Origin of the sequence: Adhaeribacter arboris (assembly GCF_003023845.1) — a bacterium.
In the GTDB taxonomy this organism is placed as follows: Bacteria; Bacteroidota; Bacteroidia; order Cytophagales; family Hymenobacteraceae; genus Adhaeribacter; species Adhaeribacter arboris.
Window position 1 is genome coordinate 3162630 of record NZ_PYFT01000001.1, and the last position, 115343, is coordinate 3277972.

The 115343-nt window shown below is 40.1% G+C and carries 108 protein-coding genes and 4 tRNA genes (2 of these 112 cut by a window edge); 22 read left to right on the top strand and 90 right to left on the bottom strand.

The window, feature by feature from the left end:
* The 3 genes in view from porU to AHMF7605_RS13165 are tightly spaced (at most 47 nt apart) and all read left to right on the top strand, a layout consistent with a single transcriptional unit that may run on beyond the window.
* Positions 1–3063: the 3' portion of a type IX secretion system sortase PorU gene (porU, locus tag AHMF7605_RS13155; RefSeq protein ID WP_106930023.1), read on the top strand. Its footprint begins 402 nt before the window's first position; the window shows 3063 of its 3465 coding nt (coding positions 403–3465); the start codon falls outside the window, past its left edge; the stop codon is at positions 3061–3063.
* A gap of 47 nt (positions 3064–3110) precedes the next feature.
* Positions 3111–4247: a type IX secretion system outer membrane channel protein PorV gene (gene porV / locus AHMF7605_RS13160; protein ID WP_106930026.1), complete on the top strand. Its 1137-nt coding sequence runs from the start codon at positions 3111–3113 to the stop codon at positions 4245–4247.
* Positions 4248–4255: 8 nt separating this feature from the next.
* A complete protein-coding gene (locus tag AHMF7605_RS13165; RefSeq protein ID WP_106930028.1) occupies positions 4256–5536 on the top strand; it encodes a M16 family metallopeptidase in 1281 nt (426 codons plus the stop codon).
* Between the two features lie 101 nt (positions 5537–5637).
* Here the strand turns inward: AHMF7605_RS13165 and AHMF7605_RS13170 are convergent, their stop codons facing one another.
* The 10 genes from AHMF7605_RS13170 to AHMF7605_RS13215 all read right to left on the bottom strand — a co-directional run bounded on the left by AHMF7605_RS13170 (position 5638) and on the right by AHMF7605_RS13215 (position 20364).
* Positions 5638–7917 (bottom strand): TonB-dependent receptor, encoded by a 2280-nt coding sequence (locus tag AHMF7605_RS13170; protein WP_106930030.1) that lies wholly within the window; start codon positions 7915–7917, stop codon positions 5638–5640.
* Positions 7918–8348: 431 nt separating this feature from the next.
* On the bottom strand, positions 8349–10358 hold the full coding sequence (locus tag AHMF7605_RS13175) for an OmpA family protein (protein ID WP_106930032.1): 2010 nt from the start codon (positions 10356–10358) through the stop codon (positions 8349–8351).
* Positions 10359–10377: 19 nt separating this feature from the next.
* Positions 10378–11319, bottom strand: coding sequence for a PorP/SprF family type IX secretion system membrane protein (locus AHMF7605_RS13180; RefSeq protein WP_106930034.1), 942 nt, complete (start codon positions 11317–11319; stop codon positions 10378–10380).
* Positions 11320–11347: 28 nt separating this feature from the next.
* Positions 11348–14311, bottom strand: coding sequence for an ice-binding family protein (locus AHMF7605_RS13185; protein WP_106930036.1), 2964 nt, complete (start codon positions 14309–14311; stop codon positions 11348–11350).
* 248 nt (positions 14312–14559) lie between these two features.
* Positions 14560–15444: a lipoyl synthase gene (lipA, locus tag AHMF7605_RS13190; protein ID WP_106933465.1), complete on the bottom strand. Its 885-nt coding sequence runs from the start codon at positions 15442–15444 to the stop codon at positions 14560–14562.
* Positions 15445–15891: 447 nt separating this feature from the next.
* Positions 15892–16638 (bottom strand): hypothetical protein, encoded by a 747-nt coding sequence (locus tag AHMF7605_RS13195; protein ID WP_233219041.1) that lies wholly within the window; start codon positions 16636–16638, stop codon positions 15892–15894.
* Positions 16639–17194: 556 nt separating this feature from the next.
* Positions 17195–17533 carry a bacillithiol system redox-active protein YtxJ gene (ytxJ, locus tag AHMF7605_RS13200; protein WP_106933466.1) on the bottom strand — a complete coding sequence of 113 codons (339 nt, stop codon included), beginning with the start codon at positions 17531–17533 and terminating at the stop codon, positions 17195–17197.
* 31 nt (positions 17534–17564) lie between these two features.
* The gene (locus AHMF7605_RS13205) at positions 17565–17918 is read right to left on the bottom strand and encodes a hypothetical protein (protein WP_106930040.1); all 354 of its coding nucleotides are present in this window, start codon (positions 17916–17918) and stop codon (positions 17565–17567) included.
* A gap of 33 nt (positions 17919–17951) precedes the next feature.
* Positions 17952–18227, bottom strand: a complete 276-nt coding sequence (locus tag AHMF7605_RS13210) for a hypothetical protein (RefSeq protein ID WP_146153584.1) — start codon at positions 18225–18227, stop codon at positions 17952–17954.
* A gap of 157 nt (positions 18228–18384) precedes the next feature.
* Positions 18385–20364: an alpha-ketoacid dehydrogenase subunit alpha/beta gene (locus AHMF7605_RS13215; RefSeq protein ID WP_106930044.1), complete on the bottom strand. Its 1980-nt coding sequence runs from the start codon at positions 20362–20364 to the stop codon at positions 18385–18387.
* A gap of 169 nt (positions 20365–20533) precedes the next feature.
* On the opposite strand from AHMF7605_RS13215, the gene AHMF7605_RS13220 reads away from it, so the two are divergent.
* Positions 20534–23218: a SusC/RagA family TonB-linked outer membrane protein gene (locus tag AHMF7605_RS13220; RefSeq protein WP_106930046.1), complete on the top strand. Its 2685-nt coding sequence runs from the start codon at positions 20534–20536 to the stop codon at positions 23216–23218.
* A 68-nt stretch (positions 23219–23286) separates the two neighbouring features.
* Positions 23287–24561: a M16 family metallopeptidase gene (locus AHMF7605_RS13225; RefSeq protein ID WP_106930048.1), complete on the top strand. Its 1275-nt coding sequence runs from the start codon at positions 23287–23289 to the stop codon at positions 24559–24561.
* 109 nt (positions 24562–24670) lie between these two features.
* Here AHMF7605_RS13225 and AHMF7605_RS13230 read toward each other — a convergent pair whose 3' ends face one another.
* The 6 genes from AHMF7605_RS13230 to AHMF7605_RS13255 all read right to left on the bottom strand — a co-directional run bounded on the left by AHMF7605_RS13230 (position 24671) and on the right by AHMF7605_RS13255 (position 31835).
* The gene (locus AHMF7605_RS13230; protein WP_106930050.1) at positions 24671–24871 is read right to left on the bottom strand and encodes a hypothetical protein; all 201 of its coding nucleotides are present in this window, start codon (positions 24869–24871) and stop codon (positions 24671–24673) included.
* Between the two features lie 278 nt (positions 24872–25149).
* A complete protein-coding gene (locus AHMF7605_RS13235) occupies positions 25150–26142 on the bottom strand; it encodes an aldo/keto reductase (protein ID WP_106930052.1) in 993 nt (330 codons plus the stop codon).
* A gap of 270 nt (positions 26143–26412) precedes the next feature.
* Entirely contained in the window at positions 26413–27396 is a 984-nt protein-coding gene (locus AHMF7605_RS13240; protein WP_106930054.1) for a sugar phosphate isomerase/epimerase family protein, read from the bottom strand.
* A 192-nt stretch (positions 27397–27588) separates the two neighbouring features.
* Entirely contained in the window at positions 27589–28944 is a 1356-nt protein-coding gene (locus AHMF7605_RS13245; RefSeq protein ID WP_106930056.1) for an alpha-L-fucosidase, read from the bottom strand.
* 340 nt (positions 28945–29284) lie between these two features.
* Complete coding sequence (locus AHMF7605_RS13250; RefSeq protein ID WP_106930058.1) at positions 29285–30571, bottom strand: SGNH/GDSL hydrolase family protein; 1287 nt, start codon at positions 30569–30571, stop codon at positions 29285–29287.
* Positions 30572–30593: 22 nt separating this feature from the next.
* On the bottom strand, positions 30594–31835 hold the full coding sequence (locus tag AHMF7605_RS13255; RefSeq protein WP_106930060.1) for an OmpP1/FadL family transporter: 1242 nt from the start codon (positions 31833–31835) through the stop codon (positions 30594–30596).
* A 383-nt stretch (positions 31836–32218) separates the two neighbouring features.
* Between AHMF7605_RS13255 and AHMF7605_RS13260 the strand changes: the two genes are divergently transcribed.
* Together AHMF7605_RS13260 and AHMF7605_RS13265 are read left to right on the top strand one after the other, a co-directional pair.
* Positions 32219–33133 carry an NAD(P)/FAD-dependent oxidoreductase gene (locus AHMF7605_RS13260; RefSeq protein WP_106930062.1) on the top strand — a complete coding sequence of 305 codons (915 nt, stop codon included), beginning with the start codon at positions 32219–32221 and terminating at the stop codon, positions 33131–33133.
* Positions 33134–33394: 261 nt separating this feature from the next.
* Positions 33395–34360, top strand: a complete 966-nt coding sequence (locus tag AHMF7605_RS13265; protein WP_106930064.1) for a zinc dependent phospholipase C family protein — start codon at positions 33395–33397, stop codon at positions 34358–34360.
* 122 nt (positions 34361–34482) lie between these two features.
* Here the strand turns inward: AHMF7605_RS13265 and AHMF7605_RS13270 are convergent, their stop codons facing one another.
* Entirely contained in the window at positions 34483–35418 is a 936-nt protein-coding gene (locus AHMF7605_RS13270; RefSeq protein WP_106930066.1) for an ion channel, read from the bottom strand.
* 201 nt (positions 35419–35619) lie between these two features.
* Here AHMF7605_RS13270 and AHMF7605_RS13275 point away from each other — a divergent pair, with 201 nt between their 5' ends.
* Positions 35620–37185: a serine hydrolase domain-containing protein gene (locus AHMF7605_RS13275; RefSeq protein WP_106930068.1), complete on the top strand. Its 1566-nt coding sequence runs from the start codon at positions 35620–35622 to the stop codon at positions 37183–37185.
* Positions 37186–37245: 60 nt separating this feature from the next.
* Here AHMF7605_RS13275 and tcmP read toward each other — a convergent pair whose 3' ends face one another.
* Positions 37246–38391 (bottom strand): three-Cys-motif partner protein TcmP, encoded by a 1146-nt coding sequence (gene tcmP / locus AHMF7605_RS13280; protein WP_158267508.1) that lies wholly within the window; start codon positions 38389–38391, stop codon positions 37246–37248.
* 230 nt (positions 38392–38621) lie between these two features.
* Positions 38622–40286, bottom strand: coding sequence for an energy-dependent translational throttle protein EttA (ettA, locus tag AHMF7605_RS13285; RefSeq protein ID WP_106930072.1), 1665 nt, complete (start codon positions 40284–40286; stop codon positions 38622–38624).
* A gap of 243 nt (positions 40287–40529) precedes the next feature.
* Here ettA and AHMF7605_RS13290 point away from each other — a divergent pair, with 243 nt between their 5' ends.
* The 3 genes from AHMF7605_RS13290 to AHMF7605_RS13300 all read left to right on the top strand — a co-directional run bounded on the left by AHMF7605_RS13290 (position 40530) and on the right by AHMF7605_RS13300 (position 43175).
* On the top strand, positions 40530–41840 hold the full coding sequence (locus AHMF7605_RS13290; protein WP_106930074.1) for a DUF349 domain-containing protein: 1311 nt from the start codon (positions 40530–40532) through the stop codon (positions 41838–41840).
* A gap of 314 nt (positions 41841–42154) precedes the next feature.
* Entirely contained in the window at positions 42155–42376 is a 222-nt protein-coding gene (locus tag AHMF7605_RS13295) for a DUF2795 domain-containing protein (protein ID WP_019948259.1), read from the top strand.
* An 85-nt stretch (positions 42377–42461) separates the two neighbouring features.
* On the top strand, positions 42462–43175 hold the full coding sequence (locus AHMF7605_RS13300; protein WP_106930076.1) for an ABC transporter ATP-binding protein: 714 nt from the start codon (positions 42462–42464) through the stop codon (positions 43173–43175).
* A gap of 9 nt (positions 43176–43184) precedes the next feature.
* On the opposite strand, the gene AHMF7605_RS13305 is transcribed toward AHMF7605_RS13300, so the two are convergent.
* The gene (locus tag AHMF7605_RS13305) at positions 43185–44096 is read right to left on the bottom strand and encodes a glycerophosphodiester phosphodiesterase (protein WP_106930078.1); all 912 of its coding nucleotides are present in this window, start codon (positions 44094–44096) and stop codon (positions 43185–43187) included.
* A gap of 119 nt (positions 44097–44215) precedes the next feature.
* Here AHMF7605_RS13305 and AHMF7605_RS13310 point away from each other — a divergent pair, with 119 nt between their 5' ends.
* Complete coding sequence (locus AHMF7605_RS13310) at positions 44216–45796, top strand: glycosyltransferase family 39 protein (protein WP_233219042.1); 1581 nt, start codon at positions 44216–44218, stop codon at positions 45794–45796.
* Positions 45797–45804: 8 nt separating this feature from the next.
* Here the strand turns inward: AHMF7605_RS13310 and AHMF7605_RS13315 are convergent, their stop codons facing one another.
* The 17 genes from AHMF7605_RS13315 to AHMF7605_RS13395 all read right to left on the bottom strand — a co-directional run bounded on the left by AHMF7605_RS13315 (position 45805) and on the right by AHMF7605_RS13395 (position 65635).
* A complete protein-coding gene (locus tag AHMF7605_RS13315) occupies positions 45805–46200 on the bottom strand; it encodes a GtrA family protein (protein ID WP_106930082.1) in 396 nt (131 codons plus the stop codon).
* Positions 46201–46440: 240 nt separating this feature from the next.
* The gene (locus tag AHMF7605_RS13320) at positions 46441–47046 is read right to left on the bottom strand and encodes a hypothetical protein (protein ID WP_106933467.1); all 606 of its coding nucleotides are present in this window, start codon (positions 47044–47046) and stop codon (positions 46441–46443) included.
* Positions 47047–47233: 187 nt separating this feature from the next.
* Complete coding sequence (locus AHMF7605_RS13325; protein WP_106930084.1) at positions 47234–48478, bottom strand: family 1 glycosylhydrolase; 1245 nt, start codon at positions 48476–48478, stop codon at positions 47234–47236.
* A gap of 231 nt (positions 48479–48709) precedes the next feature.
* On the bottom strand, positions 48710–49039 hold the full coding sequence (locus AHMF7605_RS13330; RefSeq protein ID WP_106930086.1) for a DHCW motif cupin fold protein: 330 nt from the start codon (positions 49037–49039) through the stop codon (positions 48710–48712).
* 61 nt (positions 49040–49100) lie between these two features.
* Entirely contained in the window at positions 49101–50300 is a 1200-nt protein-coding gene (locus AHMF7605_RS13335) for an MFS transporter (RefSeq protein WP_106930088.1), read from the bottom strand.
* Positions 50301–50514: 214 nt separating this feature from the next.
* Positions 50515–51060: a DinB family protein gene (locus AHMF7605_RS13340; RefSeq protein WP_106930090.1), complete on the bottom strand. Its 546-nt coding sequence runs from the start codon at positions 51058–51060 to the stop codon at positions 50515–50517.
* Positions 51061–51241: 181 nt separating this feature from the next.
* The gene (locus tag AHMF7605_RS13345; RefSeq protein ID WP_106930092.1) at positions 51242–51925 is read right to left on the bottom strand and encodes a hypothetical protein; all 684 of its coding nucleotides are present in this window, start codon (positions 51923–51925) and stop codon (positions 51242–51244) included.
* Between the two features lie 227 nt (positions 51926–52152).
* Positions 52153–52935, bottom strand: coding sequence for an SDR family NAD(P)-dependent oxidoreductase (locus tag AHMF7605_RS13350; RefSeq protein WP_106930094.1), 783 nt, complete (start codon positions 52933–52935; stop codon positions 52153–52155).
* Positions 52936–53017: 82 nt separating this feature from the next.
* Complete coding sequence (gene amaB, locus AHMF7605_RS13355) at positions 53018–54589, bottom strand: L-piperidine-6-carboxylate dehydrogenase (protein WP_106930096.1); 1572 nt, start codon at positions 54587–54589, stop codon at positions 53018–53020.
* Between the two features lie 174 nt (positions 54590–54763).
* A complete protein-coding gene (locus AHMF7605_RS13360; protein ID WP_106930098.1) occupies positions 54764–56278 on the bottom strand; it encodes a Do family serine endopeptidase in 1515 nt (504 codons plus the stop codon).
* A gap of 196 nt (positions 56279–56474) precedes the next feature.
* Positions 56475–56918: an Hsp20/alpha crystallin family protein gene (locus AHMF7605_RS13365; protein ID WP_106930100.1), complete on the bottom strand. Its 444-nt coding sequence runs from the start codon at positions 56916–56918 to the stop codon at positions 56475–56477.
* A 554-nt stretch (positions 56919–57472) separates the two neighbouring features.
* Positions 57473–58666 carry a M20 metallopeptidase family protein gene (locus AHMF7605_RS13370; protein ID WP_106930102.1) on the bottom strand — a complete coding sequence of 398 codons (1194 nt, stop codon included), beginning with the start codon at positions 58664–58666 and terminating at the stop codon, positions 57473–57475.
* A 94-nt stretch (positions 58667–58760) separates the two neighbouring features.
* Positions 58761–59279: a sporulation protein gene (locus tag AHMF7605_RS13375; protein WP_106930104.1), complete on the bottom strand. Its 519-nt coding sequence runs from the start codon at positions 59277–59279 to the stop codon at positions 58761–58763.
* On the bottom strand, positions 59260–59949 hold the full coding sequence (gene deoC, locus AHMF7605_RS13380) for a deoxyribose-phosphate aldolase (protein WP_233219043.1): 690 nt from the start codon (positions 59947–59949) through the stop codon (positions 59260–59262). Before deoC ends, AHMF7605_RS13375 begins: the two co-directional genes overlap by 20 nt.
* On the bottom strand, positions 59939–63307 hold the full coding sequence (gene secA / locus AHMF7605_RS13385) for a preprotein translocase subunit SecA (protein WP_106930106.1): 3369 nt from the start codon (positions 63305–63307) through the stop codon (positions 59939–59941). Before secA ends, deoC begins: the two co-directional genes overlap by 11 nt.
* Before the next feature lie 472 nt (positions 63308–63779).
* Positions 63780–64724, bottom strand: a complete 945-nt coding sequence (locus tag AHMF7605_RS13390) for a Ppx/GppA phosphatase family protein (RefSeq protein ID WP_106930108.1) — start codon at positions 64722–64724, stop codon at positions 63780–63782.
* Positions 64721–65635 carry a class I SAM-dependent methyltransferase gene (locus AHMF7605_RS13395; RefSeq protein WP_106930110.1) on the bottom strand — a complete coding sequence of 305 codons (915 nt, stop codon included), beginning with the start codon at positions 65633–65635 and terminating at the stop codon, positions 64721–64723. Before AHMF7605_RS13395 ends, AHMF7605_RS13390 begins: the two co-directional genes overlap by 4 nt.
* 325 nt (positions 65636–65960) lie before the next feature.
* Here AHMF7605_RS13395 and dapF point away from each other — a divergent pair, with 325 nt between their 5' ends.
* The 6 genes from dapF (at position 65961) to AHMF7605_RS13425 (ending at position 73712) form a co-directional block, all read left to right on the top strand.
* On the top strand, positions 65961–66737 hold the full coding sequence (gene dapF, locus AHMF7605_RS13400; protein ID WP_106930112.1) for a diaminopimelate epimerase: 777 nt from the start codon (positions 65961–65963) through the stop codon (positions 66735–66737).
* Positions 66738–66754: 17 nt separating this feature from the next.
* Entirely contained in the window at positions 66755–67276 is a 522-nt protein-coding gene (locus AHMF7605_RS13405; protein ID WP_106930114.1) for a GNAT family N-acetyltransferase, read from the top strand.
* Between the two features lie 472 nt (positions 67277–67748).
* Entirely contained in the window at positions 67749–68999 is a 1251-nt protein-coding gene (locus AHMF7605_RS13410) for a glycosyltransferase family 1 protein (protein ID WP_106930115.1), read from the top strand.
* 53 nt (positions 69000–69052) lie between these two features.
* Complete coding sequence (gene glf, locus AHMF7605_RS13415) at positions 69053–70246, top strand: UDP-galactopyranose mutase (RefSeq protein WP_106930117.1); 1194 nt, start codon at positions 69053–69055, stop codon at positions 70244–70246.
* A complete protein-coding gene (locus AHMF7605_RS13420) occupies positions 70233–72470 on the top strand; it encodes a family 1 glycosylhydrolase (RefSeq protein ID WP_106930118.1) in 2238 nt (745 codons plus the stop codon). The genes glf and AHMF7605_RS13420 overlap by 14 nt, the downstream gene beginning before the upstream one ends.
* 180 nt (positions 72471–72650) lie before the next feature.
* Complete coding sequence (locus AHMF7605_RS13425) at positions 72651–73712, top strand: Ldh family oxidoreductase (RefSeq protein WP_106930120.1); 1062 nt, start codon at positions 72651–72653, stop codon at positions 73710–73712.
* A 63-nt stretch (positions 73713–73775) separates the two neighbouring features.
* Here AHMF7605_RS13425 and AHMF7605_RS13430 read toward each other — a convergent pair whose 3' ends face one another.
* The 53 genes from AHMF7605_RS13430 to AHMF7605_RS13690 form a co-directional block, all read right to left on the bottom strand.
* Entirely contained in the window at positions 73776–74603 is an 828-nt protein-coding gene (locus AHMF7605_RS13430) for a murein L,D-transpeptidase catalytic domain family protein (protein WP_106930121.1), read from the bottom strand.
* A gap of 529 nt (positions 74604–75132) precedes the next feature.
* Entirely contained in the window at positions 75133–75432 is a 300-nt protein-coding gene (locus tag AHMF7605_RS13435; RefSeq protein WP_106930123.1) for an FtsB family cell division protein, read from the bottom strand.
* Positions 75433–75507: 75 nt separating this feature from the next.
* Positions 75508–76785: a phosphopyruvate hydratase gene (gene eno, locus AHMF7605_RS13440; RefSeq protein ID WP_106930124.1), complete on the bottom strand. Its 1278-nt coding sequence runs from the start codon at positions 76783–76785 to the stop codon at positions 75508–75510.
* Positions 76786–76870: 85 nt separating this feature from the next.
* Positions 76871–77974, bottom strand: coding sequence for a glutamine-hydrolyzing carbamoyl-phosphate synthase small subunit (gene carA, locus AHMF7605_RS13445; protein WP_106930126.1), 1104 nt, complete (start codon positions 77972–77974; stop codon positions 76871–76873).
* An 83-nt stretch (positions 77975–78057) separates the two neighbouring features.
* A complete protein-coding gene (gene rplQ, locus AHMF7605_RS13450; protein WP_106930128.1) occupies positions 78058–78585 on the bottom strand; it encodes a 50S ribosomal protein L17 in 528 nt (175 codons plus the stop codon).
* 5 nt (positions 78586–78590) lie between these two features.
* Positions 78591–79580, bottom strand: coding sequence for a DNA-directed RNA polymerase subunit alpha (locus AHMF7605_RS13455; protein ID WP_106930130.1), 990 nt, complete (start codon positions 79578–79580; stop codon positions 78591–78593).
* A 43-nt stretch (positions 79581–79623) separates the two neighbouring features.
* The gene (gene rpsD / locus AHMF7605_RS13460) at positions 79624–80229 is read right to left on the bottom strand and encodes a 30S ribosomal protein S4 (RefSeq protein ID WP_106930131.1); all 606 of its coding nucleotides are present in this window, start codon (positions 80227–80229) and stop codon (positions 79624–79626) included.
* A 41-nt stretch (positions 80230–80270) separates the two neighbouring features.
* Entirely contained in the window at positions 80271–80663 is a 393-nt protein-coding gene (rpsK, locus tag AHMF7605_RS13465; RefSeq protein ID WP_106930133.1) for a 30S ribosomal protein S11, read from the bottom strand.
* A 10-nt stretch (positions 80664–80673) separates the two neighbouring features.
* On the bottom strand, positions 80674–81051 hold the full coding sequence (gene rpsM, locus AHMF7605_RS13470) for a 30S ribosomal protein S13 (RefSeq protein ID WP_106930135.1): 378 nt from the start codon (positions 81049–81051) through the stop codon (positions 80674–80676).
* A 14-nt stretch (positions 81052–81065) separates the two neighbouring features.
* Positions 81066–81182 carry a 50S ribosomal protein L36 gene (gene rpmJ, locus AHMF7605_RS13475; protein ID WP_091512700.1) on the bottom strand — a complete coding sequence of 39 codons (117 nt, stop codon included), beginning with the start codon at positions 81180–81182 and terminating at the stop codon, positions 81066–81068.
* 2 nt (positions 81183–81184) lie between these two features.
* Entirely contained in the window at positions 81185–81403 is a 219-nt protein-coding gene (gene infA / locus AHMF7605_RS13480) for a translation initiation factor IF-1 (RefSeq protein ID WP_026461690.1), read from the bottom strand.
* Positions 81404–81406: 3 nt separating this feature from the next.
* Entirely contained in the window at positions 81407–82177 is a 771-nt protein-coding gene (gene map, locus AHMF7605_RS13485) for a type I methionyl aminopeptidase (protein WP_106930137.1), read from the bottom strand.
* Position 82178: 1 nt separating this feature from the next.
* Positions 82179–83495 carry a preprotein translocase subunit SecY gene (secY, locus tag AHMF7605_RS13490; protein ID WP_106930138.1) on the bottom strand — a complete coding sequence of 439 codons (1317 nt, stop codon included), beginning with the start codon at positions 83493–83495 and terminating at the stop codon, positions 82179–82181.
* 10 nt (positions 83496–83505) lie between these two features.
* The gene (gene rplO / locus AHMF7605_RS13495) at positions 83506–83955 is read right to left on the bottom strand and encodes a 50S ribosomal protein L15 (protein ID WP_106930139.1); all 450 of its coding nucleotides are present in this window, start codon (positions 83953–83955) and stop codon (positions 83506–83508) included.
* A 1-nt stretch (position 83956) separates the two neighbouring features.
* Positions 83957–84136: a 50S ribosomal protein L30 gene (gene rpmD / locus AHMF7605_RS13500; RefSeq protein WP_106930141.1), complete on the bottom strand. Its 180-nt coding sequence runs from the start codon at positions 84134–84136 to the stop codon at positions 83957–83959.
* A gap of 4 nt (positions 84137–84140) precedes the next feature.
* A complete protein-coding gene (gene rpsE / locus AHMF7605_RS13505) occupies positions 84141–84659 on the bottom strand; it encodes a 30S ribosomal protein S5 (RefSeq protein ID WP_106930143.1) in 519 nt (172 codons plus the stop codon).
* Between the two features lie 3 nt (positions 84660–84662).
* Positions 84663–85013, bottom strand: coding sequence for a 50S ribosomal protein L18 (gene rplR / locus AHMF7605_RS13510; protein WP_106930145.1), 351 nt, complete (start codon positions 85011–85013; stop codon positions 84663–84665).
* 9 nt (positions 85014–85022) lie between these two features.
* A complete protein-coding gene (rplF, locus tag AHMF7605_RS13515) occupies positions 85023–85577 on the bottom strand; it encodes a 50S ribosomal protein L6 (RefSeq protein ID WP_106930146.1) in 555 nt (184 codons plus the stop codon).
* Between the two features lie 11 nt (positions 85578–85588).
* Positions 85589–85987, bottom strand: a complete 399-nt coding sequence (gene rpsH / locus AHMF7605_RS13520) for a 30S ribosomal protein S8 (protein ID WP_106930148.1) — start codon at positions 85985–85987, stop codon at positions 85589–85591.
* 83 nt (positions 85988–86070) lie between these two features.
* Entirely contained in the window at positions 86071–86340 is a 270-nt protein-coding gene (rpsN, locus tag AHMF7605_RS13525; RefSeq protein WP_106930149.1) for a 30S ribosomal protein S14, read from the bottom strand.
* 3 nt (positions 86341–86343) lie between these two features.
* Complete coding sequence (rplE, locus tag AHMF7605_RS13530) at positions 86344–86898, bottom strand: 50S ribosomal protein L5 (protein WP_106930151.1); 555 nt, start codon at positions 86896–86898, stop codon at positions 86344–86346.
* A gap of 1 nt (position 86899) precedes the next feature.
* On the bottom strand, positions 86900–87232 hold the full coding sequence (gene rplX / locus AHMF7605_RS13535; protein ID WP_106933469.1) for a 50S ribosomal protein L24: 333 nt from the start codon (positions 87230–87232) through the stop codon (positions 86900–86902).
* A 3-nt stretch (positions 87233–87235) separates the two neighbouring features.
* Positions 87236–87604: a 50S ribosomal protein L14 gene (gene rplN / locus AHMF7605_RS13540; protein ID WP_106930152.1), complete on the bottom strand. Its 369-nt coding sequence runs from the start codon at positions 87602–87604 to the stop codon at positions 87236–87238.
* Between the two features lie 4 nt (positions 87605–87608).
* On the bottom strand, positions 87609–87866 hold the full coding sequence (rpsQ, locus tag AHMF7605_RS13545) for a 30S ribosomal protein S17 (protein ID WP_106930154.1): 258 nt from the start codon (positions 87864–87866) through the stop codon (positions 87609–87611).
* A gap of 5 nt (positions 87867–87871) precedes the next feature.
* Complete coding sequence (gene rpmC, locus AHMF7605_RS13550; RefSeq protein WP_106930156.1) at positions 87872–88075, bottom strand: 50S ribosomal protein L29; 204 nt, start codon at positions 88073–88075, stop codon at positions 87872–87874.
* Between the two features lie 2 nt (positions 88076–88077).
* Positions 88078–88500 (bottom strand): 50S ribosomal protein L16, encoded by a 423-nt coding sequence (gene rplP / locus AHMF7605_RS13555; RefSeq protein ID WP_106930157.1) that lies wholly within the window; start codon positions 88498–88500, stop codon positions 88078–88080.
* Positions 88501–88533: 33 nt separating this feature from the next.
* A complete protein-coding gene (gene rpsC / locus AHMF7605_RS13560; protein ID WP_106930159.1) occupies positions 88534–89373 on the bottom strand; it encodes a 30S ribosomal protein S3 in 840 nt (279 codons plus the stop codon).
* Positions 89374–89380: 7 nt separating this feature from the next.
* A complete protein-coding gene (gene rplV, locus AHMF7605_RS13565) occupies positions 89381–89770 on the bottom strand; it encodes a 50S ribosomal protein L22 (protein WP_106930160.1) in 390 nt (129 codons plus the stop codon).
* Between the two features lie 2 nt (positions 89771–89772).
* Positions 89773–90051: a 30S ribosomal protein S19 gene (gene rpsS, locus AHMF7605_RS13570; protein WP_106930162.1), complete on the bottom strand. Its 279-nt coding sequence runs from the start codon at positions 90049–90051 to the stop codon at positions 89773–89775.
* Positions 90051–90878 (bottom strand): 50S ribosomal protein L2, encoded by an 828-nt coding sequence (gene rplB / locus AHMF7605_RS13575; RefSeq protein ID WP_106930164.1) that lies wholly within the window; start codon positions 90876–90878, stop codon positions 90051–90053. The genes rpsS and rplB overlap by 1 nt, the downstream gene beginning before the upstream one ends.
* 5 nt (positions 90879–90883) lie before the next feature.
* A complete protein-coding gene (gene rplW / locus AHMF7605_RS13580; protein ID WP_106930166.1) occupies positions 90884–91171 on the bottom strand; it encodes a 50S ribosomal protein L23 in 288 nt (95 codons plus the stop codon).
* A gap of 2 nt (positions 91172–91173) precedes the next feature.
* The gene (gene rplD, locus AHMF7605_RS13585; protein WP_106930168.1) at positions 91174–91803 is read right to left on the bottom strand and encodes a 50S ribosomal protein L4; all 630 of its coding nucleotides are present in this window, start codon (positions 91801–91803) and stop codon (positions 91174–91176) included.
* 1 nt (position 91804) lies between these two features.
* On the bottom strand, positions 91805–92422 hold the full coding sequence (rplC, locus tag AHMF7605_RS13590; RefSeq protein WP_106930170.1) for a 50S ribosomal protein L3: 618 nt from the start codon (positions 92420–92422) through the stop codon (positions 91805–91807).
* Between the two features lie 168 nt (positions 92423–92590).
* Entirely contained in the window at positions 92591–92896 is a 306-nt protein-coding gene (gene rpsJ / locus AHMF7605_RS13595; protein ID WP_106930172.1) for a 30S ribosomal protein S10, read from the bottom strand.
* 11 nt (positions 92897–92907) lie between these two features.
* On the bottom strand, positions 92908–95007 hold the full coding sequence (gene fusA / locus AHMF7605_RS13600; RefSeq protein WP_106930174.1) for an elongation factor G: 2100 nt from the start codon (positions 95005–95007) through the stop codon (positions 92908–92910).
* 2 nt (positions 95008–95009) lie between these two features.
* Positions 95010–95477, bottom strand: a complete 468-nt coding sequence (gene rpsG, locus AHMF7605_RS13605; protein WP_106930176.1) for a 30S ribosomal protein S7 — start codon at positions 95475–95477, stop codon at positions 95010–95012.
* Between the two features lie 17 nt (positions 95478–95494).
* A complete protein-coding gene (rpsL, locus tag AHMF7605_RS13610) occupies positions 95495–95920 on the bottom strand; it encodes a 30S ribosomal protein S12 (RefSeq protein WP_106930178.1) in 426 nt (141 codons plus the stop codon).
* 219 nt (positions 95921–96139) lie between these two features.
* A complete protein-coding gene (locus AHMF7605_RS13615; RefSeq protein WP_106930180.1) occupies positions 96140–96328 on the bottom strand; it encodes a hypothetical protein in 189 nt (62 codons plus the stop codon).
* A gap of 147 nt (positions 96329–96475) precedes the next feature.
* Positions 96476–96799, bottom strand: coding sequence for a DUF3467 domain-containing protein (locus AHMF7605_RS13620; protein WP_106930182.1), 324 nt, complete (start codon positions 96797–96799; stop codon positions 96476–96478).
* A gap of 3 nt (positions 96800–96802) precedes the next feature.
* Positions 96803–101116 carry a DNA-directed RNA polymerase subunit beta' gene (gene rpoC, locus AHMF7605_RS13625; RefSeq protein WP_106930184.1) on the bottom strand — a complete coding sequence of 1438 codons (4314 nt, stop codon included), beginning with the start codon at positions 101114–101116 and terminating at the stop codon, positions 96803–96805.
* Positions 101117–101218: 102 nt separating this feature from the next.
* A complete protein-coding gene (gene rpoB, locus AHMF7605_RS13630) occupies positions 101219–105091 on the bottom strand; it encodes a DNA-directed RNA polymerase subunit beta (RefSeq protein ID WP_106930185.1) in 3873 nt (1290 codons plus the stop codon).
* Positions 105092–105245: 154 nt separating this feature from the next.
* Positions 105246–105629, bottom strand: coding sequence for a 50S ribosomal protein L7/L12 (gene rplL, locus AHMF7605_RS13635; protein WP_106930187.1), 384 nt, complete (start codon positions 105627–105629; stop codon positions 105246–105248).
* 40 nt (positions 105630–105669) lie between these two features.
* Positions 105670–106212 (bottom strand): 50S ribosomal protein L10, encoded by a 543-nt coding sequence (rplJ, locus tag AHMF7605_RS13640; protein ID WP_106930188.1) that lies wholly within the window; start codon positions 106210–106212, stop codon positions 105670–105672.
* 4 nt (positions 106213–106216) lie between these two features.
* Positions 106217–106915, bottom strand: coding sequence for a 50S ribosomal protein L1 (rplA, locus tag AHMF7605_RS13645; RefSeq protein WP_106930190.1), 699 nt, complete (start codon positions 106913–106915; stop codon positions 106217–106219).
* 9 nt (positions 106916–106924) lie between these two features.
* The gene (rplK, locus tag AHMF7605_RS13650) at positions 106925–107368 is read right to left on the bottom strand and encodes a 50S ribosomal protein L11 (RefSeq protein WP_106930191.1); all 444 of its coding nucleotides are present in this window, start codon (positions 107366–107368) and stop codon (positions 106925–106927) included.
* A 95-nt stretch (positions 107369–107463) separates the two neighbouring features.
* Positions 107464–108021: a transcription termination/antitermination protein NusG gene (gene nusG, locus AHMF7605_RS13655; RefSeq protein ID WP_106930193.1), complete on the bottom strand. Its 558-nt coding sequence runs from the start codon at positions 108019–108021 to the stop codon at positions 107464–107466.
* A gap of 10 nt (positions 108022–108031) precedes the next feature.
* On the bottom strand, positions 108032–108223 hold the full coding sequence (gene secE / locus AHMF7605_RS13660; protein WP_106930194.1) for a preprotein translocase subunit SecE: 192 nt from the start codon (positions 108221–108223) through the stop codon (positions 108032–108034).
* A gap of 27 nt (positions 108224–108250) precedes the next feature.
* Positions 108251–108323: transfer RNA gene (locus AHMF7605_RS13665), tRNA-Trp, on the bottom strand.
* 110 nt (positions 108324–108433) lie between these two features.
* The gene (tuf, locus tag AHMF7605_RS13670) at positions 108434–109621 is read right to left on the bottom strand and encodes an elongation factor Tu (RefSeq protein ID WP_106930196.1); all 1188 of its coding nucleotides are present in this window, start codon (positions 109619–109621) and stop codon (positions 108434–108436) included.
* Between the two features lie 97 nt (positions 109622–109718).
* Positions 109719–109790: transfer RNA gene (locus AHMF7605_RS13675), tRNA-Thr, on the bottom strand.
* Between the two features lie 59 nt (positions 109791–109849).
* Positions 109850–109922 (bottom strand) — tRNA-Gly (locus AHMF7605_RS13680).
* 66 nt (positions 109923–109988) lie between these two features.
* A tRNA-Tyr gene (locus tag AHMF7605_RS13685) sits at positions 109989–110071 on the bottom strand.
* A gap of 139 nt (positions 110072–110210) precedes the next feature.
* On the bottom strand, positions 110211–112781 hold the full coding sequence (locus AHMF7605_RS13690) for a M1 family metallopeptidase (protein ID WP_158267509.1): 2571 nt from the start codon (positions 112779–112781) through the stop codon (positions 110211–110213).
* An 88-nt stretch (positions 112782–112869) separates the two neighbouring features.
* On the opposite strand from AHMF7605_RS13690, the gene AHMF7605_RS13695 reads away from it, so the two are divergent.
* The 4 genes from AHMF7605_RS13695 to AHMF7605_RS13710 all read left to right on the top strand — a co-directional run.
* Positions 112870–113367: an acetyl-CoA carboxylase biotin carboxyl carrier protein subunit gene (locus tag AHMF7605_RS13695; protein ID WP_106930199.1), complete on the top strand. Its 498-nt coding sequence runs from the start codon at positions 112870–112872 to the stop codon at positions 113365–113367.
* Between the two features lie 193 nt (positions 113368–113560).
* Positions 113561–114271, top strand: coding sequence for a UMP kinase (gene pyrH / locus AHMF7605_RS13700; protein WP_106930200.1), 711 nt, complete (start codon positions 113561–113563; stop codon positions 114269–114271).
* Positions 114272–114411: 140 nt separating this feature from the next.
* Positions 114412–114975, top strand: a complete 564-nt coding sequence (gene frr, locus AHMF7605_RS13705) for a ribosome recycling factor (protein ID WP_106930202.1) — start codon at positions 114412–114414, stop codon at positions 114973–114975.
* A gap of 310 nt (positions 114976–115285) precedes the next feature.
* Positions 115286–115343: the beginning of an alpha amylase C-terminal domain-containing protein gene (locus tag AHMF7605_RS13710; RefSeq protein ID WP_106930204.1), read on the top strand. 1973 nt of this gene lie beyond the right edge of the window; 58 of the gene's 2031 nt are visible here — the first part of the coding sequence; it begins with the start codon at positions 115286–115288; the stop codon falls past the right edge of the window.

Here is a 115343-nt window from a genome sequence, read left to right on the forward strand (position 1 = left end):
ATTTATTCGGATACAGCTTATTACTTTCTGCAAGTTGGGCAAACAACTGGTTTACGGGTAAATAAACAAACACCCGTTACAGGTGCTACCGCTACCATCAACACGTTTGAGGAACGGCTATTTCATGAAGTTGATTTAAAAAACAAACTGTTATCGGGTCGGCAGTGGATGGGGGAAGAATTTAGTTCTTTTACTTCCACCAAAGATTTTACTTTTGCTATTACGGATATTTTACCGAATTCGGTAGTGCAGATAAAAGCCGCCGTGATAGGTGATTCACCTTCCAATAATTCGTTTGAATTTAAATTAAATAATGCCGACTTAGGAAAACTTAATATTGCCGGCAGAGGCAACTTTGATTACCATCCCGTAGGGGTTTTACAAGTTGCTACTTTTGAGAAGAACAGCAACACCCTTTCTAATACTAACGAACTTAAAGTAAATCTTACTTTTAATAATGCTGGTAACGCAGCAGCCCTGGGCTACCTGGATTATTTAGAAATAGTAGCCGAAAGGCAATTAAAGTTGTACGGCAATCAAACTATTTTCCGCTCTTTGCAGAATATATTTCCGGGAGCTGTTTCTACCTTTAATGTAGGCAATATGCCTGCTGGAGCCATTGTTTGGGATGTTACGCATCCCAACCATCCGGAAGCACTAGATTTAACTATTAAAACCAATAGCGCTAGTTTTACCACTGCCACTGATACTCTAAAAGAATTTATTGCTTTTACTGGCCAAGATTTCCCAGCCCCCACAATTGCCGGAATAGTGCCGAGTCAAAACCTGCACGATTTAAACAAAGACGGTAAAACAGATTTGGTAATTGTTACGCATCCTAACTTTATATCGCAGGCAGAACGATTAGCAGCGCACCGGCAGACGCATGATGGCTTGCAGGTAAATGTGGTAACAACCCGGCAGGTTTACAATGAATTTTCGTCGGGAGCGCAGGATGTTACCGCTATCCGCGATTTCATGCAAATGATGTACGAGCGCCGAGGTAATAATTCTGAAAAAACACTGCATTTATTGTTATTTGGCGATGCTTCTTACGATTATAAGTCAACGAACGCAAACAGTTCCAAAGACCGTACGGTAAATAATACCAACTATGTTCCTACCTACCAATCGCGGGAATCATTGGATCCTTTAGAAAGTTATTCTTCCGAAGATTATTATGGTTTTCTAGATAATTCCGAAGGATTCTGGGATGAGACGGATTTTTCTCATCCGGACTTGATGGATATTGGGGTGGGACGTTTACCGGTACATACTGTTCAGGAAGCAGAAATTCTCGTAACCAAACTGATTCATTACGACGATCCGAAAACCTTTGGTAACTGGCGTAACCGACTTGTATTGGCCGCCGACGATGGTGATGGCACCGAACACCTGCGCGATGCCGAATTTTTGGCCGACTACATGAAAACTAATCATTCCACTTTCAATATCCATAAAGTATATCTGGATATGTTTAAGCAGGAAAACGGGGCCAGTGGACAGCTTTCTCCGGATGCTAATCGGAGCATTGATGAAGCCTTGGAACGCGGAGCCTTGCTCATTAATTACACGGGTCATGGTGGCGAAACTACTCTGGCTCAAGAAAAAATTGTAACCATACCTCAAATTACTAATTGGAAAAATAAAGATAGACTAGCTTTTCTGGTGACTGCTACCTGCGAATTTGGCCGTTACGACGATCCGGCACGTTCTTCAGGAGCCGAAGAAGCTTTAGTAAACCAAAATGGTGGAGCGATTGGCTTGATTTCGACCACGCGGCCAGTATATGCCGGAGGTAACCGGATATTGAACAAAAATTTCTTTGAAATAGCGTTTACCCCTATAAACGAACAAATGCCTCGTTTGGGCGATGTGCTACGCTTAACTAAGAATCGAAGTTTATCGCAGGTAAATAACCGCAATTTTGCTTTATTAGGCGATCCTTCTATGCGACTGGCTTATCCACAACTGAAGGTAAGTTTGGATAAAGTAAACAACACAGATGTAAGTTCTGGAATTGATACGTTAAAAGCCTTATCTAAAATTACTTTTACTGGCAGCATCCGGGAGAGTAACCTAGCAGTTGCAACTAACTTTAATGGCTTGGTGCAAATTATTGTATATGAAAAAGAAACCCAGATAAACACCCTCGGCGACGAAAGTGCAAATGGAGTAAGTAATATACGCGCGGTACCTATTCGGGAAAACATTATTTATGATGGCACTGCTTCAGTACAAGCTGGCTTGTTTAGTACTACCTTCATCGTTCCTAAAGATATTGCCTACAATCTTGGAAATGGTAAAATCAGTTTTTATGCTTTTTCAGGCACTACCGATGCTCAAGGCGCTTTCTCCAATATTATCGTGGGTGCAGCCAATCCAAATAGTACTTCTGATAACCAGCCTCCGGCTATTCGCTTATTTATGGATGATGAAACATTTAAATCAGGTGGTTTAACAACTCCTAATACCACTTTGCTGGCACATATTACCGATGAAAATGGAATTAATACTACCGGTATAGGCATTGGACACGAATTAACGGCTGTTATAGATGGAAATAAAAACCAGTCTATAAACTTGAATAACTATTTTACCGCTGAAGTAGATAACTATCAGGCAGGTCAGGTGCGGTATCCTTTATCAAATTTATCCGTTGGTAAGCATGAAATTAGTGTTAAGGCTTGGGATACGTATAATAACTCTGCCGAAAGTAAAATTGATCTGATGGTAGCCAATTCCGAAAAGCTAGCCTTAGCCCAGGTTTTCAACTATCCTAATCCTGTGCAGAACCAAACTACCTTTCAGTTTGACCATAATCGGCAGGGTGATGACTTAAATATAGAAATTAAGATATTTTCCACTACCGGAAGCTTAGTAAAAACACTTACTGGCACCAGTTTTGCCAGTAAACCGCATTTAGATGCTATTATATGGGATGGCCGGAACGAAAATAAACAAGCTTTGGCGAAAGGATTATATATTTATGTCCTGACTGTTCGTTCCAATCTTGATGGTGCGAAAGCAACTAAAACTGAAAAACTAATTTTATTAAATTAATATTGCAAGAACACCATATATTTCGTGTTAAAACTGTTAACCCTAATATGACTAAAATCTCCAAAAAACTGGTAACTGCCTTAACGGTTGGTTCACTTTTTATTTCTCATTTGTCGCGTGCTCAGTTTACTGGCTCTAACGTGGTTACTACCGCTGTACCAGTTTTAACAATAGCTCCTGATGCACGGGCAGCCGGAATGGGCGACGCTGGGGTAGCCACTTCACCCGATAATAATGCCTCTTTTTGGAATCCGGCAAAACTGGGATTTGTTACTACCGATTTTAGTGCGAGTGCCTCTTATTCTCCCTGGTTGCGCAATATCATTAATGATATGTCCATCTCTTATTTATCGGGAGTTAAGAAAGTAAGTGAGCGTTCTGCGTTCTCTGCCTCTCTCATGTATTTTGATCTGGGAGATATTCAGTTTACCGATGAACAGGGTAATCCAGTCCAGCAATTTAATCCGAAAGAATATTTTGTAAGTTTTGGCTATGGTCAGCAGTTAAGCGAGAACTTAAGTTTAGGTATTGGAGCGCGTTTTATTCATTCTAATCTTTCAGCGGGTATTAATGACTCCAAACCAGGCAATTCTGTTGCAGCAGATATTGGCATTTACTACAATAAAGACCTAACCATTGGCGCTCGTAATTATAACTTAGCTTTAGGTGGAAACATATCTAATATCGGAGCTAAAATCAACTATGTAAATGCCGATCGTAAAGACTTTCTACCAACTAACTTAAAATTGGGAACAGCTTTTACCATGGAACTGGACCCCTATAACACCTTAACGCTTGCCGTAGATGCGAATAAATTATTAGTTCCTTCGTTAGGAGCTAATACCGGGCAAAGCGTACCTAGTGCTATATTTTCATCATTTAGCGATGCCCCCGGTGGAGCTAGCGAAGAATTACAGGAAGTAATTTTAAATACTGGTTTAGAGTACTGGTATAATCAATTATTCGCGGCTCGTCTGGGCTACTTTTACGAAAGCCCTAACAAAGGCGATCGGCATTACTTAAGCTTAGGAGCCGGAATCCGGTATCAGAAATTCGGGATTGACTTTGCTTATTTGGTTCCTAACGGCGATAGAAGCAATCCATTAGCAAGTACTCTCCGGTTTACTTTGCACTTTAACTTAAGTAACGAAGAAGGTACTGGTACTACTGTTCCAACTGAGTAATTAACTGCATGCTTAACCGTACTGAAGCTCCTGCTTTAAAAGAAATTTCTGCTGTACAATTACCATCTGCCGAAGTAACGACTTTTCCGAATAAAAGCCGGTTACACCGTATTTTTAATTCCACTCAACCCATTCTCAAATTTGAGATTGTTTTAAAAGCGGGTAAGTGGTATGAACCTTATAATGGAATTGCCTATTTAGCAGCCAAAATGCTGTTAGAAGGAACCCAGCAATACTCCGCCCGGCAAATTGCGGATATAATTGCTTTTTATGGAGCCTCGCTAGAAAGTAATCAAAGTTTTGACCGGACTTCGATTACGCTGTATACACTTACTAAGCATTTTGATCCTTTAATTGAATTACTAGGCGAAATACTTTTCGCTCCTACGTTTCCGGAGAAGGAGTTTGAGTTACTTAAAATACGAACTATCCAAAATATCAGCGTTGAGAAAAAGAAAAACGCTTATTTAGCCAATCAACTTTTTACTCGAAATTTTTACGGTCCTAATCATCCGTATGCAACGGGTATGGATGAGGTTATTTTAAATCAAATTACCTTACCCGAAATAAAAGACTTTTATCATACTCATTATAATCTTTCCGAAGCTGAAATTTTTATTTGCGGAGACTTTAGTTCAGAAGATATTTTAAAAGTTGAAAGCTTATTTGGAAAGGCTGGTGTTCATCAAGAGTCAATGGCATCTAAGGAATACAAACCCTTAGGCATCATTAAAAAAGATTTCCTAGTAAAAGAAGATAGTTTACAATCATCCATCAGGGTAGGTAGTGCCTGGCCGGCTATGAACCACCCGGATTATCATAAACTTGCTTTACTTAATAAAATACTAGGCGGTTACTTTGGCTCCCGGTTGATGAAAAATATCCGGGAAGATAAAGGATTTACTTACGGTATATACTCGACAATTTCGGTAAAAGAACATCATAATTTATTCTTTATCGCTACGGATGTTAATTACCAGAACACGCAGCAAACTTTAGACGAGATATACCGCGAAGTGAACTTATTGAAGAGCGAGTTGGTGGAAACTTCAGAACTCCAGACGGTACAAAATTATATTGTAGGCAAGTTAGCGAATGACTTAAGCACTATTTTTGATCAATCTGAAAAGTACAAAAATATTATTTTGCATCAACTACCTTTAACTTTCTATTCAAATTATATCAATGCTATTAAATCAGTAACGCCGGAAGAACTTAACCTTCTTGCTAATCGATACTATATTCTAGATTCCTTTTATGAAGCAGTAGTTGGCAAACCAGTTGACTAGCTTTGTGTTAAACAAGGAACATATGAGTAAACCAAAATCCGACCTAAATCCGGTTCTTACAACTGGATTTAAGTCGGATTTTAGTTTAAATTGGCAGGCTGTTATTTACTAATCAGGTACTTTATTTGCAAACCTACATAATAATTCCGGCCAGGAGCGGCCTGGAAATAGCGGCCTCCAAAGCCATTTAGGTCGTTACCCAAGCTGTACCTTTTGTTCAAAGCATTATCTATTCCGCCGTAGATTTCTGTTTGCCATTTAAGCCCGAGTCTCCGCCGGATACCACCGCGCGCGCCTACTAAAAAGTAAGAGTCAGCATAAACAGTGTTCGCATCGTTAAGCGGTATCTCACTGGTGTAATTAGTTGTAATATTCGCGTAAAACCCAGGCTTACTCTCAATATCCAAACCAGCTAACCATACGTGAGGAGGAGTGCCGGTTAACTTGTTACCGGAAAAATCAGAATCATTTTGACGGTATTCCCGAAAACGGAAATGGCTGTAGGCGTAGGTACTCCAGACTTTTAATAAAGTAATTGGTTTTCTGGAATCCTGTATAAAAGCATACGAAACAGCTGCTTCTATTCCTTGTTGCCGGGTTGCTCCTGCATTATCAAAAACTACAATTCCGGCAGCATTCGTACGGCTAACAATAGTTTCATTTAGTTGGAACCAAAAACCTACTATGTCAAAAGCAAGTTTTTGCTTTAACGCATTTCCTCTTAATCCAACTTCGTAATTTAAACCTCGTTCGGCCTGCAAGCGAGTGTTAAAACTTCCATCCGAAGGACGAGTTTCAGCATCAGTTGGTGGTGAAAAACCGGCACTAATACTACCATGCGCTGAAAGTTGCGGAGAAATAACTTTTAGCAAACCTAAACGGGGCGAAAATTGCGGATTAAATGGCCGACGGTTAAGGTAATTACTTGATGTATCCGCATCGGATACCCGCGTTAAATCATATTGAAGAAAATTGAGACTACCTCCTAATGTAAGAATAAAATTAGCCGGTAGGTCAGCCTCTGCCTGAGCAAAAACAAAACCTTGGTCAGCGGCTACTTCGTCATCAAAATTTAACTTTCCTGGCTCCCCCACTTTATTTTGATAATGACGAGAGTTAACGAAACTATGCTGAAATTCGCCCCCTAAGGTAAATCTTATCAGCCTTTCCGCTAATAAAGTAGAATAGGTTGTTTGCGTGCGTCCACCAAAAGCTTGGTTAGCATTACGTTCATAATCCATTGTAAAGGGATTATTTAAGAAAGAAAACACCCCAAACAGGGAAGTATTATTTCGCCAATGTTCGTTGAACTGGTACTGATGAGCTAAACCTATGTTTACTCCCTGCAGTTTAAGAGATGCTTTCTGATCAATATTCAACTGCCTGGCTGCCCTTGGATTACTTTCGTATTGCTCCCGGGTAAGAGCGCCCGGTAATTGATAATACAAATCCGAAAAATAGGTATGAAACGTAAATATCTGCTTATCGGAGGGATAAAATTGACCAGTAAGTAAAACGGCATCACGATCCATGGCACTTTGCTGGCGGTAACCATCCAGTTCTTGTTTAGCGTACCGTACCAGGAAACCAGATGTTTCAGAAGCAGTACTGGCAGTTACGGTAAAACGCTTTAAACCATAAGAGCCTACCATAGAACCAATTTCTAATGCACTTTCTCCCGCGGTTGGACGAACAGTCTCTAATCGAACGGTTCCGCCGGTACCAGCTCCATAAACACTGCCGGCCGGCCCTTTTAAAACTTCTATCCGACCGATGGTACCAGCATCAAGTAGATTAAGAGGTAAGGTTCCATTCGCTTCTACCAATGGAATATCATTCAGGTACATTTTTACATTTCGCACCCCAAATGGAGCCCGTAAACTGCTACCTCTGATGGATAAGCGGTAACTAGCGGTTGCCCTTTCTTCCATGCGTACTCCCGGAATTGTGTTTAAAGCCGGAACTATAGAAGTTGTATTATATCGCTCCAACTCCTTGGGAGTTAATAAACCCACCGATGCCGCTGTTTGCTGAATTGGCCGGTTAGTAGCATATCCGGTGATTACTACTTCTTGTAATGCTCTCGCGTCTACATCTAACAATATTAATGCATTGTTTAATAAAGTATCAGGCTGAATATATTTAACCTGATAACCCAGCATGGAAACAGTAATTGTATCAGTTGCAAACGGTAAAGTTAAAGTAAACTCTCCTCTGCTATTAGTTGTTGTTCCAGTTGGTGTTCCGGGTACACTTACAGTTGCCCCTATTAATGGTTGTTGGGTTTTAGCCGCTGCTATTTTTCCGGAGAGCGTTTGCTGAGCCTTGGTTGTAAACGTTACTAAACCTGTAAGTAGAAGTGTAAATAAATAAATTCTCATGAATCAATATGTACCTGGTAGCTACTCTTACTAGACGTTAGTAAGCTATCCTATGTTATTAGATAGAAACAAATATAGCTTTAAAATTAAGGTACTTTGCAGAATGTTTTATCCCAACATGGTGGTTTTTCATTCATACAGCTTTTTAAGTATTCATAACCGAAAAATTGAGGATATTATACTACTATTAAGGTAATGTGTTTCATTATTTTAGGTATGATAAGGTTTAAAGAAGTAGGTAATTCAGGAAACTCGCTTTTACAAACAAATCCAACATAAAAGACTTCTCTTAGTAAAGAGAAGTCTTTTATGTTGGATTTGTTATTTAAATGAAGTATGTGCTACTATTTTGCTACAGTTCTTTTAACATGATTAGTTAAATTTAATACCTGTCGCAGTTACCCGTTATTAGATGACTACTTGCCTTACAGTTACCTTGAAGCTATTTCTTTCTGAATTTTAAAGGTAGTCCGACGATTTAATTGATGCTCTACTTCGGAACACGGCACATTATCCACGCAACGGTTTACTGGTTGCGTTTCACCATAACCCCGAGCGGTTAATCTGTTACGAGATACACCTTTTGAAACAAGGTAATTAACAGTAGCTTCTGCTCTTAAATCCGACAGTAATTGATTATAGCCATTTCCTTCCCGACTATCGCAGTGAGATCCCATTTCAACTTTTACTTTCGGATTGGCTAATAAAGTAATGGCTAACTTATCTAATTCTAAAGCTGCATCTGGGCGGATATCCCATTTGTTTAAGTCAAAGTAAATATTGGATAAAGCAATGGCTATATTTGTTTGTATGCGATCAAAAACCAAGGTAGTGTTTACAGTATCTAGTGCATTGTTCGATACTTCAATAGTAGCAGGTTGGGTTAAATAGGAAGGTTTACTTCCCTCTAAAGAATAAGTGTTCCCTTTAGATACTTTAAAATAATATTTTCCCTTTTTATCAGTAAAAGCTACTAAAGAATCTTTTCCGTTAGGCTGAATGAATCGTAAGCGCACGTTGCTTAATGGAGCTAAACTTTTTTTACCAATTTGCCCGGCTATGCGCTCTAATGTAGTAACTACCAAAACTGCAGGCTGTTGGATCAAAGAAAAACTGTAAATGTCAGCGGTGGCTTCCTCGCTAAAGCGGTCCGATGAAAATAATCCTGATTGGCCATTTTCCTCTACCAACATAGCGTAATCGTTACGAGAAGAATTAATAGGAGCCATTAGATTTGTTACAGCCGACCAGGTAGAACGTTCACCCGTTGTTGAAAATAAATCCAAGCCACCAAAACCGTTATGACCATCGGAGGAAAAGTATAAAGTGCCTTTTTGGTCAAAGGAAGGAAACATCTCGCGACCGCTGGTATTAATTGTGTTTCCGGCATTTATAGGTTTGCTCCAGGTACCATTTCCTAAGCGCTCACTATAATAAATATCAGTAAGTCCAAAACCACCCGGCATATCTGAAATAAAGTAAAGGAGATTCCCATCAGGAGATAATACCGGATGTCCAACTGAATATTCTTCCACCTTATTGTAGGCAAAAGGCTTAGGATCGGACCACTTGCCTCCAATATTTTGCGCCGTGTATATTTCCAGACGATTAACAAAACCTGAGGCAAAAGGATTTTCTATCCAACTGGTTGGATCTGGATTAGCTTTCTTGTTTTCTAATTTAACCAGGTTGGTTCGGGTAAAGTAAATGGTAGTATTAGCAGAATCTACTGCCGCCGGACCATTATGAAATTCTGCATTTAAATTTGTAGAAAGGGGCACTGGTTTAGACCAGTTAGCCCCATTTTTAACACTTCCAAACATTTTTAAATATGGTCTACCTGTCCAACCATATATTTTATCTTTTTCTTTACCTTTTGCTTCTGGCTTGGCTGTGCCCCGGTCAGAGGTGAAAAGTATACCATTTTTGTACTGAATAGGACTAAAATCAGCGTATAAAGAATTTAACTCAGTAACTGCTTTTACTTCTACCATCGGTGGGCGCTTTAACCATTGCGAAGCAAGATCACAGGCTTCGGCTAGTTTACGGGCTTGCGCAGCCTCCACAGGCACTTTTTCAGCATATTGCAAGTATTGTACTTTTGCTTCCTCGTATTTGCCATTGGTATGCAACATCTGAGCATAATAAAAAATGTTTATTGGCTCTGCTTCCGGAAACTTTAAAACCTCGGCGTACCAAGCCTCAGCAGCTACCGAGTGGTTGCTGAGTCGGTTGGCATCGGCAAGCCGTTGCGTAACAGTGAGGGTAGGTGATTTTCTTTCGATAGTTTTTTTATATTCTTCAATTGCTAATGAATATTTATAACTATCAAAATATTGGTTGGCTTTTCGGAGCGCAGATTGAGCCCGCAATTTTCCGGATAAACCACAAAATACTACAACCAATATTAAAAAGATGATTTTTGTAAAGGTATGTTTCATAATGAACAATAGCAGTATTTTAAAAATATTGAGGAGTCAGCATTTTAGTTTCCGCTTTCTTGAATAATAATACACCTAGCGAAAACTCGTGCGTACTATAATTATTTAATTGCGTCAGGGTAAAATCGTAAGAATAACCTAAGCGCAATTTTGGAGATAAAAACACTTCAGCAATGGCAGATACAGCATCCTTATTTGCCAGGTCAGATGCTTCAAAATTATTTTTGAAAATATTTGCTGCGGTGCGATAAGTACCACCTAACCAAATGCGGTTTTCGATAAGCAGAAAAGCATTCAAGTCAAGGTTAGTTGGACCATGAAAGTTTTCTTTCATCAGAATAGATGGCTTAAATTTAAGATGTTCTCCTAAATCAAAAACGTAACCTGTTGTAAGAAAGTAGCTGCGCTCAGGATTAAAAGCATTTTCCTGCTTCATGTCAAGTAAATCCGTCGCGGATATTCCCAGGTAAAATTTATCGGTATGAAAATAAACCCCTAATTTTAAATCCGGTTGAATCAGGTTAGTTTCGGCATTATCAATGGTATGATCGTTCGGATCAGTAGTAATAAGTTTATTCCGATCCACTCTGAACTGCGATGCACCCGCTGCAATCCCTACACTTAAAACTCCACTTTCTGAAACATTCAATTTAACTGCCCCATTTATCGATGCAGAAGTTCGACGCTGAGCTCCAATTTGGTCGTTTATTGCTTGTACCCCAACTCCAATGCGGTTGGACTTGTTAACACCATCTATACTGAAGGATTGAGTAGTAGGGGCGCCTTCTAAACCGGTCCATTGAGTACGGTAGAAAGCATTTAGGTGAACTACATTTTTACTACCGGCGTAAGCAGGATTAATAACCAACCCATTGAAAATATATTGGGTATACTGTGGTTTATACTGCGCCATCGAACTGAAAGACAACAGCATAGCCGCAAAAAATAAACGTAATTTCATTTTTTATTATTTCTGATTATTAGTTTGCCTAACGTACAACTGTAATGTAACCCCTATAAACTTTATAATTCCCTTCGCATGGTTTTACCCGCAGCACATAAAAGTAGGTTCCTTCGCCAAGCCCGGTTGCCCGCCAGTTATTCTGATAATTTTTGGCTCTAAATACTTCATTTCCCCAACGGTTTAGTATTTGGATGTCGTTGTCCGGAAACTTAAGTAAATTATCTACTATCCAGGCTTCATTTTTATCATCTCCGTTTGGAGTAAAAGCGGTCGGGAAGGTAAGATTGGCATCTGCTGCTTTCGCATTTGCTTCTAAAGTAGCGGCTATACTATTGCAACCAGCTGCATTAAAAGCAGTAACCGAAATTGTACCACGACGATCTAATTGATCCGCAATAACTTTTATGGTGGAAGTACCCTGACCAGATGTAATAGTAAAGCCTTCCGGAACACTCCAGGTATAGTTTGTGGTACCTGGCACTTCCGTTACCGAATACATTAAACCTGTACACGGTCCGCTTTTATCAGAAATAACAGCAGTAGCCGGAACGACACTGGGAGTAATGGTATTTGTTTCGGTGCTGCCACCAATTCCGCAAGAATTAGAAACTAATACAGATACTTTGCCCGGATTAGTGCCGACTAGAACTGTAATTGTATTTGTATTTTGACCAGCACGAATTTGCCAATTGGCTGGTACACTCCAGGTATAATTTTCAGCACCAGCTACGGGAGCAATACTGAAGCTTTGCTCGGATCCAACACATGCCGTTACCGGACCTGTAATGCTTCCTGGCAAAGCAGGTGGTCTGTTTACCCTTACCTGAACTTTCAACGGCTCACCATTACTACATAAAGAGTTGATATTAATCGGAAGGATAGATATTTCAGAATTGTCTTTAGCGGTATCTTCTACTTTAACAACAATGGTACTATTCGATCCGGTTATCTTGGTAAATCCAGTGGGTAATATATACTGAAAGCCAGTAACTCCATTTATATTATCAACGGAATAAGTAACAATATCACCCACACAAACTTCATTTTTGCCAGCTGCCAGCACCGGCAAAGAAGGAGATACGCAAATAACTACCTCAGAATAATCATTACCAGAAATTAAGTCTAACTGGTTTCCTGTAATTATAGCTGAATTGGCTATCTGACCGGCTATGAGGGGAATAGCAGTTAACGTTACGGACTTCTCTTCGCCTGCTGCTAAGCTACCTATTATCCAGTTATAGGTTCCGGTGCTTGCATCAAATTGTCCTTCGGAAGAAGCCCGAACAAATTTCAGATCAGTGGATAATACATCCGTAACTACTACACCTGTGGCGTTAGTTGGGCCATTATTACGGGCGGTAAGAGTATATGTAACTTCATTACCTAAAGTAACCGTAGAACCGTTGGCTTTTTTAATAATTTGTAGATCTACTAATGGTACCGCACCGGCATCTGTAACTACTGTTGCTTTATTGTTAAGTCCTGCGGGATCAAGAACCGCATTATTTGTTATTAGCGCCGTATTAGTTATTCTACCATTTTTAATAATCCGTGCATCAATGGTTAAAATGGCTTTTTCATTTACACCTAAATCACCGATTGTAAATATGTTCTGGCTGTAAGTAGAAGTTGGGTCAACAGATACATTTTGGGTGTAAATACCTGTATTAACAGATGTTTTTATAATAGATAGAAAACCAATTGGAAAGGTTTCGGTTAAGGCCACATTTGTAGCTTTGTCAGGGCCTAGATTTTCTACGGTAACTACATAGTGGAGATTATCACCCACCTTTGCCGTAGTTTTATTAACTGTTTTTGTAACGTATAAATTAGCCGAAGCAGTAGGTATTCTAATGGATACTTCCGCATTATTTTTAATGGGATTTGAATCCTGCGTATCAGCTTTTACAGCTACTTTATTTGTAACTACGTTAGCCGCGGCTATTGCTTTAGCAGTAACCGTAACCACTACTTTATCCTTCACTTTCATATTTCCCAACTTAAAGAGGAATACTTTTTTGTCAGGGTCAAAAGTTACCCGCACAGAACCTGGAGCACTATAATCTACAACCTCCAGATTAGCATAAGGAAAATCTTCTACTACTTCCACATTCGCTGCTTCTTGAGGGCCGTAATTAGTTACAGTTACTGTAAAAGTTACCAACTCACCCAAAGGAACAGTATTACGATTTGATTTTTTTTCGATACTTAGATCTGCTTCAATAATATTAGCCAAATAAATGTTATTATCTTGTAAGGTAACACTACCATTTAAAGCTAGTACACGCCCCTCTACACTGGTACCTTCACTTAATCGAATTGCTTCACCAGTTTCAGAACCATTATTGTTTACTAAATAATTACCTTGTAAAACCGCATTGGCATCTGGTACACCTCCAGCGGCCGGAATTAGTACCCCATTAATTTGAAAAAACACGTTTTTAGCCTGTGCCCCCCTTTCCATTGCTATAACAGAGCCTGGCTCAAAACTGAAATTACCTTCTATTTTAAAAATAAAAACGGCGTCTGTGCGGTTTTGGCCGTCTAAACGCAAAAGACCGGAAAGAAGTACATTCGGGTCATTAAAGCTATAAACTCCCGGACTAAGAATCATTCCATTGGTAACTTCGGGATCGCCTAAAGGAGTAAAACCGTTACCCAGCTTTGGATCGTGCGTGTATTCGGTCGGCTGATTTTTAACGAAATCGTAAGCCTCTCTGGCACTTTGTAAGACAGCTTCAGCATTAGGAGTATTTACCTCGGTTGTACCAATAACTACTCCAGGACCAACTTCAGGGTCAAAGCCGGTTAAAGTGCCCGTAGTAACAGCTAAATCTGCAAAAACCACACTCGCATCGGTGTTGGAAACTCCTGCCGGACCAAGAACAGCAAAGTCCTGAGCTTCTTTTAAATCCGGAACCTTTTGTTGTTGAGCGTAGAGCCGGTACGTGAGTAGTAGAAAAGAAAAAATCAGTAAAACGTTTCTCATATATTAATTACATTGCAGACGTTACTAAGGAATATTCTTATATTTTAATTCTTAGTTTCCTTTGTTATGCAAATACTATTCCTATATTTTATAGAACTTATATTTTTAATTAATATATTAAGACGTTTTAATACTAATTAGTTCATGCCATTATTTAACTATATTGAGAATGTTATTTCATTCTGCCCTTAAAAACAAAAAGCCTCACCAGTTTCCCGATGAGGCTTATTGCTTAACTAAATAAAAAATTATATAAATACGTGCCGTTCGGCGTGGTAAGAAGACCGGACTAATGGCCCTGCTTCCACATATTTGAGTCCTCGGTTAAGTCCTTCTTCGCGGTAGTGCGCAAATAAATCCGGATGAATAAATTCTGCCACTTCTAAATGGCGCTTAGTAGGTTGCAGGTATTGTCCTAAAGTTAAAATATCTAGGCCATGAGCAACTAAATCGTCTATTGCTTGATAAACTTGATCCTTTGTTTCTCCAACACCTAACATAATACCCGACTTGGTACGTTTTCCGTATTCTTTAATCCGCTTTATTTGCTCCAGACTGCGTTCATACTTAGCCTGCGGCCGAACCATCCGATACAGTTCTTTTACGGTTTCCATATTATGACTAACCACTTCCTGCCCCGCTGAAATCATGGTGATCAAAGCGTTCCAGTTAGCCTTTACGTCTGGTATAAGTGTTTCAATCGTTGTTTCCGGCGATAGCTCTTTTACCTGAACCACTGTTTCGTGCCAAATACTCGCTCCCCGATCTTTTAACTCGTCGCGGTTTACGGAGGTAATTACAGCATGCTTTACTCCCATTAATTTTATAGCTTCGGCTACTCGGCGCGGCTCGTCTTGATCGTACTCATTTGGCCGACCGGTAGCAACGGCACAGAAGGAGCAACTACGCGTACACACGTTACCTAAAATCATAAAAGTAGCAGTGCCAGTTCCCCAACATTCGCCCATGTTAGGACAATTACCACTTTCGCAAATAGTATGTAACTTATATTGATCCACCAAGTTCCGAACCTTGGCGTATTCTTTCCCTACTGGTAATTTTACCCGTAACCAATCTGGTTTACGAGGTTTAGCTATTGGCTCCGCCGGCTGTATAACCGGCAGCATTACAATCTCTTCCATAACACAAAGATAAACATTTATCCGGTAGTAGTAAATCTGCTCTATCTTTCTAAAGCTTACCAATCCGAAAATTTAAAAATAAGCCTAACAGCACTTGATCAGGTTTAAGATTATACCTGCTAAAATTTTTGTGTTGATTTAAAAACTAATTCAACCGCTACTAGCTTAAATGCTGTACAAATAACAACTAGAAAAGTTTATTGTTCCGAATGATTAAGGTTAGACAGATTAGTGGATCAAGAAAACAAAGTAGCTAGTAAAGTTTCGCTATTACAAAAAGCCAGAACCTCCAGTTAAGTTCAATAAACTCAGTTTACCTTCAGGCCTTTAAAGTAGATAGCCAAGGAATAGAAGCGGCTTAGTTTGAAAATACTCCTAATCTTATTTTATGTAATAGCTTTAAGTACAACAAAATTGCTGATTACCGGTAAAAGTCAATTATTTGCGACGACCGTAATATAAAGTCAGGTAAAAGGATGGGAAAAACTGAGCGTTATCTGCTTGAGGAATTATAACCATTTTTTTGGTAAAAGCTTCTAATACAAATCCTACTTCTACCCCAGTAACATCTTCGCGGTAGCGACCATATTCAAAATTTACTCCACCTCGCACATGGAGCCCGGGCCGGAATTTACTTTCACCTAAACCCGTAAAGAAAGCAGCGCTTCCCCGAATACGGTTTTCAAAGTCGGTATGGATTTCCGGATTGTATGCTTCTACCCGATAATCTGCTACGGCATTTGGCCCACGGGAGTAATCGGTATAATCATAAACAATATAGTAGGGAGCCAAAAGACCAATGGAGGGGCCAGCCGCCACCACACCATTTACTTGCACCCCAGATTCAGGAGCTTTCCGGAAAAAAACATATTCACGTCCAATCTCGGGCCGCAAAACAAATAAATAATTAGACTTACCATAAATAAAAGAATTACCAGTACTAGAAGAATAGCGGCGGTTTTCCTTAGGATGTTTTACTTCTACTACTTCTAAAGCCCAGAATTTAAACCAGCTATCGCGTAGGTAATGCGATGATTTGATCATACCGCCACCAATAAGCCCGCCGTTGGTATTAAAATTAACCCCATACACAAATTCTTTTTGAGGCAATTGATCATCTTGCTGGGCGTACGTTGGCAACGCGGCCAAGCCCAGCATAAAACAAATGAGAATATATTTAAGCACTCTGATAACCTTTAAGTTGGTTAAATTAAATAAAATTTTGACTCACCTCAAATAAAAGTTAATTTACGGTGATCCTAATAATAACTACTAAATACCTGGGGCGTTACGTACCTAAGAAAGACATTTAGCCTCAGGGAACAATTATTTAGATGCTTGCGATAATGGGTAGTGTCGCAAACTACTATAACCGAAATTATAGAAAGTGCTCAGCTACAAATTTTTACAATAGCAGCAAACCAACCAATTATTGCTGAAATTATCTTAACTTTTACTATGCCTAATAATGATTTTACCGAATGGATGCATCTTACTCGAAAATGCTGCCCGCACTTGTCATTTAATCCTTGGCCTAAATCCGGGATTAATACAAGCCTTTATTTTTAATTGTTAAACGTTTTTTATTAAATTTCATTGTTTGTTAACGTAACCGAGCCAAAGAAACTTAACAGATTAACGAACAAAATTTATCTAATTTCATTACCCTATATTATTTGGTTTACTGCGAATTGAAAAGACTTTAGTTATATAATCCGATTTAAAAAATCTAAATACGAAGTTAAGCCAAAGCTTTTTTCACTTCATCTACCCTAATACCTAAATGCGACCAATCCGAAGTGCATTCGCCATTACGAATTAATAATAGTTGCGGCGATTCGTGACGCACATCAAAAGCAGTTGCAATTTGATTAGAAACAGACCGGTACGACAATAAATCGAGAAAATAAGGTTTCACATTTTCTAAACCCGCATCGTCCCATTGTCGTTCGAGTCGGTTTTTAGCCGTAGCACTTATGGAACATGATGTACTATGCTTAAAAATAACAACGGGCTGCTTTAAAGATTCTGCTTTAATATTTTCTAACTGCTCCCCGGAGGTAAGCGCATTCCATTTAATCATGTAAATTACTCTTAATTGCTAAATACCTTTAATCCTTCTTCTTCCGGTTTGCTTTACGCTTTAACTTTAGTTTTTTCGGCTCTAGATAGTTAAAATCATTCGTAGCATTAAACTGATAGCTTTCCCATCCTTCCTCAATATCCACTTGTTTGCGCCCGGCTTTGCCTTTCTTATACGTGAAATTACTTGTATTTAGATGCGATTCTTTGTAATCAGCTTCTATTCGAGCCGCTTCCCGACGACTTTTTCTGGTTTCGGCTTTTAATTGCGCATCGTTCGTAAAGGCAATCTGGGCAGAAACCTGTAAACTCGAAATCAGAGTAAAGAAGATAAAAACAAAAGCTGCTTTTAAATGAAAAAAAGGAGTAAAAAAGGAAACCATAATTGCTATCTTAAAAACACCAACACACCCCTACTATACTGATTTAAAGCGTTTTGGTTTCTGCTTTAAACTTTTATAACTTTTCTTCTTCATCAATCCATTTTTATCGTAGCCTACAAGTTTACTTTGACCAAAACCTTCCTGACCTGGATTGTCGGCATCAGCTTTCTTACGAAAAATAGAAAATTTATGACCACCTCCAATTTCAGGACATGGAATTTTGCTGCTGTGGCATCCAGAAAAGATCACTAAGCTTAATGCGAAGAAAAGAGTAAGATTACGAGAATAACTAGCAGATGAAATTACCAAAACAAGTAAATTATAGTAAACAGACCTAAATATATTATTTTATTAATATAAAACCAAAGCAAGAGGCAATTAATTCTAAACCAGGTACTTTTACGCCGATAAATAAAAGGTAAAATGTTGGAATCACCTTGATTACTTTAGCCTAATGCATCATTAATTAATACTGTAATAATTGTTCAACTTTTTGTCTTAAACGCTGAATAGGCAAAAATAACTGCTCTAAAGGTGGCGAAAACGGCACCGGAGTATCTAAACTACCCACTCGTACTACCGGACTATCCAAATATTGAAAGCAATTTTCCGAAATCCAGGCACTAATTTCGGCCCCAACACCACCCGTTAAGGTATCTTCGTGCACAATTAGTACACGGCCGGTTTTCTGTACGGTAGCCTGAACAGCCTCCTGGTCCCAGGGCAACAGAGTTCTCAAATCCAAAATATCGGCTTTCACTTCGGGTATGGTTTGCATTAATTGCGTTGCCCAATGCACGCCCATACCGTAAGTAATAATAGAAAAATCAGAACCTTCCGTCACTAACTTGGCCTTCCCGATTTCCTCCGCGTAGTAATCATCCGGAATAATGGCTGATATAGAACGATACAATAATTTATGTTCAAAATAAAGAACCGGATTAGGATCAGCAATGGCCGCGTTTAATAAACCTTTTGCGTCGTAGGGATTAGACGGATACACAATTTTAAGCCCCGGGGTATGAAAGAACCAGGCTTCGTTCGATTGCGAATGAAAAGGACCAGCCGCCGTTCCGGCCCCAGTTGGCATGCGGATCACCACATCGGCATTTTGCCCCCAGCGGTAATGCGATTTGGCTAAATTATTAACAATCTGGTTAAAGGCACAAGTAACGAAATCGGCAAACTGCATTTCAATCACCGCCTTTTTTCCTTTAATAGACAAACCTAAACCTATTCCTACAATGGCCGATTCGCAAAGCGGGGTATTCCGAATGCGATCTTTGCCAAACTGGTCTACTAGACCTTCGGTTACCTTAAAAACGCCGCCGTATTCAGCAATATCCTGCCCCATTATCACTAATTCCGGATATTTTTCGAGGCTCTGGCGAAGGCCAGCGGTTATGGCATCCACGTACCTTTTTTCAGATTGCTGTTCGGATTTAGGTTCTTCTACAATTTGCTGGTAGGGCGCATACACATCGGCTAATTCTTCGGCTATATCTGCCATAGGCATAGGAGTAGCAAAAGCAGCTTCTAATCCTTGTTCAATACTAACTTTAAATTCATCGCGGGTAGCAGCCAACAACCGAGCCGTTAAAACTTTTTCGTCGAGCAGGTATCTTTCGTAATTTTCTACCGGGTCTTTCTTCGACCATTTTTCGAATAATTCCTGCGGTACGTATTTAGTACCCGATGCTTCTTCGTGCCCGCGCATCCGGAAGGTCATGGCTTCAATTAAGATCGGGCGTGGATTTTTGCGCATACTAGCGGCCGTCTGGCGAATCGTGTCGTACACTTCCAATACGTTATTCCCGTCAATCTGTAAGGTGTCTATGCCGTAGGCGGGGCCTTTATCGATAAAATAATTAAATTTAAACTGCTCGGAGTTAGGAGTAGACAAACCATAACCATTGTTTTCAATCATAAAAATAACCGGCAAATTCCAGACGGCGGCTACATTTAAAGCTTCGTGAAAATCGCCCTCGCTGGCTCCTCCGTCCCCGCTGAACACCAAGGTTACCTTTCTTTTTTTCTCGAGTAAATCGGCTAAGGCAATTCCGTCGGCTACGGCTAGTTGTGGGCCCAAGTGCGAGATCATACCTACAACGTGGTGTTCCTGTGAGCCAAAATGAAAAGACCGATCCCGCCCCTTGGTAAAGCCGGTGGTTTTACCCTGAAATTGCGCAAATAACTTATTTAAAGGTACGTTGCGGCAAGTAAAAATACCTAAGTTCCGGTGTAAGGGTAGTATGTATTCGTCCGGATCCAGTGCCAAAGTCGCTCCTACTGAAATAGCTTCCTGGCCAATGCCCGAAAACCATTTGCTTATCCGGCCTTGACGTAGTAAAATCAGCATGCGCTCTTCAATCATGCGGGGTAATAAAATACCCCGGTACAAATGCAGCAGGTCGTCGTCGGAGTAATCTTTACGGTTATAATTCATTCGGAAAATCTAAGTAGTAATCATCAAAATTAACGAAAATATTCATGGCATTACGGCTTTTTACGGCTGCCATTTTTAAGTAAAATACAAGCAAGATTAATAAATCGGACAGAACAACAGCACCTTTATATTCAGCATTTTATATATTTGCAGAAATTTTAAATACTGCATGAAATATTTTTTACTTGTATTTACTTTATTAACTACTTTTCTCAGAGTAGCTGTTTATGGTAAAAACCGTTTTCCCAATTTAATTAGTACAACTGCTATTTATCAGGATACCACTGCTACTGATTCGGTAAATACTGGTTACAGACACATCCTACGCAGTCAGGTAACGGGAGCCATATCCACCATAACTGGCAAGCAGATTCAACAAACACCGATGTTCTCTCTGGATCAGGCTTTAAAAGGCCGGGTTGCGGGTGTGCAGGTAACGCAGAATTCCGGCCAGCCGGGCGCAGCTGCCTCCGTCCGGGTTCGGGGTATATCTACGTTATTTAACAGCGTTGAGCCATTATATGTGCTGGATGGCGTACCACTTTTCCACACGGTTCCCGAAAGCACGAACCAATTTCTGCCGATCCTGAATTTTATTAACCCGGCCGATATTGCTTCGGTGGAGATATTAAAAGACGCGGGAGCAGCGGCTATATACGGTAGCCGGGCCAGCAACGGCGTGGTGCTGATTACCACTAAACGAGGACAGGCTAAAACAAATCGGGTGGCCCTTCATTCATTTTTTGGCTTGCAGCAGGTACCTAAACAAATACCCTTACTAAATGCCAGCGAGTACGCCGGACTGGTAAACAAAGCTCTTCAGGAACAAGGCCTGCCCCCAAGGTATATCACCGAGCAAATGAAGGCTTTAGGAGAAGGCACCAATTGGCAGTCAGAAATTTATCGATTAGCACCTGTGCAAAACCACCAGGTCAGTTATAGCGGTGGTTCGGAAACGCACCGTTTTTTTGCCGGTGCTGGTTTCACCAACCAACAGGGTGTAATTATTCAATCGGGTTTGCGGCGTTACAATTTCCGGCTGAACTACGACGGGCAAATTGGCAAAAGATTAAAGGTCGGTATCACATCGTTGGTAAGTACGATGAAAAACCACCCAACCAATCCTAATCTCATACATTATACCTTGTTGGCCCCGCCCATTTTTGACCCAAACGATACGGCCCGTAATTTTTTAAATCCAATAAAAATGCTGCAAGAAAACACCCGTTCGGAAGAAGGCAAATCGCTTTGGGGTAATTTCTTTGCGGAGTATCAAATTATACCTGGATTGTTCGTAAAGGCGCATTACGGTGTAAACGAGATAAAGCAGGAAAACCGACACCTTTTCTATTCCAAATTATCGAACAATATACGTCGTACAGATATAAATTTTAATAACAAAACAACTAGTAAAGAAGCTACTTTCCGTTACCATAGAACCTGGAAAAAACACTCTTTATTCTTATTAAGTGGCATTGCTGAGCAGCAACTGGAGAATGATTATACTACTACCACCTACATAGGCCAAAAAGGGACTGGTTTTAAAGATTTTAGTTACGAAAGTAAGTGGAATAAAAATACTTTACTTTCTTACTTCGGACAATTACATTATAGCTTTGTTAATCGATACTTTTTATCTGCTTCCGTGCGAAAAGATGGCTTATCACAGTTTAGTCTACAGGAAAAATACACGGTTTTATCTGCTATATCTGCCGCCTGGCAAGCTATAAACCAGCAACAATCTAAACAGGTAATCCAAAGCTTAAAATTCCGCACCAGTTACGGAACTACGGCTCACGCCTCTTTGTCCGGAATAAACATAGATAATACTAACCTTGTAATTTTCGATCCTTTTTTACGTCCGGAATTAACCAAACAAGTTAACTTCGGAGCTGATTTACTAGTATTATCCAATCGAATTCAAATATCAACTGATCTGTATCAAAGGAATACGTCGGATGCAATAGTTCTCCTACTAAGACCCTCCAATTCTTATATTGCCAAAAATATAGCGGGTCTGCGGAACAGAGGTTTAGAAATAAGTATTACCAGCCATAATATAAAAGGCGCCCTTACCTGGAACAGTTCTTTTACTTTTGCCGCCAATAAAAACAAAATAACAGACTTGAGTGATTTTAACATCGTCTTGCTGAATACCAAATACCGAAGATTCATATTTTCAGAAGGGCAATCTATTGGGGCTATTAACGGCCTGAAAACAGATGGTCTTTATCAAAACCAGAGCGAAGTACCTGACTCATTTATGGCTTCGCCAGGCGATATAAAATATCAAGATCTAAATAACAATAAAAACTTAACGGATGATCAAACCTTATTAGGCAGTACCCATCCAGCATTTACTTACAGTTTAGATAATGACTTTACTTTTAAAGATTTTGAAGTAAATATATTTTTACAGGGTGTACAGGGCAACAAAATCTACAATGAAAATCTGGTGAATTTAAATAACCTTTATTTATTGGACGCAGATAACACCAATAATGGCTCTAGAGATTTACTACAGCATTGGTCGCCCGAACATACTAATACTAACCTACCCCGTTTAAATGGGAATCCTTATAACAATGAATTTTCTGATAGGTACGTAGAAAATGGATCATTTTTACGCATACGCAATCTAACTTTCGCCTATAATTTACCAAATAAGTTTACCTTAAGTAATAAAATGCTTCAAGCTAAAGTTTATCTAAGTGGGCAAAACCTGGTTACCTTTACCAAGTATTCCGGTTACGACCCCGAGGTGGGTGGCTTACGAATTGCCGAGCAAGGTTTGGATTCGTACAATTACCCGATTCCGCTCACTTACCTGGCGGGCGTGAAAATTACCTGGTAATAGTAGTCAATTTTATAAATTTGCGGAAGAGCCAAGTTCCGGCTGTATGTTTTAAATAAGATAAACCTGTGATAGATTTCAAAGAATTCACCTTAGATAATGGCTTGCGCGTAATTGTGCACGAAGATTTTACTACTCCTATGGCGGTGTTAAACGTGCTGTACGATGTAGGCTCCAAAGACGAATCGGAAAACCAGACGGGTTTTGCGCATTTATTTGAACACTTAATGTTCAGCGGTTCGGTAAACATTCCGAGCTATGATGAGCCTTTGCAAAAAGTAGGCGGAGAGAACAATGCCTTTACCAGTCCCGACATTACCAATTATTATTTAACCGTACCGGCCGTTAACATTGAAACCGGTTTTTGGCTCGAATCGGATCGCATGCTGGACTTAGCTTTTTCGGAGCAAGGCCTGGAAGTGCAGCGTAAAGTAGTGGTAGAAGAATTTAAGCAGAATTACCTGAATCAGCCTTACGGTGATGTTTGGCTAAAATTACGCCCGCTGGCTTACCAGCAACACCCTTATAAATGGGCTACTATCGGCAAAGAAATTTCGCATATTGCCGATGCGCAAATAACGGACGTAAAAAATTTCTTCCGGAAGCACTACTCTCCCATTAACGCCATTCTGGTGATAGCCGGAAATGTACCATTTGAGAAGGCCAAAGCTTTAACCGAAAAATGGTTTGGGCCAATTCCCTCCGGTGAAAAATACCACCGGCAATTACCCGTTGAACCCGTGCAAAAGGAAGCCCAGCGGTTAGAAGTAGAGGCCGATGTACCTTTAAGTGCGCTTTATAAAACGTACCACATGCCCGCCCGCTTAGACAAAAATTACTACGCGGTTGATTTACTAGGTGATATTCTGGGCCGGGGAAAATCATCGCGTTTTTACCAAACTTTGGTTAAAGAACAAAAACTTTTTAATTCTATTGGAGCTTCTATAACCGGTTCCATCGAACCAGGTTTGTTGGTAATTCAAGGTAAGTTAAACGAAGGCGTATCTCTGACTGAAGCGGATGCAGCAATTGAATCTATTACGGAAGAAGTTCGACAGCAGTTAATCGACGAGCAGGAATTAACGAAAGTTAAAAACCAAGCAGAATCGTCGATTGTATTCTCGGAAATTGAATTGTTAAACCGGGCCATGAACCTGGCCTACAGCAAATTATTAGGCAACGCTAATTTTGTAAACGAAGAAGGTGCGCATATCCAGGCCATAACCCCAGACGATATTCTGGCAGCGGCCAACGAAGTACTGGTTCCAACTAACTGTTCTACCTTGTATTACCACGCCAAGCCACAAGGAGCAACAATTGCTACTGATGCTGATGATTTATAAAAATAGTTAATAAGTGTACGGTATTCTATAAGGCAGGTAATTTTCAAAATGGATTTCTGACTTTGGCTAATGAAGCCTGATTCCCCAAATAGCTAGAGACAAAAATAAATTAAGGTAAAATAGGTTTAGCTTTAATTCCCTGAATGGGTTCTATATAATTTACTTTGGCAGAATCGGCTACTGGTGTAAAAGTAACCTCTGGGGATGTTTTCCTAGCTGGCACTAATAAACGTACTAACCACGGGAAAATAACGGCTGGCAATAATAAACCCAAAACACAACTCAACAACAACCGGATAATCCGTTTCATTGGGATATTTATAAATTATTAAAAGAAAACGCTTTTTGATTTCAAAGAAGGCAGGAGCAAATTATTCTTTTAATTTCAGGTTTAAAAGCAAAGTTTAAAATTTAAATTTTTACTCGCTAAAGGGATTAAAATAGCGGATAAAACAAAAAAAGTCTGCGAGTTTCGTATAAACGCTCACAAACTTTTTTATTTTAACTCTGGTGATACTTCAGAAATTTAGAAACAGTGAATATAGGTTATGAAGAAACAAGATTTAATAATCGAATCTTCGTCATTCCTTATGCTACCATTTTTACCTCGGTCAGCAAAGTATTTATTTGTTTAATTTCGTCTCCGGTAAGCATAAAATCGGCGGCTTTGGCATTTTCGGCTACTTGCTCCGGGTTACGGGCGCCAACTAAGGCGGCCACAATAGCTGGTTGCTGAATAGTCCAGTTAATTACCAATTGGGCTAAGGTAACTCCGTAACCATCGGCAATAGGTTTTATTTGCTGCAGAAAATTATTGATTGTTTTCCGGTTTTGCGGTTTAAAATGCAAGGTATTGGGCCGATGATCTCCTTCTTCAAATTGGTAATTTTCGGTTATTTTACCAGTTAAAATACCGCGCTGTAGGGGGCTATAAGCCAGAATGCCTCGCCCATGTTCCAGGCAATAAGGAACTACTTCGGCTTCTACTTTACGCTCTACCATGCTGTAGGGTACCTGGTTAGTTACTTGTTTTACGGTTTGGTCGGCAATGCGCATTTGTTCGGCGCTGTAATTACAAACGCCCGAAGCCCGGATTTTACCTTGTTGCAACAAACGGTCTACTGCTTCCATGGTTTCGTCAATGGGAGTGGAAACGTCCGGCCAATGAATCTGATACAAGTCAATGTAATCGGTTTGGAGGCGTTTCAAGCTGCGTTCACATTCTTCAATTACACTTTCTTTGCCGGCATATCTATAAATTTTTAAATCGTTTCCGTTATTGTCTTTTGAAGCCATGAAATCACCGGGCCGATTGATATCCCAACGCATCCCGTATTTCGTTAGAATCTGCGCTTCGTGGCGGCGACCTTTTAAGGCTTCTCCCACAATTTCTTCGCTTACTCCTTGTCCGTATACCGGGGCGGTATCAATACTGGTAATACCTAACTCCAGAGCTTTGTTTATAGCAGCAAGGGCATCATCCTTATCGGCACCACCCCACATCCAGCCGCCAATGGCCCATGCCCCAAAGGTAATGGCCGATACTTTCACTCCGCTCTCGGCTAATTCATTGTATTTCATAGTTTAGTTTATGGTTGTTGTTTACGATTTTAACTTTCAAGCCTTCCAAATTCACTGAGAAAACTTAATTTATTCAACGAAGTGCTTTATACGATGGATTAGAAAGAATAAGGGAATTCTATCTTACTAATTTTAAATTTTTATCATTTTAAGTTTTAAACTTAAACAATAAAAGAAGTTACCAATGCCTAGAAAGGCATTTGCAGTAAAGTTAAATAAGCTTAAAACTCCAACGAGTGAGAAAGTGGATCGTAAGTACGGTAATCATTTCTAGGCCAAACCGGCTTCCTTTAATAAGCTGCGCAGCGTTTGTAAATCCCGTGACATGGCGGCAAAAACTTCGTCTTTGGGAACCGTAATTTGCTTTTTACCTTGGTCGGCCCCGCCGAGTGGGTACTCAAAATGAATTGACATTGGGCCCGAGATGCCGTATTGTTTTATCAGATTAAAATATTTCTTAAAATCCACCATTCCTTCACCGAGCGGCACGAGTTGGTGTTCCCATTTACCTTCTTTCTTCGCCCAGTAAAAATCCTTAATATCCATGCACCGGATATAATTTTTGAATAAATCCAGATCGTTTACCCACGAAGCACTTCCCTCGGCGGTGGCATGGTTAATATCATATTGCACGCCCATCCAGCGGGGGTCCAGATCTTGGAACATTTCCCATAAATCCCAAACGGCAGCCCCCACGTTAGAGCCCGAATGGTTTTGATAGGCCCCGTGAATATTATACTTCTGGTTGAGGGCCGCTAATTCCTGAAATTGCTTTTTATACTTTTCGAGGCTTTTTACTACCCCCAGTTGCGGATCATATTTCACCCAGCCAGTACGGTAATATTTAATGCCAACTTGGCTGGCTGCTTTTAGAAGGGGTTCGGTTAAGGGGTGCCGGGGGTCAGTTATATCGGTAACGATCATGGGTACCTCCAAACCAGCCTTTCGAATTTGAGCAACTGCTTTCGGCAATTCGGTTAGGGCTTGCGCCGGCTCAATGTGGCCGTCTTTCCGAACCGTTAAATCTATGCCATCGTACCCTAAGCGGGCGACATTTTTTGCCATTTCCGGGATAGTAAGCCAATGCAAATGTTTCGAAAAAACACAAATTGGTCGGTCAGTTTTTGCCGGATTAGCGGGTAGTAGTTTGTTGGCTAACCCGGCTACTGGCAACAAGGCGGCGGTGGTGGCCAAAGTGCTCATAAAAGCTCGTCGGGATAGGTGATTTTCTTCTGTTAAATTATTTACACGCATAACTTCAAGAAAAATAAGACTGTTTATGGGTAATTACTTACCAAGTTAAACCACATAAAAAACAGAACGATTTATCCCGCCAGCTGATTATATTCTGGGCCTAACAGATTTAAGGTTCTGTTTAAATTAAGGTATTTAATCGTTTGTTAGCCCAATTTCCGGCAAGTGTCTCTGGAGCGATTAGCAAAAAATTTACTCTTTCGCGGAGGCTTGATAGAAACCAATTTCGGCGAGTTGCACGGGTTGCTTGGCCTGAAGCACGGTAAAACGAACTTTACTCGCAGTTATTTCTGGTAACCGTAACAAGCGTTTGTAACCAACGGTAGTAAAAGTTTCGATTTTCTGCCAAGCTTTACCATTCCAATATTCCAGTTGTGCTTCGGCAATACGCTGGCCCCCGGCAATATTTTCCTGAAATAAGGCCCGATTGAAAGTTACTTGCTTTTTAAAGGCGAGCTCGATGGGTTTGTTTACCGGTACTGTTACATTGGTTTTTAGCTGACCATCGGTAAGCGCAGCGTTGGCGCTGCCTTTAGCCAGATTAGTTTTAAAAGTTTCGTTCAGAATACTCCGGAAATCATATAAACTTTTAATATCCGGTTCCGAGAAAAGTCCCTGGCGGTTAGGAGGAATATTGAGCAATAACAAACTGTTGCGCCCCACGGATTGATAGTATAGATTTACCAGTTCTTTCCCGGTTTTAACCTGGTTGTCTTCGCTGGCGTGGTAAAACCAACCGGGCCGGATGGACACGTCCGTTTCAGCGGGGATCCATAGTTTACCGTTAGGGTCGCCGGTATTCAGGTACTTAGAATCGGCCTTACCTGGTGCCATGTTCGTAGTGGTAATAGTAGACCAGCAGGTTTGGCCCGCATTACCGGATTCATTACCTACCCAGCGAACGTCCGGGCCTACGTCCGAGAATAAAACGGCTTTCGGTTGTAACTGCCGCACTAATTGCCAATAACCCTCAAAGTCGTACTGCATGTCTTTGGCGTTTTTACCTTTAGCACCATCGAGCCATACTTCGGCAACTTCGCCGTAATTAGTAAGTAATTCTTTCAGCTGATTTTTATAAAAACTGTTGTAGTTATTGCTGCCATAGCTCGGTTCGTGCTGGTCCCAGGGCGAGAGATAAAAACCAAATTTCACCCCGTTTTCCCGGCAAGCATCCGCAATTTCTTTAACCACATCGCCATTGCCATTTTTCCAGGGGCTGTTTTTAACGGAATGTTCGGTTAACTTTGAGGGCCATAAGCAAAAGCCGTCGTGGTGCTTGGCCGTGATAATGACAATTTTAAAGCCGGTTTCTTTTAAGGTTTTTACAATTTTACGGGCATCAAACTCGGTAGGATTAAATATTTGCGGGCTTTCGGTACCATCTCCCCATTCTTTATCGGTGTAGGTATTTACGGTAAAATGTAAAAAGGCGGTAGTTTCCAGTTGCTGCCAGGCTAGTTGGCGGGCAGTAGGTTTGGGTAACGATTGGCTAAATAACGGCTCATACCAGAAGAGGCTAAGCAGCACAAAAAAATAAATTCGTTTCATTCTTTAAAATTTTGCTATTTAATGGAAGTAATTCAGATAAAGGCTCCTAAAAAGAGGCACCGAACAGAAATTCTTCGAAATAAAGTACAACTAGTTTCTGGACGCAAGCTAAAGATTAAGACGAAGGAAGCCAATACTACTTCAAAAATTGATTTTGAATTAATTTGCCCTTAAATACGTAGAATAAGATTTGCTTCAATCTTTGCTTTCTGCATTTGCTATTCTAACTATTTTTTTCCTTATTATTTCCTAAGTTAGACTTCGTGCAGATTTTACCTTCCTATTCAGACATAAAAAAAGCCGTTCCAGATTTGAAACGGCTTCTGTTTGGCAGAAAATCTTACGGAAATAAAACAGCCCGGTATTGGGTCACGTCTACCGTTGGAATCCGGGAATTATATTTAGCATTTATGGCTTTAATCATTTCATTAGCCACAATGGCATAGCCGCGCGGCGTTAAGTGCACGCCATCTAGTGAAAACAAATTGCCCGTAATAAAAGCCGGCGAATACCCTACTCCATTTAGCATCATGCCGTTCTGAATGCTATTAAAATAAGTATAAGCATCAAATACCGCCAAATTCTTTTCACTGGCTTTAGTTTTTAGGATAGTGTTGAAATCTTTAGTGTAATTTTCAATCTCTTTTATTTCACTGGAATCTAATACCTCGCTATCTGTTAAGGGATTAGCTGGATGAAATCCGTGTGGAATGGACTGACCACCTATTTCATCACTTCGGCCAATTGTAGCCTGTGTAGTTAATAAAATTAAATCATCATCTTGAGCAACTCGCACTTCGGCTACACCAGGGCCTATTTTAATGTATACATCTAATTGCTGATTAATTTGCTTTGCGATTGCCCGAACTGCACTCACAGATACAGTTTTAAAGAACGGAATTCCAGTTACATCCGGAATAGTAGCGATTATACCTTTAGCTCCATTAGCTGTGAGCACGTTTATTATTTCATTATTATTAGCCTTAAAGGTTTCTGGTATTGTGATAAAATCAGCAGAGGCTCCAGTTGTTGCATAACCTAATATATCGTTATTCCCCAGCCAGCAACTGAAGAAAGTAGGATTACTTGCGGCTACTCGCTCTAAATATGTTTGTAACGGATTAGTAGTAATACGCTCGAAAAACCGATTACCTAACTGACTACCATATCCAGGCCTTTGAATATCCGACATCCGAATACCGGGAACACCTAAATTATTTACCTCCTCAGTAAATTTAGTATATAGCAGTGGAGTCTGGCTTCGGATAGCCAGCTTATCAGTAACTGGAGTTAAAATAGGAGAACCAGTCGTTGAAAATCCACTTAACCGTAAATAACCGCTGCCGTTTTCCTGTTCTGGGGTAAACAATGGTTGCGCGAAATTCCCGCCCCCCACTTGCTTAAACTGACCAGCCAGAATGTTGGGATAGGAACTCTCCTGCCCTTCCCGGTACAGGCCGTTATCCATAAAGCCAGCCGTGAGTGAATTACCTACCGCCACGTATTTATCCAGGTTAAGCTCGCCTTTGCTGACAGCTATTTTTTCTATTTCCGGTTCACAGCTGGTTACCAGCAGCGTACCGGCCATTAAAACAAACGCACAAATTTTCTGTAAACTATTTTTCATGGTTTAGATTCTGCCAAAATATTTAAAAATTATAATTTACCGCAATACCCGGAACATAACCCACCGATTTAAAAGTACCGGGTACTCCTCCGGACAAATTAGCGGCATCGGTCCTTTTTTTTCGGTTTAAGTACAGAAAAGAAGCATCTAGGCCAATTTTGGGAGTAATCTGGTAGCTCAGTCCCGTAGAAAGACCTATGGCATTTGCATCGGGAGTTTCGGGAGTTAAATAACCATTTTCAACGGGTGATTGGTCGAAATAACCGCCGGCTCGCACTTGTAATTGATCGGAGATCGCGTACTCGGTCCCCAAGCGATAAATAACAACATCCTGGTAATTGCGAGCATTTTCGGTAAACTCGCTTCCGTTTACCGCCTGGCTATAATCAAACCGCAAAGATTTATACGCACTCCACTGCACATACTGCGCATCGGCGGCAATTGTTAATTTGTCCGTAGCTTTAATTCCTAATCCAAAGGTAATATTAGCTGGTAACGGTAAAGCAACATCAAAGGTAGTGCCCGCTGGAAAACGAGAGGCAATGGGAGGCGCAGCAGGAATAGTAAAAGTAGCATCGCCATCTTTTACTTCCATTTTTACTTTAGAGCGGTAACTAACTCCCACGGAAATATTATCGGTGGCTTGAAAATAAATTCCGGCATTAAAACCATAACCTTTCGCGCCGCCGTCTAATTCAACGTGTCCTTCCTGACGATTGGCATCTTGCAGCGGTATACTGCGCTGCAGATTTACACTGCCAATGGCAAACACTGGTCCGGCTCCCACGCTTATCCTATCGGTAATCGCGTAGCTAAAAGTCGGCTGAATAAAAATAGCTTGTAAAGTAAGTTCATTTAAACCAAATCGGCCTTGCCAGTTAGTGCCCCAGTTAACCGATGAACCATACGGGGTATATACTCCGATGCCCACGCGCGCTTTATCATTAGCAAAGCCATACGAACCATAAACCTGAAAAGGAGTACCCAGCGGATTATCCGTAACAGTAGTAGCATTACCGGGCTCTGGTTCCTGGTAGGCCGTTTTAGAAATTAAGGGGCTTATTCCTACCTGAAAGCCATTTTGCCGTAGTTGCGCCAAGGCACCCGGATTAAAAAAGATACTCGCCTGGTCACGGGCTAGTCCTACCCCGGCATGTCCCATGCCAATTTGTTTCTGTCCTTGTAAATTAACCTGAAAACCACCCGCGTAAGCTATTTCCGTTAGCAGGATACCACCCAAAAGACAAAGTACTTTTACTCTCATACAGTTGATTTAATCTATTAACCCAATTTTAATTGTTACAAACTTAAATATTTATATTTCGTTAACTTGTTTCTGTTAAAAAATATTTATTAACAAACCTTATTTTCTGCTCTAATTTAAATAACGGGATTGCTTTAAGAAATGTTATTAGAAAATTTCTAATATACTACAAATTAGCAAAGGTTCGAAATATCCTAAAAATCAGAAAGTATCTTACTATTTTTTCTTGGCTAAGGTAAATAAATAAACTCAGGCCTTTATCTATTATTCTTTTATCATAAGCCAGTTAAATCAAAAATAAGGCTCTGCCGGTAAGCAACTGGTAATAATGGAAAACTCCCGTATCTTGAATTCGTTTACTTAAGCGAAAAAAGGAGATTGAAATGTACGATGTAATTATAGTGGGTGGTGGCCCGGCCGGAACGAGTGCTGCGATGCTGTTGGGGCGCTGCATGCGTAAAGTTCTTTTATTTGATTCCGGATTAGGCCGAAACCGGTGGTCGAATGCGATGAATGGCTTTATTTCGCGCGATGGTTATAACCCGGTTGAATTCATTAAACTTGCCCGCGAGGAGTTAACCAAGTATAATATTGAAGTAAAAAACAAAGTAGTAAAACACGTAAAACGCGCCGAAAACTATTTTGAAGTTACCGACCAGGAAGATCATTGTTACATGGCCCGTAAGGTTTTACTGGCAACCGGGGTGAAAGATCGGGTACCGGAGATACCCGGCATAGAAGAAAAATACGGTAAAAGCGTACACCATTGCCCCTACTGCGATGGCTGGGAATCACGAAATAAAGCGCTGGGAGCATATGGGCTAGGTCGCGATGCAGTTGGTTTATCTTTGTCTTTAAAAACCTGGAGCAGCGATGTTACTTTATATACCAATGGCACCCGTAAACTGCGCCGCGAAGACAATGCCTTGCTGGAAGCCAATGAGATAAAAATATGTACTGCTCCCATTGAACGCTTAGAAGGCGAAGGCAGCGAACTTTCCGAAATAGTTTTACAAGGAGGAAGCCGCCTCAAGTGCGAAGCTTTATTTTTTTCTACGGGCTCCGAACAACAATGCGATTTAGCCACCAGCCTGGGCTGCGATTTTACGAGTAAAGGCGTAGTAAAAACCTATCAGCATCAGCAAACCAATATTCCTGGATTGTACGTTGCCGGCGATGCCGCCCGCGACATGCAACTAGTAATTGTAGCGGCCTCCGAAGGCACCAAAGCCGGGGTGATGATTAACAAAGAACTACAGGAAGAATTTAGGTTGCAGATAACCGACGTGCGGGTGTAAGTTGTCAATCATTCATTTTACTTAGCCAAAATAAGCAATCACGAAAACAGGTTAAAGCACTTGCTCTACAGGAAGAAACCATTCATCTACTTAGTTAAATGGTTTCTTCCTGAAAGAGAGAAAAAAGTAAATTTTATTCCTGAAGGTTATTGTAATCTTCCTACTTTCATTTTGAAAAACTATTCTGGTTTAAATATTTCATGGAAAAGGAACGGAATAACCACATAGCTAGTTTTCAGGCCAATAGTGCAATCAATCCTTATGAGAATACGTTTGGCAATTATAATTATCCTATTTCTACTTCCCCCGCAGGTTTTTTCCTGGGGATTTTTTGGCCACCAGCGTATAAACCGATTGGCGGTGTTTACTCTTCCTCCCGAGATGATCGGCTTTTACAAAAAACACCTGACTTATCTTACCGAAAATGCTGTAAACCCCGACAAACGCCGGTACATGATTCCGCAGGAAGGACCCCGACACTTTATTGACCTGGATGTATACGGCGACAGTGCCGCTACTAAGTTACCCCGTACCTGGCAAGCAGCTACGGCTAAATTCACCGAGGATTCTTTATTGAAACACGGCATTGTACCCTGGCACATTACCCGCGTAAAAAACCAACTTACCGAAGCATTTAAACAGCACGACCAACTCGCTATTCTCCGGCTCTCCGCCGATTTGGGGCATTACATTGCCGATGCTTGCGTGCCTTTGCACACCACCCATAATTACAACGGTCAATTTACCAACCAACGCGGCATTCACGGTTTATGGGAATCGCGGTTACCGGAGTTGCTCGCCGACCAGTACGACTATTTTGTAGGTTCAGCCCAGTACATTGAACAGCCGCAGGTACTAGCCTGGAAAACCGTACAACGTTCTAATGCGGCGCTGGATTCGGTGTTCCGCTTTGAAAAGGAAGTTTCTGCGAGTTTTTCTGCTGATCGTAAATATGCCTTTGAAGAACGAAGCGGCACCACGGTAAAAGTATACGCGGCCGCGTTTTCCAAAGCGTATCACCAACGCCTGAACGGACAGGTAGAACGCCAGATGCGGCTAGCCATTCGGTTGGTAGGCAGTTATTGGTATACCAGTTGGATAGATGCCGGTCAGCCGGACCTACGTAATTGGCAACCGCTCACCGAAACCCAAAAGCAACTATTATTGGAAGAAAAACAACAATTACGGCCCTCATTTACTCCCGAACGGGCTCACGAAGCGTTTTAAATTATGTACCGGATTAATACTAAAAACACAGGCAAATATGTTTACTTTTGGTCGGCCTATGTTTTCGTTACATCTAGCTGATAAAACTTTGGGTAAGTCTACAATTCAGTTATTGCTTTCGTCTATACCGAACCCACCAGTTCTGTTTCCGGCACGGGTTCATGGTTGTGTATCTCGTCCAGGTGCATGATAATATTACCGTATTCGTCGGTTTCGTAAGCGCGTCGAAAACGGGCATTCCATACTAATTCTTCGTGCCGGTACGAATAGCGGGTATGCAAAACCTGACTGAAAGTATCGTCAAATCCTTTAATATGAATGAGAATTTCGGCCTCTTGCCGGCGCAAATCTTCCGGTGTTTTTCCGTACAAAGGGCTTTCCTCGTTAATAACGTGCACCATTGTCCAGTTCATCGGGAAGAAAACAATATTGGGAATTTCCAGTTTTAAAGCGTAGTATTTTCGGTTATGTTGGTTGTTGCTGCGATCCGCAAGTACTAGTATCATTCGTCCTTCCATCTCCATTAGCATATTGCTGCGCTGGTTTACAATCCGGAACATTAACTTGGGCCACGGCTCGGCGGGAGTAATAATCATATTGCGGCTAAATAAAATACGGGCCGATGGCCGGGAAAAGCGACCGTAAAGTAAACCTGTGGCTAAGGCAAAGAACAGCCAGCCACTCATGGCTTCAAAACTGGCTACTATATTGGCTGGTATCCCCTGCGGCGAAATATTACCGTACCCTACCGTAGTAAAAGTTTGTACGCTAAAAAAATAAACGCTCAGGTACTTGTTATCCGGAGGTAAATTAGCCAGATGTTCGATTCCCGCCAAAAAGTAAATACTCGCAAAAATTAAATTAATCAGCATATAAAATAGCAACATCAAGCCCAGAAATTTAGGCCACGAAGTATTAATTAAAAACAGGTAGAAGTCGCGGGAGGTGAAGTTGCCGCCTTTGCGCACCACGTTAAAAGAACCGTCTTTATTTATAATGCGTTTGGTTTGATTTGCGTACTTTTCTCCGAAGCCGGGGTCGGTGGTTTGCTGCAACATAAAATTTAAAGTAATATAAAACTGGTGTCCATCTGCTTCACTAAGTTACTGAATTATCTGTTTTAATATAGTTGGTCTTAGTGAATCTATAGGTTTTAGCTATTCGCTTTGTTATTACTTTACGCACTCTTAGCTGGGGTTCATTGAGTTGTAAATCGTAAAATTGTATCTTGAGCAAAATTCCTATTTACTTAATTCATTATGCGCCTACTTGCTTTTCACCGGCCACGGCTGGTGTTGCTTTTGTTTCTGATTTCCCTATTACGTTTCTCCTCCAGTTTGCAGGCGCAAAACAAGTCTGCCTTACCCGACCTGGCTGCGTTGGATGCTTATTACGAAAAAGCCCGCCAGGATTGGGAAGTACCCGGCATGGCCATTGCCATTGTAAAAAATGATTCGGTTGTATTCGCCAAGGGGTATGGCGTACTGAATAGCAAAACTGGTGGTCTGGTAAATGCGAACACTATCTTTGGCATTGCTTCTAACACCAAGGCCTATACGGCTGCCGCCTTAGCCATGCTGGTAGACGAAGGAAAACTAAACTGGCACGACCCGGTAACCAAATACCTGCCTTATTTTCAGCTGTATAACCCCTACGTCAGTCAGGCGGCGACCATCCGCGATTTGCTTAGCCACCGCGTTGGCCTTGCCACTTACAGCGGCGATTTGCTTTGGTACAATACTACTTACTCGCGCGAAGAGATTCTGCGCCGGGCCAAATTTCTAAAACCTACTTATGCCTTCCGCGATGGTTATGGATATTCTAATTTAATGTTTATTGCCGCCGGGCAAGTAATTGAGGCGGTATCCGGTCAAACCTGGGAAAATTTCATCCGGACGCGTATTTTACAGCCCCTCGGCATGCAGCAAACTTATTTATCGGTTCGGGAATTAGCGGGTAAATCCAATATTGCTTCCCCGCACGGTTTTGATGGTCAGCATAAACCAGTACCAACCACTTTTACGCCTTGGGATGCCTGGAACCCAGCCGCCGGAATTTTTACGTCGGGAAACCAACAAGCGCAATGGCTGATATTGCAATTAAACCGGGGCACGTATAAAGGCAAACGGATTTTCAGCGAAGCTGCCTCCCGTGAAATGTGGGCACCCGTACAACCCCTCTCCATAAGTTCGGAAGCCGAAAAAAATAATCCTTCTACGCATTTCTCGGCCACGGGCCTAGGCTGGTTTTTAACCGATTACCAAGGTCGCAAAATGGTAGCCCACGGCGGCGGCCACGAAGGAATGAACTCGCGTACGGTATTACTACCCGAAGAAAATTTAGGCTTTGTGGTTCTTACCAATAGTATGAGCAGCATCATGACCGCTCTGGGTAACCGTACGGTAGATGCTTTTTTAAGCGTACCTAATGCGCGCGACTGGAGTCAATTTTATTTAGCGGCCGTTAAAGCTCGGCAAGCAGGCGCCGGGCAAGCTGCCCCCACTACGCCAACAGCGACCAAGTTAGCACCAACTGCTTCTAAAAAGTTTACCGGCCGATACACCAGCCCTCTCTACGGCGATGCCATCATAACCGAAACAAGAAATGAATTACAGTTGCAACTAGTAGCCGCCCCCAGCTTAGGCGGAAAACTCATTCCGAATAAAGAAAACATTTTTGATTTGCAGTGGAAAAACCAATATGCCCTACTCACGCCTACTCAAGTACGATTTTTTACTAACCCGGAAGGAACTCTGGAAATGCGCTTGGATGCCAATAATCCGGATTTCATTTTCTCGGAACTAGAATTTAAGAAAGTAAAATAATAATGAGTTGATAATTTATAGTGAAGGTTTTTACAGTTACAACATAAATAGAATTTCAGATTATTTTACGCCGTGCAGTTTGTAGAATACAATTGCGTTTTCCGAAATAGTTTTTACCTGTTTGTTTTTTGCATCTACTAAGTTTATCCGACCTTGTTGGCGTAATTCGGAAAAAGCTTGCAGGTAATTAGTTAGAATAAAATGAGTACCCACGGCGTGGTCTTCGTAGATTTCCTGGATGGTGCGGTAATGAAACTCCCGGCGATTGCTGCTTAAGGCTTCGAGTAAATTAGTAAAAGTATATTTGCTTAAGTACTGAAAAAAACCGGGTAATAAAGGCATTTGCGGCTTTTGGTTCACCGAAAACAAGGGTACGCCATCTTCCTGATAATCGCTGTACCGGGCTATAATTTCTTTCATCAGAAAATAAGCTTGCTTGGTTCGGGCGGCAAATAAAAGGTAATGGCTGGTCTGGTCTTTCCCGGGCAGGTTAATTTTAAAAAACAGCGGATAATACTGATTTTCCTGCAACTTACTAATAAGCGTATCTACCACCAACTGTTCTTTTTTCCGGGAACTGTTTTCTTTTGGTGCGTACTCTTTCAAACTTGTTATCTCTTCGCCTAAAAGCACAATAAGGTCATTTCTTTCCTGGCTTGAATCCCAAGCGCCGCGCATCTTATTTGGGCTAAATACTAAAAGTAAGTCTGTGTTTCCCGACTGCACCGCAGGAGCCAGTAGTTCCTGCGCCAACAGAGTAAAAAAAGGATTGGTGATAAATAAAGCGGGCACTCGTTCCTTTAGCAGTTCAACTAAATAAGTTCGTTGGTCGGGTTCATTTAAAATAACAGGAGCATTCTCTAGATTTTCCCGGAAAGGTAATTGTGCTAAATCAGTGGCTAATTTCTCTAGTTCAGCTTTGGAGGCATTATAAAAGAAGGTTTTTACTATAGTATTTAAATTTTGCTCAGTTTCTTGGCTTCGATAAATCTGTTCTAAAATTAATCCGGCTTCGGCGAGCGAATTATCCTCGTTAACTAAATTCCCGGCGAGCAAGTCAACGTACAAAATGGTTTCAGGGGAAGGCGCAAGTTGCGTTAAAATTTGAGCGCACCATTTGCTAAAGTAAGCTTTTACTATTTCTGATTTTATTTCGGCGGCAGTACGTTTTTGCTTAAAAAAAGTATTTGTTTCGACTACAGACATAAGTTTATTTCTCGGAACGGACCACGCCTTATCAATTACAAATTTACGTTTTTCCCACTCCTTTGCCCTTACGAAAAAGAGCATTTAATAATTAAAAATTTAACTAAGCCAAAAGTTTAAATCCGGCTTTTTACGCCAAATAACTATTCGTGCTTTATACCACACACAAAAAAGGCAACCGTTAGAGCTGCCTTTTTTGTGTAATAGAAACGTACAACTTACCACTTAACTTACACCAGCTTCTTGTACCGGATTCGTTTTGGTTCCACGTCGCCGAGGCGTTTGCGTTTAGCTTCTTCGTAATCCGTGAAATTACCTTCGAACCACACTACCTGCGATTCGCCTTCGAAAGCCAGAATGTGGGTAGCAATCCGGTCCAGGAACCAACGGTCGTGAGAAATAATAACCGCGCAACCGGCAAAATTCTCGAGCGCATCTTCCAAAGCCCGGATAGCATTCACGTCCAAATCGTTGGTCGGCTCATCGAGTAACAGTAGGTTAGCGCCTTGTTTTAAAGTCATAGCCAAATGCACCCGGTTGCGCTCCCCGCCCGATAATACACCCACTTTCTTTTCCTGATCGGCGCCGGTAAAATTAAATTTACTCACGTAAGCCCGGGAATTAATCTGCCGGTTAGCGAGCAACATGGTTTCCGTACCGCCCGAAATAGTCTCAAATACCGATTTATTCGGGTCGAGGTCTTGGTGCTGCTGGTCTACGTAAGCGGTTTGTACGGTTGGCCCGATGGTGATAGCACCGGCATCGGGTTTTTCGCGGTGGGTAATAACCCGGAACAAGGTAGATTTACCCGCCCCATTGGGCCCGATAATTCCCACAATACCGGCCGGCGGCAACGAAAAAGTTAAATTTTCAAATAACAACTTATCCCCGAAGGCTTTGGTTAAGCCTTCGGCTTCTATTACCACGTTCCCTAAACGCGGGCCGTCCGGAATAAAGAGTTCGAGTTTTTGCTCTTTTTCCCGGGCTTCTTCGCTGGCCAGCTTTTCGTAATTACCCAAACGGGCTTTCGATTTGGCCTGACGGGCTTTCGGCGACATGCGGGCCCATTCTAACTCGCGTTGCAGGGTTTTCTGGCGTTTACTTTCTTGTTTTTCTTCTTTTGCTAAGCGATTCGCTTTTTGTTCCAGCCAACTAGAGTAATTGCCTTTCCACGGAATACCTTCGCCGCGGTCCAGTTCCAGAATCCAACCGGCTACATTATCCAGAAAATAGCGGTCGTGGGTAACGGCAATAACGGTACCTTTGTACTGCTGCAAGTGCTGCTCCAGCCACAGCACCGATTCAGCATCGAGGTGGTTGGTAGGTTCATCGAGTAATAAAACATCAGGCTCCTGCAACAACAAACGACATAAGGCTACCCGGCGTTTTTCTCCTCCCGATAAATTCCCGATTACGGCTTCTCCGGGAGGAGTGCGCAAAGCATCCATAGCGCGTTCCAGTTTATTATCCAACTCCCAGGCATTATGCTGGTCGAGTTTTTCCTGTACTTCACCCTGGCGGGTTAATAACTTATCGTAGTCGGCATCGGGGTCAGCAAAGGCTTCGTTTATTTCGTCGAATTCTTTAAGTAATGCTACTACTTCGGCTACGCCTTCTTCTATTATTTCTTTTACCGTTTTAGTTGCGTCGAGTTGGGGTTCCTGTTCTAAGTAACCCACGCTGTATCCGGGCGAAAAAGCTACTTCGCCCTGGTATTGCTTATCCACGCCGGCAATAACTTTTAACAAACTCGACTTACCCGAGCCATTTAAACCCAGCACCCCAATCTTAGCGCCATAAAAAAACGAGAGGTAAATATTTTTTAATACTTGTTTCTGCGGCGGGTAAATTTTACTAACCCCAGCCATCGAGAAAATAATGGTTTCGCTACTCATGCTTATTTTTTAAATTTCCTGTTCCTTGTACTAGTAAAAAATGTTCTAATAAGGTAATCTGCGGCCTAAAACCCACATCGAACTGTTGAATATTACGTATTTCCTTTGCAACGTTACTTAACCGCGGCTTTATGCTTTAAAAGTGGGCAAATATCGCAAATTATAATAGTTTCTGATTATGAAAATAGTTGGAAATGGTTAAACTTGTAAAAAATTAGATTTTAAATTTACCGCGTTCCCTCGATGGAAAACAAAGATTTATTGGAAGAAGCCAAGAAGTACGGCTTTACTCAGGACAATCAGGTGTGGCTAAAGCCTTTTATGAACTTTCCGGCCCGCCAGGTGGGCGAAGTGAAAGAAGTAGAAGACGAATCGCTGCAGTATTTTGCCTTTCGCTTTCAAACTTTTCAAGAAAAAGTTAATGCCCTGATTGATAAAATTTCTACTTCCGAAAACAAAGGCTCTTTTTTAATGAAAGTGCTGCACTTGAAAGAATTAGTAGGCAAATACGATGCTCTCGGCGATTTCGAATCCATTCACCATCAGCTTACCCAAGCCGAAAACGAAATAAAAGCTGCCATAGGCAAAAACCGGGATAAAAATTTAACTACCAAAATTGCTTTAATAGAAGAGGCGGAGGCTTTGCAAGACAGCATCGACTGGAAAGGAACGACCGAAAAACTGAAAGAACTACGCCAGAACTGGATAAAAACCGGCCCCATTGATAAAGCGCTGACCGATGAAATAGAAGATCGTTTTAAAAACGCGGTAGAAGTATTTTTTAAGCGCAAAAAAGAGTTTTACGAAGACAAGCACAATATGCTGTCGCGTACTTTGGCCAAATACAAAGCTTTAATTGCGGAATCGGAGGCATTAAAACATTCAGAAGATTGGGAAGGCACTACCAAAAAACTGAAAGATTTACAAAATCAATGGAAAGCTATTGGGGGCAATTTACCCCGTAAAACTTCCACGGAACTTTGGAATAGCTTTCGGAAAGCGCATAATTACTTTTTTGAAAGACTTAAAAATAAAATAACCGTTACAAAAACGGAGTCGAAAGATCGTTTCTTTGAAGATAACCTATCTAAGAAAAAGCAATTGGTTGAAGAAGCGCAAGGTTTACTTTCTTTAAACACCCACGAAGCCGTATCCCGCGCCAAAGAACTGCAGGCCGCCTGGAAAAAAGTAGGTCCGGTAAAAGGCGAAGAATCGGACCGCGTGTGGGAGCAGTTTATCATTGCCTGCGATAAAGTTTTTGAAATTAGCAGCCTCGAGCACTTTATGCGCAAAAAGTACCCGAATGCCGATAGAAACAACCACGCCGAGCAAATTCATAATCGCATTAATGCCTTACGTGATTTTATTAAATCGGACAGACAGGAACTGGAAGTACTCGAAACGAACTTAGGTAAATTATCTACTGCGCCGAATAACGATACTTTCCGCACCATGATTCAGGGCAAAATCAAGAACTTTAACCGGAAAATTAAAACCAAAACCGAACTTATTGAATTGTTTAAAAGTAAACTGAATAAGCAAGTATCGGGTTAATTCTTGTCCAGGTGTGTTAATTGGGGCCTATTTTTTTAAATAATACATTGTTTTAAAAGCAAAAGTCATAAAGTTTTTTAAGATATTTATTCCCTTAAATAAGAGCCTCTTAGGGTAAAACTTAGCTCTTAAAATGGTTGTGAGGATAATAGCAGAGGCGAAAACTAATAATAAAGTCAAACATTTATTTAGATTTACACGTTGTCATTTAAAAAATATATCTAATTTTTATATATTAAATTATATAAATAGTAGATTTAAGTACTTAATTCTATTTGTATTCCACATTTTAACGTTTTTAAGGAGATATAAACATGTATTGGACACTGGAACTAGCATCCTATTTAGAAGATGCCCCCTGGCCTGCTACAAAAGATGAATTAATTGACTATTCTATTCGTTCCGGCGCCCCGATGGAGGTGGTAGAAAACCTGCAGGCCTTGGAAGATGATGGTCAACCATACGAAAACATAGAAGAAGTTTGGCCGGATTATCCGACCAAAGAAGATTTTATGTTTAACGAAGACGAGTATTAGCAGATAATTAGAAATTATGAGTTAAAGTTAGAAATTAATAATACAGTCATTTCTAATTCATAATTTTTAATTTCTAGTTATAAACATGTTAGAAGTTAAAGATTTGGTTGCGGGATATGAGCAGCGTGTGCTTATCCGCAACCTTTTTTTTTCGCTCCGGGCACCAGCTTTTGTAGCTATTGTAGGCCATAATGGCGGTGGCAAAACTACTTTTTTCAAAGCTTTAACCGGTCAATTGCCGTATCAGGGACACATTCATATCCAGGGTATGCAGGTAAAGGATTTACCCCGGCGAGTTATGGGCAGTCTATTATCGTATTTGCCCCAGAAGAACAGCGTTTCTTTTCCGATACCTGTGCGCGATTTAGCCGTAATGGGACTCATCCGAAAAAAGCGTTTCCTGGAGAATTATGATGCGAATGATTACCACCAAGTCGACGAGCTTTTAAGTGAACTGGAAATAGCTCACCTAGCTCATCAGGATTTTACCCAACTCTCCGGCGGCGAACAACAATTAGTCTGGCTAGCGCAATTAATACTGCAAGATACCCCAATTTGCCTCCTCGATGAGCCTACTCAGCAGTTAGATGTGTACCATAAAAAGCACGTATTTCATTTAATGACCAGTTGGGTTACGCAGCAACAAAAAACGGTTTTATGTATTACCCATGACTTACCGAATCTGATTGGCCATACCGGTTATTTACTTAACCTCTCTAAGCCACACCCGCAGTTAGAAATTCTTAATTCAGAAACTCTTCAGGAAAATATTTCTTTTCTGGAGAAAAAACCCATTTGAATCAAGAATTTACTTCTGCAGCATTGCTCGTAAGGCCTTTACGTTATTTACTTCAATGGCATCGGGTTCCAATAATACCATTTTGTATATCGTATCGCGGGCTTTGCCGCCAAATAATACTACTTGTAAATGATAATAACGGGCTAATTTTATTTGAGCGGCATTTATGTGCTTTCCTTCGGCTACCAGGCCGTGCAAGCGATTTGCTAGAATTGTTTTTAAGCTTGCCTCAAAATCAGGGCTTATGTCCAGCAACAACTTGGCGCGTGGTTCGGCTATCCGGAAAGCATTTAATAATTCTGGCTTGGCATACACAATGGTTAGTTTTTCTATTGGGTAGTGGTATTTCTGTAATAAGTTTATCACACAACGGGCAAAATAAGTATTACGAGCCGGAGTGTAACTGCGTAAATCCAGGTGCAGGTACGGAAACTCCGGAAACTTTTGCAATTCCCGCAGCAAATCTTCTAAAGAAATAATTTTTTCCTGCTGAAAGAAATCGTACGGCCAGCCTCCTTTATAAGCTAAGCCTAACACCTTAGTTGCCGGCAGGTCCTCAATTTTACCTTTACCTCCTGACATCGTATTCAGGGTTTCATCGTGATACAAAATAGGTATACCATCGCGGCTCACGTGCACATCTACTTCTAAACCATCGGCCCCATCTTCGCGCAGCGCCTTTAACAACGACGTCATACTATTAGGAGGCAGCGGATTAAAGGGATTAAAGGGAGAGAAAAAGGCTCGTCCGGCATGCCCAATTACTAAAACTTTTCGGTGTTCCGGCGTAAGAGCCTTTATTTGCTGCTTAAACCCGATGGTATCGTATATAAAAAATAATGCGGTACTTATACTTACTATTAAAAGCAGAAGCCATAATTTGCGTTTCCAAACGACTTGCTTCGGTCCGGAGCGATTCATGAATCAAATATATAGCCCGTTAGGATAATACGTAAAATATTTCAGCATCTATTTTCAAGGGTCTATTATTTAGGTCATCTACTTTTAAAAACGTTGCCAACATGGGTGCTTCTTCGTCAATGTCAGATAAAACGCCAGTAAATAACCAAAACTTAATCCCGCTTTCCTTCATTATGCTCCTGGCGCTGGTCATTCGCTTGCTGGCGGCTTTTTTTTCCCGCGGTTATGCTTTTCACGATGATCATTTTGATGTGATTGAAATTGCGCAGAATTGGGTGTACGGTTTACCTATCTGGATTCACGATAAAATTCCGCCGCGGCACAGTATGTTTTACGCCGGAATTCATTATCTCCTCTTTTACATCTGCGAAGCCTTAGGATTGACCAGCCCAACGGGAAAAATGACGGTTGTTCGGTTGCTGCACGCGCTTTACTCACTGCTGGTAGTGTATTACGGTTACAAGATCACCGAAATGCTTTCAAATCAACGCAATGCCCGCCTGGTAGGTTTAATGCTCGCTCTTATCTGGTTTATGCCGTTTATGAGTGTGCGTAACCTGGTAGAAATGACGTGTATTCCGCCTTATTTGGCTGCTTTTTATTTAATTTTAAAACCTGAAACCAGCAACAAACGCTTACTATTTTGGCGTTACTTTGGCGCCGGAGCGTTACTGGCGCTTTCATTCGTGCTACGCTATCATGTTTTGCTATTGGTAGTCGGAATGGGTTTGGTGCTACTTTACCAAAAGCAATGGTTAAAAGTAATTTACCTGGGCCTGGGTTTCTTTATCCTAGCTTTCCTGATTCAGGGCACGATAGACCTAACTTTTTATAAATTCCCGTTTCACTCGGTAGTTACTTATTTTTTATATAATTCAGATAAAGCTTACAGCTACAGTACGGGTCCGGTTTACCGTTATGTTTTAACTATTTTAGGTTTTTTAGTGCCGCCCTTGAGTGTGTACCTACTCGTAGGATACGCCCGTACTGCCAAAATAGCGCCTACGCTCTTTGTATCCGGACTTGTCTTTTTCGTAGTGCATTCGGCTTTCCCGAACAAACAAGAACGGTTTATTCTGCCGCTATTCCCGATTATAATTATTCTGGGGGTAATTGGGTGGCAAAGCTTTGTGCAACAATCTAAATTTTGGCAAACCCGCCGCAAGTTGCTGGCTGCTAGCTGGACTTTCTTCTGGATTTTAAATATTATGGCAGCTGTATTGCTGGCATTTACTTACACCAAAAAAAGCAGAATCGCCCCTTTAGTGTATCTTTCGCATAAAGAAAATTTACACGGAATTTTACTTGAGTTTGGGGATAATAGCGTTAAAATGCCGCCTTTGTTTTACCTGGGCCGCATGGCCACCGAAGCCGAAACTTTTATTTCTGATAAAAAGAATATGTGGCGTAGCTACAAAGCCGGTAAGCCCTTGCCCGAAAATTTTGTGATGGTATACAGTTTAAACAACGATAAACCATTGAATAAACTAAAGGCCGAAGTAAACCCCCAATATGCCCCTAATTACGTAGTAGTGGTTGGTCAGGATAATCTAGAAAAGCGCTTACAACGGCTTCGCACCTTTTATCCTAATCTTAAACTAGATCAAACCATTGCCCCATCGCTTTACGACCAGGTATTACACCGTTTTAATCCCCGGGTGCACAAAGACGAACACGTTTGGATATACCAGATTATGTAAGCTGGTATTTACCGATTAAAAGTATACAGGTAGTTAAAGGAAAAATTCCAGAATAAAATCAAGATAATGGCACACAACTTAGCCACGTAAAAATTCAACTGCGCCTTTTCCGATAGAAGGTATACAATCAGGTTATTTAAGATTAAACCCCCCAGAGAAATAAGCAAAAATTTTGAAAACTGCAGCGCAATGCTTGGGTCGGCACTCCGGAACGTCCAGATTCGATTTAAGAAATAATTACTGACACAGGCAATGGTAAACCCCAAACTATTAGCCAAGTATTTATTCCAGCGCAATTTTTCTTTAACTAAATAGGTAAAACTAAAATCGAGCACTAACCCCGAAAACCCAACGATTCCGAACTTCAGGAATTTAATTATTAAGGCAGGAAGCGTCTCGAACATGCAATTTCTCTTTAATGCAGCAAATTAATGGGCATTTAGCTGCCTATAAAGTAAAAAGGCAAATAATTAAAAATCCGCCAGATTTTAAGGGTTGGCGGGTTTAGCTAATTTTACCCATTTCATTACCTATTATGGCCCGAAAGTAACTTCGGCGCTCCAGTGCCTCAGTGAATCTGATTAGTTAAAGAGATTATACACACTTCCAGCCTAAAATATTGCATTTAAAAGTTTGCTGGATATCTATTTGGTAGCGGTAGCCGGCCTGGGAGGATTTATCATAATGTGGGCATTATGCTTACCTGGGTCCATAATCCAGGGCAAGCCGGGACCATCCGGCTTAAGCGGCAGACCGGTGCTTTCGGCAGTAGCAAATGGAATGTAAACCACCGAACGGATGTAGCCATTTTTTACTTCGCCGGTTGTTTTATCAAAATCTTCGTCGTTAGCTGAAATAGAAAACAAAGTGGTTGGATTTTTCGGCATTTTCAACTTGCCGGATTTGGCTTCTTGCTCCCGGGCATCAAAAATTTCCTGACCCGATTTACCTTCTTTTCGCAAAGCGCGGCCCCGGGCCATAAACGGTTCTAAATCTTTATGGTAGCACGATGCACTAAATCCTTTTTGTTTGGGATCATCGGCGAGGCAAATTAATTCGTTGGTACCTTTCCGGAGCAGTACTAGATTACCATCGCCGGTATACCCGTAAACAGCCGCACCCTCGCGTTTATCCGCCGGAGCCGCCATTACAGCAGCCTTAATCTGAATTTCGGGGGTAGGAACCGTGGTTTGAGCAAAACAAGAAAAACCGGGCGCAGTAACGAGTAAAAACGCGAATAACTTTTTCATAGCCAGATACTTTACGTTTATTTTATTTATAAAAAAATTAAATCCGTCAATAATTAACAAGGTAAAGATTTACCAAAACCGCAGAATTAAAAGTACTATTTTATTCGTGAATTAAGTATTACCCAACATCTATAATTTATCCGGATGAAATAAGGACCTTACCGGGTAGTTACCTTATTTTATAAAATTAGCTCCAATTTTTGTCCGGCTTTTTGTTCAAACGTTTTGCGGCGGCAATTACATCTGCTAGCTCCACCGGATCGCTGAAAGGATCAGGATCGAGAACCGTAACTCGGTTTAGTTCTTTTTGCCAGCGTCGTAGTTCGGCTATATAGGGTTCATGCGGTTGCCGCCTTAATACATCACCTTCCAGGATTAAATTGCAGATGCCATTATTCAGCCATTCGCCGGTGTGCCAATCAGGCATATCTACGGCCGGGAATAAACAAATGCCGTGCAGGTCCATGCCAGCATCCACCGCCGCCAACGATTCCTCCATTACATCTTTCAACCAGGCTGTCCTCCCTTCTTTTAATCCACTGGTTTCTCCAATAATCATGGGTCGGCGATAGCGCTCCCAAACCAGTCGAAGCAAATCACAAAGCGGCTTTATGCGATCATCATCGGGTGGTAAAGCTTGGTGGGGTCCATGTTCACGGTATTCCATCTGGCCAAAAGAATAATTATTAGCCCCTACAATGTCGAGTATTTCGGGCGAACCACCTAGTTCCGGAAGCTCTTTGCCATAAAGTATATCCCAAGCCAGGAAAGTATCTACGTACGTTTCGTGGTGCGCAGCAGCCTCTTGGTCGGGCCGATCGCGGGGAGCTACTACTTGCACCAAAGGATCAATGTGTATCATGCGGGCATCGGGTGTTACTTCGCGAATGGCTTTTACTCCGGCTATAGCGGCTTTACATAAATTTAAACGCAATTGAAAACGATCCTCCTTTGTGTTTTTATAAGGCGCTACCCAGCCCCATTCGCCGCCGCAAAAAGAAAAAAAAGTTATTTCGTTGATGGGAGTAAAAAAGTACGGGCCTGGCAATTTTGGAGTTACATACTCGGCTGCGGCCCGGCAATAAGCCGCAAAACGCTCCACGAAGTTATCTAAAAACGGGTCTAAATCATCGGGGTAACCATAGTGGCATAAATCCCAGATAGGCAAAATCTTATTCTGATTCATGGCTTCCAGCATGGGATCGATGCACGAAAAATCGTATTTACCGTTGGTATCTACCAGTGGCCAAGGAATTCCTTCACGGGCTACTGCAATACCCAAAGACCGGAGCAACTCATAATCTTGCTGCACAAACTGGTGGTGTTGGGTTTCGTGAACCAGGTTGCGGCGCTTTTTATCTTTCCAAAGAAAGGTGGAACACTCGAAGCCGGAAATAAAAAATGTAGGAAAGATACCTGGTTTCTGTGCCATACCTTAGAGAATGATAATTTTATCTGTAATAAAGATAATGAGATTTCGAAAAGAAGTATCCAATGAAGTTCCCTAACCACATAATGCAAGCAAGTAAAAGAATAAAATTAAACAAGCATTTAATTCAGCTTAAACCACTGAATAATAGTATATGTCCGTTAAATATAAAATCTGCTAGGCAATTACTTACGTGTAGTAAGGTAAGTAGCAGATTTTGCTTACCTTGCTTAACTAATCTACAATAAAAACAGTAGCTCCATTCACCGAAGCTATTTTGTGCGCATCTACATTATCGGCTACGGCAAAAGAATCTCCGGCCTGAATAGTTATGGTACGACCGTCTTCTAAAGTAATTTGCAGCGAACCCGCTAATACGAGTACAACATGTCCCCGGTGGCACCAATGATTGGATTGATAATCGGTCAGGTATTGGACTAACTGCACCCGAACATTACCCATACTCCAGATTTTGTTTAAGGCAGCACCACTTAAACCAGGAATTTCGGTAATATCTACGTCGTCCCAGTTAATGTGCTGAAAAGGTATGTTTTCAATTTTCATAGGATTTAAATAAAATTTTCCCGGTGGAATCACGCAAACATTTAAGAATATGCAGGCACTTTTATGCTACAATTGGCTGAGGTTTGGCAAAACGCAAATGCACCAGCAAAGCCAGTACTGATAAAATTATACCTATTATTACGACACCTTGCCATTGCCAAAGATGCCAAAGTTGACTCGCCAGGAAAGTACCGGAGGCACCTCCCAAAAAATAAGTTACCATATACACCGTATTCAGGCGGTTTCGAGCTTCAGGGCGTAAAGAAAAAATAAGCGTTTGATTCGAAATATGAGTGGCTTGTACGCCTAAATCCAGCAAAATTACCCCAGCTACTAATCCAACATAACTACTCCCGGAAACACCGAATATCAGGTAAGATAAAATAATTAGACCAATGCTGTAAGTAGTTACTTGCTGCGAATTGCCTTTATCGCTGATTCGGCCCATAAACGAAGCCCCTAAAGCGCCGAAAGCCCCTACCAATCCAAAGGCGCCGGCCACATCGCTGCCCGCATTAAACGGGGACTCCCGTAATAAAAAAACCAAAGTAGTCCAGAAAGCGGCAAAACTGGCAAAGCACAAAGCACCTCGTATGGCCGCCATCCGCAGCATTGGCTCTTCCCGGATGAGCGAAATAAGTGATTGCATTAAACTCTTGTAATTACCTTTATATTCCGGATATACTTCCGGTAATAAAAAATAAAGCAATATCCAGAGCAGCACCATTACCAAACCGGCAATAATAAATATGGCCCGCCAACCCAGATGCGCTCCCACAAAACCACTGATGGTACGCGATAACAATATGCCAATTAATAAACCGCTCATTACAAAACCTACCGTGCGGCCCCGTTCTTCGGGCCGGGCCAGGTGAGCGGCCATGGGTATTAACAACTGGGGCGTAACCGAAGTAGCTCCGATTAAAAAGCTGGCAACCATTAAAAAGGTACTGTTGGGAGAAAAAGCGGCCAACAGCAGAGCGGCTATAATCATCCCGAAGTTGAACATGATCAGCTTTTTACGTTGGAGCATATCGCCCAGCGGAATGATAAAAAGCATCCCTACCGCGTAACCTAATTGAGTGAGCATGGAGATACTGCCGGCCTTGGCTTCGGTAATCCGGAAAGTTCGGGCAATTTCGTCGAGTAAGGGCTGGTTATAGTATAAATTGGCTACTACTAACCCGGTGGCACTTGCCATTACCCAAAGATTTAACCGGGTTAAGGCGGGCGCTGCAACGGCAGCCGTATTTTTAGTCATGTGATTCAATAATAAGGAACAAAAAACAAAGGCATTAGAAACAACTTGCGCTAAGATGTTACTGACGTAAGCTAAAATGGTTCACAATTATTTCGGTTTTATATTAGTGGAGATGTTGTTTTTACTTTCTTGAAAGAAACACTATTACGAAGTAAATAAAAAAACCCGCCGGAAATGCGGGCGGGTTGATAAGAAACTTTATAAAAAATAAATTTTAGAATAATTTTTCGCCGGGAGGGGTTACGCCTTTCAAACGCAGGTAAACTGTTGTCTGACCACGGTGGTGCGTTTGGTGTTCAAAAGCTTTCTCGAAAGCTAAACCCCGGTTTACGTCCATGTTAAATAACTTTACATTGCTGGCCATTTGCGCATCGGTAGTGTTGTTTAAAGCACTAATTACAAAATCATAACTTTCCAGTACTACTTTACTAAGCGCCGCTTTGGTTTTATATTCATCGAGTTTTTCTAAGTTCTTACCTTGGTACGGATTAGCGGTGCCAGAAGCACCGGAAGCAAAATTAAAATTCGCATTAGCCAAGTGCAGCATTTGTTCCGCAAAACTGCGCATCTCCGGAGTAGGTTTAAAACTTGATCCAGCCTCCGGCATGGCATCTAAATACTCTTTGGTATAGGCTTTTGCCCTTTGCCAATCAGCAACCATTTGGCTTTTAGCCGGCGGATTAGCCGCGAAAGAAACTTTACTGGTAACCATTAAGGCTACCAAAAACAAAACGTTTAATAAAAGAGTACTTTTTTTCATATTAGGTTAGAGATTAAGGTTAGATAACAACATTATAATTACGCAAAACTAATGTACTGAAATTCTTTAACTACTGGTAAATAAATCAAGCATCTAAAATTTAATTTTTTAAGTACCATCTCCTTTATCTTAATCAAAACCAAATATTTGTGAAACGCCAAACTCTATTTACCGGAAAGCATTATTCATACTTTTCCATATCCGGGAATAAGGGCAAGTAGGAATCTCGGATATCGTGCTGCGGTTGATGAATGGTAATAGCTACGCAACGGCCTTGTTCATCTATTTCAAAAGCAATACCAGCGGCTATAGCATCGCAAATAGTTATTTTGCTCTGCTTATTTGGCAATTTATAAGCAGCTGCTTTTATTGCTTCGGGATATTTTTGTTGAATAAACGCCCAGTTTGAACCAACCTGTACAGAATCAGCCGTTCGAAAATAAGGGGAAGTAACGCGGATTTGGTTTACCCGGCTGGCTTCATCGGGCGCTCCCATGTTGGTAGTAAAATAGATAGTAGTTTGATGGCGAGTAGTATCAGGAGCATTGGCGGCGGGTTTCGAGAACCAGGTAGCCAAAGCTTTTCCCATGGCCGCATCACTTACGTCGGGTTTACCTAAACGAGCACCAACCTGCTCGGCTTTTTCCTGTAATTTTGTAAGACCAATACTCTTTCCCGGATTAATTAACTGGCTGGCTTTTACTTCTGGAACTGTTGGCTTAGCATCCGTGGTAAGTTCTGCAGGATTATTTGATTCTAGCTTCTGGTGGCTAACGGCGGTATTTTCTTGCTTACCCGAACAAGCTTGTAAGCTTAGCCACACGAGTAAAGTGCAAATAATTTTTACCTTACCAATTTGTTTCATCAATTTTTTGTCGCCTATTTAGGTTTGGAAAAAGCCTATTAAGAATATAAACTTTGTGCGGGAAAAATACTTTTTAAATGGTGCGTTACACTTGGAGGGCAAGGCCAGGCTCATTAACATCTTCACGCAATTTGCAAGTTTTATGGGATAATAGAAACTAGTAGAACACCATTTTACCCGCTTAGGGCTACCACAATCACTTAAAATTGCCTCTAATTTTCTTTAAACTAAGCTACTTCTTTTTCCGTCATTTTACGCACAATGGCCGTTACTAATTTACGGGGAGCAAATCGGGCGGAATTAGCAGTTAACCAATTTCGGAAGCCGTGAATAGCCACCGTTTTACCGGACATTAAAGCTTTATACCCGTAAGCCGCCACTTCGGCGGAGGTCGGCAACTTTTTAGCTTTAAATAATTTTGAACCTTCTAATGCGGCCGCTTCCAGGAATCCCGACTCGGTAGGTCCCGGGCACAAAGCCGTAACCATTACCCCAGTTCCCTGTAGCTCATTAGCTATGGCCTCCGAAAACGACAATACGTACGCCTTAGTAGCAAAATACACGGCCATCAATGGGCCGGGCTGAAAAGAAGCCGTTGAGGCTACGTTTAAAATCCGACCAGACCGGCGCTTTACCATCTCACGGGCAAAAACTTTGGTAAAATGAGTTAGACTGGTGATGTTCAGGTTAATCATCTGTTCTTCTTTGGCCCAATCTGTTTCGACAAAAAGCCCGAAACCACCAAAACCCGCGTTATTTACCAGGTAGTCGATAATTATATTTTTGGATTGTAGCTCCGTATAGATGGCTGAAACAGCATTTGAATTACTTAAATCCTGTGAGAGGGCTATGGCCTGTATGCCGTAAGTTGACTCTAATTCCTGCGCGATCTGGATTAATCTTGATTCGCTACGGGCCACCAGTACCAAATTATGTTGGTGCCGGGCAAATTCTTTCGCCAGTTCGTAGCCAATGCCGCCCGATGCCCCGGTAATTAAAGCCGTTTTCATATGATTGCTGGTTGGTGCTCTATTTAAAACCAAAAGTCTTCCACTATGTTTAAGTGTTGTTTCGCCGAAGTACTTAATTAGCTTATAAATCGAACTTAATACCTTGAGCTAACGGTAATTCCTGGCTAAAATTAATGGTATTGGTCTGGCGGCGCATGTACACTTTCCAGGCGTCAGAGCCAGATTCCCGACCGCCACCCGTATCTTTTTCGCCGCCAAAAGCTCCGCCAATCTCGGCGCCGGAAGTTCCAATATTCACGTTGGCAATGCCGCAATCAGAACCCCAAGCTGCCAGAAAAGCTTCCGTTTGCCCCAGGTTTGTTGAAAAAATGGCCGAAGATAAACCCTGCCGGACACCGTTTTGAATGGCAATGGCATTTTCTACATCGCCGGTATACTTAATTAAATACAGAATGGGAGCGAAAGTTTCTTCTTGTACGGTTTTAAACGTATTTTCAGCTTCTACTAAGGCCGGCTTCACGTAGGTTCCGGTTTCAAATTCTTCGCCGGATAAAATCTCACCACCGGTTAATAAGGTACCGCCTTCTTCCTGCACCGCTTTAAGCGCTGCCTGAAAACCGGTTACAGCATTTTTATCAATAAGCGGTCCCACTAAAATATTATCGCCTAAAGGATTGCCAATAGGTAAACCAGGATAAATTTTTAAAAGTCGTTCTTTTATCTCTTCGTAAATGGAAGCATGAATAATTAACCGCCGGGTAGAAGTGCAACGTTGCCCGCAAGTACCAACCGCGCCAAAAACTACGGCTCGCAGGGCTATATCCAAGTTGGCGTGTTCCGTTAAAATAATGGCGTTATTTCCTCCTAATTCCAGTAAAGCCCGACCCAAACGGGCGCCTACGGCCGCTCCTACTTTTTTCCCCATTCGCGTGGACCCAGTGGCAGATATTAAAGGAAGGCGATCATCCGCGGCCATTAAAGCCCCTATTTCTGCATCGCCAATAATTAAATTAAAAACTCCTTCGGGTAGATTATTTTCGACTAACACTTCTTTTAAAATATGCTGACAAGCAATAGCAGTTAATGGAGTTTTCTCGGAAGGTTTCCAGACACAAACATCCCCACAGACGGCGGCCAACATGGCATTCCAACTCCAAACGGCTACCGGAAAGTTAAAAGCCGAGATTATTCCTACAATGCCCAAAGAATGGTATTGCTCGTACATGCGATGGCCCGGCCGCTCGGAGTGCATGGTAAACCCATGTAACTGACGCGACAATCCTACGGCGAAATCACAGATATCAATCATTTCCTGCACTTCTCCTAAACCTTCCTGGTAAATTTTGCCCATTTCATAAGACACTAACTTACCTAATGACTCTTTGTACTGGCGCAATTTATTACCGTACTGCCGCACAATGTCGCCGCGCTTAGGAGCCGGTACTCGCCGCCACTGCTCAAAAGCTTGCTGCGCCGTTTTTATAACTGTTTCGTAATCTTCGGGAGTAGCCAGGTTTACGGTAGCAATAAGTTGGCCGTCTACGGGGGAGTAAATAGTTTTACTATTTTTATTCGCCGTTCCGCCCCAGATTAAACCCGTACTATAAGCCGGATTATTCTCCTGAATTCCTAGAGTATTTTTTATTTCTTCAATTATTATTTGTTGCGGCTTGGCATCAATAGCTTGTTTCATGGTTGTAGGTTTTGAAAAAGTAAAATAAAATTGGCTATATAAAGAGTAACTTTTACTCCCTTTGCAGAAAGAACAATTCTGATTACTAAAGTTATAGTTGTAAAATAGAAAGCAATTTAAAATAAAAAAGCCGCTGCTGAAGAGCAACGGCTTTCTGTATTAAATATAGTATGATTACCTCCGACCTATTGGATAAAAAGCTCGCCGACCATCCGGATAGGTACCTTCTACTAATACCCCTGATTCATCTTCGGCACCCTTCAATAAGCGCTCCACATCTTGCGGCTTTTCTACTTTGCTCTTATCAATGCGGGTAATAATAAAACCATCTACCATACCGGTTTGCTTAAACTCGCTGGATTTTACGTTACTGATTTTAGCGCCGCCGTCCAGACCTAATTTCGTCATCTCAGCCTTAGACAAAGGTTCAAACTTAGCACCACCGTAGGTAACAGCTTTTGCTGTTTCACGTTTTACCAGGTTTGTATCACCCATCCGGTTACGGAGGGTAACGGTAGTATTTTTAGTATCGTTGTCGCGCAAGTAAGTAACTTTAACCTTATCGCCCGGACGGTAACGAGCCACTTGCTCTTGTACCGCAGCGCTGGTATTTACGTTTACTCCGTTAATTTGAGTAATAACATCGCCTTTCTCTAAACCAGCTTCTTTCGCCGCACTGTTATCGGAAAAATCGTTGATGTAGATACCATTCAGGGTTTTAATTTTTTTATCCTCGGCTAATTTTGCATCCACTTCCCGCATAGAAATACCTAGGAAAGCTCGCTGCACTTCGCCGTATTTAAGTAAATCGTCAATAACTTTGCTTACTATAGAAGAGGGTACCGCAAAAGAGTAACCGGCAAAAGAACCAGTTTGCGTAGCAATAGCGGTATTAATACCAATTAAGTCGCCGTTCAAGTTTACCAAAGCGCCGCCACTATTACCAGGGTTTACCGCGGCATCCGTCTGAATAAAAGATTCCACACCTAAATTGTTACCACTGGCATCTACGTTCTGTACAATACCTACATTCCGGCCTTTGGCACTAATAATACCGGCGGTTACGGTAGAGTTAAGATTAAGCGGATTACCTACGGCTAATACCCATTCGCCAACCCGCACATTATCGGAGTTACCGTAACGCACAGTAGGTAATTTATCGGCGTTAACTTTTAACAAAGCTAAATCTGTACTGGGATCAGCGCCTATTAATGTGGCCGACAATTCCCGTTTGTCGTCTAAAACTACCTTAATTTTATCAGCTTTATCAATTACGTGGTTGTTCGTAATAATATAGCCGTTAGAAGCAATAATTACTCCTGAGCCAGATCCCATAGAAGGGCCTTGGCGCCGGTGATAATCCTCGAAACTATCCCCAAAGAAATCCCGGAAAAAGGGATCAATATCCTGCCGACGGGAATTTTGAGCCAGTTCGGCACCATACTCCGTCATTACGTGTACTACCGCCGGAGTTACTGCTTCCGCAGCCGTCACAAAATTCAAACCTTCCGGTACTTTTACTTCGCTATCGCGCATTAAGCTCGAATACCGGAAATTACGAGCGGGTTGCTCCTGAGGTGCCTGCACCACGGGCTCGTCATCTTCCAGAAGCTTGTAACCACCAATTGCCATGCTTCCGCCCATAACAGCCGAAAGAACCAGGCCAAACATAAACTGTCTTGGTTTCATCACTTTATAATTAACTATATTTTATTTTCTTTTTTGAATTCAATCTTAATAATTAAACATACAACGCGCAAGTAGTTGGCTTATTGTAATCTGTTTTGTACGTAAATTGGTAAAAGAGATCAATTAAATCAATAACAATCTGGAATAAAAAAGGCGCAGTAAAAGCGCGCCTTTTTTTGATTTATCTTCAGATTAATTATTTAATCTGAATTTGGTGCTTTTTCACTTTCTGCTCATCTTTTGGTACGGTAACATGCAAGATACCGTTTTCAAAATGAGCATCTATTTGCGCCGGATTTACATTATCGGGTAAGAAGAAAGTTCTGCTGAAAGAACCGTATTGGGTTTCGAGCAAGTGATATTTTTTATTTTGGCTTTCTTCTTCTTTGTTAAATTTACGTTCGCCGGCAATAGTTAACTTACCTTCCTGAAAATCGATGTTAATGTCTTCTTTGCTTAAACCAGGTAAGGATACGTGAAACTCATACTGGGTTTCTGTTTCAAAAGCATCAACATGCGGGGTAAAGTCAGCCAACTGACGACGGTTGTTTACAGATTCGTTGAAAAAACGATCTAACATGGTGCTAAAAGTTTGCGGCATTTTATCAGTTAAATAGCCGTTATACTTGGTGATTGTCATTGCTTTAATCTCCTATTGTTTATGTTTTTAAGTTTTATTTTGCTGTTGATACTTCCTTTATAGTAAATTTTGTACCAAAGGCTAAAATCAAGCAAAACCAGACTTTATGACATGAAATCAACATGGTAAATACATCAGCAATGACAACTAGTCCTTAAAACCGGTTAAATGATAGATAGTAAATTTTCAAAGATTGTTCGAAGGGTCACTTAATCTGGTTGAATCGGTGCTGTACGATATACGCTACAACTGGTTATTGCATAATCCTGTATTAAACTTATATAATCCGGGTTGGTAGTAAACCGGTATTGGTGCCTGAAATAGAAAAATCGGCACTTTTAAGTAGGTAAATCCGTTTGAACTTCCGGTCAGATTTCCGGTGCTAAGTATTGTTTATGCTGCGCTTTACCAGCAAATATACTTACAACCGGAAAAAACAGTAAAAAACAGACCCGAGCTTTTATTAATTATGAATTAACGAAACTTCCAACCACAGTATTTACCATTATTTAGGTTAATCAGAAAATATCGGCTATTTCACAAAACGGTTTACTTCAGCTATTCTGCAATTCGGTTAAAGCTAACCAGGCCATTAAGCCAATCCCAATTTCTAAAGCAGCTTCGTCTATATTGAAAGTTGGGGTATGCACGGATGAAATAATACCTAGTTCCTCGTTGCGGGTACCTAAGCGGTAGAAACAAGCATCCACTTGCTGGGTATAATAAGCAAAGTCTTCGGCAGCCATCCATAAATCCAAGTCTACTACATTTTCTTGGCCCAAGTAATTTTCAGCAGCTACACGCATTTTTTCCGTTAATTGAGGAGAGTTTTCCAGAAAAGGATATCCCCGCCGGATCTCGAAATCACAGGAACCGCCCATACTTTCGGCTAATTGTTCCGCCATTTTCTTCATTTTTACGTGCGCCTCAGCCCGCCATTTTTCGTCCATCGTCCGGAAAGTACCTTCTATCTTTACTTCATTCGGAATAATGTTGGTTGCTCCATTGGCAATTACTTTTCCAAAGGAGAGTACAGTAGGCGTTTTAGGACTGGCTGCGCGGCTTACTATTTGTTGCAACGCTACAATCATATGCGCCGTAATCAGAACCGGATCAATATTCATTTCGGGCATAGCACCGTGGCCGCCTTTACCTTTTACCGTTATGTACAGTTCGTCGGCGCTGGCCATGTACATTCCGGAACGCACCCCAACTTTACCCGCGGGTAGTTGCGGAAACACGTGCTGTCCGAAAATGGCTTTTGGAGCAGGATTTTGCAGTACCCCTTCTTTAATCATAATAGAGGCGCCTCCCGGAATTAATTCTTCGCCGGGCTGAAAAATAAGTTTTACCGTACCTTCGAACTGATCGCGCAACCCACTTAGAATACGAGCAGTACCTAACAAAGAAGATGTGTGCACATCGTGGCCGCAAGCATGCATTACTCCTTCCTTTTTCGATTTATAAGGCACCTCATTTTGCTCCGTAATCGGCAAAGCATCCATATCGCCGCGCAAGGCCACCACTTTTTTATTTGGATTTTTACCCTCGATTAAAGCTGTTACTCCCGTTTTAGCAAGTGTAACCGGTTCTAAACCAAAAGATTTTAACTGTTCCGTTACCAATGCGGCTGTTTGGTGTTCCTGGAAAGAAAGCTCAGGATTAGCGTGCAAATGCTGGCGAATCTTGATTATGTCCGGTGCAAATTCACGGGCCAAATTTTTTACAGTATCTTTTAGATCAAACATGTAGATAGTTAAAAGTAAAGAGTTATAAGTAAATGAGGACTTAATATACTTACTTGCAAAAGTAATATGTGGTATTTGGAAAATGGTAATTGTCTTACCGGTTTACATTAATCTGATCCGAAACAATTAAGGCATTAGGTGAAATATCTTTTATTTGGGAAAGTACTTGCTGTGCTTCAATACGATTCATATAATCCCCTATTTTGAGCCGAAAGGTAGGTTGACGGTATTGCAAATAATCCCGTTCTTCTGGTATCCGGTCAATAATAGATCGCCGCATTTCCATAGCTATCTTTCTTTCTGTACCTGTGTAAGCCAGAATCCGGTATCCCTGGGCGTATTTAATGGCCTTATTTGCATTAGCCACGGTATCCAGTAAGGCTAAAACCCGGTTATTTACGTGATGCGTGGGAGTAACGGTTATAACTGGTTCTGTTACTGGTTTGGTTTCATTTATTGTTTCAACTGGTGGAGCAGGAAATTTGGGCCGGAAAGCGCTTAAGTCTTCTACAGCGGCTGTTTCCTCTAATTTGGATACCGTACCGGGAGTACGGGCACAGGAAATAAGAAACAAAAAACTTAAAACCAGCCCGCTAATTTTGTTTTTCTTCATAGTTTATTAATTGCACCCCCGCTGAGGTACCTATGCGGTCGGCACCCGCCCGGATAAGCTCTTTTGCAAAAGCAATATCCCGGATACCTCCCGAAGCTTTAATCCGGACTTTTTCCGGCAAGGATTGTCGCATTAATGCTACATCGGCCACAGAAGCTCCCCGACTGGAAAAACCAGTCGAAGTTTTAACAAAATCTGCTTCAGCTTGGGCACAAAGGTCGCACGCCTGAATAATTTCTTCTTCTGAAAGTAAGGCAGTTTCAATAATTACCTTTAACAAGCCCCCGCGCAGGTGACAAAGAGTAGCCAATTCGCCTACTTCATTTTCCGCATCCGCGAACCGGCCAGATTTAAAAGCAGCTAAATTTAGCACCATATCTATTTCGGTAGCACCGGCACTTAAGGCTTTATGCGCTTCAAAAAACTTAACTTCGGCGGTTTGATAGCCTAATGGGAATCCGATTACCGTGGCAATATGCACCTGGCTGTCTGCTAAGGCATTGGTGGCTATTTTCACGTAGCAAGGCGGCACACAAACAGCCGCAAAGTTATACGTGGAGGCTTCGGCGCACAGCTGCCTTATCATACGCTCGTCGGCATCCGGCCGCAAAAGCGTATGATCTATGTAGCTGGCAATATTAAAATGTGATATGTCTGAATTAGTCTTCAATGATTACGCAACGGTGATTAAGCACATCCTGTTCTACGCTTTTGTATTTTACATCGCGTACTACTCTACCGTCGTTATACTGCACGCTAACTTTATCGTTACGGCCAGCCACTTTATGCGACCGAACTGGGACAGATTTTACAACGGCCTGAGCTTCGGCAGCCTCTTCAGCAGCCGGGCCTTCCAAAACAGAATGAACTTCTTCTTTCTGTATTTTTAAAGCCGGAACTTTTGGCTGCCGGGATTGCCGTGCTTCTTGTACTTCTTCCGGTCTTTGTACCGGAATATCGGCTTTAAACAAGAAAGAAATGGTTTCCTCGTTTACCTTGCCAATCATACGTTTAAACAGCTCAAACGATTCAAACTTATAAATCAATAACGGATCTTTCTGTTCGTAAACGGCATTTTGCACGGATTGCTTTAAATCATCCATTTCGCGTAAGTGCTGGGTCCAGGCCTGATCAATGGTGGCTAAGGTAATAGCTTTCTCCATCTCTTTAATCAATTCCCGCGAATGCGTTTGATAGGCTTTCTCCAGGTTAGTCATGGCCGTAATCTGCTTACGCCCATCCGTAAACGGCACCGCAATTGTTTCGATCATGGCGCGATTCTGGTAGATGTCGGTGATAATCGGGAAAGAATGCTCGGCAATAGCTTTATTCTTATCTAAGTAGAAAGCAAGCGCTTCGTTATACAATTTCTCAGTCAGTTCTGCGGCCTGCTCACTAGCTAAATCACCGGCAGTAATAGCGGTATCAAAGCCAAATACCCGAATAATATTCAAAGTAAAGTCATCGAAATCGCCGCTACCTTTATGGCTAAGGACAATGTCTTCGCTCAGATCGTAGATCATGTTCCAGATATCCAGTTCCAAACGTTCGCCATAAAGCGCATTGCGCCGACGACGATATACTACTTCACGCTGAGCGTTCATCACGTCATCGTATTCGAGCAACCGTTTCCGGATACCAAAGTTATTTTCTTCTACTTTTTTCTGCGCTCTTTCAATAGAGTTAGAAATCATGGAATGTTGAATTACTTCGCCTTCTTCCAAGCCTAAACGGTCCATCAGTTTAGCAATCCGTTCGGAACCAAACAAACGCATTAAACTATCATCCAAGCTCACGAAAAACTGCGAAGAACCTGGATCACCTTGGCGGCCGGAACGACCACGTAACTGGCGATCTACCCGGCGCGATTCATGCCGTTCGGTACCAATAATGGCCAAACCGCCGGCATTTCTGGATTCGGGAGTAAGCTTAATATCCGTACCCCGGCCGGCCATGTTAGTAGCGATAGTTACGGTGCTTGGCTTACCGGCTTCCGCTACAATTTCCGCTTCTTTCTGGTGCAGTTTCGCGTTTAGTACCTGGTGCGGAATCTTCCGGATTTGCAGCATCCGGCTCACTAGTTCCGAAATTTCTACGGAAGTAGTACCAACTAGAACCGGCCGACCGGCAGCGGTTAATTCCTGAATTTCTTCGGCTACGGCATTAAATTTCTCACGTACGGTTTTATAAACTTTATCGTGGCGATCTTCGCGGACTACTGGTTTGTTGGTAGGAATTGTAACTACATCCAGCTTATAAATTTCCCAGAATTCGCCGGCTTCTGTTTCGGCGGTACCCGTCATTCCGCAAAGTTTGTGGTACATCCGGAAGTAGTTCTGCAGAGTAACGGTAGCATAGGTTTGGGTGGCATCTTCTACCCGTACGTTTTCTTTTGCTTCAATTGCTTGGTGTAAGCCATCGGAATAGCGACGTCCTTCCATTACCCGGCCGGTTTGCTCATCCACAATTTTCACCTTACGATCTTCGGTAACAATGTATTCCACATCGCGCTCGAATAAAGTATAGGCCTTCAGAAGCTGGTTAATGGTATGAATCCGTTGCGACTTTTCGGCAAAGTCGTTCATTAATTTTTCTTTGCGGTGCAGCCGTTCTTCGTCCGTAGCCGATTTATCGTTTTCGATGTTAGCCAGTTCGGTACCAATATCCGGCAGAATGAAGAAGTTAGGATCTTCGCCCTGACCGGTAATCATATCAAGACCTTTTTCGGTAAGCTCGATGTTGTTATTTTTTTCGTCGATGGTAAAGTAAAGGGGCGCATCGGCTTCGGGCATTTGGCGGGCATTATCCTGCAGATAGAAATTTTCGGTTCTTTGCAAAGCCGCTCGAATACCGGTTTCACCTAAAAATTTAATAAGTGGTTTGTTTTTAGGTAAACCGCGATAAGCTCGGAACAAAGATAAACCACCTTCTTTTTCATTACCTTCTTTCAATAAACGTTTGGCTTCAACCAAAAAGTTACCCGTTACTTTTTTCTGCGCTTCCACCAGCATCGAAATACGTGGTTTCAAATCGTAGAATTCGTGTTCGTCGCCACGCGGCACCGGGCCTGAAATAATTAAAGGAGTACGGGCATCATCAATTAAAACGGAGTCAACCTCATCTACCATGGCAAAGTGATGCTTGCGCTGCACTAACTCATCCGGATTCCGGGCCATATTGTCGCGCAGGTAATCAAAGCCGAACTCATTATTGGTTCCGTAAGTAATATCCGCCTGGTAGGCCTGGCGGCGATTATCGGTATTAGGCTGATGTTTATCAATACAGTCGATAGATATACCATGGAACTCAAACAATGGCGCCATCCATTCGGAGTCACGTTTAGCCAGGTAATCGTTTACGGTTACTACGTGTACTCCGCGCTTGGCTAAAGCATTCAGAAAAGCTGGCAAAGTAGCCACTAAGGTTTTACCCTCACCCGTACCCATTTCGGCAATTTTACCTTGGTGCAAAACAATACCGCCAATTAACTGTACATCGTAATGGAGCATATCCCAGGTAATTTCGTTACCGGCAGCCATCCATTTGTTAGCCCAAATAGCTTTATCTCTTTCTAAACGAACATTAGGTTTACGCGCCGCTGTTGCCCGGTCAATTTCGGTAGCGGTTACTACTAACTGGCCGTTTTCTTTAAACCGGCGAGCGGTTTCTTTTACAATGGCGAATGCTTGTGGCAACACCTCCATTAAAACCAATTCCAATTGTTTGTTCCGGTCTTTTTCCAGAGTGTCAATTTCAGAAAATATATTTTCTTTCTGCATAATATCCAACTCGGGTTCGTTGGTAACCCGTTGGTGTAAGGCAGAAATTTTAGCATCAATTTCCGTTAGTCGTTCATCTATTATAGATTTGACCGCCTGGGTTCTTTGACGGAGTTCATCATCCGAGATAGCAGCTAGTCTGGCATATTCTTCATTGATTTGTCCCACGTACGGGGTTACTTCTTTAATATCACGTTCGGATTTGGTGCCGAATATTTTGGCAACTGTTTTTCCAATAAAATCGAACATCGCTTGTCGTTAAAAATTAATATAGATGTAGGTCAAAATTACAGGGTTTTTCTGAAATATCGGTATAAAGTAATGTAAAACAATCGGGCTTTACCAACCCAACGGCTACCAATATGGCAGAGCACCTCCTGTTAACAACAAAAAATTAGCCTAAATAATTTAGGTACTCTAATTATTATAGATGGTTTTAAATTACAATCACGTTTTTTATTCTGTTAATCAATCAAATTCAACTATTATTCCGCTACAAACACTCTTACTGACTTAGCAACATAAAAAAATGAGTCGTTTTAACTTTTTTCAAAAATAAGTTTCTGCCTTTCTCTACAACTTAATAAGCTGACTATTCGTCAGGAAACTATCTAAATACCTTCGTTTTTTCAGTTATTTACTTAGTTTTTGAAACGCATAAAAAAACCTGTGCTGGTAAATACATTTCCGGCACAGGTTTATAACTCAAAAGTTAGAACTTTTATTTTTCGGCAAATCGCAACTGTTCACTTAGTAATCCTTCTTTTAAAGCATAGGAGGACACTCGGATTTTGTTTAGTTCGTAGTTTTCCAGTACATGATCAATCAAAATACATGCTACTACAATCATATCGACGCGCATTTCCATCATACCCGGTATAGCTAAACGCTCAGAACGCGTTTTTTTAAGAATGTCGTCGTAAATTTCGTAGAAGTCGGATAAAGCTAAGTCTGACTCTGTACATGGGTCACAGGTACGATCGAGTCCTTTACGCCGGACATCAATATCACAAAGTGTATCGAAAGTGCCGGAAGAACCAATTAAGGCGCAAGGTTTATACTGGGCTATTGCTTCGGTTAAAGGTTCTAATTCTTTTTCTAAAAACTCCATTTCCGCTTCCATATCCGCCGCTGAGATAGGATCGGTGATAAAGAATCTATCCATCAGGCGTTGTGCCCCAATTTCAAAACTCTGTTTCCAGAAAATGGTATCGCCATCACAAATAATACATTCTACACTGCCACCGCCAATATCGATAATTAAGCTTCGTTCGGAACCAATTTCGAGCGCCGATTTAACGCCGTAATAAATTAACTCGGCTTCCCGGTCACCGGAGATAACTTCCACCTCAATGCCTGTCTGCTCCTGAATAGCCGTAATTAATTTAATTCCGTTAGCGGCATTCCGTACTGCACTGGTGGCTACTGCCCTTACTTCTGAAACCTCGTATTTCTCTATTTCAGTTTTGAAATTAGTTAGAGTTTGTAGCGCTCTTTCCACAGCATCAGGGGCAATGGCTCCTCTGCTAATACCATCCTGGCCCAATTTAACCGATTCTTTTAGCTTTACTAAAGGCTCTGGCTCGCCATTGGAATTAATTTCGGCAATTAATAAATGAAAGGTATTGGTACCCATATCAATAAGGGCAAGGCGACGGTTTTTCATTTAGTATCTATTTTGTTGTACAAAACGGTGCTAAAGCGGTAAAAGGTTCCCAAAGGCAATTTACGTTGGCCACGATCTTGTAAATAAATCTCTCCTACTTCCTGATTTGCTTTGACATGGGTATTAAAATTTTGGCTAATCAAATTTTCCAGAATTAAACCGGAAAATCCTAAAGAATACAAATTAATAAGAAAGAAGTTATCCGTTGGATCTAATAGCTGCGCGCATAATTTTAGTAGCTCGTTTAATTCATCTTCTAACTGCCATTTTTCACCATTTGGTCCCCGACCGTAAGCGGGCGGGTCTAGGATTAAGCCTTGGTAAATATTACCGCGTTTTACTTCCCGGCGCGCAAACTTCATAGCGTCTTCAACAATCCACCGGATTTGGTCTAAGTTACTGGCTTCCATGTTTTCGCGGGCCCAATAATTTACTTGCTTCACCGAGTCTAGGTGCGTTACATCGGCATTGGCTGCTTTCGCCGCTAAAGAAGCCGCCCCGGTATAAGCGAATAGATTTAATATTTTTGGCGCTTTCGATTTTAATTGCCTAGCAGCCTCGTAAATAAATTTCCAGTTGGGATCCTGCTCCGGGAATAACCCCACGTGTTTAAAAGAAGATAACCCCAGCCGGAAGCGCAGTTTCATCTCCTGGTATTCATATTTAATAAACCATTGTTCTGCCATTCCCCGACGTAATTGCCATTGACCTTTTTCCGTGCTACCTTTTTCCCGTTTAAATATAGCCTGGGCTAAGCGCTCCCATTCCGACGGCGGTAAATGTTTATCCCAAATGGCCTGCGGTTCGGGGCGGGCAAGGATGTAGTCTCCGAAGCGTTCCAGTTTTTCGAAATTCCCGGAATCTATCAGTTCGTAATCGGGCCAGTTACTAACGGTAAGAAAAGAATACATGAATATTTATTAACAGGTAATACATTTTAGGACACTAATAGTAATTCTTCAGCCTAATTTTGAGTGATTTAAACAGCTTCTTCATTATCTAGCATCTATTTAATTCAATACGTTATTAGGAATTCTAAAAGATAATCACAAAAATAATAATTCCTGTTTTAGTGTTCGCCTTAACTTCTCTTCGTAACGGTTGTAAAAAAATTGGCGCATGGAAAAAACGTAATAAAAAGGACATTATTAGAGTTCTTTCTCTTCTTTTTCAGATATATCTATATTATTCCTGGTCAGAAAAGAATAAACTTGCAGTTTCGTATTTAGTTGAATTATGAACGTTACTTTTCACAAATACCAGGGTACCGGCAATGATTTTATCATGATTGATAATCGGGAATTATTTTTTGATACCCGTAACCATAACTTGATTGCGCAGCTTTGCGAGCGCCGCATGGGTATAGGTGCCGATGGTTTCATTTTATTGCAGAACCGGGAAGGCTATGATTTTGAGATGGTTTACTTTAATGCCGATGGACGGCCCGGCTCGATGTGCGGCAACGGCGGCCGTTGCACGGTACAATTTGCCCGGGCGTTAGGAGTTATTACCGATAAAGCTTTTTTCCTGGCCGCCGATGGTAACCATTACGCTACCGTAGATAATACCGGACTAGTATCTTTAAAAATGAACGATGTTCACCAAGTAGAAACAGGTTTGGATTATTATTATTTAAACACAGGTTCCCCGCATTATGTGCAGTTTGTAGATGCTCTTGATGAACTCAATGTTTTTGCAGAAGGGCGCGATATCCGGTACAACGAGCGGTTTAAGTTAGAAGGCACGAACGTAAATTTTGCTCAACTGCAACCCGAAGCTGCTCTGTTTGTACGCACCTACGAACGCGGCGTAGAAGACGAAACCTTTTCTTGCGGAACGGGCGTCACGGCCACCGCACTTGCGGCTAGTTATAGAGGCGCTACCAGCCCGGTTTCTATAAAAACATTAGGCGGTAATTTACAAGTGGCTTTTGAGGTAAGTGCTACTGGTTTTACCAATATTTATTTAATTGGTCCGGCTCAGTACGTTTTTACCGGCACCGTAGAGGTGTAATGGCGTAATAACCCACTATGTTTTTACAAGGCGAACATATTTATTTACGCGCTCTGGAGCCAAGTGATCTTGATTTTTTATACAGTTTAGAAAACGATACTGCTATTTGGCCGGTAAGTAATACTACTACTCCATTTGCCAAACATGTATTGCAGCAGTATCTGGAGCAAGCTGCGGCAGATATTTACACGATAAAACAATTACGGTTACTCATCAATACGCACCAGCATTGGGCTGTAGGAACTATAGATTTATTTGATTTTGAACCTATTCACCAACGAGCAGGGGTGGGAATTGTAATTGCTCCTCCTTTCCGGCAACAACGCTACGCCACCGAAGCGCTACAATTAATACTAAAATATTGCCGGGAACACCTGTTCTTGCATCAGGTTTTTTGTTCTGTCAGTAATGATAATGTAAGCAGTTTACGTTTGTTCGAGAGTGCAGGCTTCTTAGCTGTAGGTATTCGTCGAGAATGGATAAGAACGCCGAAAGGTTGGCAAGATGTTATAGAATTTCAAAAAATTTTGGCGGATTAAATTTTTCTTCTTTAAATATTTATACTGTTAATTTGTTTGATTCAAAAGCCGAAAACTCCTTTTCTATAATTATAAATTTAACCTTAGCTTAATTATATAGTTGAAGGTTATATTTTAAATAAAATACAATTTTCTTCTTAAAAATACCTAGAACCAACCGTTAAGTTGCTTTTGAACGACTAAGTTTTATAGTATTTTCTTTTCACAACATAATTGTATAATTGTATTTTTTACAGGAATAATATTATATTCTTCTTTCCTATTTTGGAATTTATACGGATTAAGGGGTAAGCATTTCTACTTAAAACAGAAGTTTATTAGGCTTATTTTTGATATACGCAATATCTTTTTAAAAAATATTGCGTATTAGTCCTTATATAAGCAAAACCTTATTGCTGATTAGCTTTCGTTGAAAATTTCTTAATAAATTTCAAATTTATTTAAAGTGACAAAATAACTGTACGTAATCTCTATGCTAAAATTTGACCAGAATAGTTCTTTGAATCCTGAAGCAAAAAACATAATAGCTACCGCTAAACCCGCTGCCCTGAATGACGCAAATGCCCTTAGCCCTACCGCTGATGTAAATCAACTCGAAAACTTTATCCAGAATATGCCGGATATTGTTTGTTTATCGCATTTACGTTGGGATTTTGTATACCAGCGACCGCAGCATTTACTTTCGCGTTTTGCGAAACATGGGCGATTATTCTTCTTTGAAGAACCGCAATTCTATCATGGTGCCCAACCACATCTGGATATAAGCCGCCGCGAGGATAACGTACATATTGTAGTAGCGCATTTACCCCATGGTTTAACGCCGCAGGAATCAGATGCTATTCAGATTAACTTAGTAAATGAGTTTATTCAAGAGCAGCAAATTAAGCAATTTATTGCCTGGTATTATACGCCTATGGCCTTGGAAGTATATGGCCATTTAGAACCCGCTTTAACCGTTTACGATTGCATGGACGAACTTTCTGCCTTTAAAGGAGCTTCGCCGCGCCTACGTGAACTAGAGGCTGACCTTTTCAAGAAAGCTGACCTGGTATTTACGGGTGGGCACAGTATTTACGAATCAAAACGTACGCAGCACCCGGAAGTATATGCCTTTCCGAGCAGTATTGATAAAGCCCATTTCGCTCAAGCTCGCACAGAAATTGTTGAACCCGAAGATCAAAAAAATATTCCGCATCCCCGTTTTGGTTTCTACGGCGTGGTAGATGAACGTTTTGATATTGAATTGTTACGCGAAGTAGCCGCAATGCGCCCGGATTGGCATTGGGTAATTATTGGTCCCGTAGTTAAAATTGATCCTGCTACTTTACCACAGGCTGAAAACATTCATTATCTGGGCGGGAAAAGTTATAAAGAATTACCCACTTATTTAAGCTCTTGGGATGTAGCTACTATGCCCTTTGCTATAAATGAATCTACTAAATATATCAGCCCTACTAAAACACCCGAATACTTAGCCGGTGGCAAACCTGTAGTATCTACCCCAATCCGGGATGTAATACGCCCTTACGGCGATCAAGGATTGGTACATATTGCTGCTACTCCCCCTGAGTTTGTTGAGGCTCTGGAAAAAGCATTACTGCAACGTAACGATTCAGAATGGCTTGCCCAAACAGATGCTTTTTTAGCCAATATCTCCTGGGATCATACCTGGCAGAATATGGTAAACTTAATTCAAATTGCTATCACCGAAAAATCAAAGTAAGCTCCTAGCTTTAAACTAACCCAAATTGTTAAACTATTAAATTGAGAAACTCTATGTTCGACTATCTTATTGTTGGAGCTGGCTTTGCCGGAAGTGTATTGGCCGAACGCCTTGCTACCCGTTCTAATAAAAAAGTATTAATTATTGACAAAAGATCGCACATTGCCGGAAACGCATTCGATCATTACAATGAAGAAGGTATTTTAGTCCATAAATACGGGCCTCATATTTTCCATACCAATTCCAAAGACGTTTTCGATTATTTGTCACAATTTACCGATTGGCGTTCGTATGAGCACCGCGTGTTAGCCAGCGTAGATGGACAGTTAGTACCTATTCCGATTAACCTAGATACTATTAATAAATTATATGGCTTAAACCTTACTTCTTTTGAGTTAGAAGACTGGTTTGAGTCGGTAGCGGAGCAAGTGCCCGTAGTACGTACATCCGAAGATGTTGTGGTAAGTAAAGTGGGCCGTGAATTATATGAAAAATTCTTCCGGAATTATACTCGTAAACAATGGGGCATGGACCCATCAGAACTAGATAAATCTGTTACTTCCCGGGTACCTACCCGCACCAACCGCGATAACCGGTACTTCACCGATACGTATCAGGCGATGCCTTTAAATGGTTTTACAGCTATGTTCGAGAAAATGCTGGCGCACCCGAACATTAAAATAATGCTGAATACCGACTACAAGGAAATTGTAGACGTGATTCCGTTTAAGGAAATGATTTTTACTGGGCCCGTAGATGAATATTTTGATTATCAGTTCGGTAAATTGCCTTATCGCTCCCTGGATTTTAAACACGAAACATTAAATACCGAAACTTTCCTGCCAACGGCGGTGGTAAACTATCCGAACGAACACGCTTATACCCGGATAACTGAATTTAAATACTTAACCGGTCAAAAACATCCGAAAACCAGCGTGGTTTATGAATACCCACAAGCCGACGGAGACCCTTATTATCCGGTTCCACGGCCAGAAAATGCCGAGTTGTATAATAAATACAAAAAATTAGCCGATCAAACCCCGAATGTTCACTTTGTAGGCCGGTTAGCTACTTATAAATACTATAACATGGATCAGGTGGTAGCCCAGGCACTTACACTGTATAAAAAACTTACCGAGAAAACAGAAGAAGATAAATCCATTGCAGAAATTGAGAAGATCGTAGTAAAAGGAAAATCTTTGAACGGGTCTATTATCAAAATCTCCAGTAAAAATGGCGATCATTGATTTATGGGGCGGAGTTGAATGCAGTTGTAACCGGGTAGGAGAACAGTTCTTCGACCAGTTAAGCAGAAACGGTCATCGGGATCGCATAAGTGATCTGGATCTATTTGCCTCCTTAGGAATAAAAAAATTGCGTTACCCAGTGCTTTGGGAGCACGTTGCTCCTCAAAGCCTGGACACGCCAAACTGGTCTTGGTCGGATGAAAGATTGCAGCGTTTGCAGCAATTAAAAATCGACCCCATTGTTGGTTTGGTCCACCACGGTAGCGGGCCGATTTATACCAATTTAGCAAGTGATAATTTTGCGCCTTTACTAGCGCAATATGCCCGAATGGTAGCAGAACGCTATCCTTGGGTTAACTATTATACTCCCGTTAACGAACCCCTCACTACCGCCCGGTTTAGCTGCCTTTATGGTTTTTGGTATCCGCATCAAACCTCCGATAAAGATTTTGTTCGGGCATTATTAAATCAGGTAAAAGGTACTAAACTTGCTATGCAAGCCATCCGGCAAATTAATCCGGATGCCAAGTTGGTTCAAACGGAAGATTTAGGAAAATCGCATAGCACCAAACTACTAGCCTATCAGGCAGAATTTGAAAACGAGCGCCGATGGTTAACCTTCGATTTACTGTGCGGTAAGGTTACTCCTGAACATAAACTTTGGCAGTATTTAATAACTACGGGCCTTTCCGCGGAGGAATTACTCGAATTTGTTGAAAGCCCTCTCCCGCCCGATATTTTCGGAATTAACCATTATATCACCAGCGAACGGTACTTAGATGAGCATTTGTCTATTTTCCCGCTGCATACGCACGGTAATAACGGCCGGCATAAATACGCCGATGTAGAAGCTGTACGGGTAAAAGGGGTAGAACGAGCCGGAATTAAAGAATTATTGCAAGAAGCCTGGCAACGCTATCAAGGGGTCATTGCCATTACGGAGGCGCACCTATGCTGTACCCGCGAAGAACAAATGCGCTGGTTTATGGAAATTTGGGAGGCAGCTACCGAACTGAATCAAGCTGGGGTGAATTGTCTGGCGGTAACTGCCTGGGCTCTTATTGGTTCTTACGATTGGAACTCGTTGCTTACCCGTAGCAACGGCCATTACGAAAATGGAATTTTTGATTTACGGATAGGAACTCAACCCTGGCCAACCGCTTTAGCCGGTATGCTGAAAAGCCTGAGTCAAACCGGAAAGTACCACCACGATGTATTGCAGCACAAAGGGTGGTGGGACCGGGAAGAACGTTACGCGTACCGGCACGGAGATCCCTATATCTTTAAGCCTACGCATAAACCCATTCTGGACCATAAACAACGACCAGTGCTCATAACAGGAGCTACTGGCACGCTGGGACAAGCCTTTGGCCGCATTTGCCAGGACCGAGGATTACACTATTATTTAGTAAGCCGGGCCGAAATGGATATTACCAATCCGGAATCTGTTAAATATGCGGTAGCTCGCTATAATCCCTGGGCTATTGTGAATGCGGCCGGCTATGTGCGCATAGACGATGCGGAAAGAGAACCCAATAAATGCTACCGGGCAAATACGACAGGCCCCATTTTATTAGCGAAAATTTGCAAAGCAGCTAATATTCAACTCTTAACTTTTTCTTCGGATTTAGTTTTTGATGGCAGTAAAGCTGGCCCTTATGTGGAGGAGGATCAACCGAATCCCCAAAATGTATATGGTAATAGTAAATTCCTAGCTGAAAAAGAAATACTACGCATTCTGCCGGAAGCTTTAATAATCAGGTCAAGTGCTTTTTTTGGAATTTGGGACCGGGATAACTTTGTTCACTTTGCTCTAAAATCATTCCTGCAAGGTATTCCCTTTGCGGCAGTAAACGATGTAAAAATTTCAGCTACTTATGTGCCGGACTTGGTGCAACATTCCTTAGATTTATTAATTGATCGGGCGAATGGTATCTGGCATTTAACTAATTCAGGAGACTTTACCTGGGCAGAATTAGCGGAATTAATAGCAGATATTGCTCTTTTAAAGGATGTACATATAGAAAGGCAACCCATCTCGTCTTTTAACCTGCCGGCTTATCGGCCAAAGAATTCAGCGTTAGAAAGCACTAAATCTTATATCATGCCATCGATAGAAAATGCTCTGCATCGTTGTATTCCAGAAATTATGCAAACGTTGGCTCGAGAAAGGACTTCTGGAGATAAAGATCTATTTCCTGCAGAAGAAAAGCTAAGCGGTTAAGTCTAATTCTAAGAATTTAATAGTAAAAAGCTGTTCGTAATCTGGGCAGCTTTTTATTTTTGTTTTAGTTAAGATGAAAGCTCATAACTTTACCGTAATGTTTTCATCAGTCATGTCAATACGTCAGAGTTAAAGAATAAACTCTACTTTTGGCTTCAGTCATTACAATTTAGCTTCACTATGTATTCTTACGATCATCTTTATACCTTTACCAAACAAGTCTTTCAAAGTATTGGCTGCCCCGAAGAAGATGCTGATTTAGCTACGGAAGTATTATTATCTGCCGATCTAAGAGGCATTGACTCACATGGTATTGCCCGGCTAATTGGTTACGTACGCCTCTGGGAAACAAACCGGATTAATGCTACTCCAGACGTAAAAGTAGTACACGAGACACCCAGTACAGCGGTAGTAGACGGAGACAGCGGTTTAGGTTTAGTAGTTGCTCCCCACGCAATGGAAATTGCCATACAAAAAGCCCAAGTAGCTGGTACTGGTTGGGTTTCAGTAAAAAATTCAAATCATTTTGGTATTGCGGGTTACCATGCCATGAAAGCCTTAGCAAAAGATATGATTGGTATAGCTATGACCAATGCCAGCCCGTTGGTTGCGCCTACTAATTCTTTAGAACGTTTATTAGGAACCAATCCTATTGCGGTAGCTATACCGGCGAATGAACAACCCGCGTTTGTAGCGGATTTTGCTACCACTACTGCAGCCAATGGTAAACTAGAAATTTTACAACGTAAGAATCAAGAAGCACCCCTTGGCTGGATACAAGACGCCCAAGGTCAAAACTCTACTAATCCAAACGAACTAAAAGCAGGAGGAGCGCTAATGCCTTTAGGAGGAGAAACCGGCAGCCACAAAGGCTATTGTTTAGGTTCTATCGTTGATATATTTTCGGCAGTTTTATCAGGAGCCAATTATGGCCCTTGGGTACCACCCTTTGTAAGTTTTTTGCCCTTACCAACTAACCCCGTAGGAGCAGGCATCGGACATTTTTTTGGAGCTATGCGTATAGATGCTTTTCGTCCGGCTGATGAATTTAAAACCCACATGGATAATTGGATTACTACGTTCCGCCAGTCCAAAGCTAAATCAGAAGAAACACCTGTTCTTATTCCGGGTGATCCGGAAAGAATAATGGCGGCAAAACGCTTTCAAGAAGGTATTCCGCTTTTAGATCCCGTAGTAAAAGATTTAGAATCGTTAGCAAATAAATTTTCTTTATCCTTTTAAAGTAAAACAAAAGGGCCTTTCTTGATGAGAAAGGCCCTTTTGTTCTAACTTTTATTCTATATTTTAAATAATAGAATTACCTACTGATGAATAGTACGCCAAAGCTGTTTCGGCATCTAGGTAATCCGAATTATATTCTTTTTTATTGGCGTGAATAAACAAACAAGTTTTACCTTTAACAGCTTCAATAATTTGTTGATGGTTTTCCATAGGTAAAGCAGGACAACCTTGGCTTCGACCCAAACGACCGTGCTGCGCAATAAAAGCATCACTTACATAATCAGCACCATGCATTACTACGCAACGTTCCAGCGCATTTGTATTAAAATCTTTATCTAAACCAACTAGCTTTAAGGATTTTCCATGTTTACCCATGTAAATATCTTGGGTAACGTAAAATCCTAAACTGCTTTTCTCCGAGCTAACGGTATTGTCAAAATTTTCGGCCATGTTTTCACCGGAATTTTTACCATGTGCTACCAAGGAGTTAAACAAAACTTTCTTACCTGCTAAATCAATAACCCAAAGACGTTTTTCGGTAGATGGCTTGTTAAAATCAACAACTGTCAGCAACTTTTTATCGGATAGTTGACCTTGAGCTTTCAAGTTCAGATAACCTAATAAGGCATCATTAAAAACATCCAGCGATAAGCCACTTTTTTCTAAACTAATTTCTTCGTAAAGCTTATAAACATCTACCTGAAAAGCCGCAAAACGTAATGCTTCTGCATTAGCAGCTGATAAATGAGTATTTTCCGACTTAGTTTTATAACTTCCGGCTGGTAATGGAAAGTGCGCAAAGAAAAAAGGCGCCAAAAAAGGAATAATCCGGCGAACGCGGCGATTGCCTTTCTTTACCTTTCGAATAATATCTCTATTTTCCTGTTTCATTGCTGTTTCTTTTTATAGAAAAATAATACCTTCTAAGCTGCCTCAGAATTGTATTATACGTTATAAACAATTTTAAGGCTGGCAATTTACCACTCTTAATTTGTACAAATTCGATATTTACCCTCTAAACACAATATACTTTTTTATAGTTCATAGATAATTATTGCTGAGACAAGCTGTGAAAGGAACTTAGAAAACCACGTACATTCGCACCAATTAGCTAATAAATAGTTGTAATATTTTAAATTTCAAAATGGGATTAACGTATTACTGGTTATACTTTATAAGAGTGAATAATTTAAATTATCCATGTAGAACTATCATTAGTTCGGTAATCTACACCTCGAAAAGAAACAACTTATTACTACTGAGTTATAGGCCTAAATACCATTATTATCTCAGTAGTTCATTTTAATTAGCTAGCATAATGAAATAGAAGCGCAATAATATTTTACTGTGTCTTATCTAGAATAAGAAAGCCCTGCTTAGAACAGGGCTTTCTTATTACAACCTTATCTAAGTATAATTTTTACTTCTTCGGCTTTTTTACTAAAATAAATACTTCTTCACCCGGCCGTTTCATGTAGTATTTTTCCCGGGCATATTTTTCTAGTAATTCCGGATTACTCATCAGCTCCGTACGATCTTTTTGTACTTCCGCTATTTTCTGAACATAATATTCTTTATCGGCTTCCAAATCATTCAATTTCTTACTCATTTGATATTGAGTCATAAAATCATTCGAATCAAAAAATACCATCCATATCAGGAAAGTAACAGTAGAAATAAAATAAAAACTTCTGATAAATCTTGGCAACTGTATCTGCATAAATCAAATATAAATAAAAAAGCAGGACGGTAAAACAAATAGTTACCGTCCTGCCAAAGAAATTTTATTTTACTTTTACATTTTCTTACCGGGGAAGTAAGCCGTTTCGCCCAGTTCTTCTTCAATCCGAAGCAACTGGTTGTATTTTGCCATCCTATCTGACCGAGAAGCTGAACCTGTTTTAATTTGTCCGGTATTTAATGCTACCGCTAAATCAGCAATTGTATTATCTTCGGTTTCACCGGAACGATGACTCATAATACTCTTATAACCGTTTCTGCGACCTAAGTTAATAGCATTAATAGTTTCGGTAAGCGTACCGATTTGATTAACTTTAATTAAAATAGCATTCGCAATTGATTCGTCGATACCTTTTTGCAAACGGTTTACATTGGTTACAAATAAATCATCTCCTACCAATTGGGTAGTACTGCCAATAGATTCCGTTAAAGATTTCCAGCCCGACCAATCGTCCTCATCCATACCATCTTCAATCGAAACAATAGGGTATTTTTTAGTCCAATCCGTCCAGTAACTTACCATTTCAGCAGAAGTAAGCTTATCCCCTGTAGATTTTTTGAAATGATACTGACCGCTTGATGCATCATAGAACTCGGAAGCAGCCGCATCCATGGCAATCATTACTTGTTCGCCAGGTTTATAACCCGCCGCTTCAATGGCTTGCAATACAATTTTAATAGCGTCTTCGTTCGACTTTATATTCGGGGCAAAACCACCTTCGTCGCCTACATTGGTAGACAAACCTTGTTTATGAAGTACATTTTTTAGGTTATGGAATATCTCAGAACCCCACCGCATTGCTTCGCGGAAACTAGGAGCTCCCACCGGCATAATCATAAATTCCTGAAAATCGATAGAATTATCCGCATGACTACCTCCATTTAAGATATTCATCATAGGTACCGGCAATGTGTTAGCATTTACGCCACCCACATAGCGGTACAACGGCATTCCTAAGGCTTCAGCAGCAGCTCGGGCAATTGCCAAAGAAACTCCCAAGATAGCGTTTGCTCCTAATTTACCTTTATTAGGTGTACCATCTAATTCCAGCATTAAGCTATCAATCTTGTTTTGCTCAAATACATTTTCTCCCAGCAATTCCTCGGCAATAATATCGTTTACATTACTTACTGCCTTTAAAACGCCTTTACCCATGTATTGCGATTTATCTCCATCGCGCAGCTCTACGGCTTCGTGTTTACCCGTAGATGCTCCCGAAGGAACCGCTGCCCGACCTAGAAATCCGTTATCTGTTATAACATCTACTTCTACGGTAGGATTACCTCTAGAATCAAAAATTTGGCGGGCCTTAATGCTTGAAATTAAAGTCATCTTTTATAAGTGGTTAAAATTTATGATATGGAAACGTTACCGGTTGCAATACTACTAATTATGTCCTAGAAAACTTCAAACTGCTCTAAGCATTTTTAAGTAATTGAATAAAATTATCGAAGAGATAATTTGAATCATGTGGGCCTGGAGAAGATTCAGGATGGTATTGCACGGAAAATGCTTTTTTACCTTTTATCCGGATACCTTCAATGGTGCCATCATTTAAGTTGATATGAGTAACTTCTACTTGGTCATTATTCTTAACCGCTTCTCCATCTACAGCAAAACCATGGTTTTGAGATGTAACTTCACATTTTCCTGTAATTAAATTTTTAACTGGATGATTCAAACCTCTATGACCGTTATGCATTTTATAAGTTGCAATGCCATTGGCTTGAGCTAAAACCTGATGACCCATACAAATGCCAAATAAAGGTTTATCGCGATCCAAGATTCGATTAACACTCTCCACTGCTTGTGTAGTTGCAGCCGGATCCCCTGGCCCGTTCGATATAAAGTAACCATCAGGCCCCCAAGCTTCCATTTCATCGAAAGAGGTATCGTACGGAAAAACTTTGCACTCACATCCCCGGCTTACCAAATTATGTATGATGTTCCTTTTTACACCTAAATCTAGGATAGCCACCTTAAATTCTACCTTATCTGGTTTCATTATATACTCATCCCTCGTACTAACCTGCGATGCCAGTTCTAAACCATCCATAGAAGGAGTAGCTGCTAATTTTTCTTTAAGAACTTCTACATCTAAAATATCAGAAGAAATTATTGCATTCATAGCCCCTTTATTGCGTATATGCCGGACTAATTCTCGGGTATCAATTTCACAAATGCCAACAACACCAGCTTTCTCAAAATATTCTTGTAGCGAACCCTCCGCTGAGCGTCTGGAAAAAAAATCAGAAAATTCTTTACAAACTAGACCCTTAATTTGGACTTGCTTAGATTCTACTTCCTGATTAAGTACCCCATAATTACCTACGTGCGAAACTGTTGTAATCACGATTTGTCCGTAATAAGATGGATCCGTAAATATCTCCTGATACCCTGTCATTCCGGTATTAAAACAAAGTTCGCCTGAATTTGTACCGGTACAGCCAAGACTCTTACCTTTCCATTGGGTACCGTCCGCTAATAATAAAATAGCGTCAACTGCTTTCTTTTCTTTCATAGATGTAATGTTTTGCAAAAATAAAAAGGGATATGATTTAAGTCATATCCCTTTTAAAAATTATTGTAAAATTTAAATATTTATTAAACATCCTGAACATTTTCAGAATTAGATGTTGAACTATCAACTGAATTGGCGTTATTTTCTGTTGCACCAGCGTTTGAAGAGCTTTCACTTTCCTTTCTTTTTCCGCCTCTTCTTCTTGTTCTGGTTTTAGTTTCAGTGGCTTTAGCTGCTGTCCCTAACATTGCTTCGTTATAATCAACTAACTCAATGATGCACATATCGGCATTATCTCCTAAACGGTTTCCTGTTTTTAGAATACGAGTATATCCCCCAGGACGATTAGCAATTTTACTTGATACTTGATCAAAAAGTTCTTTTAAGGATTCTTTATTTTGCAAGTAAGAGAAAATAGTTCTTCTCGAGTGAGTTGTATCGTTTTTTGATTTGGTTAATAGAGGCTCTACATATTTACGCAAAGCTTTTGCTTTTGCTATGGTAGTAGATACGCGCTTATGCAGAATCAATGAGGATGCCATATTAGACAACATTGCCTTTCTATGAGCGGAAGTCCTGCCTAAATGATTAATTTTTTTACCGTGTCTCATTTTAGTTAATCTTCATCTAATTTGTATTTGGAAAGATCCATTCCAAAATTTAGTCCTTTTTCTTCCACTAAGTTTTCCAACTCAGTAAGGGATTTCTTTCCAAAATTACGGAACTTCATCATATCCTGCATATCTAATTGCACTAGATCGCCTAATGTTTTTATATCAGCAGCCTTTAAGCAATTATAAGCACGTACAGAAAGATCCATATCATGCAAAGGAGTTTTTAAAACCTTTCGCATGTGCAACATTTCTTCATCTACTGCTTCTTCTTCTTCAGGCTTAGCAGTTTCAAAAGTCATTGTGCTGTCGGAGAACAACATAAAGTGTTGTATTAATATATGGGCAGCTCCTTTTAAAGCTTCTTCCGGGTGAATAGAACCATCAGTTTGAATATCAATTAACAACTTTTCATAGTCAGTCTTTTGCTCAACCCGTGTATTTTCAATGCTATATTTAACGTTTTTAATTGGCGTAAAAATAGCATCAATAGCAATCTGTCCAAACACCTGCTCATTTGGTTTGTTTTCATCTGCCGGAACATAACCTCTTCCTTTTTGAAGGGTAAGTTCTACCTCTAAATTTACAGAAGGCTCTAAATGACAAATAACCAAATCAGGGTTTAAAACTTGAAACCCATTAGTAAATCTGTTAATATCTCCTGCTTGAAAAGTATTCTTATTAGAGATAGTAACAGTAATTTTATCTTCAATGGCTTCATTTATCTTTTTGAATCTTACCATTTTCAGATTAAGTATAATTTCAGAGACGTCCTCCATTACACCTTCAATGGTTGAGAATTCATGTAACACTCCAGGGATTCGAACCGCTGTAATGGCGTAACCTTCCAAAGAAGATAATAAAATTCTTCTTAAGGCATTACCAATTGTTACACCGTATCCTTTTTCCAAAGGCTTAAATTCAAATTGACCATGAAAGTCGTCGGCTTTCTCCATTACGACTTTCTCTGGCATTTGAAAAGCTAATATTGACATATAGTGTAATATTATAAATAGTTAAAAATACAATCCGGAACAATTATTTCGAGTAAAGCTCGACAATTAATTGCTCTTGAATTTTTTCCGGAATTTGATCTCTTTCCGGTTCAGAAACGAATTTTCCAATCATTTCTTTTCCATCCCATTCCAACCAATTAAATTGACGGGAATTACGAGCACTCAGGCTAGTAGTAATTGCTTCTAGAGATTTTGATTTCTCGCGAACAGCTACAATCTGACCAGGTTTTAAACTATAGGATGCTACATTTACTATTGCTCCATCAACTAAAATATGTTTATGCAAAACAAGTTGGCGGGCAGCTCTGCGTGTGGGAGCTATACCTAAGCGATAAACCGTATTATCTAATCTTGCTTCGAGTAAACGAAGTAAGTTTTCGCCGGTAATACCACCTTTCCGATGAGCTTTATCAAATAAATTAGCAAATTGTTTTTCTAAAACACCATAAAGGTATTTAGCCTTTTGCTTTTCCATCAACTGGATAGCATATTCCGATTGTTTTTTTCTTCTTCCCCTACCATGCATACCTGGAGGGTAAGCTTTTTTCTGTAGGGCTTTACTTGCACCGAAAATGGGCTCGTTAAATCTTCTTGAAATTTTGGTTTTAGGACCAGTATATCGTGCCATTATTTTATGTGGACAGGACCCATAAAGGTCCTTAATTAAAATTAAACTCTTCTACGCTTTGGAGGTCTGCAACCATTATGCGGCAAAGGAGTAACATCTTTAATGGTTGTAATTTCTATACCTGCACCTTGGACCGTACGAATTGCCGATTCTCTACCCGCACCAGGACCCTTTACAAATACTTCTGCCTTACGAAGGCCTAGTTCATGAGCTACTCTAGCGCAATCTGAAGCAGCCATTTGTGCCGCATATGGAGTATTCTTTTTGGAACCTTTAAAACCCATTTTACCTGCCGATGCCCAAGAGATTACTTGACCATTGTTGTTCGTAATGGAGATTATAATATTATTAAAAGAAGCTTTAATGTGTACTTGACCAGTAGATTCTACTACTACTACACGCTTTTTGGCTTTATCTTTTCTCTTTTGAGCCATTTTCTATTAATTATTTAGTAGCTTTTTTCTTGTTAGCAACTGTTTTACGCTTACCTTTTCTCGTCCGAGAATTGTTTTTAGTACGCTGGCCTCTCACAGGCAAGCCCTTTCTATGACGAAGACCACGATATGATCCTATATCCATTAAGCGTTTTATATGCAACTGTACTTCGGAACGTAAAACACCTTCCGTCTTATGTTCAGTAGCAATAACATTACGAATGGCACCAGCTTCTTCTTCGGTCCACTCATTTACCTTTTTATCCCAATTAACACCAGCTTTGTTTAAAATCGATTGTGAAGCTCTTCTACCTATACCATAGATATAAGTTAAAGCTATTTCGCCTCTTTTTTTATCTGGGATATCTACTCCTGCTATTCTAGCCATATACAATAATATATTTACCCTTGTCTTTGTTTATAACGTGGATTTTTCTTGTTTATAACGTAAAGCTTTCCTTTACGCCGAATTACCTTACAATCAACGCTCCTTTTTTTAATAGATGCTTTAACTTTCATTTTTATTTATATCTATAAACTATTCTACCTTTTGATAAATCATATGGCGACATCTCAATTTTAACTTTATCACCTGGCAGAATTTTAATGTAGTGCATCCGCATCTTACCAGATATATGTGAAATTACTTGATGTCCATTTTCTAATTCTACCCGAAACATTGCATTGGACAATGCCTCAACTATTGTCCCATCTTGTTCGATAGAAGACTGTTTAGCCATAAATTATTCTTCTTCCTTATCTATATATTTAAAAGTTGTTAATATTTCAGCTTGTTCTTTTCGAACCACAACTGTATGCTCAAAGTGGGCAGAAGGTGAATTATCTTTTGTTCTAATAGTCCACCCATCATCTTCTTGCACAATATTCTTTCCTCCTAAGTTGACCATGGGTTCAATAGCAATCACTAAACCTTCTTGTAACTTTAAACCGGATCCCCGCTTACCATAATTAGGCACTTCTGGTGCTTCATGTAGGCTTTTACCAATACCATGTCCAACCAATTCCCGAACTACCGAAAAATTATTTTTTTCCACGTGATTTTGAACAGCAAAACAAACGTCTCCTAACCTATTACCAGCTACAGCTTTTGAAATTCCTAAATAAAGTGATTCCTTCGTTATAGTTAATAATTTTTCTAACTCTTTTGATACTTCACCAACCATGTGAGTATAGGCAGAATCTGTATGGTACCCTTTGAATAAAACTCCACAATCAATAGTAACAATATCTCCGCTTTTTAGTTCATATTTCCCTGGTATGCCATGTACTACAACAGAATTAACCGATATACAAAGACTAGCTTTAAATCCATTATATCCTTTAAATGATGGTTTACCTCCATTATCTAATATAAACTCTTCTGCTCTTTTATCTAACTCTTCTGTTGTTACACCTTCTTTGATAAGCTTAGACACTTCACCATGAGCCTTGCCTAAAACTTGAGCGCCTTCTCTAAGTAATTCGATTTCTTCCTCTGTTTTATAACAAATCATTTTAAGAGGCCAAAGCGATATTTTGAGATCTACCTTTTAGTTTACCAGATTTCATCATACCATCATAATGGCGCATTAAAAGATAACTTTCAATTTGATTTAATGTATCTAGTACCACTCCAACCATAATAATTAAAGAAGTACCACCAAAAAAAGCAGAAAACTCTCTTGTTACTCCAAACAATAAGGCAATAGCAGGAAAAATAGCAATAATGGCTAAAAATAAAGCTCCTGGTAATGTAATTTTATCAAGTACATCACCTATGTATTCCGAAGTAGCAATACCTGGTTTAACTCCTGGAATAAATCCCCCACTTCTCTTCAAGTCATTCGAAATCTGGTCTGGATTAACACTAATAGCTGTATAAAAGTAAGTAAAAACTAAAATTAGAAATCCAAACAAGAAGTTATACTGCCAACTCGTATAGTCAGAAAATGTAGTACCAATGTAAGATGCTGTTTCACTTGTATCACGCCAAATAGATGCTATTAAGGCAGGAATAAACATTAGAGACTGAGCAAATATTATTGGCATTACGCCTGCCGCGTTAACTTTTAATGGAATAAATTGTCTTTGTCCGCTATACTGAGTAGAACCACCAATTTGCTTTGCATATTGCACCGGAATTCTACGAACAGCTTGTGTAAGCATAACTACAGCCATTATAACCAAATAAAGAACAAATAATTCCAAAAGAAAAATTAAGGCTCCGTTTAACCGTTTAGAAAGAATCTCTTGTAAAATGGCGCTTGGTATTCTAGAAACTATTCCAATCATTATCAACATGGAGATACCATTGCCAATACCTTTATCTGTAATTTTTTCACCTAACCACATGCAAAACATAGTTCCAGCTGTTAGAATAATTACAGAAGAAACAGTAAACAATATATTACTAACTGCTATTGCTTCAGCATTTATTGTAGCAATAAAACCAATAGATTGAGCAGCTGTTATAGCAATAGTTAAAACTCTGGTGTATTGATTTATTTTCTTTTTTCCAGATTCGCCTTCTTTTTGAAGCTTTTGAAAGTAAGGAACTGCAATTGTTAAAAGTTGTAAAACAATCGAAGCTGATATATAAGGCATTATTCCTAATGCAAAAATAGATGCATTACTAAATGCTCCACCAAGTAGTGTATCTAAAAGACCAAAGATACCTTGAGAGTTTGATTGTAGTTTAGACGAGTCAATGCCAGGTAATACAACGTAAGAACCTAATCTAAAAATAGCAATAAAACCTAAGGTATTCAGAATACGAGTCCTTAGGTCTTCAATTGCAAAAATGTTTTTAATAGTTGTAATAAATTTTTTCATAAAATGAACTTTATACTACAACAACAGTTTTTCCACCAGCACTTTCAATTGCTTCAATCGCTGATTTTGAAAAAGCATGTGCATGAACTTCTAAAGAATCTTCTACACTTCCACGTCCTAAAATTTTAACTTTATCTTTTTTTGAAACTAAACCGTGTGATTTCAAGAAGGCAAAATCAACAATTTTTACATCTTTACTGGCCACCAATGAATTTATAACATCTAAATTTACTGAAGCGTATTCAACTCTATTAAAATTCTTAAAGCCAAATTTAGGTACTCTCCTTTGTAGAGGCATCTGACCACCTTCAAAACCAACTTTGCTTGAATATCCAGATCTAGATTTTGCACCTTTATGGCCACGAGTAGAAGTTCCACCCCGACCAGATCCAGTACCCCGCCCAATTCTCTTCCTATCCTTCACTGATCCAGCGGCTGGTTGTAACGAACTTAAATTCATATTATAATTCTTTTATATCTACTAAGTGATGAACTTTACGAATCATACCAACAATCTGAGGAGTATTTTCAACTAATACAGATTTGCTTATTTTGCCTAAACCTAAAGCTTTAATAGTTAACTTTTGTTTAGCTGGACTATCAATAATACTTTTAACTTGGGTAATTTTTATTTGCGCCATTGTGTTATCCGTTAAAAACTTTGGAAAGATTAACGCCCCTTTGTTGTGCTACTGCTAATGGATCCCGCATTTTAGACAATGCATCAAACGTAGCTTTAACCACATTATGAGGATTTGAAGATCCTTTTGATTTAGCCAACACATCCTTAATACCAGCACTTTCAAAAACTGCCCGCATAGCACCACCTGCAATTACACCAGTACCAGCAGCAGCTGGTTTAACTAATACAAACCCACCTGAATACTTACCTTCAATGGAGTGAGGAACAGTGTGATGATAAACAGGAATTTTTACTAAGTTTTTCTTAGCATCATCGATTCCTTTTGCTATTGCATCCGTTACCTCATTAGCTTTGCCTAAACCATAACCTACTACTCCATTTCCATCACCTACTACTACAATAGCCGAAAAACTAAAGCGACGCCCACCTTTAACTACTTTAGCAACACGTTTGATAGCAACAACTTTTTCTTTGAGGTCTATCTCGCTTGCTCTTACAACTCTTAAACTATTCTTTGACATATATTAGAATTTAAGGCCTCCACTTCGGGCACCTTCAGCTAATGATTTTACTCTTCCGTGGTATAAATAACCAGATCTATCAAAAACAACTTCGGAGATTCCAAGTTCTTGAGCTTTACTGGCCAATGTCTTTCCAACAAGCGAGGACATTTCGATTTTAGATGAGGTTTCACTCTCAATTGATGGAGATGAAACTGACACTAAAGTTTTTCCCGCTAGATCATCTATAAGCTGAGCATATATTGCTTTATTACTTCTGAAAACCGATAAGCGAGGCTTTGTAGCCGTACCAGAAATTTTAGTTCTGATATTCCGTCTTATTCTTAATCTTCTTTCTGATTTTTGAACTGACATTGTTAATTTTTATTTAGATGCTGTTTTACCAGCTTTTCTTCTAACATTTTCCCCTACGAAACGAATACCTTTACCTTTATATGGTTCCACTTTGCGTAAAGACTTTATCTTAGCGGCAACTTGACCAATCAATTGTTTATCGATACTCTCCAAAATAATAACTGGAGCTTTACCTTTTTCCGTTACTGCACTTGCAGAAACTTCCTTTGGCAAAGCCAAAAATATATTATGAGAATAACCTAAAGATAATTCTAATGTATTATTAGTTGCTGTGGCCTTAAATCCTACTCCAACTAATTCTAATTGTTCTTTAAATCCCTGGCTAACACCAATAATCATATTATTTATTAAAGATCTATAAAGACCGTGAAGCGCCTTGTGCCGCTTTTGCTCGGTAGGTCTACCAACAACAAGTTGTCCATCTTTTTTTGTTAAAAGAATATCTCGATCCACTTGAGTTTCAAGTGAACCCTTTGGTCCTTTAACTTTTACTAAATTATTTGAGTTAAGAGTAACTTCTACGTTACCAGGAAGCTCAATGGGTAATTTTCCAATCCGTGACATACTTCAATAAATTAATAAACGTAACAAAGAACTTCCCCACCAATATTTAACCCCTTAGCTTCTTTTTCAGTCATCACTCCCTGCGATGTAGATAAAATTGCCACACCTAAGCCATTTAGAACTCGTGGTAAGTTTTCGAAATGAACATATTTGCGCAATCCAGGCTTACTAATTCTTTCTAAGTTAACAATTGCAGATTGCTTTGTGCTAGGATTATATTTTAATGCAATTTTAATTGTTCCCTGAACAGAAGAGTTATCAAAGCGGTAACTTTGAATATATCCTTTTTCGTGTAACACACGAGTGATTTCTTTTTTAATTTTGCTAGATGGAATTTCAACTATCCTATGATTTGCTTTTATAGCATTACGCAGTCTAGTTAAATAATCTGCAATTGGATCTGTATTCATTATATATAAAATTTATATAGCTCTTTTTTGGAGCCGCAAAGATACAAACTTCTAAACAATTATCTAGTTTGATAAAAGAAAATTTACCAGCTTGACTTTGTTACTCCTGGTATTTTACCAGCTGATGCTAAATCACGGAATATAACCCTAGAGATTCCAAACTTCCGAATATAACCTCTTGGACGACCGGACAACTTACATCTATTATGTAATCTTACGGGAGAAGCATTACGTGGCAACTTATCTAAGCCTTCATAATCTCCAGCCGCTTTTAATTCTTTTCTTTTAGCAGCATACTTTTCTACTGCTTTTTGTTTTTTTAATTCGCGGGCCTTTACTGATTCTTTAGCCATTACTTATTTCTTTAAATTTTGAAACGGCATTCCAAATGCTTTGAGTAATTCATAGCTTTCCTCATCATTTTGAGCCGTAGTAACAAAAGTAATATCCATTCCAGAAATAGCTTTAATTTTATCGATACTTATTTCCGGAAATATTATCTGCTCTTTTACACCAAGTGTATAATTGCCGCGTCCATCGAACCCTTTATCGTTAATTCCTCTAAAGTCTCTAACGCGTGGTAAAGCTATAGTCAACAGTCGATCCATAAACTCGTACATTTGATCTCCTCTCAATGTTACTCGCGCGCCTATAGGCATACCTTCCCTAAGTTTAAAGTTAGAGACAGAATTTTTTGCTTTGGTAGCAACAGCTTTTTGCCCTGTTATTGTTGTGAGTTCATCCACTCCGATATCAACTAGCTTTTTGTCTGCAACAGCGCTACCAATGCCTTTGTTAATACAAATTTTGGTTATACGTGGTACTTGCATAATGCTCTTGTACTGAAATCTTTCTTTCAGCTGAGACACTATCTCTTTCTGATATTTTTCTTTTAATCTCGCAGTTGCCATTTTAGATTAATTCTCCTGATTTCTTTGAATAACGCTGCAATTTACCTTCTGCATTGTTTTTCTTGCCTGTTCTAGTAGCTTGACCATTTTCTATTAACATAACATTACTAGCATGAATATAAGCTTCTTTTTGGGTGATACCACCATTAGGAGATTTAGCACTTGGTTTATTATGTTTAGTTACCCTATTTAAACCTTCTACAATCACCTTACTGGCACTTGTATTTACAGAAACTATACGTCCAGTTTTTCCTCTCTCATTTCCTGCAATTACTTTGACGGTATCACCCGTCTTTACATGCAATTTATGAGTCTTATTTATTGTCGCTTTCATCATTTATAATACTTCAGGGGCTAACGAAACAATTTTCATGAATTGTTTTTCACGCAATTCACGAGCAACAGGGCCAAAAATACGAGTACCTCTTGGTTCATCATTGTTATTTAAAAGAACCGCTGCGTTATCATCAAACCGAATATAAGATCCGTCTTTCCGACGGATTTCTTTTTTGGTTCGAACAACTACTGCCTTTGAAACAGATCCTTTCTTAACGTTACCCGAGGTTAAAGCAGATTTAACCGTTACAATTATTTTATCTCCAATAGAAGCGTACTTTTTTCCTGTACCGCCTAATACCCTAATACATAGTACTTCTTTGGCGCCACTATTGTCAGCAACTGATAATCTTGATTCTTGCTGTATCATTTTTTTATTTAGCCCTTTCTATGATTTCAACTAAACGCCAATTCTTCGTTTTACTTAACGGTCGTGTTTCCATTATGCGAACCGTATCTCCAATCCCACACTCATTTCTTTCATCATGAGCTGTAAACTTTGTGGATTTAGAAACAAATTTTCCATATATAGGATGCTTCATTTTACTTTCCACAATTACCGTTATTGACTTGTCCATTTTATTTGAAACAACTCTCCCGGTCTTTTCTTTTCTTAAATTTCTCGCTTCCATTATTTTTACTTTTGAGTATCTTGTAACTCTCGGTTACGAAGCTCAGTATTTAGTTTTGCGATATTTTTACGAGATTCCTTTATTTTCAAAGGATTTTCCAATGGCGAAATAGAATGTGCAAAACGCAAGTTTTGGCTATTAGTCTTTTCTACAGCTAGGCGCTCTCTTAATTCCTCCAAAGTAAGCGCTTTAATATCAGAGTATTTCATAATTAATTTTCAACGTAATCTCTACGTACAACAAATTTTGTTCGCACTGGCAACTTTTGTGCTGCTAACCGCAATGACTCTTGAGCTGTAGCCAAATCAACACCATCAGATTCAAATAAGATTGTTCCTGGTTTAATTACTGCTACCCAATATTCAGGCGAGCCTTTTCCTTTACCCATCCGAACCTCTGCAGGCTTTTTAGTAATAGGCTTATCCGGGAAAATTCTTATCCAAACTTGACCTTCTCTTTTCATTGCACGAGTCATAGCAATCCGAGCAGCTTCAATTTGCCGGCTTGTTATCCAAGATGCTTCTAATGATTTAATTGCAAAAGTTCCAAACGAGATGGTACTGCCACGTTGAGCTAGTCCCGTTACGCGGCCTTTATGCATTTTTCTATATACAGTTCTTTTCGGCTGTAACATTTATAATATCTTTTACTTAAGAAGTTACTTTAATTACCGGCGTCCTCCACCTTTATTGCCTGAACCCCGGTTGTTGTTTCCACGACTACCACGATCATTTCTATCTCCTCGATCATTACGATCACCCCGATTTCTAGCGTTCCGATCTCCTCCTCTATCACCTCGCTCGTTTGTCCGTTCTCCACGAGGAGAGCTGGCGGCTGCATTTGCTGGCTTAGCTGGTTCTTGATTTGGGGATAAATCCTTCTTTCCAAATACTTCGCCTTTAAATATCCATACCTTAATTCCTAGTTTGCCATATACTGTTTGTGCTTCAGATAAAGCATAATCAATATCGGCTCTTAAAGTATGTAAAGGAGTACGACCTTCTTTATAATGCTCGGTTCGTGCCATTTCAGCTCCACCAAGACGTCCTGATACTTGTATTTTAACTCCTTCTGCACCAACTCTTATTGCGGAAGCAATAGCTTGCTTCATTGCTCTTCTGAAGGAAATACGCGCTTGTAACTGTTGTGCAACAGATTCACCTACTAGCTTAGCATCTAATTCAGGTCTCTTTATTTCGAAGATATTAATCTGAACGTCCTTATTAGTTATCTTCTTTAATTCTTCTTTAATTTTATCAACTTCTTGACCACCTTTACCAATTACAACTCCTGGACGAGCGGTGTTAATAGTAATTGTTATTCTTTTTAATGTTCTTTCTAAAACAATTTTAGAAATACCACCTTTAGGAATACGTGCAAGAATATATTTTCTTATTTTCTCATCTTCGATAAGTTTTTCAGCAAAATCTTTTCCGCCATACCAGTTGGAGTCCCATCCTTTGATGACACCTAATCTAAAACCTACCGGATTAACTTTTTGTCCCATTGTTAAATTATTTGGCGTTATTCAAATTATCCGAAACACTTATTAAATTTTCTTCTGAAATGCTATCAACAATCAAAGTAACATGATTCGAACGTTTTCTGATTCTGTGTCCACGCCCTTGCGGCGCAGGCCGTAATCTTTTTAACATTTTACCTTCATCTACAAAGATTTCTTTGATAACTAAATTGGCATCTTCTAAACGGATATTTTCATTTTTCTGCTGCCAGTTAGATAATGCAGATAGTAAGAGTTTTTCTATTCGCTCCGCACCAGAATTAGCTTCAAACTTTAGCAGACCCAAAGCTTTGTTAACACTCTTCCCGCGGACTAAGTTCGCTACCAACCGCATTTTACGTGGTGATGTTGGTACGTTTTTCAGTTTAGCAATTGCTTCCATAACTATCTTTTGCCTTTATCTTTTTTAGCCACGTGCCCACGAAAATTGCGAGTCGGAGCAAATTCACCAAGTTTATGTCCAACCATGTTTTCCGTCACGTATACCGGAATAAACTTATTTCCATTATGTACTGCAAAGGTATGCCCAACAAAATCGGGTGAAATCATAGACCGGCGAGACCAAGTTTTTATAACAGCTTTCTTGCCAGATCCATCCATTGCAGTTACCTTATTCTCGAGCCTGAAGTCAATATAAGGCCCTTTCTTTAATGATCTTCCCATTATTTATTTTTACCTCTATTAACAATCAGGTTTTCTGAATATTTATTTTTATTTCTAGTTTTTCTACCTTTCGCATATAAGCCTTTGCGTGAGCGAGGATGGCCTCCAGAAGATTTACCTTCACCTCCACCCATCGGATGATCTACTGGGTTCATTGCTACACCACGTACTCTTGGTCGGATACCTAACCAACGGCTTCTTCCTGCTTTACCTAAGTTTTCATTCATGTGATCTGCATTGGATACAGTACCTACTGTAGCCTGGCATTTCACCAGAACCATACGCATTTCACCAGATGGTAATTTAAGAGTTGCATATTTGCTTTCACGGGCTACTAATTGTGCATACGTTCCAGCACTTCTTGCTAATGTTCCGCCATTACCTGGCATTAATTCAATATTATGAACAATAGTACCTAATGGAATATCTGTTAATGGCAAACAATTACCAACCTCAGGAGCTATTCCAGGACCTGAAATAACTGTACTTCCAACTTTTAACCCAACTGGAGCTAGAATATAACTTTTCTCCCCATCAGCATAATAGATTAAAGCAATACGTGCAGTCCGGTTTGGATCATACTCAATTGATTTTACTGTAGCTGGAATTCCATGCTTGGTTCTTTTAAAATCAATTATCCGGTATTGCTTCTTATGACCACCACCAATATACCGCATGGTCATTTTACCAGAATCATTTCTACCACCAGATTTTGATATAGGTGCCAACAAAGATTTCTCGGGAGTACTAGAAGTAATTTCTTCAAACTCCGGCGCTATTCTAAATCTTTGACCTGGTGTTGTTGGTCTTAGTTTTTTTAATGCCATTTTTATTATATGTTATTATAAAAATCAATGATGTCACCTTTCTTCAAAGTAACTATTGCTTTTTTTACAGTAGGTTTACGACCTGAAACAACTCCTGCTTTTGTGTTTTTAGTTTTTAGTTTTCCTTGAACACGCATTGTTGCTACCTTTTCTACTGTAACTCCATATATTTTTTCTATTTGCTTTTTTATCTCTACTTTATTAGCATTCTTGCCAACTTCAAAAGCATACTTTCCACTCTCATTTAGAGCAGTCATTTTCTCTGTAACTAGAGGTCTTTTTAAAATATCCATCTTTATTTGTTATAGAATTGCTCTAATGTATTCACACCTTCTTCTGTTAAAAGCAATGTGTCGGAGTTCAACAAATCGTAAGTAGTTAAGTTAGCAGCCGTAGAAACTTTTACCTTAGGTAAATTACGGGTTGAAAGAAAAAGATTTTGGTTTATCTCAGAAGTTACAATTAGTGTTTTTTTACCACTTACTTTCAAGTTGGTTAATATACCAGTAAAGTCCTTGGTTTTTGGCTGTGATAATTGGATTGACTCTAATAAAACTATTTTGTTATCACGAACTAATGAGGATAAAGCAGAAATTCTTGCTAATGCTTTTACTTTTTTATTTAATTTAAAAGAATAATCACGTGGTCTGGGACCAAATACACGGCCCCCTCCTATAAATACTGGAGACTTCATAGAACCCGCCCGTGCTCCGCCTGTGCCTTTTTGCTTTTTCAGCTTCTTGGTTGTTCCAGAAACTTCATTACGCTCTTTTGCTTTATGTGTACCTTGCCTTTGATTTGCCAGGTATTGTTTCACATCTAGATACATAGCATGCTCATTTGGTTCAATTCCAAAGATTGCATCTGAAAGACTTACCTTTCTGCCCGTATCCTGTCCATTAATGTTTAATACAGAAAGTTCCATTCTATTTTTCTAATACAACAAATGAATTTTTGGCACCAGGAACAGAGCCACTAACAAGAATTAAATTTTTATCGGCTAAAACCCGCATAACTCTTAAATTTTGAATTTTTACGCGGTTATTCCCCATTCTTCCAGCCATTCGCATTCCTTTGAAAACTCTTGAGGGCCAAGAGCAGGCACCAATTGAACCAGGGTGTCTGGCACGGTTATGCTGACCATGGGTTTGGCCACCAACACCACTAAAATTATAGCGTTTCACAACACCTTGAAAGCCTTTTCCTTTTGAAGTTCCTACTACATCTAAAAACTCACCTTCTTCAAAAAGGTCAACTCCTATAGTATCGCCTAGCTGAAAACTTTCATTTTCTGTTCTAAATTCAACAACTTTGGCTTTTGCTGTTGAATTTGCTTTTTTGAAGTGGCCTGCTAATGCACGCGACACCTTCTTTTCCTTAACTTCACCAAAGCCGACTTGTACAGCTTGGTATCCATCCACTTCAACTGTTTTTACCTGTGTTACAACACACGGCCCTGCTTGGATAAGCGTAGCCGCTATGCTTTTTCCATCAGGAGTGAAGAGGCTTGTCATTCCGATTTTTTTACCGATAATTCCAGGCATTCTACTTTATATTATTTAAATACAACCCTTAACTTTTTATTAAGGGAGTGCAAAGATACTAAATTTAAAATTATATATGCAAAAATTTATTTTACAAATATTCATTTATTTAAAAAAAAACCAGAGAATAACCCTGGTTTTTTCATTATCAATGAACGAAATACAACGTCAAACTTTAATTTCAACGTCTACTCCACTGGGTAATTCTAATTTCATTAAAGCATCTACCGTTTTTGAACTGGTTGAATAAATATCTACCAATCTTTTATAAGTACATAATTGAAATTGCTCACGTGCTTTCTTATTTACGTGAGGAGAGCGAAGAACAGTAAATTTGTCTTTTTCTGTAGGCAATGGAATTGGGCCGCTTACAATCGCACCGGTAGCTTTAACTGCCTTCACGATTTTTTCAGACGACTTGTCAACCAAGTTGTGATCGTAAGACTTTAGTTTTATTCTAATTTTTTGATTCATCTTATTTACAACTATTTTCCTGTACCTTTAATTTTTGCCACAATAGCTTCGGCCAAATTTTGTGGCACTTGCTCATAGTGGGAGAATGTTAAATTTGCTGTAGCTCTTCCAGATGTTAAAGTTCTTAAATCCGTTACATAACCAAATAGCTCAGATAAAGGAACGTCTGCTTTTACAACCTGTGAACCTGCTTTTGTGTCCATTCCTTTCATTAAACCTCTCCTTCTATTCAAATCTCCGGTTACTGGACCGGTATATTCATCAGGAGTGATTACTTCCAAAGCCATTATAGGTTCTAATAATTTTGGAGCACATTTACGAGCTGCTTCTTTAAAGCCTTGTCGAGCCGCCAATTCAAAAGATAATGCATCTGAATCCACTTCATGGTATGATCCATGGAACAAACGTACTCGCATTGATTCAATTGGGAAGCCAGCAAGTACCCCGTCTTTCATAGCTTCTTCGAAGCCTTTCTGAATGGCTGGTATAAATTCTTTTGGAATTACCCCTCCAACTATGGCATTAACAAACTCTAATCCTGTTTTTTCATCAGTTCTTGGTCCAATTTCAAAAACAATATCACCGAATTTACCTCTACCACCAGATTGCTTTTTGTAAGTTTCTCTGTGTTCAACGCTTTTCGTGATTGTTTCTTTATAGGCAACTTGTGGTGCACCCTGGTTTATTTCTACCTTGAACTCTCTTTTTAGTCGGTCCATGATAATTTCCAAGTGCAATTCACCCATTCCTCTCAGAATTGTTTGACCAGTTTCCTGATCAGTGTGAACTTGCAAAGTTGGATCTTCTTCCACTAATTTACCAATAGCCATACCCATTTTGTCCGCATCTGCTTGGGTTTTAGGTTCAATAGCGTATCCTATAACTGGTTCTGGAAAGTCCATAGCTTCCAAGACGATTTTGGCATCTTGCGCGCATAGTGTATCTCCAGTTTTAATATCTTTAAATCCTACTACTGCGCCAATATCCCCTGCACTTAATCTTTCAATTGCATTTTGCTTATTAGCATGCATCTGAAAAATACGTGATATACGTTCCTTATTGTTAGAACGAGTATTGTATACGTAAGAACCAGATTCTAACACTCCGGAGTATGCCCGAATAAAGCAAAGACGACCTACATAAGGGTCAGTAGCAATTTTAAAAGCTAAAGCAGCAAATGGTTCCGTTTCAGAAGGCTTTCTTGCTACTTCTTCACCAGTATCTGGATTCGTTCCTTTTATACTTTCTTTATCTAAAGGAGATGGACACAACGCCATTACGTAATCCAGCATTGTTTGTACTCCTTTGTTCTTAAAAGAAGATCCACAAAGCATTGGTACGATAGCCATGTCAATAGTAGCTTTTCTTAAAGCTGACAGGATTTCATCCTCGGTGATAGATTCCGGATCATCAAAGTATTTTTCCATTAAGCTTTCATCATACTCTGCTACTGCCTCTAATAATTTTTCCCGGTATTGAGTAGCTTCTTCCAGCATATCATCCGGAATAGGAACTTCAATAAAGGTCATTCCTTTATCCTGTTCATTCCATTCGATACCCCGGAAATTAACTAAATCCACCACCCCGCGAAAATTATCCTCTGCACCAATAGGTAATTGTAAGGCAACTGCATTGCTTCCCAGCATTTCTTTTACTTGTCTTACAACAGCTAAGAAATCCGCACCTGAGCGATCCATTTTATTCACGAATCCGATTCGAGCTACGTTATAGTTGTTTGCTAATCGCCAGTTAGTTTCAGATTGAGGCTCTACCCCATCTACAGCACTAAATAAAAATACTAATCCATCTAATACTCTTAATGAACGATTTACTTCAACAGTAAAGTCAACGTGTCCTGGAGTATCAATAATGTTAATATGGTACTTGTTACCTCTGTAATCCCAATTAACGGTTGTTGCAGCAGAAGTAATGGTAATACCTCTTTCCTGTTCCTGTTCCATCCAGTCCATAGTTGCAGCTCCATCATGAACTTCACCTATTTTGTGGCTTACTCCAGAATAGTAAAGAATACGTTCTGTTGTAGTAGTTTTACCGGCATCAATATGCGCAGCAATCCCAATATTCCTTGTATATTTTAAATCGCGAGCCATTATTAAAATCTAAAATGTGAGAAGGCTTTATTTGCTTCAGCCATCCGGTGGGTATCGTCCTTTTTCTTAACAGCAGCACCTTCTCCTTTAGCTGCAGCAATTATTTCTCCAGCTAATTTATCTGTCATTGTTTTTTCTCCCCGCTTTCTTGCGTACAGAATCATCCATTTAATTCCTAACGAAATTTTTCTATCTGGTCTAACTTCCGTAGGAACCTGAAAAGTTGCTCCACCAACACGGCGGCTTTTCACCTCAACGCTAGGCATAATATTATTTAAAGCTTTTTTCCAAGTCTCTAAACCGTTTTCCTTTGTCCGTTTTTCTACTGCTTCACAAGCATCATAGAAAATGTTGTAAGCAATACTCTTTTTACCATCATACATCAGGTAGTTTACAAAACGGGTCACCAAAGTTTCTTTGTACTTTGGATCTGGAAGAAGAACTCTATTTTTAGGTTTTGCTTTTCTCATTTTTTAATACACTAATATTATTTCTTTTTACCCGGTGCTGGTTTACCTCCTTTTGCGGCAGCTGCTTGTCCTGGTTTAGGTCGCTTTGCTCCGTATTTAGATCTTCTTTGTAATCTTCCGTTTACCCCAGCAGTATCCAACGCACCACGAATAATATGATATCTTACTCCAGGCAAATCCTTTACTCTACCACCCCGAATTAATACAATAGAGTGTTCCTGTAAATTATGGCCTTCTCCCGGAATGTAGGCATTTACCTCTTTCCCATTAGTTAATCGTACCCGCGCCACTTTACGCATGGCAGAATTTGGCTTTTTTGGAGTGGTTGTGTAAACACGGGTACACACGCCTCTTCTCTGCGGGCATGAGTCTAAGGCAGGAGATTTGGATTTAGATGTTAATTTTTCTCTACCCTTTCTTACTAATTGCTGTATAGTAGGCATTTACTAATTTTTTATTATTAAATGGTGTTATTCTAAATTGGATTGCAAAGGTATATAAAATACTTTTCAATATCAAAAAAATTAATAAAGTAATTATGAAGCACTTACTGATTTTATTCACTTAAAGATAGTTTCTATCTATTTGTTTATTTGTCCTTATTATAAAACAACAATTTAACAATATTTCTCTTACACTAAATTAGGGTCTAATAGTAAAATTTAATCTTGAATTTCTTTAATTGTTGCTTTTAGTTTTGCGTATTGCAGTTCTACCTTTTCTTTAGTACTTGAATCTTCTTCCTTCAAAACGATTACTTTTACTTGTCCTTTGTATATGTTCTTATATTCATCCGGAAGTTGTATTATTCCGTTTGGCTCTATCGTTGTATTGAACTCTATTGCATCCATACATTTTATTATTAGTGTGTTATGCTTTACGTTAAATACACGTTTTCTGAAAGTATTTTTTAAGTTTATTGTATTAATGGATTCTTTATAATAGAAAAAAGCCCTTGTTGATTACAACAAGGGCTTTTACATAAACCTTAATAAATATCAAGCTTCACCTATATTATTTCCAAAGTTCATTGGAAAGCTAGGTTCTTCTTGGGTTTGTTTTATGGTTCCAAAAGAACTTTCGAAGCGTTGAATGTTATCTGCTAGTGCTGCTAATAATCTTTTTGCATGTTCTGGAGTAATAACTATTCTGGCTTTTACCTTTGCTTTTGGAATGCCTGGCATTAAACGGATAAAATCAATTACAAATTCACTGCTTGAATGAGCAATCATTGCCAAATTAGCGTACTCTCCTTCCGCTATCTCTTCCGATAGCTCAATATTAATTTGATTTTGATCGCTCTTTGGCGTCTCTTTTGCCATTGTTTATCTATTTTGTAATTCTGATTGTCTTGCTTTAGTGGTTTGTTTAGAAGCAATTAAAGCATCGTATTCTTCTTTTGAACCAACAATCAAGTTATTATACTCTCGTAAACCAGTACCTGCAGGGATTAAGTGACCTACAATTACGTTTTCTTTCAAACCTAACAGTTCGTCTGCTTTACCTTTTATGGCGGCCTCGCTTAATACTTTAGTAGTTTCTTGGAAGGATGCAGCTGAAATCCAGCTTTGAGTACCTAAAGATGCTTGCGTAATACCTTGTAAGGTTGGTTTAGATACTGCTGGTTGAGCATCACGCACCGTTACCGGACGAAGATCCCGACGCTTTAAGCTTGAGTTTTCATCACGTAAACGGCGAGAAGTTACGATTTGACCTGGTTTTAAATTAGTTGAATCACCTGAGTCTTCCACTACTTTCATGTCGATGATAGTATCATTTTCTTCCATGAAAGTAACTTTATCCACTACTTGATTTTCAAGGAAGGTGGTATCACCCGGATCAATTACCATAACTTTTTGCATCATCTGACGAACTACTACTTCAATGTGCTTGTCATTAATTTTGACACCTTGTAAGCGGTACACTTCCTGGATTTCATTTACTAAGTACTCCTGTACAGCACCTGGACCTTGAATATTTAGAATATCCGTTGGGGTAATAGCTCCATCTGATAATGGTAAACCGGCCCGAACAAAATCATTGTCTTGCACCAGAATGTGTTTCGACAATGGCACCATATATTTCTTCTTCACTCCATCTTTCGATTCGATGAAGATTTCTCGGTTACCACGTTTTACACCTCCATAAGATACAACACCATCAATTTCGGAAACAACCGCCGGGTTGGATGGATTACGGGCTTCGAACAATTCTGTTACTCGCGGCAGACCTCCGGTTATATCTCTTGTTTTACCAATTGCCCGTGGTATTTTTGCTAATATTTGGCCAGCACGGATTTGTTCTCCATCTTCAACCGTTAAATGGGCTCCAACCGGAATATTATAACCTTTGCTCTCACCATTGCTCGGATTTACGACAATGGATGGATTCTGCGTCTTATCTTTCGTTTCAATAATAACTTTTTCACGGTGACCTGTTTGCTCGTCAGATTCCTCCCGGAATGTGATACCTTCAATAAGAGCTTCGTAGCTGATGAGACCATCAAACTCCGAAAGAATTACCGCATTATATGGATCCCAAGCACATATTTCATCTCCTTTCGTGATTGTCTGTCCTTCTTCTACAGTTAAGAAAGAACCATAAGGTACGTGATTAGAAATTAAAATTTTATTTGTACCTGGCTCAACAATTCTTACTTCTCCGGAACGACCCATTACTACTTTTACAGTATTACCTTCGTTATTAATTGTCTCAATGGTCCGGACATCTTCAAACTCTACTACCCCGTTGAATTTGGCACGAATAGCTGCATCTACTGCAATGTTTGAAGCAGTACCACCTACGTGGAATGTACGAAGAGTTAACTGAGTACCTGGTTCACCAATTGATTGAGCTGCAATAACTCCAACTGCTTCTCCTTTCTGAACCATTCGGCCAGAAGAAAGATTACGTCCATAGCATTTTGCACAGATACCGCGCTTACTTTCGCAAGTTAATACCGAACGAATTTCTATTGTTTCGATACTGGTAGCTTCAATTCTTCTGGTAATTTCCTCCGTAATTTCGCTTCCAGCTTCCAAAATCATTTCATTGTTAATTGGGTCAATTACGTCGTGCACATTTACTCGGCCCAAAATACGTTCAGAAAGAGATTCTACTATATCTTCATTATCTTTTAAAGCGCTTACTTCCAGACCGCGTAAAGTACCGCAATCTTCTTCATTCACAATAACATCTTGCGATACGTCAACCAAACGGCGAGTTAGGTAACCAGCATCAGCTGTTTTAAGTGCTGTATCTGCTAAACCTTTTCTTGCACCGTGTGTGGAAATAAAATACTCAATTACATCTAACCCTTCTTTAAAGTTAGAAAGAATTGGGTTTTCAATGATTTCACCTACAGAGCCCTGTAAAGACTTCTGCGGTTTTGCCATTAATCCCCGCATACCTCCTAGCTGACGAATTTGCTCTCTGGAACCACGAGCTCCGGAGTGCATCATCATATAGATAGAGTTAAAACCTTGATCATCTTTTTCTAGACGACTCATTAAAGTTTCCGTAATTTGGTTATTAATACGGGTCCAAATATCAATCACTTGGTTATAACGCTCATTATCGGTAATCAAACCCATTGAGTAATTAGCCCATACCGCATCTACATCTCTTTTTGCTTGCTCAACCAGTATATCCTTTTCTTTCGGAATTACGATATCACCTAAGCCCATTGACAGACCACCTTTATAGGCTGACTGGAAGCCTAAGGTTTTAATGTCATCCAGGAACTGAGCAGTCCGCGCCATACCAGTTGCTTTAAACACCCGGGATATAATTTGCTGCAGCTTTTTCTTAGTTAGCAACTCGTCTACGAAACCAACTTCCTCTGGCACAAACTGATTAAATAATACTCGGCCAGCTACTGTTTCAATTACTTTCGTAACGATGCGGTCATTTTCATCCAGAACGTTCGTTCTAACTTTGATATAGGCATGCTTAGATAATTGCCCTTCGTTAATGGCAATAATTACTTCTTCCGCACTATAGAAAGTTCTACCTTCCCCAACAATAGTTTCGTTTTCAGTGGTACGCTTGCCTTTTGTAACATAATACAATCCTAGTACCATGTCCTGAGAAGGCACTGCAATTGGCGCACCGTTTGCCGGGTTTAAGATATTATGAGAAGCAAGCATGAGCATAGAAGCTTCCAAAATAGCAGCTGGTCCTAGTGGAACGTGAACCGCCATCTGGTCACCATCAAAGTCAGCGTTGAATGCCGTACATACTAATGGATGTAATTGGATTGCCTTTCCTTCAATCAATTTTGGCTGGAAGGCTTGGATACCTAAACGGTGGAGTGTAGGAGCTCGGTTAAGCAAAACAGGATGTCCTTTTAGAACATTTTCTAAAATATCCCAAACCACTGGATCTTTACGATCAACTATTTTCTTTGCTGACTTAACGGTTTTAACAATTCCCCGCTCAATTAGTTTTCGAATAATAAATGGCTTAAAAAGCTCAGCTGCCATATTCTTAGGCAAACCGCACTCGTGTAATTTAAGCTCCGGACCTACCACAATAACCGAACGACCAGAATAGTCAACCCGCTTACCTAATAAGTTCTGACGGAAACGGCCTTGTTTACCTTTCAGCATATCCGAAAGAGACTTTAAAGCCCGGTTACCTTCCGCACGAACTGCATTTACTTTACGGGAGTTGTCGAACAAAGAGTCAACGGCTTCCTGTAACATGCGTTTTTCGTTACGTAAAATAACTTCCGGTGCCTTAATTTCAATTAAGCGCTTCAGACGGTTGTTCCGAATAATAACACGGCGGTATAAGTCATTTAAGTCGGAAGTTGCGAAACGCCCCCCATCCAATGGTACTAATGGGCGTAATTCTGGTGGAATAACGGGCACCATCCGGATAACCATCCATTCTGGTTTATTTTCAATCCGGGTAGCGGCATCCCGGAAAGCTTCTACTACTCGCAAACGCTTTAAGGCTTCCCCTTTACGTTGCTGAGAAGTTTCATGTGCCGCAGAATAGCGCAATTCGTAAGATAGATCATCAAGGTTAATCCGGGTTAATAATAACTCCAGAGCTTCAGCACCCATTTTTGCAATAAATTTATTTGGGTCACTGTTGTCCAGCATTTGATTTTCCCGCGGAAGCTTGTCAATCATATCCAAGTATTCATCTTCCGTTAAGAAGTCTAAGGTATTTACCCCATCTTCAGCTAAAATACCAGGCTGCACTACTACATACCGTTCATAATAAATTATTTGGTCGAGTTTTTTGGTAGGTAAGCCTAATAGATAACCTATTTTATTTGGCAATGATTTGAAGTACCAGATATGAGCAACTGGTACTACTAATTCAATATGCCCCATGCGTTCGCGACGTACTTTTTTCTCCGTAACTTCTACCCCGCAACGATCACAGATAATACCTTTATATCTAATTCTTTTGTATTTACCGCAGTGACATTCCCAATCTTTTACCGGACCAAAGATTCGCTCACAGAACAATCCTCCCATTTCTGGTTTGTAAGTTCTGTAGTTAATGGTTTCCGGCTTAGTTACTTCACCGTTTGACCGCTCCAAAATGGATTCTGGAGAAGAAAGGCTAATCGTAATTTTGGAGAAGTCCTGAACTAATTTTTTATTTTTTGCAAATGTCATTTTTCAGATTTGAAAATTTTACAATTTGTCTCTTTAAAGAATAGAACGAATATTAGGCAAGAAACATTTCTATTTCTTGCCTAATTATTATTGCTACCCAAATTAATCTAATGTGATTTCGAGCGCCAAACCTCTTAATTCGTGGATCAATACATTAAATGATTCCGGAATATTCGGTTTTGGCAACACGTCTCCTTTTACAATGGCCTCGTACGCTTTCGCTCTACCAATCACATCATCTGATTTTACGGTTAAGATTTCCTGCAGTACATGCGAAGCACCAAATGCTTCCAATGCCCACACTTCCATCTCTCCGAAACGCTGACCACCAAACTGGGCTTTACCACCTAATGGCTGCTGCGTAATTAATGAATATGGTCCAATAGAACGGGCGTGCATCTTATCATCTACCAAGTGGCCTAGTTTAAGCATGTAAATCACTCCAACTGTTACCGGTTGGTCGAATTTATCACCTGTTAAACCATCATATAGATATGTACGGCCATAACGAGGCACTCCTGCTTCGGCTAACTCTGCAGATACTTGTTCTTCGGAAGCACCGTCGAATATAGGAGTAGCGTATTTTTTACCTAGCTTTAAACCAGCCCATCCCAATACTGTTTCGTAAATCTGACCAATGTTCATCCGCGAAGGTACCCCTAATGGATTTAAAACGATATCCATTGGTGTGCCATCTTCCAGGAATGGCATATCTTCTTCCCGAACGATACGTGCTACTACCCCTTTATTACCGTGACGTCCAGCCATTTTATCACCTACTTTGAGCTTCCGCTTCTTGGCAATATAAACTTTCGCTAATTGCACAATACCGGCAGGTAATTCATCTCCCACTTCTAAGGTAAAGCGTTCCCGTTTGAATCGAGCTGAAATATTGTTACGGCGCTTGTTATAATTTTTAACTAGCTCAATAACCATATTGTTGATTCGATCATCAGCGGTCCAGTTTTCCAGAATTAAATCTTTAAACAAGTTAACTTCTTCCGGAACAGCATAGTTGCTTTCATCCTTATAAGGGTTTTTATCCGGAAATAAGTTTTCGGCTATATTTTTCCGGGAGAATTTCACGCCTTTCGACATGATTTCATCTCCGAATTTATGTTTAATACCGTTGGTTAATTGTCCGTCAAGCAATTGGGTTAACTTATCCACCATTATGTTTTTAACAGCTTTTAGTTCACTGTTATAATGGGATTTTAAGTCTTCCACTTCTTTCTTAGACTTCGCCCGCAAATTTTTATCTTTCTTCGGCCGAGAGAATAATTTAGTCTCAATTACTACCCCATTCAGTGAAGGTGGTGCTTTAAGCGATGCATCTTTCACATCACCCGCTTTATCTCCAAAAATGGCCCGTAACAGTTTCTCCTCGGGAGTAGGATCCGTTTCTCCTTTTGGTGTAATTTTACCTATTAGAATATCACCTTCTTTTACTTCAGCACCCCGACGAATGATACCATTTTCATCTAAATTTCGCACAGCTTCTTCGCTAACATTTGGAATCTCCGAAGTTAATTCTTCTTCTCCCCGTTTGGTCTCACGAACTTCCAGCTCGAATTCTTCAATGTGGATAGAGGTAAATACATCATCCCGGACAACTTTTTCCGAAATAACGATAGCATCCTCGAAGTTATATCCTTGCCATGGCATGAATGCTACTTGCAAGTTACGGCCTAATGCTAATTCCCCATCATTAGTTGCATAACCTTCGCACAAGGCTTGGCCTTTTCTAACTATCTCACCTGTATGTACTATTGGTGTTAAATTAATACAGGTATCCTGGTTCGTTCTCCGGAATTTAATAAGATCATAGGTTACATATTCAGCATCAAAGCTTACTAACTTATCATCTTCGCTCAGGTCATATTTCACAACTACCTTAGTTGCATCTACATATTCCACCACCCCGGATCCTTCCGCTACAATTAAGGTACGAGAATCAATAGCCGCCCGGCCCTCCAAACCAGTTCCAACAATAGGAGCCTGTGGTTTCAGCAAAGGCACTGCCTGGCGTTGCATGTTCGACCCCATTAATGCCCGGTTTGCATCATCGTGTTCCAAAAATGGAATTAAGGAAGCTGCAACCGATACAATTTGATTCGGTGCTACGTCCATGTAAGTATAAGTAGATGGTTCAGTCACCGGAAAGTCACCTTCAAAACGGCCTTTTACTCTATCCGTTAAGAAATTACCACCTTCATCAATAACCGCATTTGCCTGAGCAATATGGTGCGTATCTTCTTCTTCCGCAGTTAAATAAACTACACCTGTTTCTACTTCTACTTTACCATCTGTAACTTTACGGTAAGGAGTTTCAATAAAACCCATATTATTTACCCGTGCGTGTACGCACAAGGAAGAAATTAGACCAATATTAGGTCCTTCCGGGGTTTCAATTGTACAAAGGCGACCATAATGAGTATAGTGAACGTCACGTACTTCAAAACCTGCTCTTTCCCGAGAAAGACCGCCTGGCCCAAGAGCAGAAACCCGCCGTTTGTGCGTAATCTCAGCTAGTGGGTTCGTTTGGTCCATAAACTGAGACAATTGGTTAGTACCAAAGAAGGAGTTGATAACGGAAGAAAGAGTCCGGGCATTGATCAAATCAACCGGCTTAAATTCTTCATTATCCCGCACATTCATCCGCTCTTTAATGGTACGAGCCATACGAGCTAATCCTACTCCAAATTGAGCATATAGTTGCTCGCCAACAGTACGAACCCGACGATTACTTAAATGGTCAATATCATCTACAACTGCTTTAGAGTTGATCAAACCAATCAAGTATTTTACAATAAGCACAATATCTTCATTCGTAAGTACCTTTGCGTCCCAGTTATTATCCAGTCCTAGTTTCTTGTTAATCCGATAACGACCAACGTCACCTAAATCATAACGCTTATCCGAGAAGAATAACTTTTGAATGATATCTCTCGCAGTTTCTACATCGGGAGCTTCTGTATTCCGCAATTGACGATAAATTTGTTCAACCGCTTCTTGTTCAGAATTCGAATTATCTTTTTGTAAAGTATTGTAGATAATAGTATAATCGGCAATATTTACATTTTCACGGTGAAGAATAATTGATTTTGCTCCTGAATCCAGAATAGTATCTATATCTTCTTCTGTTAACGTAGAATCACGTTCTAATAGAACCTCATTCCGATCTATAGAAACTACTTCACCAGTATCTTCGTCCACAAAGTCTTCCGTCCAAGTACGTAGTACCCGAGCAGCTAACTTACGTCCTACTGCTTTTTTCATAGTTTTTTTGTCTGCTGGCACTTCTTCAGATAAACCAAATAAATCCAGAATATCTTTATCTGTTCCATAGCCGATAGCCCGTAGCAGAGTAGTAACAGGAAATTTTTTCTTGCGGTCTATATAGGCATACATAACGTTATTTACGTCTGTAGCGAATTCTATCCAAGATCCTTTAAATGGAATAATGCGAGCGGAGTATAACTTAGTACCGTTTGTATGTTTACTTTGCGCGAAGAATACACCTGGTGAACGGTGTAATTGAGAAACGATAACCCGTTCGGCGCCATTTATTACAAATGACCCTTTTTCTGTCATGTAAGGAATATTCCCTAAAAAAACTTCCTGCTCTATTGTTTCAAAATCCTCATTGTCTTCATCATTACAGATTAGACGCAGCTTAGCTTTTAAAGGAACAGAATACGTTAATCCTCTGTCAATGCATTCATCAACTGAATATTTAGGTGGATCAACATGGTAATCGATAAACTCAAGCACAAAATTTTCCCGGGAATCGGATATAGGAAAATTTTCTGCAAATACTTTAAATAATCCTTCGTCCGTCCGGTTCTCGGCGGGTGTTTCTAATTGAAAGAAATCACGAAAAGATTGAAGCTGAACATCGAGAAAATCGGGATAATCAATTACTGGGGTAATCGAAGCGAAGTTAATCCGCTCAGTTATTTTATGTTTAGCCAAAACTTTGAAATTTAAAGTTTATAAACTTATTTAGTAAATCTCTTTTAAGGAGATTATAAAGTCTGTATCAAAAGTCTTTTTGGTACAAACAGGAAAAGACCTGACTAAATTGCCAGGTCTACTTATTGGTAGGAGCTGTAAGCTAAATAATAAATTATTTTACCTCCACTTCAGCACCAGCTTCTTCTAGTGATTTTTTAAGAGATTCTGCTTCATCCTTAGCTACACCTTCTTTTAACGGTTTCGGAGCTGCATCAACTAACTCTTTTGCCTCTTTCAAGCCTAAACCAGTTAACTCTTTCACTAACTTAACAACTGCTAGTTTAGAAGCACCGGCACTTTTAAGTACTACATCAAAAGCTGTTTTTTCTTCAACTGCAGGAGCATCTGATCCACCAGCAGCACCGCCGGCTACCATTACAGGAGCTGCAGCTGCCGGCTCAATGCCGTATTCATCCTTTAGGATTGTAGCTAGTTCATTTACCTCTTTTACAGTTAAATTAACTAACTGCTCAGCGAATGCTTTTAAATCTGCCATTTTTATAAAAAATTAAAAGTTATTTATTTATTATTTATGATTATTCTTTTTCGGATAAGGTTTTCAGAATACCTGCCAATTTATTGCCACTTCCTTGTAGAGCTGAGATAACGTTTTTAGCAGGAGATTGTAGTAAACTAATTATTTCACCAATTAAGTCTTGCTTAGATTTAATAGTGCTTAATACTTCTAGGTTTTCTGCCCCTACAAATACATCACTATCTATATAAGCTCCCTTAAATACAGGTTTAGCCTCTACTCCTTTGCCGTATGCTTCAGCTTTATAAAAGCTCTTTAATAGTTTTGCCGGTTCACTTCCAGATTCTTTAGAAAACAAAATTCCGGATTGGCCTTTTAACGCCTCATCCATTGCAGAAGTATCTGCATCTAAAGTATCTAAAGCCTTACGGATTAAAGTATTTTTATAAACTTTATACTCCATTCCTCTATCGTAGCACAATCTCCTAAAACGGTTAATGGCTGCTACAGTAAGACCAGCGGCATTAGTGATGTAAAAAAATTGGTGGGTTGAGAACTTTTCTGTTAATTCGTCAACTATCGCTTGTTTTTCTTCCCTTGTCATTCTCTTATTTTCCTGAAGTTAAACTTGGATCTACGGAAACTGCAGGACTCATTGTGCTTGACAATGTTATACTCTTAATATAAGTTCCCTTGGCAGAAGATGGTTTTAAACGATTTAAAGTAGAAATTACTTCAGAAGCATTTTCCGCTAATTTATCTGGCGAAAAAGAAACCTTTCCTATACTTGTATGAATAATTCCGGTTTTATCTACCTTAAAATCAATCTTACCTGCTTTAACTTCTCTTACTGCTTTTCCTACTTCTGGCGTTACTGTGCCGGATTTTGGATTAGGCATCAGGTTACGAGGTCCTAAAATCCGCCCTAATCTACCTACTTTTGCCATTACGGAAGGCATAGTTATAATAACATCTACATCCGTCCAGCCTTTTTCAATTTTTTGGATATACTCATCCAAGCCAACGTAATCTGCACCCGCATCCCTTGCTTCTTGCTCTTTGTCTGGTGTACAAAGAACTAAAACCCGAACAGTTTTACCCGTTCCATGTGGTAATGTAGCAATACCCCGAACCATTTGATCTGCTTTCCGTGGATCAACGCCCAAACGAACATCAATGTCAACCGAAGCATCAAATTTGGTAAAAGTAATATCTTTAACTACTCCGGCAGCATCCAATAAAGAGTAATCTTTGTTTAAATCTACTTTTGCTAAAGCAGCTTTTCTGTTTTTAGTATTTTTAGCCATAACTCCTACTTATTCGCTCCAAGGAGCTTTACCCGTTACCGTTATTCCCATACTACGCGCCGTACCTGCTACTAATTTCATAGCAGATTCTATTTTAAATGCATTAAGGTCTGGCATTTTAGTTTCGGCAATCGTTCTTACTTGGTCCCAAGTTACTGATCCAACTTTGTTACGGTTAGGTTCTTTTGAGCCGCTTTTAATTTTTGCCGCATCTAATAATAATACAGGAGCCGGTGGAGTTTTAATAACAAAGTCGAATGACTTATCTGTGTAGATGGTGATTAACACCGGACATATTTGGCCGGCTTTATCCTGGGTTCTAGCATTAAATTGCTTACAAAATTCCATGATGTTTAAGCCTTTTGAGCCAAGTGCAGGTCCAATCGGCGGTGATGGATTCGCAGCGCCTCCCTTTACCTGAAGTTTCAGGTAACCTTTTATTTCTTTTGCCATTTTTTTATACTTAGCTTTAGCCGTTAGCTAAATGCTTATAAATATTAGTTGTACTCCTATATAAATCTGGTATCCGGAGTAATCATTACCAGTTATTAAGATTCTTTTTCTACTTGCATGTAGTTCAACTCAACGGGTGTGTTTCTTCCAAAAATTTTCACCATCACGTTAAGTTTCTTTCTTTCTTCAAATACCTCTTCAACAGTGCCGGAAAAACCATTAAATGGTCCATCCATCACTTTCACAGTTTCTCCAACAATAAACGGAGATTCTAAAGTTTCTTCTGTTTCATCGGTTTCATCTACTTTCCCCAGAATACGGTTTACTTCTGACAAACGTAGCGGAACGGGTTTTTTCATTGCCGAACCTTCATTTGAACCTAAGAAACCAATAACGCCCGGAGTACTGATAATAATATGCTCGGCTTCACCGTGAGATAAATCGGCATGTATAAGAATGTAGCCTGGGAAAAAGTTACGCTCTCGTACCCGCTTCTTACCATTCCGCATTTCGTAAACTTTTTCTGCCGGAATCAGAACTTGTGGCACGTATTCCGTAAGATCCTGTCTGGATATTTCTGTTTCAAGATAAGATTTAGCTTTCTTTTCCTGACCACTAACTGCACGTACTACATACCATTTTAAATCTGCCATTCACTATAAGTTAAAACTGGTTGTAGAACCAAGACAATGTTGAATCGTACAAAAAGTCCATCAAGCCAACAACAATCGCAAATACAACTGAACCTATTAATACTAATACCGAACTATTCTGCAGTTCGGTATACTTAGGCCATGAAACACGATGCCTCATTTCCTCAATTGTATCATGGATATATTTTCTTACTTTTTCCATCACCTTCAAAACAGACGAATCTATAAGCACGGGTGGAGAGACTCGAACTCCCAGCCAATGGTTTTGGAGACCACTACTCTACCAATTGAGCTACACCCGTAAAAAAATGCACACCATTTTTAAAATGGAGTGCAAATTTAATAATTTTATATAAAGAAACAAATCCGCTCCTGAATTTTATTTCAAGAGCGGATTGTATTTTTAGTTTATTTAGTCTAAAATCTCAGTAACCTGACCAGCACCTACAGTACGACCACCTTCGCGGATCGCAAAACGTAAGCCTTTTTCCATTGCTACTTTGTTAATTAATTTAACAGTAATAGTAATGTTATCACCCGGCATAACCATTTCTACACCTTCTGGCAAAACAATTTCACCAGTTACGTCCGTAGTACGCAAGTAGAACTGCGGACGATATTTGTTAAAGAATGGAGTGTGACGACCACCTTCTTCTTTTGAAAGAACGTATACTTCCGCTTTGAATTCGGCGTGAGGCTTAACAGAACCTGGCTTACAAATAACCATACCGCGACGGATTTGATCTTTGTCAATACCACGCAATAACAACCCTACGTTATCACCGGCTTCACCTCTGTCCAATATTTTGCGGAACATTTCCACTCCTGTAACAGTAGATTTTAAACCTTCGGCCCCCATACCTAAAATATCTACTTGCTCACCAGAGTTAATTACACCCCGCTCAATACGACCCGTAGCTACAGTACCCCGACCTGTGATTGAGAACACGTCTTCAACCGGCATCAAGAAAGGAAGATCTGTTAAACGAGTTGGAATTGGAATAAAGTTATCTACCGCATCCATTAATTCTTCGATGGTAGCTACCCATTTAGCATCTCCATTTAAGCCACCTAAAGCAGAACCTTGAATTACCGGAATGTTATCGCCATCGAAATCATAGAATGATAATAATTCCCGGATTTCCATTTCTACCAGTTCCAATAATTCCGGATCGTCTACCATGTCCACTTTGTTCATGAAAACAACTAGCTGAGGCACACCTACCTGACGAGCTAACAGAATATGCTCACGAGTTTGCGGCATAGGGCCATCAGTAGCAGCTACTACCAATATAGCACCATCCATCTGAGCAGCACCGGTAACCATGTTTTTAACGTAGTCAGCGTGACCAGGGCAGTCTACGTGAGCATAGTGACGGTTAGCTGTAGCATATTCTACGTGCGAAGTATTAATTGTAATACCACGTTCTTTTTCTTCGGGAGCGTTATCGATAGAGGAGAAATCTCTTTTCTCGGCAAGACCTTTGTTCGCTAAAACCTGAGTGATAGCGGCAGTCAGGGTTGTTTTACCGTGGTCAACGTGCCCGATGGTACCGATGTTAACGTGCGGCTTCGAGCGATCAAAATTTTCTTTTGCCATTTTATTTATTATCTAATTTGTTAAATTTTTGATTGTTATTGTAATATATAAATCCGCTTAACAAGCATACAGCTCGGCTAAGCGGAAAATGTTATTGAGCCAACGATGGGAATTGAACCCACGACCCCTTCCTTACCAAGGAAGTACTCTACCCCTGAGCTACGTCGGCAGCTAAAAGATTAAAGAACTGCCTTATTTTAAAGGCCAGTTCTTTAATCTTGGTATTAGAGCGGGAGACGAGGTTCGAACCCGCGACCTACAGCTTGGAAGGCTGTCGCTCTACCAACTGAGCTACTCCCGCTTGTTTTATTTAAAGAATGGCAGGCAGTTTGAAAACTTCAATTATATCCACTCTTCTGGCTTTATGTGGGGAGAGAAGGATTCGAACCTTCGAAGTATCACTACAACGGAGTTACAGTCCGTCCCATTTGGCCGCTCTGGAATCTCCCCCGGCTTACATTAATCTAAGAACTTTTTCCTTACAGTAGCCCTGCTATTTCGTAAGGAGTTGCAAAATTAGATGCTTTTTTTTCTTTATCAAATTTTTCTGTAAAAAAGTTACAAGAATTTAGCACTTGTAAAACCTACTTTACTCCGCCATACTATTATATATTCGAATAAGTTTAGGATCTTTTTCTTTGGCTTTGATATCCGTTAGAAGCGCTCTTTGAGCTTCCGTATCAGTGGCAATGCTTAATGCCTGAAAGGCAGCTAGCCGGACGAAATAGGTTTCGTGATGCCGTGCTATATCCTCGAGTTTAGCTAAGCCTTGCTTTATATCTACTTGTGCACTAAAGTTCATCAGATAACCCCCAAAGTTTTGGGTAAAGAAATATAAGTTCTCTCCTTTAACAGTCTCTATGTTTCTGATAAACCAGTCAAAATAGACGGGACCGCCAAAACGAGCGTAATAACCAGATAAAGCTTTTAAAACTTCGTTATTAGTAGTGTTATCAAATTGCTTTAATAATGGACCTACTTGGCCGTTTTTAGTAGTAATAAATCCTTCAATACCTGCCGCGACTACGGCATAAGATGAATCCGTAAGAGCTTGTTCTAGAATTGGGTTAGCATTAAAATTAGGAAATGTGGCAATTGCTGTTACCGCATCTGCTCTTACAATACTTTTCTTATCTTTTTTAACTATTGCTTGCAAATCATCTAATACTGTTTTGGCTTCTGTGCCCGTATACTTGGCAAGAGCCGTTAACGCTGCTGACCGGATCTCTGGTGTTTCATCTTTTAAGGCTGTACGCAGCATTTTCAAAATTTGCGGTTCATTTACTTTATCGGTTAACTCAGTAATAGCTTCGTACTTAGCTAAGTACTGGTTCACATTATAGAACTGATAAAGTAATTCCGCTTCGGTTTTCGAATGATCGACTTTAGCCAAAAGTTGCTGTTCGGCATCGAATAAAATTAAGTTAGGTTTAGAGCTTACCGGTAACGTAAAAGTTTGTCGGGCCTTGGTTATTAAAAGGTTGTGTTCTTTTTTCTGGTTTCCTTCCCAAACAACAACTTTGACCGGTAATTTATAAATAGGAGTATAAACTGAATCCTGTTGTTGAACTACGGTTAGCTGAACTTGCCCGTTTTGGTAAATATGCTCTATTTTTAAATCGGGATGGCCGGGTTTTAAAAACCATTGATCAAAAAACCAATTTAAATCCTCACCGGTTACATCCTCGAAAGCAATTCTTAGTTCAGCTAATTCCACGGAAGAAAACTGGTGAGCAATCAGGTAATTTTTTAATGCTGTGAAAAATGCCTCATCACCTACATAATTCCGTAGCATGTGCAATACTCTCCCGCCTTTTGCGTAAGAATGGCTATCGAACATGTCTTCTTTATCCAGGTAATAATAGCGGATTAAAGGTTCTTGTTTTGTTTCTGATTCGGCTAAGTATTCGTTTAGTTCTTTTAAATTTAGGACATCTGCTGCCGCTTTGCCGTACTTGTATTCTTCCCAAAGATACTCACTGTAATTTGCAAAAGATTCGTTTAGCGGCAGGTTAGCCCAACTTTCCATGGTAACCAAATCGCCAAACCATTGGTGAAAAAGTTCGTGCGCAATAATAAAGTCCCAATTAGTATCTTGTAATTCCCGCTTGGTTAGCTGCAGACTTTCCATAAAAACGGAAGCCGTGGTATTCTCCATAGCCCCGGAAACATAATCGCGCACTACCACCGAAGCGTATTTTTGCCACGGAAAATCTACCCCCAGTTTCTTAGAAAAAAACTCTATCATTTCGGGAGTATGACCAAAAACGGCTTTCGCGGTATTAGCATATTGGGGTTCCACGTAATAATCCACGTTCAGATTACGCCATTTGTCACGAATTACCGCAAAGTCTCCCACGGCAATCATAGCCAAATAAGGAGCATGCGGTTTATCCATTTTCCAGTAATCGGTACGGGTTCCATCCGGGTTCTTTTTAGAGGATATAAGTAACCCGTTCGAGAGGGTAACATATTTTGAATCAACCGTTAGGTATATTTCCTGCGTCATGCGTTCATTCGGAACATCAATAGTAGGCATCCAGGCCGAGTTTGCCTCCGTTTCTCCTTGGGTCCAGATTTGCTGGGGTTTGTTGGGTTCCTTTCCCAATGGATTAATAAAGTACAAGCCTTTATCGGAGGTAATAGCGGCACTTCCTTTTACTTGCAGATTGTTAGGATTAGCGATATAGTTAATTTGAATTTTATATTCCTGATTTCGAGTATAGGTTTTATCAAGTTTAACTGTAAGCTTTAGATCATTATAGGTATAAGTTAGATTCTTCTCAACAGAGCCAGTTATCAGCTTTATACTTTGAATGGTAAAGCCTTTCGCATCGAGAATAACAGCATTTTGTGGGTAGAAAAACGGTTTTAAAGTTAAAATGGCTTCTCCAATAGCTTGCTGTTTCGTCCAGTCAAAACGCAGTCTTAAGTGGGTATGAATTAAATCTGATAACCGGGTTGCAGTTGGATTATAATGCCCCTTTTTAGAAGCCCATTCCGGAATACCATCAGTTATTTTTCGGGTTGTATCAGCTAAAGGCGTTAAAGCGGTTGTACTTATAATGGGCGCTTTACCAGTGGATGCGTTTATTTTACAACCTGCCCCCACCGCCAACATAATTATTAAACTTAGCCCACCCCAAAACTTATCATTCATATTCCGGATTGTTTTTAAATTTGCCGGCAATTTCTGCATTTACTTCCGGATTTCAATTATCTTTGACCCCCAAAAGAATATCTTTACTATGCTACAAGTAAAAACTGCTAACGGAAATACATGGCAGGTCGATATTAAAAAAGAAACAATACTTGTAGACAATTCTATTTTTTCCTGGGACTTTGTACCTCTAAGTCCAAACCGGTTTCACATTATTCAGAATCATCAATCCTATACTGCTGAAGTAGTAAAAGCCGATTATACTACTAAAACCTTTACCATTAAAATAAACGGGATTTCGTACGAACTTGCCCTTCAGGATCGCTTTGACTTGTTATTGGATAAACTGGGGATGGGACAGGTGAATAGCAAAAAAATCAACGAAGTAAAAGCGCCTATGCCCGGACTTATTTTGGATATAAAAGTTAAAGTTGGGCAGGAAGTAAAAAAAGGTGATTCTATTGTGATTCTGGAAGCCATGAAAATGGAAAATATTTTAAAATCGCCGGGTGATGGCACAGTAAAAGCCATTAAAGTTGCCGTGCGCCAGAACGTAGAAAAAAATCAGGTAATTTTAGAGTTCTGATTGGTTATGATGGAATACTTTTTAAAGGTTAAAGTATACTAGCTTAATCGCGTCTGTTAAGAACTAATCAATTATTTATTAGACATTTACCTTTATACTAAGTAAGAATAAAATTGCGGTTTTTAGCCATAAAGAGAAAATTAAGTTTTTTACAAATAATAGCCATAGCATATTGACTACGGACAATAAATAAATGAAATACAAACGAATTCTTTTAAAACTAAGTGGTGAAGCGTTGATGGGCGATCAGCAATACGGTATTGATACCAAACGCCTGATTCAATACGCACACGAAATTAAAGGCGCTGCCGATTTAGGCGCCGAGATTGCAGTAGTAATTGGTGGTGGAAATATTTACCGCGGTTCACAAGCCGAATCAATGGGTCTGGATCGGGTACAGGGTGATTATATGGGTATGCTGGCCACGGTTATTAACAGTATGGCTTTACAAAGTGCGCTCGAAAAAGAAGGCATTAGTACCCGGCTATTATCCGGAATTAATATTCAACAAGTATGCGAACCATACATTCGCCGGCGCGCGATGCGCCACTTAGAGAAAAACCGAGTAGTAATATTTGGCGCGGGTATTGGCAGCCCATATTTTACTACTGATTCTGCTGCTAGTTTACGGGCCGTTGAAATTGAAGCGGATGTAGTTTTAAAAGGAACCCGCGTAGATGGAATCTACTCGGCCGATCCGGAAAAAGACCCTACTGCTGTTCGCTTTACCCATTTAACTTTTCAGGATGTTTTTGAGCAAAACCTGAACGTAATGGATATGACAGCTTTTACTCTTTGTAAAGAAAATGATTTACCCATTATTGTATTTGATATGAACCGTGCGGGTAACTTGCGTCGTATACTAGATGGCGACGATTCAGTGGGCACTTTGGTATCTTCTTAAAGAAAGCACTAGCTAATTAATAAAGTTATTGTTTAAAGCATTTCAGCTTTTAATTATTTAAAATATTCCTTTTTTGTATACGTTTAGCGTTAGAGTTTCTTAACCGAAACCCTGGGCAACAATTATCTATAAAAAATAATATGGAAGAAGAAATTCAGTTTTATCTCAGCGAAGCAGAAGAATCAATGGCGAAAGCCTTGCAGCATACCAGCATTGAATTAAGTAAAATTCGGGCAGGAAAAGCTTCACCAGCCATGATTGAAGATTTGCGGGTGGATTATTACGGCACTCCTACTCCTATTTCGCAGGTTGCCAACATTAGTACGCCCGACACGCGTACCCTGTTAATAAAGCCATGGGAAAAGAATATGCTGGGTGAAATTAACAAAGCTATCAAAAACAGTGATTTAGGTCTTAACCCGTTGCAGGAAGCCGATGCGGTACGTTTGAATATTCCGGCATTAACCGAACAACGTCGCCGTGATTTAGTGAAACAAGCCAAAGGCGAAGGCGAAAGCGGGAAAGTAAGAGTTAGAAATATTCGGAAAGATGTGAATGATTCCCTTCGCAAATTATTGAAGGAAGGTGCCGCCGAAGATTCTATTAAAGATGCCGAAACAAAAGTGCAGAAGTTAACCGACTCTTATATTGTTAAAGTAGATGATTTACTTAGCAAAAAAGAAACGGAAATAATGACCATTTGATTTTACATATTTACCAAAAGCAAAAAGCCTCTCTGTAAATTTACAAAGAGGCTTTTTGCTTTTGGTAAACTTTTACTTAATCCTCACTCCTTCATAGAATTTTACAGGTATTTCATTTTTGTTGTAAAAGCAACAATGAAAATTCCAAAAGCACTGATTTGCGATTTTAATTATCATTTGTATTTCAAGTAAAACTCTGAATGATAAGACATAAGCAAAATTTCTAAATTAAAACCCGCAAAAACATTATCTTACCACATAAAAGCTTCGTTTACTCGGTGCAAATACTTTACGAAAGAAAAAAGTCTGTATGGAAGAGATAGATAACACCCCGCAGTTAATTAAAGATGATGGCTGGCTAAGCCCGT

What these genes read in the sequence shown, in the direction of transcription:
- rplJ (WP_106930188.1), bottom strand. Translation starts at nt 106,212, where the DNA reads ATGACAAGGGAAGAAAAACAAGCGATAGTTGACGAATTAACAGAAAAG.
- rplE (WP_106930151.1), bottom strand. Translation starts at nt 86,898, where the DNA reads ATGGCAACTGCGAGATTAAAAGAAAAATATCAGAAAGAGATAGTGTCT.
- rpsQ (WP_106930154.1), bottom strand. Translation starts at nt 87,866, where the DNA reads ATGGAAGCGAGAAATTTAAGAAAAGAAAAGACCGGGAGAGTTGTTTCA.
- rpsL (WP_106930178.1), bottom strand. Translation starts at nt 95,920, where the DNA reads ATGCCTACTATACAGCAATTAGTAAGAAAGGGTAGAGAAAAATTAACA.
- rplK (WP_106930191.1), bottom strand. Translation starts at nt 107,368, where the DNA reads ATGGCAAAAGAAATAAAAGGTTACCTGAAACTTCAGGTAAAGGGAGGC.
- frr (WP_106930202.1), top strand. Translation starts at nt 114,412, where the DNA reads ATGGAAGAAGAAATTCAGTTTTATCTCAGCGAAGCAGAAGAATCAATG.
- amaB (WP_106930096.1), bottom strand. Translation starts at nt 54,589, where the DNA reads ATGAAACAAGCTATTGATGCCAAGCCGCAACAAATAATAATTGAAGAA.
- AHMF7605_RS13250 (WP_106930058.1), bottom strand. Translation starts at nt 30,571, where the DNA reads ATGAAAAATAGTTTACAGAAAATTTGTGCGTTTGTTTTAATGGCCGGT.
- rplN (WP_106930152.1), bottom strand. Translation starts at nt 87,604, where the DNA reads ATGATACAGCAAGAATCAAGATTATCAGTTGCTGACAATAGTGGCGCC.
- AHMF7605_RS13245 (WP_106930056.1), bottom strand. Translation starts at nt 28,944, where the DNA reads ATGAAACGAATTTATTTTTTTGTGCTGCTTAGCCTCTTCTGGTATGAG.
- map (WP_106930137.1), bottom strand. Translation starts at nt 82,177, where the DNA reads ATGATTTGTTATAAAACAGAGGAAGAAATCGAATTACTTAGAGAAGGC.
- AHMF7605_RS13170 (WP_106930030.1), bottom strand. Translation starts at nt 7,917, where the DNA reads ATGAGAATTTATTTATTTACACTTCTACTTACAGGTTTAGTAACGTTT.
- rplV (WP_106930160.1), bottom strand. Translation starts at nt 89,770, where the DNA reads ATGGAAGCAATTGCTAAACTGAAAAACGTACCAACATCACCACGTAAA.
- AHMF7605_RS13275 (WP_106930068.1), top strand. Translation starts at nt 35,620, where the DNA reads ATGCGCCTACTTGCTTTTCACCGGCCACGGCTGGTGTTGCTTTTGTTT.
- AHMF7605_RS13215 (WP_106930044.1), bottom strand. Translation starts at nt 20,364, where the DNA reads ATGAATTATAACCGTAAAGATTACTCCGACGACGACCTGCTGCATTTG.
- AHMF7605_RS13185 (WP_106930036.1), bottom strand. Translation starts at nt 14,311, where the DNA reads ATGAGAAACGTTTTACTGATTTTTTCTTTTCTACTACTCACGTACCGG.
- rplC (WP_106930170.1), bottom strand. Translation starts at nt 92,422, where the DNA reads ATGCCTGGAATTATCGGTAAAAAAATCGGAATGACAAGCCTCTTCACT.
- rpsK (WP_106930133.1), bottom strand. Translation starts at nt 80,663, where the DNA reads ATGGCTCAAAAGAGAAAAGATAAAGCCAAAAAGCGTGTAGTAGTAGTA.
- AHMF7605_RS13235 (WP_106930052.1), bottom strand. Translation starts at nt 26,142, where the DNA reads ATGAAATACAATGAATTAGCCGAGAGCGGAGTGAAAGTATCGGCCATT.
- rplQ (WP_106930128.1), bottom strand. Translation starts at nt 78,585, where the DNA reads ATGAGACACGGTAAAAAAATTAATCATTTAGGCAGGACTTCCGCTCAT.
- AHMF7605_RS13230 (WP_106930050.1), bottom strand. Translation starts at nt 24,871, where the DNA reads ATGAAACGGATTATCCGGTTGTTGTTGAGTTGTGTTTTGGGTTTATTA.
- AHMF7605_RS13265 (WP_106930064.1), top strand. Translation starts at nt 33,395, where the DNA reads ATGAGAATACGTTTGGCAATTATAATTATCCTATTTCTACTTCCCCCG.
- rpsM (WP_106930135.1), bottom strand. Translation starts at nt 81,051, where the DNA reads ATGGCTAGAATAGCAGGAGTAGATATCCCAGATAAAAAAAGAGGCGAA.
- AHMF7605_RS13365 (WP_106930100.1), bottom strand. Translation starts at nt 56,918, where the DNA reads ATGACAATCACCAAGTATAACGGCTATTTAACTGATAAAATGCCGCAA.
- rpsN (WP_106930149.1), bottom strand. Translation starts at nt 86,340, where the DNA reads ATGGCTAAAGAATCAGTAAAGGCCCGCGAATTAAAAAAACAAAAAGCA.
- eno (WP_106930124.1), bottom strand. Translation starts at nt 76,785, where the DNA reads ATGACTTTAATTTCAAGCATTAAGGCCCGCCAAATTTTTGATTCTAGA.
- carA (WP_106930126.1), bottom strand. Translation starts at nt 77,974, where the DNA reads ATGAAAGAAAAGAAAGCAGTTGACGCTATTTTATTATTAGCGGACGGT.
- rpmD (WP_106930141.1), bottom strand. Translation starts at nt 84,136, where the DNA reads ATGGCGCAAATAAAAATTACCCAAGTTAAAAGTATTATTGATAGTCCA.
- pyrH (WP_106930200.1), top strand. Translation starts at nt 113,561, where the DNA reads ATGAAATACAAACGAATTCTTTTAAAACTAAGTGGTGAAGCGTTGATG.
- rplX (WP_106933469.1), bottom strand. Translation starts at nt 87,232, where the DNA reads ATGAAAGCGACAATAAATAAGACTCATAAATTGCATGTAAAGACGGGT.
- AHMF7605_RS13620 (WP_106930182.1), bottom strand. Translation starts at nt 96,799, where the DNA reads ATGGCAAAAGAGACGCCAAAGAGCGATCAAAATCAAATTAATATTGAG.
- AHMF7605_RS13425 (WP_106930120.1), top strand. Translation starts at nt 72,651, where the DNA reads ATGTATTCTTACGATCATCTTTATACCTTTACCAAACAAGTCTTTCAA.
- AHMF7605_RS13325 (WP_106930084.1), bottom strand. Translation starts at nt 48,478, where the DNA reads ATGGCACAGAAACCAGGTATCTTTCCTACATTTTTTATTTCCGGCTTC.
- AHMF7605_RS13240 (WP_106930054.1), bottom strand. Translation starts at nt 27,396, where the DNA reads ATGCGTGTAAATAATTTAACAGAAGAAAATCACCTATCCCGACGAGCT.
- glf (WP_106930117.1), top strand. Translation starts at nt 69,053, where the DNA reads ATGTTCGACTATCTTATTGTTGGAGCTGGCTTTGCCGGAAGTGTATTG.
- infA (WP_026461690.1), bottom strand. Translation starts at nt 81,403, where the DNA reads ATGGCTAAACAGTCTTCTATCGAACAAGATGGGACAATAGTTGAGGCA.
- rplP (WP_106930157.1), bottom strand. Translation starts at nt 88,500, where the DNA reads ATGTTACAGCCGAAAAGAACTGTATATAGAAAAATGCATAAAGGCCGC.
- rpmC (WP_106930156.1), bottom strand. Translation starts at nt 88,075, where the DNA reads ATGAAATACTCTGATATTAAAGCGCTTACTTTGGAGGAATTAAGAGAG.
- rplB (WP_106930164.1), bottom strand. Translation starts at nt 90,878, where the DNA reads ATGGCATTAAAAAAACTAAGACCAACAACACCAGGTCAAAGATTTAGA.
- AHMF7605_RS13270 (WP_106930066.1), bottom strand. Translation starts at nt 35,418, where the DNA reads ATGTTGCAGCAAACCACCGACCCCGGCTTCGGAGAAAAGTACGCAAAT.
- AHMF7605_RS13165 (WP_106930028.1), top strand. Translation starts at nt 4,256, where the DNA reads ATGCTTAACCGTACTGAAGCTCCTGCTTTAAAAGAAATTTCTGCTGTA.
- AHMF7605_RS13410 (WP_106930115.1), top strand. Translation starts at nt 67,749, where the DNA reads ATGCTAAAATTTGACCAGAATAGTTCTTTGAATCCTGAAGCAAAAAAC.
- rplR (WP_106930145.1), bottom strand. Translation starts at nt 85,013, where the DNA reads ATGTCAGTTCAAAAATCAGAAAGAAGATTAAGAATAAGACGGAATATC.
- AHMF7605_RS13615 (WP_106930180.1), bottom strand. Translation starts at nt 96,328, where the DNA reads ATGGATGCAATAGAGTTCAATACAACGATAGAGCCAAACGGAATAATA.
- rpsC (WP_106930159.1), bottom strand. Translation starts at nt 89,373, where the DNA reads ATGGGACAAAAAGTTAATCCGGTAGGTTTTAGATTAGGTGTCATCAAA.
- AHMF7605_RS13295 (WP_019948259.1), top strand. Translation starts at nt 42,155, where the DNA reads ATGTATTGGACACTGGAACTAGCATCCTATTTAGAAGATGCCCCCTGG.
- tuf (WP_106930196.1), bottom strand. Translation starts at nt 109,621, where the DNA reads ATGGCAAAAGAAAATTTTGATCGCTCGAAGCCGCACGTTAACATCGGT.
- AHMF7605_RS13320 (WP_106933467.1), bottom strand. Translation starts at nt 47,046, where the DNA reads ATGAAAAAGTTATTCGCGTTTTTACTCGTTACTGCGCCCGGTTTTTCT.
- AHMF7605_RS13260 (WP_106930062.1), top strand. Translation starts at nt 32,219, where the DNA reads ATGTACGATGTAATTATAGTGGGTGGTGGCCCGGCCGGAACGAGTGCT.
- rplW (WP_106930166.1), bottom strand. Translation starts at nt 91,171, where the DNA reads ATGGATATTTTAAAAAGACCTCTAGTTACAGAGAAAATGACTGCTCTA.
- AHMF7605_RS13300 (WP_106930076.1), top strand. Translation starts at nt 42,462, where the DNA reads ATGTTAGAAGTTAAAGATTTGGTTGCGGGATATGAGCAGCGTGTGCTT.
- rplA (WP_106930190.1), bottom strand. Translation starts at nt 106,915, where the DNA reads ATGGCTAAAAATACTAAAAACAGAAAAGCTGCTTTAGCAAAAGTAGAT.
- AHMF7605_RS13405 (WP_106930114.1), top strand. Translation starts at nt 66,755, where the DNA reads ATGTTTTTACAAGGCGAACATATTTATTTACGCGCTCTGGAGCCAAGT.
- rpsE (WP_106930143.1), bottom strand. Translation starts at nt 84,659, where the DNA reads ATGTCAAAGAATAGTTTAAGAGTTGTAAGAGCAAGCGAGATAGACCTC.
- rpmJ (WP_091512700.1), bottom strand. Translation starts at nt 81,182, where the DNA reads ATGAAAGTTAAAGCATCTATTAAAAAAAGGAGCGTTGATTGTAAGGTA.
- AHMF7605_RS13430 (WP_106930121.1), bottom strand. Translation starts at nt 74,603, where the DNA reads ATGAAACAGGAAAATAGAGATATTATTCGAAAGGTAAAGAAAGGCAAT.
- AHMF7605_RS13690 (WP_158267509.1), bottom strand. Translation starts at nt 112,781, where the DNA reads ATGAATGATAAGTTTTGGGGTGGGCTAAGTTTAATAATTATGTTGGCG.
- AHMF7605_RS13220 (WP_106930046.1), top strand. Translation starts at nt 20,534, where the DNA reads ATGAAATATTTTTTACTTGTATTTACTTTATTAACTACTTTTCTCAGA.
- AHMF7605_RS13395 (WP_106930110.1), bottom strand. Translation starts at nt 65,635, where the DNA reads ATGTATTCTTTTCTTACCGTTAGTAACTGGCCCGATTACGAACTGATA.
- AHMF7605_RS13255 (WP_106930060.1), bottom strand. Translation starts at nt 31,835, where the DNA reads ATGAGAGTAAAAGTACTTTGTCTTTTGGGTGGTATCCTGCTAACGGAA.
- AHMF7605_RS13335 (WP_106930088.1), bottom strand. Translation starts at nt 50,300, where the DNA reads ATGACTAAAAATACGGCTGCCGTTGCAGCGCCCGCCTTAACCCGGTTA.
- rpsH (WP_106930148.1), bottom strand. Translation starts at nt 85,987, where the DNA reads ATGAATACAGATCCAATTGCAGATTATTTAACTAGACTGCGTAATGCT.
- rplO (WP_106930139.1), bottom strand. Translation starts at nt 83,955, where the DNA reads ATGAATTTAAGTTCGTTACAACCAGCCGCTGGATCAGTGAAGGATAGG.
- AHMF7605_RS13305 (WP_106930078.1), bottom strand. Translation starts at nt 44,096, where the DNA reads ATGAATCGCTCCGGACCGAAGCAAGTCGTTTGGAAACGCAAATTATGG.
- AHMF7605_RS13435 (WP_106930123.1), bottom strand. Translation starts at nt 75,432, where the DNA reads ATGCAGATACAGTTGCCAAGATTTATCAGAAGTTTTTATTTTATTTCT.
- AHMF7605_RS13310 (WP_233219042.1), top strand. Translation starts at nt 44,216, where the DNA reads ATGTCAGATAAAACGCCAGTAAATAACCAAAACTTAATCCCGCTTTCC.
- AHMF7605_RS13175 (WP_106930032.1), bottom strand. Translation starts at nt 10,358, where the DNA reads ATGAAACATACCTTTACAAAAATCATCTTTTTAATATTGGTTGTAGTA.
- AHMF7605_RS13290 (WP_106930074.1), top strand. Translation starts at nt 40,530, where the DNA reads ATGGAAAACAAAGATTTATTGGAAGAAGCCAAGAAGTACGGCTTTACT.
- rpsJ (WP_106930172.1), bottom strand. Translation starts at nt 92,896, where the DNA reads ATGAATCAAAAAATTAGAATAAAACTAAAGTCTTACGATCACAACTTG.
- AHMF7605_RS13340 (WP_106930090.1), bottom strand. Translation starts at nt 51,060, where the DNA reads ATGAAAAAAAGTACTCTTTTATTAAACGTTTTGTTTTTGGTAGCCTTA.
- rplL (WP_106930187.1), bottom strand. Translation starts at nt 105,629, where the DNA reads ATGGCAGATTTAAAAGCATTCGCTGAGCAGTTAGTTAATTTAACTGTA.
- secE (WP_106930194.1), bottom strand. Translation starts at nt 108,223, where the DNA reads ATGGAAAAAGTAAGAAAATATATCCATGATACAATTGAGGAAATGAGG.
- porV (WP_106930026.1), top strand. Translation starts at nt 3,111, where the DNA reads ATGACTAAAATCTCCAAAAAACTGGTAACTGCCTTAACGGTTGGTTCA.
- rpsG (WP_106930176.1), bottom strand. Translation starts at nt 95,477, where the DNA reads ATGAGAAAAGCAAAACCTAAAAATAGAGTTCTTCTTCCAGATCCAAAG.
- dapF (WP_106930112.1), top strand. Translation starts at nt 65,961, where the DNA reads ATGAACGTTACTTTTCACAAATACCAGGGTACCGGCAATGATTTTATC.
- AHMF7605_RS13345 (WP_106930092.1), bottom strand. Translation starts at nt 51,925, where the DNA reads ATGAAACAAATTGGTAAGGTAAAAATTATTTGCACTTTACTCGTGTGG.
- AHMF7605_RS13695 (WP_106930199.1), top strand. Translation starts at nt 112,870, where the DNA reads ATGCTACAAGTAAAAACTGCTAACGGAAATACATGGCAGGTCGATATT.
- rplD (WP_106930168.1), bottom strand. Translation starts at nt 91,803, where the DNA reads ATGGAACTTTCTGTATTAAACATTAATGGACAGGATACGGGCAGAAAG.
- ettA (WP_106930072.1), bottom strand. Translation starts at nt 40,286, where the DNA reads ATGAGTAGCGAAACCATTATTTTCTCGATGGCTGGGGTTAGTAAAATT.
- AHMF7605_RS13360 (WP_106930098.1), bottom strand. Translation starts at nt 56,278, where the DNA reads ATGAAACCAAGACAGTTTATGTTTGGCCTGGTTCTTTCGGCTGTTATG.
- AHMF7605_RS13350 (WP_106930094.1), bottom strand. Translation starts at nt 52,935, where the DNA reads ATGAAAACGGCTTTAATTACCGGGGCATCGGGCGGCATTGGCTACGAA.
- rplF (WP_106930146.1), bottom strand. Translation starts at nt 85,577, where the DNA reads ATGTCACGGATTGGAAAATTACCCATTGAGCTTCCTGGTAACGTAGAA.
- fusA (WP_106930174.1), bottom strand. Translation starts at nt 95,007, where the DNA reads ATGGCTCGCGATTTAAAATATACAAGGAATATTGGGATTGCTGCGCAT.
- secA (WP_106930106.1), bottom strand. Translation starts at nt 63,307, where the DNA reads ATGTTCGATTTTATTGGAAAAACAGTTGCCAAAATATTCGGCACCAAA.
- rpsD (WP_106930131.1), bottom strand. Translation starts at nt 80,229, where the DNA reads ATGGCACGATATACTGGTCCTAAAACCAAAATTTCAAGAAGATTTAAC.
- AHMF7605_RS13330 (WP_106930086.1), bottom strand. Translation starts at nt 49,039, where the DNA reads ATGAAAATTGAAAACATACCTTTTCAGCACATTAACTGGGACGACGTA.
- AHMF7605_RS13370 (WP_106930102.1), bottom strand. Translation starts at nt 58,666, where the DNA reads ATGTTTGATCTAAAAGATACTGTAAAAAATTTGGCCCGTGAATTTGCA.
- secY (WP_106930138.1), bottom strand. Translation starts at nt 83,495, where the DNA reads ATGAAAAAATTTATTACAACTATTAAAAACATTTTTGCAATTGAAGAC.
- tcmP (WP_158267508.1), bottom strand. Translation starts at nt 38,391, where the DNA reads ATGTCTGTAGTCGAAACAAATACTTTTTTTAAGCAAAAACGTACTGCC.
- AHMF7605_RS13455 (WP_106930130.1), bottom strand. Translation starts at nt 79,580, where the DNA reads ATGTCAATATTAGCTTTTCAAATGCCAGAGAAAGTCGTAATGGAGAAA.
- rpoC (WP_106930184.1), bottom strand. Translation starts at nt 101,116, where the DNA reads ATGACATTTGCAAAAAATAAAAAATTAGTTCAGGACTTCTCCAAAATT.
- AHMF7605_RS13420 (WP_106930118.1), top strand. Translation starts at nt 70,233, where the DNA reads ATGGCGATCATTGATTTATGGGGCGGAGTTGAATGCAGTTGTAACCGG.
- AHMF7605_RS13205 (WP_106930040.1), bottom strand. Translation starts at nt 17,918, where the DNA reads ATGGTTTCCTTTTTTACTCCTTTTTTTCATTTAAAAGCAGCTTTTGTT.
- nusG (WP_106930193.1), bottom strand. Translation starts at nt 108,021, where the DNA reads ATGGCAGATTTAAAATGGTATGTAGTACGTGCAGTTAGTGGTCAGGAA.
- AHMF7605_RS13180 (WP_106930034.1), bottom strand. Translation starts at nt 11,319, where the DNA reads ATGAAATTACGTTTATTTTTTGCGGCTATGCTGTTGTCTTTCAGTTCG.
- AHMF7605_RS13315 (WP_106930082.1), bottom strand. Translation starts at nt 46,200, where the DNA reads ATGTTCGAGACGCTTCCTGCCTTAATAATTAAATTCCTGAAGTTCGGA.
- AHMF7605_RS13375 (WP_106930104.1), bottom strand. Translation starts at nt 59,279, where the DNA reads ATGAAGAAAAACAAAATTAGCGGGCTGGTTTTAAGTTTTTTGTTTCTT.
- rpsS (WP_106930162.1), bottom strand. Translation starts at nt 90,051, where the DNA reads ATGGGAAGATCATTAAAGAAAGGGCCTTATATTGACTTCAGGCTCGAG.
- AHMF7605_RS13390 (WP_106930108.1), bottom strand. Translation starts at nt 64,724, where the DNA reads ATGAAAAACCGTCGCCTTGCCCTTATTGATATGGGTACCAATACCTTT.